We start from the raw sequence: 112,269 nt of genomic DNA on the forward strand, positions 1-112,269 counted from the left end.
GCCTCGCCGGTGCGCCCGTCGAAGAGCGTGACCTGGCCGCTGTCGTCCAGCCCGGCCTTGCTGAGCATCTCCGACACGTCCGCTTCCTTGGCACCGTCGAACACCGGAGTGCCCATCGGAATGCCGTTGGTCAGGTTGGAGGCGAGCTCCAGCAGCTGATCGTCGTCGCGGCTGTCAATGTCGGCATGGTAGGACGGGCCATAGATGTCCTTCAGCGTTTCGCGGATCTTGCCGACGTCCCCGCTTTCGAGCCCCGCGCTCTTGTGCTGGATGTCCTCCAGCAGAGCGGCGACCTGGCGGCCGAGGCCGCGAGCGGCCCAGCCCAGGTGGGTTTCGAAGATTTGCCCGACATTCATTCGCGATGGCACGCCGAGCGGGTTGAGGACGATGTCGGCCGGAGTGCCGTCCTCCAGGAAGGGCATGTCCTCTTCCGGAAGGATTCGGCTGATCACGCCCTTGTTGCCGTGGCGGCCGGCCATCTTGTCGCCCGGCTGAAGCTTGCGCTTCACCGCAACGAACACCTTGACCATCTTGAGAACGCCCGGCGGAAGCTCGTCGCCCCGCTCCAGCTTCTCGATCCGGTCCTCCAGGCGGCGACGGATCGCCGCTTCGGCCTCGTCATACTGGGCGCGGACGGCTTCGAGGTCGGCCTGGACGGAATCGTCCTTGACCGCGAACTTCCACCATTCGTGCGGCTCGACGCTGTCCATCGTCTCGGCGTCGATCACTCCGCCCTTCTTGACGCCCTTGGGCGCGGCGGTGGCGGTCTGGCCGAGAAGCATCTCGCGAAGCCGCGTATAGGTCGAACGCTTCAGGATGTTGCGCTCGTCCTCGGCGTCCTTGCGAAGCCGGTCCTTTTCCTCGGACTGGATCGCGCGGGTACGGTCGTCGATGTCGATTCCGTGGCGGTTGAACACGCGCACTTCGACGACGGTGCCGGACACGCCCGGCGGCAGTCGAAGCGAGGTGTCGCGAACGTCCGACGCTTTCTCGCCGAAGATCGCCCGGAGGAGCTTTTCTTCTGGAGTCATCGGGCTTTCGCCCTTCGGCGTGATCTTGCCGACCAGGATGTCGCCCGGTTCGACCTCGGCACCGATATAGACGATTCCCGCCTCGTCGAGGTTGCGAAGGGCCTCCTCGCCGACATTGGGGATGTCGCGGGTGATGTCCTCCGGCCCGAGCTTGGTGTCGCGGGCCATCACCTCGAACTCCTCGATGTGGATCGAGGTGAAGACGTCGTCCTTCACGATCCGCTCGGAGATCAGGATCGAGTCCTCGAAATTGTACCCGTTCCACGGCATGAACGCGACCAGCACGTTCCGGCCCAGCGCCAGCTCGCCGAGATCGGTCGACGGACCGTCGGCAATGACGTCGCCCTTGCGGACGAAATCGCCCTTCTTCACCAGCGGACGCTGGTTGATGCAGGTGTTCTGGTTGGAGCGCTGGAACTTCATCAGCGTGTAGATGTCGACGCCCGCCTTGCCGGCCTCGACATCCTCGGTCGCCCGGATGACGATTCGGGCGGCGTCGACCTGGTCGACATAGCCCGAACGGCGAGCAGCGATCGCGGCGCCGGAGTCGCGCGCCACCGTTTCCTCCATGCCGGTGCCGACGAGCGGCGCCTCGGCACGGACGAGCGGCACCGCCTGGCGCTGCATGTTCGATCCCATCAGCGCGCGGTTGGCGTCGTCATTCTCAAGGAAGGGAATGAGCGAGGCCGCAACCGAGACGAGCTGCTTGGGGCTGACGTCCATCAGGGTGATCTGGTCGCGCGGCGCCATCAGGAAGTCGCCGGCACGCCGCGAGGAGACGATCTCCTCGACGAAGCTGCCATCCTCGTTCAGTTCGGCATTGGCCTGAGCGATCGTGTGCTTGGCCTCTTCCATCGCCGACAGATAGACGACCTCGCTGGTCACCTTGCCGTCGATGACCCGCCGGTACGGGGTCTCGATGAAGCCATATTTGTTGACCCGGCTGAACGAGGCGAGGCTGTTGATCAGGCCGATATTCGGCCCTTCCGGAGTCTCGATCGGACAGATCCGGCCATAATGGGTCGGGTGGACGTCGCGGACCTCGAAGCCCGCGCGTTCGCGGGTGAGGCCGCCCGGCCCAAGCGCCGAGACACGCCTTTTGTGAGTGACTTCGGACAGCGGGTTGGTCTGGTCCATGAACTGCGAAAGCTGCGACGAGCCGAAGAATTCGCGAACCGCGGCCACCGCCGGCTTGGCGTTGATGAGGTCGTTCGGCATCACCGTCGACACGTCGACGGAGGACATGCGCTCCTTCACGGCGCGCTCCATCCGAAGCAGGCCGACCCGATACTGGTTCTCGAGCAGCTCGCCGACCGAGCGGACCCGGCGATTGCCGAGATTGTCGATATCGTCGATCTCGCCCTTGCCGTCCTTCAGGTTCACCAGCTCCTTGACGACCGCGACGATGTCCTCGGTACGAAGGGTGGTGATCGTGTCTTCGGCATCGAGGCCGAGGCGCATGTTGAGCTTGACCCGGCCGACGGCGGAAAGGTCGTAGCGCTCGGGATCGAAGAACAGGCCGGCGAACAGGGCCTCGGCGGTTTCCTTGGTCGGCGGCTCGCCGGGGCGCATCACCCGGTAGATGTCGGCGAGCGCGGAATCGCGGTCCTCCGACTTGTCGGCCTTGAGCGTGTTGCGCATCCAGGGCCCGACATTGACATGATCGATGTCGAGCAGCTCGATCCGGTCGATCCCGGCCTTGTCGAGACGCTCCAGATTCTCGGCGGTAACCTCGTCACCGGCCTCGATATAGATCTCGCCGGTCGACTCGTTGATCAGGTCGAAGGCGCTGTAGCGGCCGAAAATCTCCTCGGTCGGGATGACGAGCTGGGTAAGCCCGTCCTTGGCCGCCTTGTTGGCGGCGCGCGGCGAAATCTTCTGGCCGGCCGGGAAGACGATCTCTCCGGTCTCGCCGTTGACGATGTCGAACTGCGGCTTCTGACCGCGCCATTGCTCGGCCACATAGGGGACCTGCCAGCCATTGGCGCCGCGGACGAAGGTCACCCGCTCGTAGAAGGTGTTGAGGATTTCCTCGCTCGACAGGCCCAGGCCGTGGAGCAGGGCCGTCACCGGAAGCTTGCGCTTGCGGTCGATCCGGACGTTGACGATGTCCTTGGCGTCGAATTCGAAGTCGAGCCAGGAGCCGCGATAGGGAATGACCCGGGCGGCGAAGAGATACTTGCCCGAGGCGTGGGTCTTGCCGCGGTCATGGTCGAACAGGACGCCCGGCGAACGGTGCATCTGGCTGACGATCACGCGCTCGGTGCCGTTGACGATGAACGTTCCGTTCGTCGTCATCAGCGGCATGTCGCCCATGTAGACGTCCTGCTCCTTGATATCGAGCACGGAGCGGGTCTCGGTATCGGGGTCGACCTCGAACACGATCAGGCGAAGGGTGACGCGCATCGGCGCGGCATAGGTCATGCCCCGCTGGCGGCACTCGTCGACATCATATTTCGGATCCTCGAGCTCGTAATTGACGAAGTCGAGTTCGGCGGTGCCGGCGAAGTCGCGGATCGGGAAGACCGAGCGCAGAGTCTTTTCCAGGCCGGAGACATAACCGTCCTGCGGCCGCGAGCGAAGAAACTGCTCATAGCTTTCGCGCTGAACCTCGATGAGGTTCGGCATTTCGGAGACTTCGTGAATGTTGCCGAAGATCTTGCGGATACGCTTGGACGCGGTGGGCCGGGTCTCGGGAACCGGAGCTGCCTTGGTCGCCATGGAGGTTTTTCGCCTTCTCGCCTGTCTGCCGCCCCGGCAGAACCGGGGCCAGTCTGTAAAAAATCGGCGCGCAGAAACACAAAAAGCCGCAGGTCCTCCTTCAGGAAAACCGCAGCTTCAGCGTCCTAGAAACCCCAGCCGATCAATGCGTTGAATGCGCGGCGCGACGACGCATCCTGTTCCGAAGGGCTGTGGTGAGGAGCGCGATATAGGGGCGGGGGCGATCGATGTAAAGCCCGCGCCGGCCCGCCCGCCGACTTTCGGCTGACACAATCGACACAATTCCCGCCCTGCGCCGACATCCGGCTGTTGCACGGCGCTTCTACTGGCTGCGGACAGGGAGAAGAAAGATGGAATCGATCCGAATCACGGCCGGGCTTGCGGGTGTCGCCGCAGTCACCTTGCTGCTGCTGCTGATCCAGCTGCATTTCGACAGCGTCGCGATCCTCGGCGGCTGAGCGCCATGAAAACCCTGATCAATCTCCTGCTCGCCATGATCGTCGCGCCGGTCTTCCTGCTGGCGCCGGGCACGCGCGCTTCGGGCGAACCCCAGTTCCATGCCAGCGCCGAGGCGATCCAGCAGGCGGTCGCGCTCGCCCACAGTCGCGCCGTTCGCGCCGGCGGCCGTCCGGGGCCGCTCCGGATCGGGGGCTAGGCCCCTGGGGCCGACGGGCGCTCCGCCGGCCGGATCGAAGAGCCCAAATTACCATAGCCACTTCTGGCGCTTTGTAGGGCCGATGTGTGCGCTGCTCTGAGCTCGATTTCTGAAGGGGGAAGAAATCGGCGCGGAGTGTATCCGCGCCGTCGGTCCTGTCGCCGATGCGGCCGGGGCCGCTCCGGCGCAGGCCGGCCGGCTTCAGCGCACTCTTCGCGCAGCGCGAGAATTGCTGCGCAATCGCTGCGTTGCGCTTGGCGCTTCAGCTCAGAGACACGCTTCCAGATAGGGTTGGTCGAAGCCGAACATCTTCGCTTTCTCGAGCGTGTAGGGCCTCAGGCCCATGCAGCGATATTCGCCGATGATCTTGCCGTCGGGGGTCTCGTCCAGATATTCGAACTTGAACAGCTCCTGGGTCACGATCACGTCGCCTTCCATCCCGATCACCTCGGTGATGTTGGTGCAGCGGCGTGAGCCGTCGCGGAGCCGCTTGACCTGGACGATGAGGTCGACCGAATCCGCGATCTGGCGGCTGATCGCCTCCTTCGGCACCTTGATGTCCGACATCATCACCATGTTCTCCATACGTGCGAGGCATTCGCGCGGGGAGTTGGAGTGAAGCGTCGCCATCGATCCGTCATGGCCGGTGTTCATCGCGGCGAGCAGGTCGAAACATTCCGATCCGCGGATTTCGCCCAGGATGATCCGGTCCGGACGCATACGAAGCGCGTTGATGACGAGATCGCGAATGGTGATCGCGCCCTGGCCTTCAAGGTTCGGAGGTCGGGTTTCGAGCGGAAGCCAGTGCGGCTGCTGGAGCCTCAGTTCGGCCGCGTCTTCGATCGTGATCACGCGCTCGCCCGGGTCGATCAGCTTTGAAAGGGCGTTGAGCATCGTCGTCTTGCCCGAGCCGGTGCCGCCCGAAATGATGATGTTCATCCGGCTCGCGCCGGCAATCTTGAGGACCGTCCCCATCTTGTCCGACAGGGATCCCCAATTCTTCATCATGTCGACGGTGATCGGCTTTTCGGAGAATTTGCGGATCGAGATGGCGGTGCCGCGAAGCGAGAGCGGCGGGATGATGACGTTGACTCGGCTTCCGTCCTGAAGTCGGGCGTCGGCGAGCGGAGTCGTCTGGTCGACCCGTCGGCCGACCTTGTTGACGATCCGCTGGGCGATCTGGAGCAGATGCTCCTCGTCGCGGAACTGGATCTGGGCGATCTCAAGCTTGCCCTTGCGCTCGACGAAGGTCTGGTCGGGCCCGTTGACCATGATGTCCGAAATTTCGGGGTCGTTGAGCAGCTCCTCGAGCGGACCGAGGCCGAGCAGCTCGTCGACCAGCACCTTTTCGAGCGCGAACTGCTCGCGCCGGTTGAGGTTGATCTTCAGCTCGGCGAGCACCTCGCCGATGATCGGCCGGAATTCCTCGGCCAGCTCGTCCTTGGACAGGGTCGCGGCGGCCTCGGGGTCGACCCGTTCGAGCAGGCGCGGAAGCACCTGTTCCTTGATCCTGTGGATCGCCGCCTCGAAGCCTTCGGTCCGGCTCGACGGAGTCCCGGCGACGGCGGCCTGGCGCGCATCGATCCGGGCCATGGCATCCTGGCGCTCCATCGGATCGGGAAGGGCGTCAAACGCGGACGCTTCCTGCTGGAGGGGAAGGTCGTCGATCGGTGGAAACTGGGTTCCGCCCTGGGAAGTGTCGACCAGGCCGGAGCTCTTCATCGGCTTGGCGACCCCGAAAGTGGGTCGACCGGTGCCATTGCCCATGCCGTTGCGTCTTCCGAAAGCCGTCACGCAATACCTCTTATCGTCTGCGGGTGGATCCAACCCGGAGCGGTGGTGAATAAAAGGGAAACTTTGACAATTGCCTAACCGCGCGGCGTAGAGGCCGCGTGTCCACCCACTGCTTCCGGGCCCGCCGGGCCGATCCTTGCCGACTTCCGGCGCTTCTCCCGAGAAGCGAGCGGGAGCGGCAGCCGGCTCTTGCCCGCTTGGTTTCGATCGTTTCCGAAGAGCGGCGGAGGCGCGGGTGAGCCTGGTCTCCACCCGCTCGGCGCTGCTGATCGCCCTGACCGGCTTCGTCTCCCTCTCCTGCGGCGACGCGATCGTGAAGTCGATGGCCGGGCAGTGGCCGGGAACGGCGGTGTCGGCGCTTCGCTACAGTTTCGGGGCGCTCGGCCTCGCCGCCTTTGTCGCTCTGCGGCACGGGCGCGCGGGTTTCGTCCTTCCTCGTCCGGCGCTCCAGCTCGGTCGAGCAGCGGCGGTGAGCCTGGCGACGATCTGCTTCTTCATGGCCGTGATGGCGATGCCGCTGGCGGACGCGACCGCGATCCAGTTCACCAGCCCGATCATCACCGCCTTGCTTTCCCCCCTGGTGCTTCGCGAGCGCACGACCGCCGCGACCTGGCTCGCGACTTTGCTCGCCTTTGCCGGAGTGCTTGTCGTGCTTCGGCCGAACCTGCTCGAGCTCGGCGCCGTGGCGCTCTACCCGCTGGGTGCGGCCTTCGGCATGTCCTGGCTGATGATGTTCAACCGGAAGGCGGCCGGCGATGCTCCGGTGGCGGTGATGCAGCTCCTGCTGGCGGCGATCGCGGCGCCGATCCTGGTCGGGATCGCCGCCTTGCTCGACGCCCTTGGCGGAGCGCCCTTCCAGATCGGCACACCAAGCTGGGAAGTGGTGTTCAAATGCCTGGCGGTGGCGGGCTTCGCCACTCTGGGCCACACCCTGATCTATGTCGCCGCGACCCGGGCGAGCGCCCAGCTGGTCGCACCGATGACCTATGTCCAGCTACTCGTCGCCGCGGCGCTTGGCTGGGTCTGGTTCAACGATTCGCCGGACGCGGCAACCTTCGGCGGAGCCGCCCTGATCGTCGCCGGCGGCTTGTGGCTGTGGCGAAGCCAGAAGCGGCCGCCGCCGCTCCGGGTGCCGGGCTGACGCTTTCCGACTGGACTGGAGCTCGTCTCGCCAGCTTGGCGGAGGACGCGCCACGCCGGCGCGACGTGGTTAACGAATTTTAGAAGAGTTGGCCGCAGAAACACAGCCGAAGCCCAGGCAGAGAGCGTCGAGCCCCTTCATGAAGCTGATCGTCCAGATCCCTTGCCTCAACGAAGAGGAAACGCTCGCGGCGACGCTTGTCGACATTCCGCGGCACATTCCCGGGATCGACGCGATCGAGATCCTGATCATCGACGATGGCTCAACCGATCGTACGGTCGACGTCGCCCGGCGGTTCGGCGTGCACCATATCGTGCGCAACCGCCACAATCTCGGACTGGCGCGGTCCTTCTCGCGAGGAATCGAGGAATGTCTGCGGCTTGGCGCGGACATCATCGTCAACACCGACGGCGACAATCAGTATCGCGGCGCTGATATCGCGAAGCTCGTTCAGCCGATCATCGAGGGCCGCGCGGACATCGTGGTCGGCGACCGCGAGACTCGCAAGGTCGCCCATTTCTCGCAGCTCAAGAAGATTCTCCAGGCATTCGGCAGCGGTATCATGTCGAAGCTGACCGGGCTCGATTTGCCGGACGCGGTGTCGGGCTTCCGTGCCTTCAGCCGCGAGGCCGCCTTCAAGACCAACATCGTGTCGCCGTTCAGCTATACGCTGGAGACCATCATCCAGGCCGGCTCCAAAAAGCTGAAGATCCTGTCGGTGCCGGTCGGCACCAACGGGAAAACGAGGGAGTCGCGCCTCTTCACGAGCATTCCGGGCTTCGTCTCGAGGCAATTGAAGACGCTGGTGCTGATGTACGTGATGTACCGGCCGCTTCGGGCGTTCAGCGCCATCGGTGTCATCCTCGCTCTCGTCGGCATGGCGCCGATCGCCCGCTTCCTTTATTTCTGGTCGAACGGAGACGGCAGCGGCCACCTTCAGTCGCTCGTGCTCGGCGGCGTGCTGGTCGTGATGAGCTTTGTCGCCCTTGCGACCGGACTCCTCGCCGACGTCGTTTCCCGCAACCGCCAATTGCTGGAAATGACCCTGGAAAAGGTCCGGCGAATGGAGATCGATCGCGCCGGCGGCGAAGGCCAGCGTCAGCCGGACGATGTTGACCCGGGACGTTCGGTTCTGCGCGCATGACCGGACTTGTTCAATACCGAATGCCCGTTGGTGCCGATGAGCGCTCCCGCGGCGCCTTTGACGCGGTAAATCGTAGGTCGGCAAGCCGATCCGACCGGCTGCTTATTGGCTTGGCGCTTGTCCTGGTCGTAGTGCTCCAGCTCCATCTGGCCTGGACCAAGAGCATCAACTGGGATGAATTCTTTTTCTTCAGCCGGTTCCGCGAGCTACTCGATGGACGTCTGAGCGATCCCTGGCAGACCTCCTACACTCGTCTTCTTCATCCGCTGCTGAACCTGCCCGGGAACGGGATCGACCAGCTCCTGATCGGTCGGACCGCAATGTTGTGCGCCGAGTTGATCGCCGCTGCTGCTCTCTTTGGAATAAGCTGCCGGTTCACTGATCGCCGGACTGCGGCCCTTTGTGCTCTCACTTATCTCACGGCGGGCTACGTTTTCCTTCACGGTTTTGCTTTTCGAGCCGATCCCTTGGCAACGGCCTTGCTGATGATGGCGCTATGGTGCGTCTGCTGTCGTCCGCTGAACTGGGCCCATGCGGCCCTCGTCTCACTACTCCTCGCTCTGGCAACGATGCTGACGATCAAGGCCGTTTTCTACGGACTTCCGCTTATCGGCGTTGCCATCCTGCGGTGGCAGGAGAAGGATCAAGGCGCAGCCGTGTTGCGCTTCGGGGCCGGCACCTTGATCCTGACTGCGTCGCTCTTCATCCTGCTGTTCGTTCTCCATGCCTCAGGATTGTCCCCGGTTCCGATGGCGGCGCGCGAAAGTGGGATAGTTTCGGCTTGGGAGACGGTCTTTTCTGCCGGCTTCCTACCGCAGGCCAAATATGCACTTCGCCAGGCGGTCCTCGCCCCGCATGTGGCACTGATGCTCGCCCTTGCGCCGTTCCTTTGGCGGCGACGCTTCTCCGATTGGCGTGAGAGAGTTGCCCTGGCCGGCTGCTGGCTGCCGCTTGTGACACTGCTTTTCTATCGCAACAGCTATCCCTACTATTTCGTGTTTCTGCTTGCGCCGGCGATGATCGCCGCAATCCCGGTGATTGAACTGGTCGTCCGTCGAATTGGCGCCCGCCTCTACGCAGCGGTTCTTGTCGCCATGTCGATCGCGTTGACGATCGCTGAGCCACGTCAGGTTCTTCCGCTTCAGCGATCCATCGTCGATGCCGTGCACGAGATATTCCCTGAACCTGTCGCCTATTTCGATTTCAGTGGCACGGTAGGACAATATCCGCGGGCTCTGGCCTTTCTCACCTCCGGGTGGGGCCTGCAGCGCTATCGCCTCGCTGGCGAGCCGTTGCTGACCCGGATGATGGCGGAGCGACCCGTCCCACTGCTGATTGTCAATCATGCGGTAATTGGGGCGTCCCTTGCCGGCCGAGATGATTCTGGAACCTTCCTGCCGATCGACTCCCGTTCGCTTCGCGAAAACTATGTCGAGCATTGGGGTCCGATCTGGGTTGCTGGCAAGCATATCCCGTCGGGGTCGAGACCGGGTACGATCGTGATACGGGTACCCGGAACCTACACGGTCGAGAGCGCCCCGATCACGATCGGTGGAAAGCGACTTCAGCCTGGTCAGGTCGTCCATCTGCGTCGAGGCCGCTACCGGATCGTGCCTGACCGGCTTCGCGGATCGGTGCTGCGATGGGGGCGTCACCTTCGGATGCCTGTGGCCAAAGCGCCGCCCGGCTTTCCTTTCACAGATTATTGAGGACGTTCATGGCTCAACCGGCTCGCGCGCTGAGATTCCTGGCCGACGCACGGCGCGAGTCGCTCGATCGTTCGCCGTCGGCCAGTGCGTTCACGAACAGATACTATTCCGGCACCACGTACGCCCTCTGGCGTGCGGCGGCCAATCTGACGCGACGAGCGTCCAAGGGATTGGTGCTGGACGCGGGATCGGGGCGGGGCGCCTGGGCGGCGATCATCGAAGCGGCGGGCGGGACAAGGGAATCGGTCGACATTGCTCCCAAGGCAGGGGAGAAAGTGACCTGGGTTGCGGACCTCATGGATATGCCGCAGGTGGAGTCGGCCCGCTACGACGCCTGCATCTGCCACCAGGTTCTTGAACATGTTCCAAGACCAGATGCGGCCCTTCGGGAGCTCTATCGAACTCTGAAGCCGGGTGGGTTACTGGTGGTCAGCGTTCCCCACCTGAGCCGGCTGCATGAGCTTCCGAACGACTATTTCCGCTTCACGCCTGGCGGATTGAGGCACCTGCTCGTCGAAACAGGGTTCGAGATCGAGGAGATCAAGACCTTCGGAGGTCTGCTGACCTTTGTTCATCACCAGTTTTCTACCCTGGTTCTTGGTGGAGCGGCCTTGGCGCGGCCAATCTATCTGGCGGCAGTCCTGCTCAATGCGCCGCTATCGATCCTGACCGAAGCGCTCGATCGGCTGCTCGATTCCAGCGGAATGCTCGCCAATGGGGTCGTGGCCGTGGCGAGGAAGCCAGGACGATGAACTCTGGTGCTCCTCCCAAACCCAAGCTGCTTATTCTCACTTCTACCCTGCCACGCTGGCTGGGTGACAGCGAACCTCGCTTCGTTCTTGATCTCGCCCGGGCTCTGTCGAACCGATTCGAGCCGTTGATCCTCGCGCCGATGGCCGTCGGTGCAGCCCGATATGAGTTGCTTGAAGGTGTGGCGGTCAGGCGCTTCTCTTATGCGCCAGTGTCCGGCTGGCAGCAGCTTGCGGCTCCGGGCGCGATCATGCCCAACCTGCGTCAGAGCCCGCTGCTTTACGCCTTGGTGCCGGCCTTTCTGTTCGCCCAGCTATTCGCCTTGGTAAGGCTGCTGCGACGCGAGCGCTTCGACCTGATCCACTGCCATTGGCTGATCCCGCAGGGTCTCGTGCTGGCGCTCGCCCGCCTGTTCGTTCGAGTTCCACCGACACTGGTGACCTGTCATGGAGCCGATGCCTTCACCCTGGAGTATCCGCCGATCTCCATGCTGAAGCGATGGGTTCTGCGAAGTGCCGACGCGGTGTCGGTGGTGTCGCGCGAGATTGCTCGACATTTTGCAGCAAGCGGGAGCAGAAAGCTGCTGCACATCCCGATGGGAGTCGATCTGGACCGGTTCGCGACGCGACAGGAGATGGCAATTCCCTCACGCGGGATCCTGTTCGTCGGACGCCTTGCGCCCAAGAAGGGGGTCGATCACCTCATCCGGGTACTAACCGATCGTCGACTGGCCGAACTGAACGTGCCGTTGCGGATAATAGGCGACGGTCCGCTGCGGACAGAGCTGGAGCAACTTGCCTTCGACCTTGGCGTGGCGGAACGGGTAACCTTCACCGGTGCGCTTCCACACTCTCGTCTGCGGAGGGAAATGGAAGGCGCAGCTGTCTTTTGTGCACCCTTCGTCATTGCCAAAGACGGCGATCGCGAGGGTACTCCGACCGTGCTGCTGGAAGCTGCGGCCGCTGGAATGCCGATCGTCACGACGGACGTTGGCGGATGCGGAGATATAGTCGTTTCCGGTCACTCCGGCTGGCTCGTGAAGCCCGGCGATGAAAGGGCGCTGGCCGACTCGCTATTCGAGGCAATAAGCGACCGGCGAAGAGCCGGAGACCTGGCCCTCCAGGCGCGTCGGCGAGCGGAGGAGCATTCCTGGCCTCGCATCGCCGCGCGCTATGCCGAGGTTCTCGACTGCGTCCGGGTGTCTGGAAAGCGAGCCGCATGACTCCTTCATTCGACGAGCTTTTTGGCGCCCTGTCCGGTGACGGCTGGTTTCCATCCCCGGCCCATGTGCTCCGGCGGGCGGCGATCCTCGATGCGTTTGGCCATTTCCCGCCTGGTCGCCTCCTCGAGATGGGCTGTGGCGCCGGGCGTCTGCTAGTGGACTGGGCGCGGCTCGGCCACTCAGGCCTGGCCGTTGATCTGGATCCGACCGCCCGCTCCTTGGCGACCCGCTGCACACGCGCGTTCGCGCTCGACTTTGAAATAGCGGCGGTTCCCGATGGAACGGAGATGTTCGACTATCTCGTCGCCACGGAAGTGCTGGAGCATGTCGAGGCGCCAGGTGCACTGCTCGGAGAATGGCTTTCGAGGCTTCGCGAAGGCGGGATCTTCCTTGCCACCGTTCCGGCGTTCCAGCGGCTGTGGGGGCGTTCGGATGAATGGGCGGGGCACGTCACCCGTTTCGAGCCGGATGACTTCCTAACCCTCGTTCGGAGTAACGGGCTGGAGATCCTGGAGGCCCGACTCTACGGATACCCGATTGGGAACGCGATCAGAGCCGCGGGGAACCTTGTGTCCCGCTTCAGGACTCGCCGCGGCGAAGCCGATCGATTGGAGGCGACGCTCGCCAGCGGTCACGACCGCTCCGTAGAGGCCAAGCTTTCACGCCTGTTTCGCTCCACTCCATCGCGCCTTGCCTTGAAAAGCGCGATCGCACTTCAGCGCCATCATCCGGACCGGGGCCACGGATTGCTCGTGGTCGCGCGCAAGCCCTGCTTCCAGTCTCAGACCGGCGAAACCCGGTGCGTCGCCTGATTTCCTTTGCCCGAGGTTCCGCCGCTCGCTGGCTTGGGATGTTGTTCTCCGGAGCAGCACTGGCGGTATTCCTGCACGTGGTAGGGGACTCGCTTACCGCTTCGGAGTCACGCCGACTGCTTCTGGATCAGTGGCCGGCTCTGCTCGGCGCCCTCGGCCTCTATTGCCTCGCTTATGGGCCAATGACCGCAGGCTGGATCCTTCTTGCCCAGACTTGTGGAGCGCGCATCGAGTTCCGCAGTCTCGCGCGGATCCTGCTCCTCTCGCAGATCGCGAAGTACCTGCCCGGTAACATCGCTCAATTCGTCGGACGCGCGTGGATCGGCCAAGCACATGGCATCCCGATAAAGATTTCAGCCGCCGCCATGGTGCTCGAACTTGCCGGAATACTCGCTGCCTGCTCAATGCTGGCGATCATCGCGCTCGCGCTGGGATTGGTCGCCGGCGCCGATCGGATCCTCGACCATGCCACTTGGCTCGTCGCTGCGGCACTCGCTGCCATTGCTGGATTGATCGGCTCCCTCATCGCGTTGCGCGACGGGGGAGATCAGACGAGCTTGCTCAGATCTCTGGCGCTCGCAACGCTCTGCTACTTGCTGGTACTGGCGCTGCTCGCCGCTGCCAATCTGGTGCTGGTGAGCGGGATCACCGGCGCCTGGAGCGGATCCGCGGTCGGGGCGGTGGCGGGGGCGTTCGTGGTAAGCTGGCTTGTCGGCTTCGTCACCCCCGGCTCACCCGCCGGGCTTGGCGTACGCGAGCTAGCCTTCTTTGCTATCTTAGCCGGGGTGTATCCCGATCAAGTGCTGGCACTGACAGCCGCTGCTTTCCGGATCGTCACCGTGACGGGCGACTTGCTCGCTTGGTTGCTGGGTTTCGCGCTTCGAGGCCGGGCAGTCCAGCTTGTCTCCAGGCCGGTAGTTACGGTGTCCGATTGAACCGAAGCCTGGAGGTATCAGCGAGCCAAAGTCCTAGCTCAGGCCGCGACGTCGGCCTTTTCGGCCAGCACCGTCAGCCCGCGCTCGTTCACTTCGGCGAAGCCGCCTTCGATCGTGATCCGTTCCGGCTCGGCGCCGGCGGTGCGATAGACGGCGAGTTCGCCGTTGCGGACCGTCGACATGACGGGGGCGTGGCCCTCGAGAACGCCGAAATCGCCTTCGGTGCCGGGCACGACCACCATGTGCACCTCTTCGGAGCGAAGCAGCTTTTCGGGCGTCACCAGTTCGAATTTCAGCGCCATCGTCTCTTTCCTGAATTGCGCGTCCCCTGACCGTCGATCGACGGTCAGGGCACCGCCTGAGCCAGGCCTCGAGGGCCTGGCGATCCGCCCAGCGGGATCAGGCCTCCTGGGCCAGCCTCTCGGCCTTGGCGACCGCTTCCTCGATTCCGCCGACCATGTAGAAGGCGGCTTCGGGCAGGTGGTCATATTCGCCGTTCACCACCGCCTTGAAGCTTCGCACCGTATCCTCGATCGGAACGAACTTGCCGGGGATGCCGGTGAACACTTCGGCGACGTGGAACGGCTGCGACAGGAAGCGCTGGATCTTGCGGGCGCGGCTGACGACCAGCTTATCCTCTTCGGAAAGCTCGTCCATGCCGAGAATGGCGATGATGTCCTGGAGCGACTTGTAGCGCTGAAGGATCGCCTGGACGGCACGGGCGGTCTCGTAATGCTCCTGGCCGACGGTACGCGGCTCAAGCACGCGGCTGGTGGAGTCGAGCGGGTCGACCGCCGGGTAGATGCCGAGCTCCGAAATGGCGCGCGACAGAACGGTGGTCGCGTCCAAGTGGGCGAAGGAGGTCGCCGGCGCCGGATCGGTAAGGTCGTCGGCGGGCACGTAGATCGCCTGGACCGAAGTGATCGAGCCCTTGTTGGTGGAGGTGATCCGCTCCTGAAGCGCGCCCATGTCGGTGGCGAGCGTCGGCTGATAGCCCACCGCCGAGGGGATTCGCCCGAGCAGCGCCGACACTTCGGAACCCGCCTGGGTGAAGCGGAAGATGTTGTCGACGAAGAAGAGCACGTCCTGGCCTTCCTGGTCGCGGAAATATTCGGCGATGGTGAGGCCGGAAAGCGCGACCCGGGCGCGGGCGCCCGGCGGCTCGTTCATCTGGCCGTAGACCAGGGCGACCTTCGATCCTTCGGAGGTGGCATTGCCATTCTCGTCCTTGGCGATCACGCCCGCGTCGAGGAATTCGTGGTAAAGGTCGTTGCCCTCGCGGGTGCGCTCGCCGACTCCGGCGAACACCGAGGTTCCGCCATGGCCCTTGGCGATATTGTTGATCAGCTCCTGGATGAGCACGGTCTTGCCCACTCCGGCGCCGCCGAACAGGCCGATCTTGCCGCCCTTGGCATAAGGGGCGAGAAGGTCGATGACCTTGATTCCGGTGACGAGGATCGAGGATTCGGTCGACTGCTCGACGAAGCTCGGCGCCTCGGCATGGATCGGGGCGGTCAGGTCGGTTTCGATCGGGCCGCGCTCGTCGATCGGCTCGCCGACGACGTTCATGATCCGGCCGAGCGTCTTGGGGCCGACCGGAACCCGGATCTGCGATCCGGTGTCGCGCACTTCCTGGCCGCGGGTCAGGCCGTCGGTCGAGTCCATGGCGATCGTTCGCACCGTGCTCTCGCCGAGATGCTGGGCGACCTCAAGGACGAGGCGGTTGCCGCCATTGTCGGTTTCGAGCGCGGAGAGGATCTCCGGAAGCTCGCCGTCGAAGGTGACGTCGACGACGGCGCCGATCACCTGGCTGATTCGGCCGACATTGTTGGTGGTTGCGGGACGGTCGATTGCGGCGGTTGCCATGTCTGTTTTCCTGCTCAGTTCAATTCGGGTTGTTGTTCGTCGCAGCGCGTCGGTCCGTCGATCCAGACCCATTCGCCCTCCGCCTGCTGGAGGATCGCCTCATGCTGTGCCCAGCGTCCGTCGGCGCCCTGCATCTCGTAGCGGCAGCTGAACTGGACCGAGCCTTCCTCGGCGCGCTGGCAGCTGACGTTGCGGGTCGCGGCGCGCGGCTCGGGGCAGGCGGCGCGAAGCGCGGCATTGAACTGCGCGGCCGTCGGCGCGCCCGACTGGGCGGCAGCGGCAAGAGCGAGGAGGCCAAGGATGGTCTTCATAGCGCTTCGGCTCCGGAGATGATCTCGATCAGCTCCTTGGTGATAGCCGCCTGGCGCGTGCGATTATACTGGATGGTGAGGCGGTTGATCATGTCTCCCGCATTCCTCGTCGCATTGTCCATCGCCGTCATCCGGCTTCCCTGCTCGGAAGCGGCATTTTCGAGCAGGGCCCGGAAGACCTGGACGGCGAGGTTGCGCGGCAGAAGCTCGGCGAGGATTTCCGACTCGTCCGGCTCATATTCGACCGCCGGCTGGACTCCGCCGCCGGCGCCGGCCGGGTTTTCGGCCGTCTGGACCGGAATGATCTGCTGACCCACCGGCTCCTGGACCAGGGCCGAGCGGAACCGGGCGTAGAAGAGGTGGACGACGTCGATCCCGTCGGTGGTGTAGCGATCGATGATGTCGTTCGCGATCGCCTGGGCATCGGCGAAGCTCGGCTGCTTCATTTCGCTGGTATCGTGCTGGTGCACGATCTGGCGCGGGAAGAGGCGCTGGATCACCGCCCGGCCCTTGCGGCCGACCAGGTAGAAATAGACCGTCTTGCCCTGCGCCTGCAGATCTTCCGCCTTCCGGCGGGCGGCGCGGACGATGTTGGCGTTGAACGCTCCGGCCAGGCCGCGGTCGGAGGTGCACACGACCAGAAGGTGGCAATTGTCGGCGCCGGTGCCGGCGAGCAGCTTGGGGCTCTGCGGGCCCGGGGCGATCCGGCCCGCCAGGCTCGCCACCACTTCGGTCATCCGCTCCGAATAGGGACGCGCGGCTTCCGCCGCCATCTGCGCCCGGCGCAGCTTGGCGGCGGCGACCATCTTCATCGCCTTGGTGATCTTCTGCGTCGACTTGACCGACGAGATCCGGTTCTTGAGCGCCTTGAGGCTGGCCATCTGTTTCCCTTGTGCGTTCCTGCGCGGGCAGGAACCCGGTTCGGGCTCCCGCTTTCGCGGGAGCCGAGGTCAGTTACGCAAACGTCTTCACGAAGTCGCCGAGGATCGACTTGAGGCGGTCAATCGTCTCGTCGTCCAGGGCCTTCGAGTCGCGGATCTTGCCCAGAACGTCGGAATGCTCCGAGCGCATGTGGCTGAGCAGGGCGCCTTCGAAGCGGGTCACCGCCTCGGTCGGGATCCCGTCGAGGAACCCGTTCACGCCGGCGAAGATCGAAACGACCTGCTCTTCGACCGGCATCGGGCTGAACTGCGGCTGCTTGAGCAGCTCGGTCAGCCGAGCGCCGCGATTGAGCAGGCGCTGGGTCGAGGCGTCTAGGTCGGACCCGAACTGGGCGAAGGCCGCCATTTCGCGATACTGGGCGAGCTCCAGCTTGATCGATCCCGCCACCTTCTTCATCGCCTTGGTCTGGGCGGCCGAACCGACCCGGCTGACCGACAGGCCGACATTGATGGCCGGACGGATGCCCTGGTAGAAAAGCTCGGTTTCGAGGAAGATCTGGCCGTCGGTGATCGAGATCACGTTGGTCGGGATGTAGGCCGACACGTCGCCGGCCTGAGTCTCGATGATCGGAAGCGCGGTCAGCGATCCCAGGCCATTGGCCTCGTTCAGCTTCGCGGCGCGCTCGAGCAGGCGGCTGTGGAGGTAGAAGACGTCGCCGGGATAGGCTTCGCGGCCCGGCGGGCGACGAAGCAGAAGCGACATCTGCCGGTAGGCGACGGCCTGCTTGGAAAGGTCGTCATAGACGATGACGGCGTGCATGCCGTTGTCGCGGAAATATTCGCCCATCGTGCAGCCGGTATAGGGCGCCAGGAACTGGAGCGGCGCCGGCTCGGAAGCGGTGGCGGCGACGACGATCGAATATTCCATCGCGCCATTCTCTTCGAGCTGGCGAACGATCTGGGCGACGGTGGAGCGCTTCTGGCCGACCGCGACGTAGATGCAGTAGAGCTTCTGGCTCTCGTCGCCGGACTTGTTCACCTCGCGCTGGTTGATGAACGTGTCGATCGCGACGGCGGACTTGCCGGTCTGGCGGTCGCCGATGATCAGCTCGCGCTGGCCGCGGCCGATCGGCACGAGGGCGTCGAGCGCCTTCAGGCCCGTCTGGACCGGCTCGTGGACCGACTTGCGCGGGATGATTCCGGGCGCCTTGACCTCGACCCGGCGGCGCTCGGTCGCCTCGATCGGGCCCTTGCCGTCGATCGGGTTGCCGAGACCGTCGACCACTCGGCCGAGCAGGCCCTTGCCGACCGGAACGTCGACGATCGTCTCGGTGCGGCGGACGGTGCTGCCCTCGCTGATTTCGGCGTCGGAGCCGAAGATCACGATTCCGACATTGTCGGCTTCGAGGTTGAGGGCCATGCCCTTGATGCCGTTCTCGAACTCGACCATCTCGCCCGCCTGGACCCGGTCGAGGCCATAGACTCGGGCGATGCCGTCGCCGACCGACAGCACGGTGCCGACCTCGCTGACCTGGGCTTCGTTGCCGAAGCTCGAGATCTGGTCGCGGATGACCTTGGAAATTTCAGCGGCGCGGATGTCCATTTTCAGCCTTTCATCGCATGCGCGAGGGTGTTGAGTTTCGTTCGGATCGAACCATCGATCATCTGGCTGCCGATCTTCACGACCAGCCCGCCAAGGATCGACGGATCGACGCTGAGGTCGACGGCAATGTCGCGGCCCATTCGGGCGCGGAGATTCTGCTTCAGGGCCGCCACCTGCCCGTCGTCGAGCGGGTGGGCGGAGGTGACTTCGGCGGTGATCTCGCCGCGGTGGCGGGCGGCGAGCAAGTTGAACGCCCGGATCACGTTGCCGAGATGGGAGAGCCGGCGGTTGCGGGCAAGAACGCCGAGAAAATTCCTGGTCAGCGGATCGATCTTCATCGCGTCCGCGGCCGCCGCGACCGCCGCAACCGCCGCTTCGCGGCCGATCAGCGGGCTGGTCGTCAGCTCGCGAAAGTCCTCGGATTCGGTCAGCGCCTGGCGAACCGCGGCGAGGCTCGCGCCGACGATTTCGAGCTGCTTCTCGTCACGGGCGAGCTCGAACAGGGCCAGAGCATAGCGCCCCGCCAGGCTTGCCTGAATGCCGCCGGAAATATCCACGCGCCTTGTAACTCCCAGATCGGATTTTCGCCCCATGCGAAAGGGTGCGCCGATGGCGCTCCCGGATGGGTCGGGGGCCCCCTAGCAGGGGCTTGGCTCCGACTCAAGGCGCACCAGATTGTGCCCTGAACCGCCGCCCTCTATCCTGTGTCGACGGGGAAGGCCGATGAAGCGCTTCCATGACGACCGGACGGCGATGTTCGACCTGGAAAGGACGGCGGCTCTGGCCCAGCTCTTCCAATGGCCGGCCGATGGCGCGACTCGGCCTGGCACAAACGCTTCCACGATCTCGCCTGGTTCGCCTCGCTCGAGCTGGCTTCGCCGGATCCTTTCTCCGGCCCCGACGGCATGCTTTATCTGCGGCTGAACCTGCCGCGCGAGGGCGCGGCGTTCGAGGCGCAGTGCCTGGCGGGGCTTGCCGAGCATTGCCTTTTGAACGCGACCGGAATCGTCCTCTTCACCGGCGCCGATCCGGCGGACGCGCCCCAGTTCGTCTATTCGTTCGGCGTGATCGATTCGATGGTCCGCTACGATCCGCCCGACGGCGATCCGGCCGACCTCGCCGATTGGGCGAGCCCGCCCGCGCCGCCGCCGAAGCGCGGCCTGTTCGGCTTCGGGCGCGAGCCGCCGCACCCGGTGCTCGTCGCCGCGCCGTCGGCCGATTATCTGCCGCCGCATTCGGCCCAGGCGCTCAACCATTATCTCACCGCGCGCTGGGATCTGCCCGACCCGCACGTCCAACTCCTCATCGATCCGCGGCAGAAGCCGACGCGCAATCTCGTCATCGGACGCAAGCGCAGCAGCTTTGCCGACGAAGGCCTGATGAATGGGCTGATGCACTATACGATGTGGTACCTGCCGCCGGGCCGCGGCCTGGCACTGATGCCGGAAGACTGGACCCTCGACCAGATGACGCCGCTGCGCGCGTATTTCTGATTGTCGGCTGAGAGGGGGAGCGTCAGGAGGTGGCGAGGTTTGGGGGTATGGCCGAACTAATGGTTAGGCAATTAGGTATTGTGTCCCCGGAACTCGATGACCGTCTCGTTCCCGGATCTTCGAGATCATCGCTTTGATGATCACCGTAGGCGAGAATTAGATTACCCGTATGCGTCCGGCCGTGCGCCGCAAAATGGACCTGGGATGCTAACGATGCGAGGGATCATAGTGACCGCGCTTGCGGGAGGTCTGATATCTATGGCCACTAGCGGCTGTAGTAGAGGTGACGTAGCGGCGATCGAGATCGATGGTCGCGTCTTTCATGTTCCCCCAGGACATTTGGTGCAGGAAACCATACCGTGGTTACCGGCGAGTCAGTCGGATGCATTGCGGTTTGTCATCAATCCCGAGGCCCAGCCTCAAGAGCAGCTAAGGGTGATAATAGAATCGACTGCAAGGACTTGTCACCCGACGACTCCTCCAGCGTCCAATCAGCTTGCCTCGGCTTGTGCAGCTGCTTCCGGCGGCGATGAAGCAGTTGATGAAAAGCAGAACTTTGATTTGGAGAAGGTTCACCGGGACGGAGACCCCACACAATGGGAGTATCGTTTGAAGGACCAAGGGACGGTGGTTGCGTCCTGCTTCGCATTATCTGATGACGGGAGTTCGGGGCTTTGCACGTCTCTCGGGCATTATAAGGACTTGGTGTACGCTGTTCGCTTGAGAGAGATCGATGTGACGCGTCTTCCGTCGATCCGGGCGAAGGTAGAGGAGCTCCTCTCGTCCTGGGAAGCCGAGAGGAGCAATGCATAGCAAGAAAACGCACTGGCACGGTCCCAGCGTTACCCGACCCCCAAACCGACGGCCCGCGCGAGCCGTTCGATCCCGCCACGCTTCTCCTTCATGAAGTTCCGGGGACACAATACTTAATTCGGCTGCGTCCTCCGTCTTGGGACCGGATCCGTGCGCCAAGGCGACAGCAGCTCGCAGAGCGCTTCCCACTTCGAAACTTTGACCGCAAGCGTCGGGACGCGGGCGCGCTTTCGCCGCGGCACAAAGGGCCGCGAAAGGAATGCGTCATGACCTATCGGATCGCCGGACTGGAACCGGACCCGTTCAAGCCGCTGTTCGGGATGAGCGACGGCGAACTGGCCGAGCGCAGGGCTCGGCGAGTGACCGCGGACTCTCCCGTGGGCTTTCCCTGCCGGGTGTCGCTGGAGGATGCGCGGCCGGGCGAGACGCTGCTGCTCGTCAACCATGTCTCCCACGACGCACCGACGCCGTTCCGGACGACCCACGCCATCTATGTTCGCGAGAATGCCAGTCGGGCCGAATTCGAGGATGAGGCGCCGCTCTATCTGGACCGCCGGACGCTGGGGCTTCGCGGGTTCGATTCGCAAGGCATGCTCCGTCACGCGCTGCTGGCGTTGCCCGGCGAGGCCGACGCCCGGATCCGGCAATTGCTGGAGCAGCCGGAGATCGAGGAGATTCACGCGCACAATGCGGCCTTCGGCTGCTTCCTCGCACGAGTGGAAAGGCACTGAACCATGGCAAGCGTTGCAACCGAACCCTATCGCGATAGACCTCAGGCCGTGAACGATGCCGCGCCCATTTCCGACGAAGCCGCCTGGGCGGCGGTGATGGCGCGCGACCGAAGCATGGACGGACGCTTCGTCACCGGCGTCTTCTCCACCGGAATCTACTGCCGCCCGTCCTGCGCCGCCCGCCACCCGAAGCGGGAAAATGTCGGCTTCTTCGCCAATGGCGAGGAGGCGCGCGCGGCGGGCCTGAGGCCGTGCCTTCGCTGCAGCCCCGACGACGTGTCGCGCGAGGAGGAGGCGCTGACGAAGGTATACCGGCTGCTCGCCGAGGCGGAGGAGGCGCCTTCGCTCGAGCAGCTGGCGCAGGCCTGCGGCTATTCGCCGCACCATTTCCACCGGCTGTTCAAGCGCGCCACCGGAGTCACTCCGGCCGCTTACTATCGGAGCCTTCGCGCCAGGCGCGCCCAGGAGGCGCTGGCGGAAAATGGCCGGATCACCGATGCCATCTACGATGCCGGCTATTCCGGCCCGGCCCGCTTCTATGCCGATGCCAAGCGACGGCTGGGGATGACTCCGTCCGCCTGGCGCAAGGGCGGGCAGGGGGAAACGATCCGCTGGGCCACGGCCGAGACCGCGCTCGGAACGATGCTGGTCGCCGCGACGGAGAAGGGGATCTGCCGATTGTCGTTCGACGAGGACGAACCGGCGCTTCGCAAACATTTTCCCAGGGCAAGGATCGAAGCGGGCGGACCGGAAATGGCCGATCTTCTCCAACGGACGGTGGCGGCGGTGAACGCGCCGGAAAAGCCGCACGATCTTCCGCTCGACGTTCGTGGAACCGCCTTCCAGGAGGCGGTCTGGCGCGAGCTGACCCGGATCCCGCCGGGCGAAACCCGAACCTATGCCCAGATCGCGGCGGCGGTCGGCCGGCCCGGGGCGGTTCGCGCGGCAGGAAGCGCCAATGGCGACAATGCCGTCGCGGTGCTGATTCCCTGCCACCGGGTCATCCGAACCGACGGCAGCCTTGGCGGCTATGCCTACGGCCTCGAGCGCAAGGCGAAGCTGCTCGAACGGGAAGGGGCCTGGAAGGCCGCAGAGGCGGAATGACGAGATTCGATCCGTCTTCTCAGGGGCCGACTTCGACTTTCGTCCGCGGGTCGTCCGAAGCGATCGTCGCCGTCACTCCTGGCCGACCGATCCGCCGCTGCGCTGCTCGACCCTCGATTCAAGCCGGGTAAGCATTTCGCGCGCCGTCTCGCGCCGTTGGGTACCGGCTTGCCGGTTTCGGTCCTCGAGCCGCTCACGCTCCCGCCGCTGGCGTTCGGACTCGCCCCGCCGGATCGGCGTCCGATAGGCTTCCGGGCGGATGATCGCGATTGCCTCGCGAATCATGTTCCGTTGCTCGAAGTCGCGCGCCAGCTTGTAGCTGAGCTCGCCGTCGCTCGGAGCGAGCTCGTGGGCCGTATAAAGGGCGTTCTGTGCATCCTCCGGCGGAAGCACGCCTTGATCGGCAAAGCTGTCATAATAAGCCTCGAAGACGAGGGGATCGTTGGGCGCGGCGGTCATTGCCGCCCGAAGCGGCGCGCGTGCCGCCTCCCAGGCGCGCTGGTCGGTCGATCGGGCCGCCCGCAGTCGAGCAATCTCGATCCTGGACTTGCGCATCACCGCCCGCGGATTTCCCGGCTGGATCTGCAGCCAGCGTTCCGCTGCGGCCGCCGCAGCGTCGAGATTGCCGGCCAGCTGCTCGGCCTCGGCAACGAGGGCCAGCGCGAACGGATTGTCCGGGAAGCGGCCAGCGATCGAGCGGATCTCGCTGGCCCGCTCGGCGATATCCCGTACGGACACGCCCTGACTGAGCTTGATCTCATATTCGATCAAAGCCTGCTCCGCCGGCGAAAGGGTGCGGACACTGATCGGTCCGACATCGATGGTCCGGAACGGAAGGCGGACGACGTCGAAGCGGCTGCGCCCGGCATAATTGTAGAGCTCGTTATTGAGCCGCCCAATGTCTCCGAACGCCTGGCGAGCGGCATCGGCATAGGACGCGCCGGCCTGGATCAGCCGCAGATATTCCTGAAGCTGACGACGACGGTCGGAATTCTCGAAAATGTACCGGTTGAGCAGCCACCCCTGGGCGTAGATCAGGTCGACGTCGGGAATGTCGGCATAAGTCTGCGCGGTCAGCAGGCGACTGAGCGGTACCCAACGTCCCTGAACGAAGGATCCGAAGCGGCCTTCCTGAGGCCGACCCACCTCGACCACATCATTGTCGAGGAACTCGATGGTGGCCCACAACTCAGGATAGCCCTCGCTGTACCAGGTCGGGTAAGTCGCCGGGAAATACTGGTACATGAAATGGTGGACATATTCGTGGAACAGGATCAGTTCCGGGTCGAAGCGCCGGTTTGATCCGGCCGCACGCATTCCGACGAACATCAGCCCTCGCGCATCGGAGATGTAGTAGCCGGCAATGCCGCTACCCGGAGCCCCGATCATGCGCTGGACCGCGTCGATATTGTCGAGCAGGAACACTCGGAAGCGCGGTGCCGCCTCGACTTCACGCACATTGTGAAAGGTTCGAAGCACGTAGTTGAACTTTTCGAGCTTGGTCGCGAACTCGCGCGCAACCTCTTCGCTGCCCTCGGTATAGACGACGAAGTTCGCTGATGTCGCTTCCCGCCATTCGGCCTGTGCGGCGGTCGAAAAGAACAGGCCGAAGACGACCAAAAGCTTGCGAATCATTGACGAGCCCCCGTCTTTCAAGGCTTCGGACTAGGTCAATTGACAAGCTATTGCAACGGGATGGCCTTTGCTCAGCCGGATCGTGACCCGGGCTCGCACTGATAGACGAGCCGCTCGTTGGGCAGCTCCGGAAGCTGTTCGAGGATCTGGCGCTGCCGTTCCGCGAGCTGGATCCGCGCTTCCTCCCCGGCCGCGCAGGACTTGGTCTCCTCGCCGCCGCGAAGCGCGCGCACCCGGTCCATGGCCTCGGCGCCGAGCTGGTAGCGGGTGACCACATATTCGCCGGTCGCCGGGTGGAATTCGAGCACGGACACCGCCTGTTCGGAGGCCGGCGCGAGGACCCGGCTCCAGACATCGCCGTTGCGGGCATATTGGGTTCGGCCGTTGACGCAGCCGCTCGCGCTCCATTGCAGCGGGACGTCCTGGGCGGAGGTGACCGTCACCCGGCTCCGCTCCGCCACCAGCCGGCAGAGATTCTGGCCGACAAACCGGCTCGGCTCGGAATCGGCGGCGGCTTTGCCCTCAGCCGGGAGCTCGACCTGGGCATCGCTCCGGCTCGGTCGGGTCAGGAAGACGGCGACCGAAGCGATCAGCAGGATCGCTCCGCCGGCGGCGAGCGGGATCACCGCTTTCTGCTGGTTCTTGACGACTAGGATGCCCGCGCCGCCGAACGCCAGAAGCGAAAGGACGAGCAGCAGCACGGAGAGGGCGAGTCGGGTTTCGCGCGATTCCTCGATCGCCGCCACCGCCCGCTCGCGCGCTTCCTCGAGCTGGCGCTCGCGCTGCGCCGCTTCGGCCTGGCGCCTCCGTTCCTCGGCCGCCGCCCGGGCTTCGTCCTGGCGCAGGCGTTCGGCCATGGCGACGCAGTCGGTGCCGATCGTCTGGAACGGCTGATTGGCCTGGCGGAGGAAGGCGGTGAGCTCGCGATTGGAGACGGCAAAGGCGAAGGGCGCATCGCCCTGCTCGTTGCGGGTGATCAGGGTGTTCACTCCAAGCACCCGGCCGCAGGGGTCGAGCAACGGGCCGCCGCTATGGCCGCGGGCGATGTTGGCCGTGTGGAGCAGGGTCGAAATGCCGTTGATCGCCCGGGCGTTGGAGAAGATTCCCACCGATCGGGTGGGCGGCAGCGGAGTGATATAGTCGCCGGCCGAGCGCGCAGTGGCGAGATCGACATTGCCCGGATAGCCGAGCGCCGCCACCTCCTCGCCGTCATTGAGTGGCCCGACATAAAGCGGGATGGGCGGAATGCTCCCCTCGACGACTTCGAGCAAGGCGAGGTCGCGCGCCTGGTCGATGGCGAGGATCCGGGCGCCGTAGGACTTGCTGCCCTCCGAAGGGACGACCCCGACGACGACGCTGTCCGGATATTCGGCGGCCGGAGCGACGACATGGGCGTTGGTCACGATCCGGTTGGGGGCAACCGCAAAGCCGCTGCCATGACCGAAATCGGCCGGTTCGCCATCTTCGAAGGCGATGACGACCACCCGAACCACGCTCCGCCCGGCGACCGAAATGTCGTCGGCGTGCAGCGGGGTCGCCAGGGTCAGCGCCGCCAGCAGGAAAAGCAGAAAACGAGCCATGAGTCCCTTCGCCAGGTGGCGCGCCTTCTTATGGGGGACGGCGCTCCCCTGGCAAGCGCGGGACGGTGTCCGCCGGCTCGCCGGAAGGCGGCGAACGCCTCGCGATCAAAGAAAGGAATAAGGGTCGACGTCGACATTGACCCGCACGCCGCGCGGCCATTCGAGCTGCCCCAGCCAGTCGCGGATGATGTCCTGCACCGGCACCGATCGGGCGGCGTGGACGAGCAGCCGAAGGCGGTGGCGGCCGCGGAGCATGGCGAGCGGGGCGGGGGCGGGGCCGAACACGGCCATGTTGTCGTGGCTGGGCGCGGCCCGGCCGATCATCCGCGCCGCCTCCGTGGCTTCGGCCTGGTCCTCGGCGGAGACGATGATCGCGGCGAGCCGTCCGAAGGGCGGCATCGCCGCTTCGCGGCGGGCATCCGTCTCGGCCGCATAGAAGCCTTCGCTGTCGCCGCTGACGAGGGCGCTGATCACCGGCGCCGAGGGATCGTGGGTCTGGACGAGGACTCGGCCCGGCTTGTCGCCCCGGCCGGCCCGGCCGGAAACCTGCTGGATCTGCTGAAAGCTCCGTTCGGCGGCGCGAAGGTCGCCGCCGGAAAGGCCGAGATCCGCGTCGACCACGCCGACCAGGGTCAGGTTGGGGAAATGATAGCCCTTGGTGACGAGCTGGGTGCCGATGACAATGTCGATCTCGCCCGCCTCCATCCGGCCGACGAACTCGGCCGCCTTGGCCGGAGACCAGATCGTGTCGGAGGTGACGACGGCGGTCCGGGCCTCCGGGAACAAGGCTCGGACCTCGTCGGCGATCCGCTCGACGCCGGGCCCGCAGGCGACCAGGCTGTCCTCCTCCTTGCATTCCGGGCAGGCCTTCGGGGTCGGCATGACATGGCCGCAATGATGGCAGGCGAGCCGGCGGGTGAAGCGATGCTCGACCATCCAGGCGGTGCAGTTCGGGCACTGGAAGCGGTAGCCGCAATGACGGCAAAGGGTCAGCGGCGCATAGCCGCGCCGGTTGAGGAAGAGCAGGCTCTGCTCGCCCGCCCCGAGGTTCGCCTCCAGCTCGGCGACCAGGGCCGGGGCAAGCCAGCGGCCGCGCGGCGGCGGATCCTGGATCAGGTCGAGCGCCGCCATGTCCGGAAGGCGAGCGCCGCCATAGCGATCGGACAGCCTGATCTCGCGATAGGTTCCGGTCTCGACCATGTGGCGGGTTTCGATCGCCGGAGTCGCGGAGGCGAGCACGACCGGAATCGCCTCCAGCTTGGCGCGCATCACGGCAACGTCGCGGGCGTGATACTGAACGCCGTCCTCCTGCTTGAAGCTCGCCTCATGCGCCTCGTCGACGACGATCAGGCCGAGCTTCGGATAGGGCAGGAACAAAGCCGAACGGGCGCCGACCGTCACCCGCGCTTCGCCGCTGGCGATCGACCGCCAGGCGCGGCGCCGCTGCGACTGCCGAAGCCCCGAATGCCAGGCGACCGGCTCGGCGCCGAAGCGGGCGGCGAAGCGCTTGAGGAAGGGTTCCGTCAATGCGATCTCGGGGAGGAGGACGAGCGTCTGGCGGCCCCGCCGGAGCGCTTCGGCGATCGCCTCGAAATAGACTTCGGTCTTGCCCGATCCGGTGACTCCGTCGAGCAGAAAGGGCGCGAATTCGGCGCCGGCAACCGCTTCCCTGAGCTCCGCGGCCGCTTCGGCCTGGACCGGCTCCAGCGCTGGCGGGCCGTGGCCGGGGTCCGGTTCGGGATAGGGCTCGTCGATCGTCACCTCGACCGGTTCGATCGCCCCCGACTTGACCAGGCCGCGAATGACCGCGTCCGAGACGCCGCCGATCATCGCCAGTTCGCGGATCAGGCCCATGCGGTCGCCGATCCGCTCCAGCGCCTGGGCACGCTGCGGAGTCAGCCGGTCGGGCACATGGCCGGTGGCGCGATATTCGGTAACGGTCCGGGCGCCTTCCAGGGCGCTCGACGAAGGCAGCGCCATCCGCAGGACGGCGCCGAGCGGCGCCAGATAATAATCGGCCGTCCACTCGATCAGCCGCCGAAGCGGCTCCGGCAAGGGCGGCAGATCGAAGGCCTGGAGAAGCGGCCGGAGCCGATAGTCGCCGACTTCCTCCGTCGGCGCCCGTTCCGGTTCCCAGACGACTCCGACCAGCTGCCTCGGCCCGAGCGGCGCGACGACGATCGAGCCCGGCTCGATCGCCATCCCGTTCGGTACCCGATAGTCGAGCGGGCCCAAGGCGGCATTGAGGAGGATGACTCGCGCGCGGCTCACGCTCGGGGCCGTCCCCTTGCCGCTCGCTTCAGGGGTGTTTCGGATCTTCCGGTGGACACGACCTTCCACTAGCCTTGGGAGTGGTGCGGGCGGAACCCCGAACCTGAGGAGCTTGGATGCGACTGCGCGATCTGGGCGGCCGATGGGTCGCAACCGTGATTCTGTGCCTCGCCTGCGCCTGCCAGTCGGTGCCGCAGGACACCGAAGAAGTCGTGACCGCATTCATCGGAGTCTCGGTGATTCCGATGAACGACGCGGAGACTCTGCTCACGGACCAGACGGTGATCGTCCGAGGCGGTCGGATCGCACAGATCGGGGCGCGGCGGAACGTTCGGGTGCCGTCGGACGCGCGAAGGATCGACGGGTCGGGCCGGTTCCTCGTGCCCGGGCTCGCCGACATGCACGTCCACCTCGAATATATCGAGGACCCCGACATCCTTCAGCTGTTCGTCGCCCAGGGGGTGACGAGCGTGCGCAGCATGGACGGGCGGCCCTTCATCCTCGACTGGCGCCGCCGAGTGGCGGCCGGCGAGCTGGTCGGCCCGACGATCCGAACGGCAGGACCGATTATCGACGGCTCGCCCCCCGCTCGCGACGACAATCTGGCCGTCGCCGACGGGGCGGCCGCCGAAGCTGCGGTGCAGGAGCAGGCACGGCAAGGCTATGACTTCGTCAAGCTCTATACGAACCTTTCGGCCGAAGCCTATCGAAGCGCGGTGGCGGCGGCTCGAGAGCGCCGACTTGGCGTTTCCGGGCATGTGCCACGGCGCGTCGCGCTCGCCGAGGCGATCGCGGGCCAGGATTCGATCGAACATCTCGCCGATCATGGCGAGGCGCTGCAGGTTGGCGACGGCCCGGAGGGGAGGCGGTGGCACTGGTCCATGCTCTACCTGGCCCAGCCCCTGGCCCTGGAGAGACTGCCGGCACTCGCCGCGCGATTGCGGCAGGCCGGAACCTGGACGGTGCCGACGCTCGTTCAGGCCGAACGGGCGCTTGGGCGGCCGGAACAGATTGCCGCCTGGGACGAAGCGCCGGAGATGGCAGCCATCCCCGCAGCGGGCAGGGAGCAGTGGCGCGCACAGGCGCGGCGGAGCGCCAGTCGCCTTGACGACGAGGATTGGCAGGTCGTGGAGCGAGGCCGCCGTAACCGCCAGGCCCTCGTCCGAGCGCTGCACGAAGGCGGCGCCGGCCTCCTCGCCGGCACCGACACGCCCAACCCGTTCGTGGTCCCGGGCGTCTCGCTCCATGAGGAGCTTGCTTTGTTCGTCGCTTCGGGGCTGACCCCGGGCGAGGCCCTGCTGGCGGCCACGCGAGATGCCGCGCGCTTCCTCGGGGAGGAGCAGGACTGGGGCACGATCGCCGTCGGGCGAAGGGCCGATCTGTTGCTCCTGGAGGCCAATCCGCTGGCCGACATCGCCAACAGCCGCCGGCGCGCCGGGGTCATGCTTTCGGGTCGCTGGTTCGACCGGGCGCAGCTGGACGTCATGTTCGGTGCACTGACCCGCGAAGAACGACGCTAGCCCGCTTTCCTGCTGGGCGCGGGAATCGGCCTCGGGGGCGATCGCGCGCGCGGCGGATCGTCTCGCTCCCGCAACATAAGCGGCCTTCGGCCGTTCCGCCTCCGTCAATTGCACCGCAACGAACCGGAGGCGGAGATGGACCTGTTGCTTGACCGGCGCCGAATGATCCTGGGCGGCTGCGCGGTTTCCCTGCTCGCCTTTCCCGGCTGCTCGACGCTGGGCGGCTTCGGCTTCGAGGACGCGATCCGCCGCTTGCTGACCATTTCCTCGCAGCGCGCCTTTGCCCGCCTGCTCCAGGAAAACGGCTTCTTCTCGGACGAGCTCGCCCGGGTGCCGCTTCCCCCCGAACTGGGCGGCGCGGGGACGGCGGCATCGGCCCTTCTGCGGGTGCCGCTCGTGCAGAACCAGCTGCTCCAGCTGATGAACCGGGCGGCGGCCGAGGCGGCGGAGACGGCGGCGCCGATCGTCTACGATTCGATCCGAAGCATGAGCATCATGGATGCGGCTTCGATCATCCGCGGCGGTCCGACGGCGGCCACCGACCATCTTCAGCGCATCATGGGCAATGCCATCGTCGATGCCCTGTTTCCGGGCGTCGGCCAGGCGCTCCGGCTGTTCGACAATGGCGTGATCAACCAGGTGGTGAGGCTCGCGACCGGGATCGACTTCAACCGGCTTCAGGCGCACGTCACCCAGTCCGCCGCGACCGGGATCTATCGTGCCATCGGCCGCGAGGAAGCGGCGATCCGCGCAAATCCGCGGGAAACGGGCGACCCGGTGCTGGCGGGCGTGTTCGGGATTCTCTAGGCCGCGAAGGTCCTTCGGACCAGGCCTGGAAGGAGCAGGGCCTGTCCGGCCGCGCGAGCGACCAGGAACAAGGAGAAAGCGAGCCACAGGCCGTGATTGCCGAGCGGGCCGGTGAGGATCAGGAGCAGGCCGTAGACGGCAAAGGCGGCGGCCATGGTCAGCAGCATGGCTCGGGTCCAGGTCGCGCCGATATAGATTCCGTCGAACACATAGGACGGCACGCCGAGCACCGGCAGAAGCACCGCCCAGCCGACATAAGCGAGGGTGGTTTCCACCACGACGGGATCGGTACTGAAGCTCGCCGCGAAGGCCGGGCCGACTAGGGCGTAGGCTCCGGTGATCAGCCCGCCGCAGGCCAGCCCCCAAAGCAGCAGCGCACGCACCAGCCGGTCGAAGCGCTTCCGGTCGCGGCTTCCCACGGCCTCCCCGCACAAGACCTGGGCGGCGCTCTCGAACCCGTCGAGGATCAGGGCGGAAAGGATGAATAGCTGATAGAGAATGCCGTTGGCGGCGAGGATCGCCGGCCCTTCATGGGCGCCGTCGCGAGTCACCAGCAGGATCGCCCCGGTAAGAAGAAGGGTGCGAACGAAGAGGTCTCGGTTCAGCCGGAACAGGGCCGCCAGCGCCGGCCGCGACCAGGTGGCGGAATCGCGCAGCAGCTTCGGCACAAGCGCCGCCGGCGGCTCACGAAGGGCGGCCACGGCAATGATCGCGAGCTTGCCGCCTTCGGATGCGAGAGTTGCCGCCGCCACCCCGGCGACGCCCCAGCCGAAGCCGAGCACGAACAGCAGGGCGAGAAGGATGTGGACGAGGTTGGCGGCGATCTCGACATGAAGAACGGTCTTCACCCGTCGCCGGGCGATCAGCCAGCCCACCAGCACCGCGTTGAGCAGCCAGAGCGCGCCGCCCCAATAGCGGATCTCGACATAGGAGCGCGCCTGCGCCGCGACCTCGCCCTGGGCGTGGAGCAGGTCGAGCCCGAAGGGAATGGCGATCGGCATCAGGGCAAGCAGCGCCACTCCGATCGCCAGCGCGATCCCGCCGGCGCGGATCAGGGTCCGCGCCTGTTCCTCGGCATTTCCGCGCCCCGAAGCCTGGGCGGTCAGAGCGATCGTTCCGGTCCTCAGGAAGTTGAAGACGACGAGCAGCCCCATCATGAACTTGGCGCCGACCTCGACTCCGGCCTGGGCCGGAGAATCGCCGAGCTGGCCGATCACCCACAGGTCGGCGAGGCCGAACAGGGCGGTCGCGACATTGGTCAGCATCGACGGCAGGGCGATCGCCCAGATCGACTTGTGAAGCGCCCGGGTGTCGGCTGGCAAACTCATTCCATCGTCAGTATGGCCATCGTCAGTATGGCCATCGTCAGTCTGGCCATCGTCAGGAAGGCCGCGATGGTGGCGATTCCGCTCCGATCCAGCGCATTTTGCCCTCCACCGATTGCCGAGCCGGCCGCTCCCACGCTAAGCGGAGCCGGTCAATCGCCCGCTTCAGGAAAATCCCATGAAATTCTTCGTCGACACCGCCGATACCGCCGAGATTCGCGACCTGGCCGAAACCGGCCTGCTCGACGGAGTCACCACCAATCCGAGCCTGATCCACAAGGCGGGGCGCGATTTCCTGGAGGTGGTTCGGGAGATTTGCGGGCTCGTGTCCGGCCCGGTTTCCGCCGAGGTGGTGGCGACCGACCATGACGAGATGATGCGCGAAGCCGAGATCCTCCGGAAGATCGCCGACAATATCGCCGTCAAGGTGCCGCTGACCATCGACGGTCTGAAGACGTGCCGGAAGCTCACCGCCGACGGCACCATGGTGAACGTCACGCTCTGCTTTTCCGCCAACCAGGCTTTGCTCGCCGCCAAGGCGGGAGCCACCTTCATCTCTCCCTTCCTCGGCCGGCTCGACGATATCGGCCAGACCGGGATGGAACTGATCGCCGACATCCGGCTGATCTACGACAATTACGACTTCGAAACCCAGATCCTCGCCGCGAGCATCCGCCACCCGATCCACGTCCACGAGGCCGCGAAGCTCGGCGCCGACGTGATGACCGCTCCGCCGGCCGTGATCCGCCAGCTGTTCAAGCATCCGCTGACGGACAATGGCCTCAAGGCCTTCCTGGCCGACTGGGAGAAGACCGGCCAGCGGATCGGCTGATCCGGCTGAAGCCTTGCAGGAGAGGCGGCCGGCGCCGGTCCGAGGGCCTGCGGCCGATCGGGCCGAATCGGCGGAAACTCCGCCGGGAAAGGCCCGTCATCAAGGCCATCGCTTCTTAACCATATTCGGGTTAGCCTTGTCCGAAGATGGGACGGGTGATCAACTTCGAGGATCGGGCGCTGGCGCATCTGCGCGCCCGGGTCGCGGCGGCGGAGGAGGCCAATCAGGACCTCATCGCCTTCGCTCGGGGGCATTCCGGGGCGGTTTCGTCGATCCATGAAGCCGTGCTTGCCGCGATCGAGGCCGAGGGCCTCGATCATCTGATCCACATCGTCACCCAGGAATGGCCGCAGATTCTCGGGCTCGATTCGGTGGCGGTGGCGCTCTGGGCGGGCGACACGGGGGTTCGCGCCGACGCTTCGGGCCTGCAGTTCGTCAATCCACGACTGATCGAGCGATCCCTGCAGGACGTGGACGGGGTGCTGCTTCGCGGAGTCGAGCGCGGCCATCCCCTGTTCGGGCCGGCCTGCGAGCTGATCCGCGCCGAAGCCCTGATCCGGCTGGCGGCCGAGCCGCCGCTGCCGAACGGCGTGCTTGCGCTTGGCCAGCGCGGCAGCCAGTGCTTCGAAACTCCGCATGGATCGGAGCTCCTCCTCTTCCTCGGGCGGGTGCTCGCCCGCTGCATGGGCCGGTGGCTGATACCCTGACGCCCGGCCCGGCCAGTCACCCGGCGCGGCTCATCGCCCGGCGCTGGCACGACCATCTTGCGCGCGAGCGCCGCCGGTCCGCGCATACGGTTCGAGCCTATGTCGCCACGGCCCACCGGCTGATCGATTTCCTTTCGGACCATCTGGGGCAGGCGGTGGACGGCGAGGCCCTGTGCGGGCTCCGGACGGCGGATCTTCGCGCCTATCTCACCGTCAGGCGAGCGGACGGGCTCGGCAATGCTTCGGCGGCGCGCGAGCTTTCCGCGGTTCGCGGCTTCCTTGCCTTTGCGGCTTCCGAACAGGGACGGCCGCCCGCCGTGCCGCCGCTCAGAGGTCCCAAGAAACAGCGCAGCATCCCCCGGCCCGTTTCTCCCGACGAAGCGGTGTCGCTGGCCGAGGAAGCCGCCGAGGATTCGGCCGAACCCTGGATCGCCGCCCGTAACGAGGCGGTCCTGCTTCTGCTTTACGGCTCTGGACTTCGGGTTGCCGAGGCGCTCGGGCTCACCGGCGCAGCCTTGCCGCTGGGCGAGTCGCTCAGCGTCACCGGCAAGCGCTCCAAGACCCGGATCGTGCCGTTGCTTCCTGCCGTGAGGAGCGCGATCGAGGACTATCTCCGGCTCTGCCCCTATCCGGCGGGCAAGGACCTGCCGCTATTCCGCGGGGCTCGCGGCGGTCCGCTTCGGGGAGAGATCGTCCGCCGCGCCGTGCGCAAGGCGCGGGCCTCGCTCGGCCTCAGCGAGCGGACCACGCCGCACGCCCTCCGGCACAGTTTCGCGACTCACCTGCTCGGGCGAGGGGCCGACCTTCGCTCGCTTCAGGAACTGCTGGGACATGCCAGCCTTTCTTCGACCCAGATCTACACCGCCGTCGATGCCGCGCATCTGATGGACGTCTATCGCCACGCTCATCCGCGCGCCTGATCGAAGAAGGAGGGGGAATGAGCGCCCAAACCGACGCGGTGCTTGCCGAGCTCCGGGCCTTCGGGCTCGGCTTTCCGGGCGCGCACCTCAAGTCGCCCTGGCCGAACCATGAGGATCTGGCGGTCAACGACAAGACCTTCGCCTATCTGCCGACCGCGGGGCAAAGGTTCAGCCTTTCCTGCAAGCTTCCCTATACGGGCACGCTTGCGCTCGATCTGCCCTTTGCCGTGCCGACGGCCTACGGCCTTGGAAAGAGCGGCTGGGTCACGTTCGAGCCTTCGGAAGACGCCTTGCCCGAAATCGGCCAGCTCAAGGCCTGGATCGAGGAAAGCTACCGGGCGCAGGCGCCGCGCCGGCTGGTCAGGGCTCTGGACGAGAGGGCTGGGATCGAGGGCTCATAAACTGTCCCCGGCCCCGTCACGCTTCTTGTGGCGGCGTTTCCAGGTGAATTGTCGCCAGACATAGAAGAGGACGATGGCGGTCACCACGGCCGACGAAATCGGGCCGATCACTTCCTCAACGCGGTCGAACTGCTGCCCCAGCACATAGCCCGACAGGGCCAGAGCGCCGCTCCAGGCCGCCGTTCCGATCGTCGACCAGGCCAGGAACTTGACGAGCTGCATGTGAACGAGGCCGGCGGGAATCGAGATGACCGATCGGATCGTCGGGATCATCCGACCGACTCCGACCACCACCGATCCGAACCGGCCGAACAGCCTCTCCACGCGCTCGACATCGTACCAGTCCATCGTCAGCCAGCGGCCATGGCGTTCGACGAACGGAGCGAAACGCTTGAGCCCGACCCAGCGCGCGACCAGGTACCAGAAGAGATTGCCGGTCATCGCCCCGGCGGTTCCGGCCGCGATCACCCCGCCGATCGACATCGGCCCGCCCGAAGCGCGAAGGCCCGCGACCGGCATGATCACTTCGGACGGAATCGGCGGAAACACCGTTTCCAGAAGCATCAGAAAGAACACTCCGGCATAGCCGGTGCTGTCGATCAGCTGGATCACCCAGTCGGTCATCGTTCAGGACCCGGCGCTCAGCCCAGCTTCGCCTCGATCGCGTCCCAGATCCGGGCCGGCGTATCGGTGCCGTTGAAACGGTCGATCGCCACGATTCCGGTCGGCGAGGTGACGTTGATTTCGGTAAGCCATTTCCCGCCGATGACGTCGATCCCGACGAAGAGGAGACCCCGAACCTTCAGCTCCGGCCCCAGCGCCTCGCAGATTTCGCGCTCCTCCGGCGTCAGTTCGGTCTTCGCCGCCTTTCCGCCGACGGCGAGGTTCGATCGGATTTCGCCTTCGCCCGGTATCCGGTTGACGGCGCCGGCCACTTCGCCGTCGACGAAGACGATCCGCTTGTCGCCATGAACGATGTCGGGGAGGAAGGCCTGGACGACGTGCGGTTCCCGATAGGCGGTGTTGAACACTTCGATCAGCGAGGAAAGATTCTCGCCGTTGCGGCCGATCTTGAACACCGCCTTGCCGCCATTGCCGTGAAGCGGCTTGACGACGATCTCGCCATGTTCGGCGAGGAAGCGGCGGGCCACGTCGAGCGATCGGGTGACGACGGTGGGAGGCATGAACCGGGCATGATCGAGCACCCAGACCTTTTCCGGCGCATTGCGCACGCTTGCCGGATCGTTGACGACAAGGGTCTCGCCCTGGATCCGTTCAAGCAGGTGGGTGGCGGTGATGTAGCCGAGGTCGAAGGGCGGGTCCTGGCGCATCAGGACGACATCGACGTCGCGGCCGAGATCGAGCAGCTGCGGCTCCCCGAAGCGGAAATGGTCGCCCGGGACGTGCTGGACCGAAACCGGGCGAGCGGTGGTCAGCAGCCGCCCGCCGACCCAGCTCAGCTCCTCGGCCAGATAGTGGTAAAGGCGGTGCCCGCGGGCCTGGGCGCCGAGCATGATGGCGAAGGTCGAATCGCCCTCGATGTTGATCCGCTCCAGCGGGTCCATCTGAACGGCGACGCGAAGGTTCATGCGGTCCGCTTAGGCGAGCCGAAACCCGCTGTCACCCATGCCAGATATTGGGCCAGTGCCTGGGCAGCCGGCGGGGAACGATGAACAGGGCGTCTATCCTTATGTCGTCCCCGGCCCGGGCATAGCGTGGCGTCAGCGCCTCGGCGGCCCTCGCCACCCGGCGAAGACGATAATCGTCCAGGGCAAGCTCGGCTTCTTCGACGCTGGAGCGGGCTTTCACCTCGACGAAGGCCAGGGTTCGGCCTCGGCGCGCGATCAGGTCGACTTCGCCGACCGGCGTTCGCGCCCGGACCGCCAGGATCCGCCAGCCCTTCAGCCGGAGCCACCAGGCGGCGAGCCGTTCCGCCCGACGTCCCTGCCGCTCGGCCTCTTTCCGGTTCAAAGGGCGGGGCAGCGGCGGAACGTTTCCGTCGCTCCGGTCGCGAAGCGCTTGCGAAACTCGTCACGCCCGACTCGCTCGATTCGGGAAACGGCCGGCCGGCCGATTCGGTCTTCCTCCGGTTCGGCCTGCTCGAACCGTTCGGTGGCGGTCTCGATCAGTCGATCGCCTTCGATTCGCCAGGTGCCGCGCTCGTCGAACAGCTGATAGCTTCCATCCGCGGCGTAGCGGATCGGCAGTCCGGACGCGCAGGCGAGGGGATGCTCGACATCCTCGCCGAGCATCAGCCACGTCCCGACCAGCCAGTGCCGGTCGGCGGATTCCCGCGGCAGGGACGCGCAGCCCGAAAGGAGGAGCGAAGCGGCGACGGCGGCCATGAGCCTCATTCCGGCTTCGCCTTCAGCCTTTGGGCCCGCTCGTAGGCGAGCCGCTTCGGGACTCCCAGGCGCTGAGCGACCTCGGTCGCGGCCCGGGAAGGGGAAAGGCGGGTGAGGGCATCCTCCAGCGCGGAATCGACCGCCGCCTCGTCCGCCGGCTCGGCCGGCGCCGGAGGCCCGACGACGATGACAATCTCGCCCTTGGGCGGCGAGCCGGAATAGCGATCGGCCAGCTCGCCGAGAGTGCCGATGGCCGTTTCCTCGAACGCCTTGCTGATTTCGCGCACCACCGCGGCTTCGCGGTCGCCGAGCCCTTCGCTCAGGGCGGCCAGCGACCCCGAAAGGCGCGGCCCGCTTTCATAGAAGATCAGGGTGCCGTCGAACGTTCCGGCTTCGGCGATGGCGGAGGCGCGCTGGCCCGGCTTGGCGGGAAGGAAGCCGAAAAAGGCGAAGCGGTCGGTCGGAAGACCGGCCAGGGTCAGTGCGGCGATGGCGGCGCTGGGCCCCGGAATGGTGGTGACGTGGACTCCGGCGGCCCGGGCATCGCGGACCAGCTTGTAGCCCGGATCGGAGATGAGCGGCGTTCCCGCATCGGAAACGAGAGCGACGGACTCGCCGCGCATCCGCTCGATCAGTCCGGGCCGGACGCGATCGGCATTATGGTCGTGATAGGGGACCATCGGCCGCTTCGCCCCGATATGGTTGAGCAGCTTGCCCGTGACCCGGCTGTCCTCCACCGCCAGAATATCGGCGCAAGCCAGGACTTTGGCCGCACGGGGGCTCAGATCGGAAAGATTGCCGATGGGGGTGGCAACGATATAGAGGCCGGGATCGAGCTTTTCGTCCATGGAGGCCCCCGTCATGGCATTTCAGTCGCACCGCCCGCAAGCTTGGACGCTGGGCAAGCTTGCGGCGCTTGCGTTCCTCGCCGCAGCGGTCGCCGGCTGCATTCCGCGTTCGCGCCCGATCCAGACGCCGCCCGAACCGGACCGCGACGAACAGCCGGATCGGCCCTCGCGACTGCCGCCGGACGAAACCCGCAATCGGGTCGCCGTGCTGGTTCCGCTTTCCGGCAGCAATTCCGGGCTCGGCCAGTCGATCCTCAACGCCGCCAACCTAGCGCTGCTCGACACCGGCGGCGAGCGGATCCGGATCACCGCCTACGATACCAGCACCGGCGCCGCGGCCGCGGCCAACGAGGCGCTCGCCGACGGCAACGGGATCATCCTCGGCCCGCTCCTCGCCGAGGACGTTCGCGCGGTGGCGCCGATCGCCCGGCGCGAGGACGTGCCGGTGATCGCCTTTTCCAACGACGTCAGCGTCGCCGGGGATGGAGTCTATATCATGGGCTTCAATCCGGCCCAGTCGATCGACCGGGTGGTTTCCTTCGCCCGTTCGCGCGGCGCCCAGCGCTTCGGAGCGCTGGTGCCGAGCGGCATCTATGGCGAGCGCAGCGGGCAGGCGATGATCTCGGCGGTGGAGGGCGCCGGCGGCCGGCTCGTCGGAATGCAGAATTACGATCGAAGCGCCGCCAGTCTTCGGACGGCCGCGACTCGCCTGTCGGCGCAGGGGCAATTCGACGCGGTGCTGATCGCCGACGGAGCCCAGTTCGCGCTTCCGGCGCTTCCGATCGTCCGCCAGTCCTCGCCGCAGCCGCGAATCCTCGGCACCGAATTATGGGCCACGGAGAATAATCTGGGCGCCAATGCCGGTCTTCGCGGCGCCTGGTTCGCGGCTCCGTCCGATTCGATGTTCGCCGCTTTTCGAACCCGCTACCGGGCGCGCTACAACGCCAATCCCTATCGGCTTGCAACGCTCGGCTATGATGCCGTTCTGCTCACGGTCCGGATCGCCGCCGACTGGCGGATCGGGCGCCGCTTTCCGGAGCGGGCGCTGCGCGACTCGACCGGCTTCGTCGGCGTGGATGGAGCCTTCCGCTTCGGGCGCGACGGAATTGCCGAGCGGGCGCTGGAAGTCCGCGAGGTCGGCCCGCGGGGAACGACAATCGTCTCGCCCGCACCGCGCGGCTTCAACTGACGCCAAACGCGCCGTCCACATCTAGCGGACGATCTCCGCAAGGATCGCGTCGAGCAGGAGCCTTCCGGCCGGGCTTGCCCGAAGCCGCTCGTCCTTTCGCTCGAGAAGGCCCTGCTCGAGGAGCCGGGTGACGGCGCCCTGGTCGATCGGATAGTCCCTCCGGGCGAGATCGATCCCCTCGACGAGCCTCAGGCCCATCAGCAGCGCTTCGAGTCCGCTTTCGGCGGGATCGATGGCCCGCTCCTCCTGGATCCCATGCCCGTTGCGGGCCAGAGCGGCGAGCCAGTTTTCCGGCTTTCGGTGGCGCTGGGTGAAGCAAGCGTCGCGTCGACCATGGGCGCCCGGGCCGATCCCAACATAGTGGCGGTAGCGCCAGTAAGCGAGATTGTGGCGACTTTCCTCGCCGGCTCGGGCGTGGTTGGAAATCTCATAAGCGGGAAGCCCGGCGGCGGCGGTCAGTTCCTGGGTCAGTTCATAGAGGGCGGCGCCCTGGTCGGGGTCCGAAGGCTCGAGTTCGCCGCGCGCCGCCATCGCGGCGAAGCGGGTGCCCGGTTCGATCGTCAGCTGGTAAAGCGAAAGATGTCCGGTGCCGAAGGAAAGCGCCTCCTCAAGCTCGGCCGCCCAATCCTCCTCCGTCTGCCCCGGCAGGGCATAGATCAGGTCGAAGCTGACCCGCCGGAACGCGGACTGGGCGGTTCCCAGCGCCATCAGCGCTTCCTCGACATTGTGCGCCCGGCCCAGGAATTGGAGACGTTCGTCGTCGAGCGACTGAAGCCCGAGCGAGACCCGGTTCACCCCGGCTCTTGCCAGGTCGGCGAACCTTCGCGCCTCGACCGAGGAAGGATTGGCTTCCAGCGTGATCTCGATGTCGGAAGCGAAGCCCCAATGCGCCTCGGCCGACTCGATCAGTGCCGCGACGGTCGCCGGCGGCATCAGCGACGGCGTTCCGCCGCCGAAGAAGATGGACGTCAGTTTGCGATTGCGGGTCGATTCCGCCTCATGGGCGAGGTCCGCGATCAGCGCCGTCCGCCATTCGTCCTGGTCCACCGATTCCCGAACGTGGCTGTTGAAATCGCAATAGGGACATTTGGAGACGCAGAAGGGCCAGTGGACGTAGAGGGCGAGACCCTCCTCCTCGTCGCGAATCACAGCAAGGCAGCCACCAGCTTCCGAAACGCGTCGGCGCGGTGGCTGATCCGGTGCTTCTCGGCGGGATCCATCTCAGCGAAGGTGATGTCGTGGCCGGCCGGAACGAACATCGGGTCGTAGCCGAAGCCCTGGTCGCCGCGCGGAGGCCAGACGAGGGTTCCGTCGACCCGGCCTTCGAACCACTCGCTATGTCCGTCCGGCCAGCAGACCGCGAGCGCGCAGACGAAATGGGCGTTGCGGCTGACGTCGGGGCCAAGCGCTTCCATCTCTTCCTGGACCCGACGCATCGCCAGGTTGAAGTCGCGCGCTCCGGTCACTTCGCCGGGGCCGCCTTCAGGAGGCACGCTCGCGTCGCTCAGGGCCCAGCGTGCCGAAAAGATCCCGGGACGCTCGCCGAGCGCCTCGACGCACAGCCCGCTGTCGTCGGCGATCGCCACCATTCCGGACAGGTCGGCCGCGGCGCGGGCCTTGAGGTCGGCATTGTCGATGAAGGTGGTGCCGATTTCGTCCGGCTCCGGAAGATCGAGCTCGGCCGCCGAGACGGGCTCGATCCCGAACGGACCGAGCAGCTCGGCAATCTCGCGCACCTTGCCCGAATTGTGGCTGGCGATCACCAGCCGCCCGGGCTCCAGCTTCCTCATCGGCCGGTCGCCCGATCCTGGGCCGCGAAGATTTCCGCGCAGCCGATCCGCGCCAGGCGGAGAAGTCTCAGCAGCTCTTCCTCGTCGAAGCATTCGCCTTCCGCCGTAATCTGGGCCTCGACCAGCTTGCCGTCGCCGGTGAGCACGAAATTGCCGTCGCAGCCGGCCGAGCTGTCCTCGACATAATCGAGGTCGAGCACTGCGGTTCCGTCATGAATGCCGCAGCTCACCGCCGCCACCTTCTGCCGGATCGGATCGCGCTCGATCTGCCGGTCGGCGATCAGCTTGTCGATGGCGATCCTGAGCGCCACCCAGGCGCCGGAAATCGCAGCGGTACGAGTCCCGCCATCGGCCTGGATGACGTCGCAATCGAGGGTCACCTGCCGCTCGCCGAGCGCCTCCAGGTCGACGATGGCGCGAAGCGAACGGCCGATCAGCCGCTGGATTTCCTGGGTTCGGCCCGATTGCTTGCCGCCGGCCGCCTCGCGCCGGCCGCGCGTATGGGTGGCCCTGGGCAGCATTCCATATTCGGCGGTCACCCAGCCGCGGCCCTTGCCTCGGAGCCAGGAAGGCAGGCTCGTCTCGATCGATGCGGTGCACAGCACGCGCGTGTCGCCGAAACCGACCAGGCAGCTTCCTTCCGCATGACGGGTGAAGCCGGGCTCCATGATGATGGCCCGCATCTGATCGGGGGCGCGTCCGGATGGGCGCATGACGTTCCTTTCTCTAGAAGCGGCGGCCTTAGGGTCCGCACCCGAAACCGGCAAGGCTGGCGCGGCCGGCGGCGGCAATTGAGCGGCGGGGCCTGGCTGACTACATCGGTGCCATGGCGAACCATTCAATCGGCGAGATGAGCGATCGGGCCCGGGACGTCTTCCGTCTCGTCGTCGAAGCCTATCTCGAATCGGGGCAGCCGATCGGCTCGCGCACCATCTCGCGAACCTCGACTCTCAACCTGTCGCCGGCGTCGATCCGCAACGTCATGCAGGATCTCGAGGAGCTGGGCCTGCTCAGCCATCCCCATACGTCGGCCGGAAGGATGCCGACCGAAAGCGGTCTTCGACTGTTCGTCGACGCGATCATGCAGGTGGCGGAGCCCCGGGCCGAGGACCGCGCCGCGATCGAGGCGCTGATCGACCGCGGCGGCCCGATCGAAGAGATGATCAGCAACGCCACGGCGGCCTTGTCCGGCCTTTCCGCCTGCGCCGGAATCGTCCTGGTTCCAAAAGAGGAGCCGGTCCTGAGGCAGCTCGCCTTCGTTCCGCTCCCCGGGGCCGACTATGATCGCGGCGCTCCGCGACAGGCGGTCGCGGTAGTGGTCGGGAGCGACGGAAGCGTCGAGAACAGGGTGGTCGAACTGCCTCCCGGCGTTACCCCCTCGATGTTGAACGAGGTCGGCAATTATGTCAGCGCCCGGCTCACCGGCCTGACCCTCAGCGGGGCCCAGGCCCGCCTCCAGGAAGAGATCCGCGCCGGCCAGGCGGCGCTCGACCGAGCGGCCCAGGAGCTGGTCGCGCGCGGCCTTGCCGTCTGGTCCGAAGACGGATCGCGCCGGCCGGTGCTGATCGTCCGCGGGCAGGCCAATCTCATCGACGAAAGCGCCGCCGCCGATCTCGAAAGAGTCCGGCAGCTGCTCGACGAGCTCGAGGGCAAGGAGGAGATCGCCCGGCTGCTCGATCGGGCGCGTGCCGGCGCCGGGATGAAGATCTTCATCGGATCGGAGAACGAGCTGTTTGCCTTGTCCGGCTCGTCGGTTATCGCCGCGCCCTATCGAGGCTCCGACGGCAAGGTGGTCGGAGTCGTCGGAGTGATCGGGCCCACGCGGTTGAACTATGCCCGGGTGGTTCCCATGGTTGATTTCACCGCAAAAGCATTATCGAGATTGTTGGGATGAGCGACGAAGAAACGAAAACGGAAGACAGCGCTCCGGCGAGCGAGGAATCGACAGCTGGACAGGCCGAGCCCGACCGGCTCGCCGAGCTGGTCAAGGAACTGGAGGAGGTTCGCCAGCACGTCCTCTACGCCCAGGCCGAGACCCAGAATGTCCGCCGCCGACTCGAGCAGGAGAAGGTCAATGCGGCAAACTATGCCGCCACCGCCTTTGCTCGCGACATGCTGAGCGTGAAGGACAATCTCGAGCGTGCGCTCGCCGCCATCGCCGACGAACTGCGCGAGGACGAGCGGATGAAAGGCCTTGTCGCAGGGATCGAGGCGACCGGTCGGGAGCTCGAAAATGCCTTTCAGCGGCACGGCATCAGCCGGATGGAGGCGCTCGGAAGGAAGCTCGACCCGCATCTTCACCAGGCGATGATCGAAGTTCCCGACGACAAGGTGGAGCCGGGGACGATCGTCCAGGAGATGCAGTCCGGCTACATGATCAAGGACCGGCTGCTTCGGCCGGCGCTGGTCGGAGTGGCGAAGAAGCCGTAGCTCCAGAGGCGCCGAGCGGAAGTCCGATCAGTTGCTGGTCGGCGTGATGTCCGGCTGGGTCTGGGACGGTCGTTGCTCCGCACTCGCCCTCTCGTAGCCGGCGATGAGCCCGTGCCGATCCAGATAGAAGGCTTCGCCCAGCGCTCCGCGCAGCATCAAGGGGTGGCGTGCCCTCGGGGGCGCCTCGGCCATGCAGGAAGGAAGCGCGGCCCTGATCCCGGCCAGGGCGTCGCGCTCCTCGCGGGAGCCGGGACGCGTTCCGATCAGCGGGCGCACGAGGTCGGCATGCCGGGCCATCATGCAGCGGCCGAAGCGCTCAAGAGCGGCCGAGCTGTTTCGTGCCGGATCCTCGTCGAGCAGTTCCGGTGCCGCACGAATTCTGCCGACGTCGCGGCCCCGCAGCTCCTGGCGATGCAGGGCCTCCGCCACCGCGCCCCTGAGGAGCGTATGGTCGATCTGCATGCTTCGCGCCTGCAGGCAGCGACTCCTCCAGCCGATAACGTCGCGCACGATCCGGTTCTGCTCGGGCGAATTCAGCCGGGTGGAGAGCAATTCAAGCATCTGACGTTCGCGGGTGCGAACGAGGCATTCGGCAAACCGGTGCATCGTCCAGGCCGCATCCCGTTCGCTGGCCGTGACGTAATCGCTGCTCCGGGCGACCCTTGAGCCGATCGGGGCCTGTTCCTCCGGAGTCGGCAGCTTTTCGAACCGGGAGGTCGTGGCCGGCGGAGAAGATGCCGTAGTCGGGGACGCTTGTGCCAGTGCCAGAGCCAGTATCGCGAGGATCATCATTTCCCCCATGACTCAACCCGGTCAGTCTGCCGGAGAGCCGGACCAATGTCACCCCCAAAACATCTTTCCGGCTCGAATAGCGGGTGATCGATTGCGAGAAAGGTGCTAAAGAGAACTCAATCGATAGCCGAACAGGCGATCTGCGACATCGCACCTGCTGAGGAAGGATGCTGATCATGTCTATCGCTGTACTTGGACTAGTGCTGTCGCTCGCTCAAGTGAGTGCGGGCACCCCAATCGTCGGGACAGATCCGGCCAATGCGGCAAGTGACGCATACGTTGCTGACCCGTTCGAGATCCACCCGGAGCAGCTTGCCGAGAATGACGAAGGTTCGGCGGCTCCGGAGACGAGACCTGAATCCGCTAGTCCTCCCAGTTCGGAGCGCCTGGTCTGTCGATCCCGACGAGTGGCTGGATCTCGAACGCGATTCGAAAGGGTCTGCTTGACGGCTCAGGAATGGCAGGTTCACCAGGCGCACATGGAGCAGCAGCGCCGTGACATCAACGACTGGGGGGCTCAGGGAATGGGGCCTCAGCGCTAGTTGCTGACTGAAAGCCTGTCGGCCGCCTTGGAAACTTCGCGCAACAGCGTGGGAGGACCGTGCTAAGGCCGCGTTGATGTCTCCCACTCCGCTTCCCGAAGCGCTTGGTCCGGCGCTCGAATATCTGGACATGGCCGGGATCGCCGTGTTTGCCGTTTCCGGCGCTCTCCTCGCCGCCGAGAAGCGGCAGACGATCGTCACCTTCATCTTCTTCGCGGTGGTGACGGGAGTCGGCGGAGGCACCGCCCGCGACCTTCTGATCGGGGCTCCCGTCTTCTGGGTTCAGGAGAATCGCTATCTCCTGATCTGCCTCGGTGCCGCACTGCTCGTCTGGATTCTTCCGGTACGGACCTGGCCTGCCAGGGCCCTGCTCTGGTTCGATGCCGCCGGACTTGGCGCTTATGCGGCCTTCGGCGCCGCCAAGGCCCTGGCCTTCGACATCGCGCCGCTTCCCGCCGTCGGCATGGGGGTTCTGACCGGCTGCCTCGGCGGAATCGCTCGGGACCTGCTTGCCGGCGAGCCGTCGATCCTTCTTCGCCCGGAACTCTATGTCACGGCCGCGGCGCTTTCGGCGGCGCTCCTTGTCGGGCTGACCCTTGCCGGGCTTCCGGGCGGCCTTGCCGGGTTCGTCGCGGCGGTGGCCGGATTCGCGCTTCGCGGCGCCGCGATCGCGAGAGGACTTTCGCTTCCAGCCTATCACCGCTGAGCGGGAAAGGGCGCCCGGCGGACCGGGCGCCCTTTCGCCGGCGGCCGGTGGGAGTCGGCCGCGGCTCGCCAGCCTGGAACCGAAGTTCGCTTCCGCCACTATCGGATCGAGTCGGCTCACCGATCAAGCCTCGCCCGACCATTCGAGTCCCGCTGCGGGACCGAGGCTCGTCCGCTCTCCTGCCCCGGATCCAAAGCCTCAGGGTTCGGGCCAGACTTGGTCGAGCGGTCTTGGCTCCGAAGGGCAATCAAGCGACCGCGCCAGCGCCCGCTGCCACAGCGAGACGCTTCGCCACTCGCCCAGCTTGAAGCCGACGTCGCGATACAGGCCCGCCGACTCGAAGCCGAGGGCTTCGTGAAGCCTGAGGCTTGCCGGGTTGGGCAGGGTGATGGCCGCGATCGCCTGGGTGAAGCCCTGGGCCTCGAGGATCGTCAGCAGCCGCTGGTAGAGACGTCGTCCGATCCCGCGCTTCTGGGCCCGCTCCGCCAGATAGACCGTGGTTTCCGTGGCGAAGCGATAGGCCGGGCGCGCCCGGAAGGCCGAAGCATAAGCGTAGCCCAGCAAGGCCCCGTCCGACTCGGCGACGATCCAGGGAAAGCGGCCGGCAACGCTTTCGATGCGCGAGCGCATCTCGGACTCGTCCGGAGCTTCGGTCTCGAAGGAGACGGCGCTGGCGGTGACATAAGGTTCGTAGATCGCCGCCACCGCGGCGGCGTCGTCGGCGGTGGCGAGTCGAAGCCTCACGCGCCCCAGAGCGCGGCGATCAGCCGCGCCGCCAGCGAAGGCTGAGCGGCGGAGCGCGGGGCAGGAAGGGTCGCCGGGCATTCGAGGCATCGCGCCTGGATCGAGGGGCCGCTGAGGATCATCTCGACCTCGTACAAGGCGCGCTCCAGCATTGCCTCCGGCCGGCGGGTCAGACGGGCAAAGGGATCGCGCGCCGCCGGCTCGCTTTCGCCCCGGGCCATTCCGCGAAGCAGCTGGGCCAGGAATCCCGGCTGCTGTTCGAGAAAGACCGGCTGGGCCTGGTCGGGCTCGATCCCGGCGCGCCGAGCCGCCTCGGCCACCGCATCGTCGAGCGAACCGAAACGGTCGACGAGGCCGAGCTGGCGAGCGGTGCCGCCGTCCCAGACCCGCCCCTGAGCGATCGCATGGACCCGCGCGGGCGGAAGGTCGCGGGCGCGCGACACGAGCGAAAGGAAACGCCGATAGGTCGCCTCGACTCCCATCTGCAGCAGCCGGTCGGCTTCGGGCGAGGGGCCCTGGAGCAGGTCCGGCTCCCCGGAAAGCGGGGTCGTGCGAACTCCGTCCGCTCCGATCCCCAGCTTTTCGAGCGTTCCCTCGAAACTCGGAAGCACACCGAAGACGCCGATCGACCCGGTGATCGTTGAAGGCTCGGCAAGGATGGTCTCGCCGGCGGTGGCGATCCAGTAGCCGCCGCTCGCGGCGACCGAGCCGAAGGAGACGATCACGGGAAGGCCGCGCTCGCGCGCGCCCAGAATGGCCCGACGGATCCGCTCGGATCCGGTGACCGAACCTCCCGGCGAATCGATCCTGACGACGAGCGCCTTGAGCCGTCCGGTCGCCAGCCCTTCTTCGAGATTGCGGACGATGGTTTCCGCGCCCGCCGTGCCGAGCGCCGCTTCGCCGTCGACGATCGTCCCGGCGACGGTGAGGACTCCGATCTGGCCGGTCGTCGGCGCCGGATTCCGCTCGTTCCAGGCGTCGTAGAGGACCGCGCGATAGCTTCCGGGCACGTCCTGGGCGCCGGCCCCGGCGATTTCGGCGATCCGCCGCCCGAACGCCGTCCGATCGCCGATCCGGTCGACCAGTCCGGCTTGAAGCGCGGCGCGCGCCATGTCGCCTCCGGCGGCCTGGATGAAGCGCGCCGGATCCTGGACATAGGGCGCGATGTGCGCTCGCGGTCGGGCCTGGCGCACATCCTGCTGCCAGGTCTCCCAGAGCGAATTGGCGAGCGCCTGGCTGGCCTGGCGGGCCTCGGCCGACATGTCGGTTCGCGTATAGGGTTCGACCGCCGACTTGAAGGCGCCGACCCGGTAGACGTTGGCGGTGATCCCGAGCCGTTCGAGCAGTCCCGCATAATAAAGGTTGGAGCCGCCGGGGCCGGTGACGACCACGGCTCCCAGCGGGTCGAGCCAGATCTCGCTGGCATGGGCGGCAAGCTGGTAGGCGTCGTCGCTATAGCCGGTCGAATAAGCGATGACCGGCTTGCCCGAGCGGCGCACCCGGTCGAGCGCGTCGGCGACATTGGCGATCGCCGTCTGGCCGCCGCCGGTGAAGATGTCGAGATCGAGAGCGACGGCCTTGATCCGGTCGTCCGTCGCCGCGGCATCAAGCGATCGGATGACGTCGCTCAGCCGGAACTCCCGGGTAACGGAGCCGCCGCCGAGCGCCGCGATCGGGCTTTGCTCCGTCGGTTGCTCGACGATCGTTCCGCCGAGGTTCAGCTGGAGCGCGCCGCTCGACGCGCTTTCATCGTGCGGGCTCGCCGAAAGCGCAGCGTAAAGTCCGCCGAAGAAGATCAGCATGAACATCAGCACCAGCGCGTCCTTGACGCCGACCAGCAGCTTCCATGCCTTGCTCGCGAACTTCATTTCGTGCCTCCTTCGACCAGCGGCTAAACGACGCTGGCGCGACTGTAAACGCTGCGGCTCCGACAGAGAGGCAAGCCGTCGAAAAGTGTCGGGCAGCACCCTTGACGGCGAATGAACAGCACCTAAATGCCATCGCATTGGCACTCACCATTGGCGAGTGCTAACAAGTTCAACAACCCACGCGGCGTCTCCGGCAGTAGGGGGGCTGCCGCGCAATTGGTAGAAAGGTGAACGCGATGACATTTCGTCCGTTGCACGATCGGGTTCTCGTCCGCCGCGTCGAGGCCGAAGAAAAGACGGCCGGCGGCATCATCATCCCCGACACGGCCAAGGAAAAGCCGCAGGAAGGCGAAGTGATCGCCGTCGGCGCCGGAAGCCGCGACGAGACCGGCAAGCTCGTTCCGCTGGACGTCAAGGAAGGCGACCGGATCCTGTTCGGCAAGTGGTCGGGCACCGAGGTTCGCCTCAACGGCGAGGATCTCCTGATCATGAAGGAGAGCGACATCCTCGGAATCATCGAGACCCAGGCCGCGGTTCGCGAAGCCGCCTGAACCACTCATCTCCATCCACGAATAGGAAAGGTCTGAAACATGGCAGCGAAAGACGTACGCTTTTCGCGCGACGCGCGTGAGCGCATCCTGCGCGGCGTCGACATTCTCGCCGACGCGGTAAAGGTTACCCTCGGTCCCAAGGGCCGCAACGTCGTCATCGACAAGAGCTTCGGCGCTCCCCGGATCACCAAGGACGGCGTCACCGTCGCCAAGGAGATCGAACTGAAGGACAAGTTCGAGAATATGGGCGCGCAGATGCTGCGCGAGGTCGCCAGCAAGACCAACGACCTGGCCGGCGACGGCACCACCACCGCCACCGTTCTTGCCCAGTCGATCGTTCGCGAGGGCATGAAGTCGGTCGCGGCCGGAATGAACCCGATGGACCTGAAGCGCGGCATCGATCTCGCCGTCACCCGGGTCGTCGAGGATCTCAAGAGCCGCTCCAAGCCGGTTGCGGGCTCCAACGAGATCGCCCAGGTCGGAATCATCTCCGCCAACGGCGACACCGTCGTCGGCGAGAAGATCGCCGAGGCGATGGAGAAGGTCGGCAAGGAAGGCGTGATCACGGTCGAGGAGGCCAAGGGCCTCGAGTTCGAGCTCGACGTCGTCGAGGGCATGCAGTTCGACCGCGGCTACCTTTCGCCCTACTTCATCACCAACCCCGAGAAGATGCAGGTCGAGCTTTCGGATCCGTACATCCTGATCCACGAGAAGAAGCTGTCCAACCTGCAGGCGATGCTTCCGATCCTCGAAGCGGTGGTTCAGAGCGGCCGTCCGCTCCTGATCATTGCCGAGGACATCGAGGGCGAGGCGCTCGCCACCCTGGTCGTCAACAAGCTGCGCGGCGGCCTCAAGGTCGCGGCCGTCAAGGCGCCGGGCTTCGGCGATCGCCGCAAGGCGATGCTCCAGGACATCGCGATCCTGACCGGCGGCGAGATGATCAGCGAAGATCTCGGCATCAAGCTCGAGAACGTCACCCTGAACATGCTCGGCCAGGCCAAGCGGGTCACCATCGACAAGGACAACACCACCATCGTCGATGGCTCGGGCGAGACCGACCAGATCAAGGGCCGGATCGAGTCGATCCGCCAGCAGATCGAGGTCACCACGTCCGACTATGACCGCGAGAAGCTGCAGGAGCGGCTTGCGAAGCTGGCCGGCGGCGTTGCCGTGATCAAGGTCGGCGGTTCGTCCGAAGTCGAGGTGAAGGAGCGCAAGGACCGAGTCGACGACGCTCTGCACGCGACCCGTGCGGCCGTCGAAGAGGGCATCGTCCCCGGCGGCGGTACCGCTCTCCTCTACGCCACCAAGGCGCTCGAGGGCCTGAGCGGCGCCAATGACGACCAGAATCGCGGCATCGACATCGTTCGCCGCGCGCTTCAGTCGCCGGTTCGCCAGATTGCCGAGAATGCCGGTTTCGACGGCGCCGTCGTTGCTGGCAAGCTGCTCGAAGGCAAGGACGAGTCGCTCGGCTTCAACGCCCAGACCGAGGTCTATGAGAACCTGACCCAGGCCGGCGTGATCGACCCGACCAAGGTCGTCCGGACGGCGCTCCAGGACGCGGCTTCGGTCGCCGGCCTGCTCATCACCACCGAAGCGGCGGTGACCGAGCTGCCCGAGGACAAGCCGGCTCCGGCCATGCCCGGCGGCGGCATGGGCGGCATGGACTTCTAAGTCCGACGTCCAGGTGAAAAGGGAAGGGCCGGCGGAGCGATCCGCCGGCCCTTTTCTTTGCCGTCAGCCGAGGAAGATCTCGCCGAGGATGGCGAGGATCAGAAGCAGCCAGATCGCCGCTCCGACCGACGCCTTTCGTTTCGACCGGCCGGGCCGGGTGTCGGTCATCAATCGGCACCGCCGCCGGAATTGGCCCCGGCTCCGCCATTGTCGGATTCCGCATTGCCCGCTTCCATTGCCTCGATTTCCGCTTCGTTGGCGACAAGGCTGTCCGGGGCGACGTCGGAAATGTCGACCATATTCTCGTCGAGCATTCGCGCCGCTTCGTCCAGCCGGCGCTCTTCCTCCGCGGTAAGGCCGCCGCGCCCTTCCTCCTGGCCGCAGGCCGCCAGAATCGCCAGCATCGTGATTGCGACGAGCTTCGATCCACCCTTCATCCGGATACCTCCCTCTCGTTCGGGGGAGACTAGCCGCATCCGCGGGCAAAGAAAAAGGGCCGCGTACCCGGAAGCACGCGGCCCTTCAGCCATGAAAGCTCGTTGAAAGCTTACTTGGTCGTGTTCTCGGTCGCGTCCGTGGCCGCGTCCGTGGTAGCTTCGGCGGCATTCTCGATCGCTTCGCCGGCCTGGTCGGTCAGGTTGGCGGCGGTGTCGAGCGCGTCGGAAGCGGCGTTCTCGGCGTCGAAGGTCGCATTCTCGAGGTCGGCATTCGCCTCGTTCGCCGTCGCCTCGGTGTTGGTGTCGGCGGCCGTGTTGGCTTCGTTGCTGCCGTTGCAAGCAGACAGGCCGAGAGCCGCAACGGCGGCGACGGTCAGAGCAATCTTCTTCACGTGAATTCCCTTCAGTTGGTTGCGAGGAAAACCATCCATCATTCACCGGCGATTTCGGATGGGACGCCCCCCTTCCTGCCTCTCCGGAGAAGGGCGTTCTTATGAGAAGCCAGGCGCCATGTCCATAGTTTCTCTACCAATGCAGTTATATTGCACTTGGCTTGACGCATATAAAGACTTCTTTATATCCGCAAGTCATGGCGGCCTTGCCCAAAATCTTTGCCTCGCTGGCGGACCCGACCCGGCTCAGAATTCTCATGCTTTTGAGGGCCATGGAGCTGTCGGTGGGCGAAATCGCGCAGGTTCTCGGGCAAAGCCAGCCGCGCGTGTCCCGACACGTCAAGATTCTCATCGACGCCGGCCTTGCCGAGCGGCGAAAGGAAGGGAGCTGGGTGTTCGTCAGCCTTGGCGCTCGCGATCGACTCGAACCCTTGTTCCAGCTTCTCGACCGCTGGAGCGATCTCGACGGCGAGGATCCCTGGATTTCCGCCGATGCGGCGAGGCTTGCGGCGGTTCGGGCCGACCGGGCCGCCGCGGCGGAGCGCTATTTCGCTCAGCATGCCGAGGAATGGGACGCACTTCGTTCCCTCCATGTCGCGGAAAGCGAAGTGGAAGCGGCCATTGCCCGGGCGCTCGGAGGGGAGCCGATCGGCCGACTGATCGACATCGGCACCGGCACCGGGCGGATGATCGAGCTTTTCGGTCCCGGGGCGGACTACTCGCTCGGAATCGATCGAAGCCCGGAAATGCTTCGCCTCGCCCGGGTCAAGCTGGCCCAGGCCGGGCTCGACGGTGCCGAGCTTCGCCAGGGCGACATGTATTCGCTGCCGCTGCCGGCCGGCTCGGCCGACACGGTGATCATCCATCAGGTCCTGCATTATGCGCAGAATCCCGCCGCCGCCGTCTCGGAGGCCGCTCGGCTCCTGACCTCCGGCGGGCGACTTCTGATCGTCGATTTCGCTCCGCACCAGCGCGAAGAGCTTCGCGCCCGGGATGCCCATGTTCGGCTCGGCTTCGCCGACGAGGCCGTCCTCAAATATCTGGAGGAAGCCGGACTCGACGGCCGCGTCGTCGAGCATCTCGAAGGCGGCGAGCTCACCGTCACCATCTGGCTGGGCGAGCAGCCGAAAAGCAAGCTGAAGGTTGTCGCATGAACACGATCGCTCCTGCCCTGGCGCGGATCGGCCGGCCCTTGTTCGAGGATGCCGCCGGCGACGTCGAGGTCAGTTTCGAATTCTTCCCGCCCCGGACGGAGAAGATGGAACAGGTGCTTTGGGAGTCGATCAAGACGCTCGAGCCGCTGGCCCCGCGCTTCGTCTCCGTCACCTATGGTGCCGGCGGGTCGACCCGGGAGCGGACCCATGCCACCGTCGAGCGGATCGTTCGCGAAACCTCGCTGACGCCTGCCGCCCACCTTACCTGCGTCGCTGCGAGCAAGGCGGAGATCGATGAGGTCGCTCGATCCTACTGGGACTCGGGCGTCCGCCACATCGTCGCCTTGCGCGGCGACCCGCCGGTGGCCGGGACGAAGTTCGAACCCACTCCGGGCGGCTATGCCAATGCCGCCGAGCTGGTAGCGGGGCTGAAGGCCGTGGCGCCGTTCGAAATCTCCGTCGCCGCCTATCCCGAAATCCACCCCGATTCGATCACCCGCGCCGCCGATCTCGACAATCTCAAGCGCAAGATCGACGCCGGGTCGGACCGGGCGATCACGCAATTTTTCTTCTCGCCGGAATCCTTCTTCCGTTTCCGCGACGAAGCGGCGGCCGCCGGGATCCATGCCGAGATCGTTCCCGGGATCCTTCCCGTTTCCAACGTCGCTCAGACGCGCAAGTTCGCGGCGAGCTGCGGAGCGACCATCCCGCGCTGGATGGACCGCCTTTTCGAAGGGCTGGACGATCTGCCCGCCGCCCGCCAGCTCGTCGCCGCCACCGTCGCCGCCGAAATGTGCGCCCAGCTCTATGCCGGCGGCGTCCGCCACTTCCACTTCTACACGTTGAACCGCGCCGAGCTCAGCTACGCCATCTGCCACTTGCTGGGGCTTCGGCCCAAGGAACAGGATTCAAATTCCCATGAACGCCGCTCAATCGCTTAGAGCCGAAGCCGCCAAGCGGATCCTCGTCAAGGACGGGGCCTATGGGACCCAGATCCAGGCCCGGAAGCTGAAGGAGGCCGACTATCGGGGCGAGCTCGATTTGGGTCGGGACCAGAAGGGCAATAACGACCTTCTGAACCTGACCCGTCCCGAGCTGGTCCGGACCATCTGCCAGGACTTCGCCGACGCCGGCGCCGACATCCTCGCCACCAACACGTTCAACGCCAACCGGATCAGCCAGGCCGATTACGGGGCGGAGCGGCTGGTCAGAGACATCAATCGTGCCGCCGCCCGGATCACGCGCGAAGTGGCGGGCCCGAACCGCTGGGTCGCCGGGGCGCTCGGGCCGACCAACAAGACGCTCTCGCTGTCGCCCAACGTCAACGATCCCGGCTATCGCGAGATCGATTTCGACACCCTGTCGGACGTCTATGTCGAGCAGATCGAGGGACTGGTCGAAGGCGGAATCGATTTCGTCCTGATCGAGACGGTGTTCGACACGTTGAACGCCAAGGCGGCAGTCCATGCCGCCCGGCGGGTCGATCCCGAGCTTCCGATCATGCTGTCGATGACGATCACCGACCTGTCGGGCCGCAACCTTTCCGGCCACAGCATCGAGGCCTTCTGGGCTTCGGTCCGCCACGCCCGGCCGCTTTCGATCGGCCTCAACTGCTCCTTCGGCGCCGCCCAGCTTCGCGCCCATGTCGCCACCGTGTCGGCCATGGCCGACACGCTCGTCATGGCCTATCCCAATGCCGGCCTGCCCAACGATCTCGGCGAATATGACGAATGCGCGGAGACCACGTCGTCGCAGGTCCGTACCTGGGCCGAACAGGGCGTCGTCAACATCGTCGGCGGCTGCTGCGGAACCACTCCGGCCCATATCGCGGCCATCGCCCGGGTCGTCGCCGAATATCCGCCTCGGCAGCTTCCGAAAGCCGAGCCGCGAACGCTTCTGGCCGGAATCGAACCCATGTATCTCGCCGCCTGAACCGAAAGAATCATGCACGCTCCGCTTCGAAGCAGCTTCGTCAATATTGGCGAACGAACCAACGTCACCGGCTCCGCCAAATTCAAGAAACTGATCATGGCCGGCGACTATGCCGCCGCCGTCGAGGTCGCTCGCCAGCAGGTGGAGAATGGCGCCCAGGTCATCGACGTCAACATGGACGAGGGGCTGCTCGACGCCGAGCAGGCGATGACGACCTTTCTCAAGCTGATCGCCGCCGAGCCGGACATCGCCCGGGTCCCGGTGATGATCGACAGCTCGAAATGGAGCGTGATCGAGGCCGGCCTCAAATGCGTGTCCGGCAAGCCGATCGTCAACTCGATCAGCCTCAAGGAAGGCGAGGCGGAGTTCCTCAATCTCGCCCGGAAGGTTCGCGACTATGGCGCCGCCGTGGTCGTCATGGCCTTCGACGAGACGGGTCAGGCCGACACCAGGGACCGCAAGATCGAGATCTGCGAGCGCGCCTACAAGCTGCTCGTGAACGAAGGCTTCCCGCCTGAAGACATCATCTTCGATCCCAACATCTTCGCCGTTGCCACGGGGATCGAGGAGCATCGCCGCTACGCGCTCGACTTCATCGAGGCCTGTCGCGAGATCAAGCAGCGTTGCCCGCACGTCCATCTGTCCGGTGGCCTGTCCAATCTCAGCTTCTCGTTTCGAGGCAACGAGCCGGTGCGCCGGGCGATGCACTCGGTCTTCCTCTACCACGCCATCCCGGCCGGGCTCGACATGGCGATCGTCAATGCCGGGCAGCTCGACGTCTATGACACGATCGACCCGGAGCTTCGCGAAGCCTGCGAGGACGTCATTCTCGACCGGCGCGACGATGCCACCGAACGGCTGGTGACCCTCGCCGAGAAATATATCGGGACCGACGCCGGGCGCGAAAAGGAAGCGGCGGAATGGCGCGGCTGGACCGTCGAAAAGCGGCTCGAACATGCTCTGGTCAAGGGGATCGACGCCTTCGTCGTCGAGGATACGGAGGAAGCCCGGCTGAAGGCGGCGCGGCCGATCGAAGTGATCGAAGGGCCGTTGATGGACGGAATGAACGTCGTCGGCGACCTGTTCGGATCGGGCAAGATGTTCCTTCCGCAGGTGGTCAAGTCGGCCCGGGTGATGAAGAAGGCCGTCGCCCATCTCATTCCCTTTATCGAGGAGGAGAAGGAGAGGAGCGGAGCCACTCAGGGCAAGGGCCGGATCGTCATGGCCACCGTCAAGGGCGACGTCCACGACATCGGCAAGAACATCGTCGGGGTCGTCCTCCAGTGCAACGGCTTCGAGGTGGTCGACCTGGGCGTGATGGTGCCCTGGGCCGACATCCTCAAGGCCGCGAACGAGAACCATGCCGACATGATCGGCCTGTCCGGGCTGATCACGCCGTCACTGGACGAGATGGTGACCGTCGCCGAGGAGATGCAGCGCGCCGGGATGAACGTGCCGCTTCTGATCGGCGGAGCGACCACCAGCAAGGTCCATACGGCGCTCCGGATCGACCCCGCCTATGAAGGGCCGGTGATCCATGTGCTCGACGCCAGCCGCGCCGTCGGGGTGGCCTCGTCGCTGGTCTCCGATACCCAGAAGGCGCCGCTGATCGCGAAGACGGCCGAAGAATATTCGGCGGTTCGCGACGCCCGCGCCGGCAAGGGCCAGAGCGAGCTCGCCACCCTCGAGGAGGCCCGTGCCAACGGCTTCGCTTACGATCCGAGCGGCAAGGCGCCGCCGCCCGCGCGACCGGGCGTCCAGAGTTTCGGCGAATGGCCGCTGCGCGACCTTCGCGGCTCGATCGACTGGACACCCTTCTTCCGCGCCTGGGAACTGGCCGGCAACTATCCAGCCATCCTCGAGGACGAGGTCGTCGGCGAAAGCGCGCGGTCCCTGTTCGCCGACGCCCAGGCGATGCTCGACCGGATCATCGCCGAGCATTGGCTCACCGCCCGCGGTACCGTCGGCCTCTGGCGCTGCCGGCGCGAAGGGGACGACGTGCTCGTCCTTGCCGGCAACGACTGGACCCGGCTGCCTTTCCTTCGCCAGCAGATCAAGAAACGGGAAGGGCGGGCGAACATGTGTCTGGCCGACTTCATCGACCCGGAAGGCGAGGACTGGATCGGCGGCTTCACGGTCGGGATCCACGGCATCGAACCGCATCTGGAGCGCTTCAAGGCCGAGAATGACGATTACTCCGACATTCTTCTGAAAGCCATTTCCGACCGGCTGGCCGAAGCCTTTGCCGAAGTGCTCCACGCCCATGTCCGCAACAGCATCTGGGGCTATGCCGAGGAGCATCTCACCAATCAGGAGCTGATCCGCGAACATTATGTCGGGATCCGGCCGGCGCCCGGCTATCCGGCCTGCCCCGACCACAGCCTCAAGCCCATCCTGTTCAGGATGCTCGGCGGATCGGAGGGCGAAGGTCCGTCGGGCGTGACGCTCACCGACAATTTCGCCATGTTGCCGACGTCGGCCGTTTCCGGATTCTATTTCGGCCATCGCGACAGCCAGTATTTCGGAGTCGCCCGGATCGGCCGCGACCAGCTGGAGGATTATGCCGGCCGACGCGGCGTGTCGCTCCAGCAGGCCGAGCGCTGGCTCCGGCCCAATCTCGATTGATCGCACGGCCGACGAGGCCGGCAGCAAGGGGATCGCACGACGGGTGCGCTCCGATCGCTGAAGTCGGCCGCTTCGTCGACCGAAAGCTCGACCAGTTTCTTGAGGACCTCTTCGCTCCGCTGCGGCGATCGGTCCGTTTCCGACAACGCTCTCCCTCAACAGTCGGTCGGAGGCTATAGCGCTGGCGATGAATCGCTTGGGGGGACTCCTGCTTCTGTTCCTGGCGCTGCTTGCCGGCGCCGGCGGCGCTCGCGCCCAGGACCGGATGAGCGTCGCGCTCGTTCCGGAGACCGAGGCGGTGGCGCCGGGAAGCTCGGTCACCCTGGCCTTCGTCATGCGGCCGGCGAGCGGCTGGCACGGCTATTGGCGCAATCCCGGCGATGCCGGCGCCGAACCCCGGGTGGAATGGCAATTGCCGGCGGGATGGGAGGCCGGATCGCTTCAATATCCGGTTCCGGATCGACTCACCGTCCTCGGGCTGATGAACTATGTCTACGAACGGGATCATGCGCTTCTGGTGGAAATCCGGGTCCCGCAAGCGGCCCGGCCCGGCTCGACCGTGCCGGTTCGGGCGCGGCTCGATTATCTCGTCTGCACGGACGAGATCTGCGTTCCGGAAACGGACGAGGTCGCGACCGAGCTTCGTGTCGGTCAGCCGGGGCCGCGGGCAAGCGAATTTGCCGGCTGGCGCCAGGCGCTGCCTCGCCCGATCGACCAGCCGGCCCGCTTCGAAGTGGAAGGCGGGCGGATCCGCTTCGCCATCCCGCTTCCGGCCGCGGCCGGAGTCGACGATCCCTATTTCTATCCGATCACCCTCGAAGCGCTCGATCATTCCGCGCCGCAAAGCCTGTCGCGCAACGGCAATTTCCTGATCGTCGAAACCGCGCCCGGACGCCAGGCGGGCGCTCTGGACTCGATCGATGGCGTGCTGAAGATCGGTGACGGCGTCGGCGTGTCGCTGACCGCAACTCGCGGCGAGGTTCCCGCCGCCGGAACGCCGATCGCCGCGGGCAACGAGACGGCGGACTTGGGCAAGTCGACCATCCTTTACGCCTTGCTTGGCGCCATTCTCGGCGGATTGCTGCTCAACGTCATGCCCTGCGTCTTCCCGATCCTCAGCCTCAAGGCGCTGAGCCTTGCCCGCGCCGGCGAGACCGAGAGCGGCGCCCGGGCCGAAGCTCTGGCCTATGGCGCCGGGGTGATTTCGATCTGCCTGGCGCTGGGAGCGCTCCTGCTGGCGCTGCGATCCGGCGGCGCAGCGATCGGCTGGGCCTTCCAGCTTCAGGAACCCAGGGTCATCCTGCTCCTTCTCCTGCTCGTCACCGCCATCGCCCTCAATCTCGCCGGGCTGTTCCACCTCCCGTCGCTGGCCGGCGGCGATGGCCTGGCCCGAAGCGGCGGGACTCGCGGGGCTTTCTTCACCGGCGCTCTCGCCGCCTTCGTGGCGACGCCCTGCACCGGTCCCTTTCTCGGCTTCGCTCTGGGCGCGGCGCTGGTTCTTCCCACCTGGGCGGCGCTGGCCGTGTTCGCCGGGCTAGGCCTCGGCCTGGCTCTGCCTTTCCTTCTGCTCGGCTTTGTTCCGGTCCTTCGCCGGCGGCTGCCCAGGCCGGGAGCGTGGATGGTGACGTTCCAGCGCATCCTTTCGGTGCCGATGTTCGCGACCGCTCTCGGCCTCGCCTGGATTCTCGGCCGGCAGTCGGGCGTGGACGGGATGGCGCTGGGAATCGCTTCGGCGCTACTGCTCGGCCTCGCCTTGTGGTGGCTCGGCGTTCGCCAGGGCAGAAGCGGCGCCTGGCTGCCGCTGGCGCTGGCGGCGCTTGCCATTCTCCTTCCGCTGCCCTTCGTCAGAACTGCCGAGGCGCAGCCCGCCGCCGGCGGCGAAGAACTTGCCGCCGAGCCGTTCAGCGAAACCCGGCTCGCCCGGCTTCGCTCGGAAGGCAAGCCGGTCTTCCTTTACTTCACCGCCGACTGGTGCCTGACCTGCAAGGTCAACGAACGGGCGGCGCTCCACCAGTCGGAGGTTGCCTCGGCCTTTGCGGCGCGCGGAATCCAGGTGCTGGTCGGCGACTGGACCCGGGGCGATGCCGAGATCGGCCGTTTCCTGGAGCGCCACGGGCGCTCGGGCGTGCCGCTCTATCTTTATTACGCGCCCGGCGAGGAGGCCGAGATCCTCCCCCAGATCCTGACGGTCGGGCGATTAACGCGCCTCGGTTCCTGAAGCCGCGCGTTCCCAGACCTTCCGCCCCGCAATCCAGGTTTCGAGTACCTGAGTCTCGCGGATCTGGCGCTGGTCGTTGAGCTCGAAAATGTCGCGGTCGATGAAGATGAAATCGGCATAGCGGCCAGGCTCCAAAGTGCCGAGCTGCTGCTCCGCGAAGCTGGCATAGGCCGCGCCCCGGGTGAAGGCGTCGAACGCCTGTTCGAGATCGAGGCGCTGCTGGGGAAGCCAGCCGCCCGGCGGATGGCCATTGGCATCCTCGCGGCTGATCGCGGCGGCCAGCCCGTGAAAGGGATTGGGGCTTTCGACCGGGAAGTCCGATCCGAAGGCGAGCGGAACCCGATTCTCGATCATGCTTCGCCAGGCATAGGCGCCGCCGAGCCGGTCCAGCCCCATCCGCGCCTCGGCCATGTGCATGTCGCTGGTCTGGTGAACCGGCTGCATCGAGGCGATCGTCCCGTGACGGGCGAAGGCGGCAAGATCGGCCGGATCGACGATCTGCGCATGCTCGATCCGCCAGCGCCGGTCGCCGCGATAGGTTTCGGCGAGTTCGTCGATGGCGCCGAGCAGGACCGCATTGGCCTGGTCGCCGATGGCATGGACGGCGACCTGGAACCCGTCCATCGCGGCTCGGCTCATCAAATTCTTGAGCACCGTGTCGGTGACGAGCGGAAGCCCGCGCTCGCCGGGGGAGTCGCGATAGGGATGCTTCAGCCAGGCGCCGCGCGAGCCGAGGGCGCCGTCGAGATAGAGCTTCACTCCCACCATCCGCAGGCGGCCGTCATAGAGCCAGGGCGTCGGCCGGGTGCCGGCGGTGGCAAGCAGATGATCGATCCCGGAGGCGTAGGAGAGAATGCGGACATTGAGCTGGCCGGAATCCCCCGAGCGCCGCATCACGTTCCAGTCTTCGGTCGAAGTGCCCATGTCGGCGACGGTGGTGAGGCCGTTGGACAGGAGGATTTCCTGGGCGCGCTGAAGCGCTCGCTCGCGCTGGATCGGAAGCGGCGGAGGCACGGCCCGTTCGACCAGGTCCATGGCGGCGTCGACGAAGACGCCGCTCGGATTGCGTCCTGTCCGCTCGATCCGGCCGCCCGACGGCGCCTGGGTGGAGGCGGTGATCCCGGCCTCGCGCATGGCGGCGCTGTTCGCCCAGCCGGCATGGCCGTCGACCCGCGCGAGCCAGACCGGACGGTCGCCGACGACCTCGTCGAGATCGGCCGCGGTCGGGAACCGGCCCAGGCCCCAGCGCTCCTGATTCCAGCCCCGTCCGACGATCCAGCGCGGGGTGGGGTTGGCGGCGGCATATTCGGCGATCCGCCGCTTCGCTTCTTCCAGCGACCGGGTGTCGCTGAGATCGAGGGTGAGGGCGCCGAGGCCGAGGCCCATGACATGGCCGTGAGCGTCGATCAGCCCGGGGAGGAGGGTGCGCCCGCGCCCGTCGAGCAGGTAGCGCGGCCGTTCCGGCCGCCGGTCCCGGCGGGTGAGGAGCTGCTTCACCTTGCCCTCGTCGGTCAGCACCATGCCGTTGAACCGGAACAGCCGACCGTCGCGGATCGTGTAGCCGTTGACATTGTCGACGAGGGCGTCGGCCAGCGCGGGGGACGCGCAGAGCAGGGCCACGAACAACAGAATGAGACGCTTCAACGCTCCAGCCTCCGGATCAGGGATGAACAGTCCATCGGTCCGCGGCGATAGGGCCTGACGCGATCAAGCGCCAGACGGCAGTGGCTTTCGCGCCTGACCGCCGAAGCGGTCGGTGCCTGCCGCGATCAGGCCATTGCCGGTCGCCGGCCCGCGGCCTAGAGCCAGGCTCATGGCAAATCCGGCCTCGCAGGCGAACCTTCCGATCAGCCTTTCCGACATCGAAGCGGCCGCCCGGCGCATCGACGGCGCGGTGGTGCGGACCCCGACTCTGTTCAGCCGGGCTCTTTCCGACCGGCTCGGGACGAACATCTATCTGAAGTTCGAAAATCTCCAGCATACCGGCGCCTACAAGGAGCGCGGAGCGCTCAACAAGCTGCTCCTCATGGAGGAAGGCACCCGCTCGCGCGGCGTGATCGCCGCTTCCGCGGGCAATCATGCGCAGGCGCTCGCTTATCATGCCCGTCGCCTCGGAGTTCCGGCGGTGATCGTGATGCCGGAAGGCACGCCGAGCGTGAAGATCAGCCAGACCCAGGGGCATGGCGCCGAGGTCGTGATCCATGGGACGATATTCGACGACGCCTATTCCGAGGCGATGCGGCTTGGGGAGGAGCGCGGACTCACCTTCGTCCACCCGTTCGACGATCTTGAAGTCATTGCCGGGCAGGGAACGGTGGCGCTGGAGATGCTCGCCGACATTCCCGAGATCGATACGCTGGTCGTTCCGATCGGCGGCGGCGGGCTGATTGCCGGAATCGGCACCGCCGCCAAGGCGCTGAAGCCCGAAATCGAGGTGATCGGAGTCCAGGCCGAGCTTTATCCTTCAATGTTCGCCAAGTTCGCCCGCCAGAACCTGCCCTGCGCCGGCGACACGATCGCCGAGGGGATCGCCGTCAAGGCTCCGGGACTGCTCACGTCGGGGATCATCAACCTGATCGTCGACGACATCATCCTCGTTCCCGAGCAGGACATCGAGGCGGCGATCAGCCTGATCGTGGCCGCCCAGAAGTCGGTGGTCGAGGGGGCCGGCGCCGTCGGCCTCGCCGCCTTGCTCGGCAATCCGGGCCGGGTGAAGGGCCGGAATGTCGGCCTGATCCTCAGCGGCGGCAATATCGACACGCATCTGCTGGCCAACGTGCTTTTGCGCGACCTTGCCCGATCCGGCCGAATGACCCGTCTTCGGATCCAGCTCCAGGACCGGCCCGGCGCCCTCAACGCGGTGATGAAGCTGTTCAGCGACCATGAGGTCAACGTCGTCGAGGTCTATCACCAGCGCATCTACACCACCCTTCCGGCCAAGGACGCGGCGATCGACATCGAGTGCGAGGCGCGCGATTCCGAACAGATCCGCCGGCTTACCGATGCGCTCAAGGCCCAGGCTTTCCAGGTCCATCCGGTAGCAATCGAATAAGGCTTCGTCCCGCGCTGATACGAGCTCCGGATGGCGGGGTTTTTACCGCGAACGGGCCTTTCCATGGACCCGGCTTGGGCTCATAAGAATTTATCAACCAGTCCCAAGAGTCGCCGGAGTCGAGTTGAGCGCACCTTTCCGCTTCCCCCGTTTCTTCGTCACCACGCCCGCGCCTTGTCCCTATCTTCCGGGCAAGACGGAGCGGAAGGTGTTCACGGAGCTGACGGGCCCCCATGCGAGCGAGCTGAACGACGCCCTCGGCCGGATCGGCTTCCGCCGGAGCCAGAACGTCGCCTACCGGCCGAGCTGCCTGGACTGCGCCGCCTGCGTCTCGGTTCGAGTCGTCGCCGGCGAGTTCCAGCCGAGCTCGACCCAGCGCCGGCTGCTCAAGCGCAACACCGATCTCGAGGTCACCGCCTGCAAGCCCTGGGCAACGGAGGAACAATATCAGCTTCTTCGCCGCTACCTGAAGGCGCGCCATCCCGACGGCGGCATGGTCGAAATGGACGAGCACGACTTTGCCGACATGGTCGAGCAAAGCCCGGTACGGACCTACATCATCGAATATCGGGAGCCGTCCAGCGACGGCAAGCCCGGCCGGCTGGTCGGCGCCTGCCTGACGGATCAGCAGGCCGACGGACTTTCGATGATCTACAGCTTCTTCGAGCCGGACCATCCGGTTCGCGGCGGTCTCGGCACCTATATCATCCTCGACCATATCGTCCGCGCGGGCCGGGCGGGGCTGCCTTATGTCTATCTCGGCTACTGGGTCGCCGATGCCAGGCGCATGGCCTACAAGGCCCGCTTCCGCCCGCTCGAAAAGCTCGGCCCCGGCGGCTGGCACCGGTTCGACCCCGAACAGAGGGAATTGCCGCTGATAGGGTAAGGCATTGGCAGAATTCGACATTCCGCGATAAAGAATCTTCTTGTCAGATCCTCGGGGTGCAAGTTAAATCCGACGTTGAATCGGCGCTCGATACTGTCGAGGGTCGCATTTTCTCATTCAAGTTCCTTCGGGAACCGACGGATTCAAGTTCCTTCGGGAACCGACGGGCTCTTTCCAGAAGTGATATCTTGCAATGGGCGTGTTCAGGAGCTCACATGCTTCGAGCGTGTGTGCCGCTTCCCCTGGACATTGCCGGCCACTGGAGGTGAGAGGCTACCATAATCTGATCGAGTCTTTGCGGAAGGCGATCTGAAGCAACGATGCGCCTGACGTCCAAGCGGGAGCGAGGGGTCCCGCGGCTCAGTAATTAGAACCACAATATTCAGCTTTTAGAAGAACGACGATCGATCGTTGAAGGGGGCAATGTGACATCCAATCAAGCACCTAACTTCTCGGCACCAACTTTCTCGGTCCAGCGCCTGTCCACCGGGTCCGGGGGGATCCAGGCGAATGGCAGCAGCTTCGATCTCGCTTTCTCCCCTGACGGAACGTACATCGCCTTTCGGAGCTTGGCGACGAACCTCGTCGCGGGGGACACGAACAATGCGAGCGACATATTCGTAAAGAACCTGCTCACCGGCGAAGTCCAGCGAGTCTCCACTAGTGCCGGTGGGGCGCAAGCCGATGGATACAGCCTAGCTCCAGTCTTCCTGCCGGGAGGCGACAAGATCGCCTTTGTAAGCGCTGCGACCAATCTTGTCGCCGGCGACACAAACGGCATGGCGGACATATTCATCAAGGACCTCACCACCGGCAGCATCACGCGCGTTTCGACGGGCTCCGGGGGTGTTCAGCTGAACGGTTTTGGCGCGGGCTCTCCTGTCTTCAGTCCGGACGGCTCGAAGATGGCCTTCTCGATGAGCAACGGGGCGGAGTTCTCGGTCTATCTAAAGGATCTGACGACTGGGACGCTTGAGTTAGTCTCGACTGGAGATGCATCGGAACCGGCATTCTCGCCGGATGGAACGAAGCTTCTCTATCGCAGCTCGGCAACGATGGGCTCCGGTCCCTACGACATCTTCGCCAAGGACCTGATCAGCGGTACAGTCACCCGGATTTCCACCAATTCCGCTGGTGTTCAGGCCAACGGCAGCAGCTCCGGAGCGCAATTTTCTGCCGACGGCACTCGCGTCGTGTTCAGCAGCTCGGCCAGTAACCTTGTCGCTGGCGACTCGAACGGAACCAACGATGTTTTCGTGAAGGATCTGGTAACCGGCGCGGTTACCCTCGTCTCGTCCACCGAGAGCGGCGTTCAGGGTAGTGGATCCAGCCTGGCGCCCCGCTTCTCGCCAGATGGGACGAAGATCATCTTTGAGAGCTACTCGATCAATTTCGGCTCCAGTGTCGGTTCCTCCGGAATCTTTGTGAAGGATTTGAATAGCGGAAGCATCACCTTCGTCTCGCGCAATTCATCGGGGGGTCAGGGCTCAGGCGGCCAGCCCCAGTTCACGCCGGATGGATCGCAGGTCGCATTCTACAGCAGCAGCACCATACTCGTGCCCGGCGACACGAACGGGGCAACAGATCTCTTTCTGGTGACCCTTGACAATCCGGACGTCACCTACACGGAAAACGAAGCTGGTCGTCAGATTGTCTTCAACGCCTCGGTCTCCGATGCGGACAGCGCGAACTTCGCAGGCGGGACACTGACGGTCGCGATCACTTCGGGGAGCGTCGACGGAGACCAGCTCTCACTTGCTCTGTCCAATTCGGCGGGTCGCGGGTTGGAACTGTCCGGGAACCAGGTGCTGGTGAACAATGTCGTCGTCGGTACCATCGCGTCCACGGCAACGAGCATCATCATCACGCTCAATGCCAATGCGACCGACTTGACGGTCAAGCTGCTGGTCGAAGCGGTGCGTATCTCTTCCACCTCCGAAGATCCCACTGCCGTCCCTCGTACGGTAACCTTCACCTTGGTCGATGGTGGTGGCACTGCGGAAGGCGGCCAGGACAGCGCTAGCTTCACGCGGCAGATTGCCTTCGTGCCCGTGAACGATGCTCCAACAGTGATCACGTCGGGCGGCGCCAGCAATTTCGTCGAGGATTCCGGACCGATCATAGTCGATCCGAACATTGAAGTCGTTGACCCTGACTCGCCAATCGTCAACGCAGTGGTCGCGGTCACATCCGGCTCAGGATCGGACGTTCTCAGCTTTATCAATGACAACCCGTCAAATTATGGCAACATCCAAATTGTCCAGGGTCGAGGCACGTCGGCAATAACCCTTCACTCGGAAGGAGCCACTGCCACGCTGGCGCAATGGCAGAATGCGCTGCGAGCGGTGACCTATTCCAATCTCTCCCAGTCGCCTTTGACGAACGACCGAGTGGTCACTTTTTCGGTCACGGATGAAACGGTCGTCAGCAACTTCGCTTCCCGAACCGTCACTGTTCGGTCCATCAATGACGCTCCGACGATCAGCGTGCCGGGCAATCAGGAAGGTGTCGAGGACACGGACCTTGTTTTCAGTGCCGCTGGCGGAAACCAGATAACCGTTGCCGATGCAGAGGCGCCGCAGCTTACAGTTACTCTCTCCGTCAGCGAAGGAACTCTCACCCTGGCTTCAACGGCAGGGCTTCCGGTCGTTACTGGAAACGGCTCGAATCAGGTTCTGATCAGCGGCAGTTCCGCCGCCATCAACGCCGCGCTCGACGGGCTGGTTTACCGCGGCGGTCTGAACTTCAGCGGACAGGACACGCTTTCGATTACCACCTCGGATCAGGGTTGGAGCGGTGAAGGTGGCGAGCTTACAGACTCCGACCTAGTTGCCATCGATTTGGCTCCCGACGGGATCATCAATGGCGACGCAGGCGCGAATCTCATATTTGGCACCAACGCTGCCGACCGAATATTTGCTGCGGAAGGCAACGATCTTATCCATGGCGGCGCGGGCGCCGACGAGATCGACGGCGGCAGCGGGAACGACACGGCCGACTATGGCGGCAATTTCGGTGCGGTGTGGATCGATCTTGCCGGCGGCATTGGCCGCTGGAACTATGCCGAGGGCGATGTTCTCACCTCGATCGAGAACGTCAACGGCACCGAATATGGCGACATTCTGTACGGTAGCGCAGGGGCCAACCGGCTCGTCGGCAATGGCGGCAACGATCTTATCCATGGCGGCCCGGGTGCCGACGAGATCGATGGCGGCAGCGGGAACGACACGGCCGACTATGGCGGCAATTTCGGTGCGGTGTGGATCGACCTTGCCGGCGGCATTGGCCGCTGGAACTATGCCGAGGGCGATGTTCTCACCTCGATCGAGAACGTCAACGGCACCGAATATGGCGACATTCTGTACGGTAGCGCAGGGGCCAACCGGCTCGTCGGCAATGGCGGCAACGATCTTATCCATGGCGGCCCGGGTGCCGACGAGATCGATGGCGGCAGCGGGAACGACACGGCCGACTATGGCGGCAATTTCGGTGCGGTGTGGATCGACCTTGCCGGCGGCATTGGCCGCTGGAACTATGCCGAGGGCGACGTGCTCATCTCGATCGAGAACGTCAACGGCACCGAATATGGCGACATCCTGTACGGCAGCGCCGGGGCCAACCGGCTCGTCGGCAATGGCGGCGACGATCTGCTCGCCGGCGGCCTTGGTGCCGATTTCCTGATTGGGGGAGATGGAGCGGACGCCTTCGTATTCGACACGGCCTTGGGCGGCGACAATGTCGACACTATCGTCGACTTCGAAGTGGGTATCGACAAGATCCTGCTCGATCATGCGGTGTTCACCGGCCTCGGGCTCGGCGCACTGTCGGCGGCCGCGTTCCGAACGGGCAACGCGGCCCAGACCGCGGATGACCGGATCCTCTACGATCCGACCACCGGCGCGCTCTATTTCGACGCCGACGGCAATGGCGCTGGCGCTGCAGTCCAGTTCGCTACCGTGTCCACCAATCTCAACCTCAGCGCGAGCGACTTCGGCGTGATCTGAAGCACGACAGGCTCTGGACGCTGCCGTTCCGACGGAACCTTCCGCCCGAACGGCAGTCCGGAATTGGCGTCGACGGTCTGCTCCAATGCCTGCAGGGTGCAGGTTCGCGCTTGAAGATCGAACGGGATTGTCGTTGGGGAGCGATCGGTCGCCGGGATTGAACGAGTCTCGCGCCTAAAGCGGCAGGAAGGGCCGCCCGGCCGCGGCCTGGGCGAACAGGGCGACGGTGACGGCGACGTAGAGCGCGCTTCCGCCGATCACCGCTGCCCAGCGGATCCGGGAGGAATAGCCGGCGACGAGTGCGGCAAGGATCGGGATCGCCTGTTCGGCGTGGATTCCGAGGAAGTGGGCGATCCTGAGATCGCCGCCGCTTCGGTTCCAGCCGAACAGCGGAAGTCGCCCGCCCTCCATTCCCACCGAATGGCCGGGCTGGGCGCTCATATAGGCGCCGAAGCCGGCCCCGAGCAGGAAGGTGAGGAGGAGGCCGATCACGAGCGCGGCGACGAAGTCGCGGCTCAGCCCTTCGGCGGGGCGCCGTGCGATCTCCCAGGCCAGCGGAAGGACGGTCCCGGTCAGGATCAGGGCGAACAGGCCCATCAGTCCATACATGATGGCGTGGAACAGCGTTCCGATATTGAAATGCGATTCCAGGCCGTTCGCCGCCTGCCAGCTGATCCAGGCAAGCTCGAAGCTCCCGGCGACGAGGATCCCGGCAACGACCAGGCGCATGGGACCCGAACCGCGACGGTCCGGCCGGACATAGCCGAAGAACCAGGCGGCCGTGAGCGTGAAGATCGCGACCGAGCTGAAGAATTTGGCCGGCTTGACCCAGACATTGACTCCGCCTTCCAGGGTTCGGCCGTCAATCCCCTGAAGGCCAAGGGCGAGCAGGGCGAAGACGAGCATGAGCAGGCCATAGGTGGCCAGCGTCCGCTGGCGGTGGATCAGCTCGGCGAGGGCCGGAAGGCCGAGGTCGAGGGGACGAAGCGCAAGGCTGGTCATGATCGGGTCTCCGTTCGAGCGGGGCCGCGGCCGCGCAAGGCGAGGCGAAGCAGCAGGTAGAGAAGCAGGCCCGCCGGTCCGAACAGGAAGGTCAGCGGAAGGCAGGGCAAAAGGGCGATCCGGGGCACGCCCGATCCAGGGCCGTCGCGGACGATCCACGCGCCGACGAACAGGTCGAAGGCGAGATAATGAAGCCAGCCCGCGGCCAAGGCATGGTCGTCGGCGAACAGGGCGCGGACCTCCTCGATCGATCCGAAGCCGCCGCCCTCCGCTCCCATGCCCACCCAGATCAGAAGGACATAGGCGAAAGCGAGGAGAGCGGGGATCACCAGCTGCGCCGCCGCCAGCGCAGCCGGCCGAGCTGCGGGCACGAGCAGGGAAAGGATCAGCCCGGCCCAGCCGAGCATCGCCGCCAGTCCGCCGAGACTGAAGGCGGTGGAAGGATCGATCACGATTGCACTCCTTATCTTGACACCGTACAGATGGCGTATGAAGGATGATCTGAACAGTGTCAAGACCAGTTCCGGCGAGCGCGGCTACCATCATGGCGCCCTCCGGTCGGCGCTGATCGAGGCGGCGGGGGCGGTGATCGACGAGCGTGGCATCGACCGGTTCAGCCTTCGCGAAGTGGCCCGGCGCGCCGGCGTGTCGCCGGCGGCGCCCGCCCACCATTTCCGCGACAGCCGCGGCTTGCTCACGGCCGTCGCGGCAGAGGCCTTCCGAAGGTTCGGCGACGCGCTCGAGGCGGCCGACACCGGCGCCAGCCGCGAGGCACGCGCGCGATGCCAGGGCATGGCCTATGTCCGCTTCGCCCTCGCCGAGCGCGGCCGCTTCGACCTGATGTGGCGCTACGCGCTGATCGACCGCGACGATCCCGAATATTGCGCCGCCAGCCGCCGCGCCTTTGCCATTCTGGAACGCGCGGTTCGGGAGGGGGAGGAGATCGAAGCCGGCCCCAAGGATCCCGAGGCGGCGCCGGCCATCGCCTGCTGGTCGCTGGTCCACGGCTTTGCGCGCCTCGCGATGGACGGCGCCTTCGGAACCGAGAAAGGCGCAGCCGAACGGGCGACGCAAGTCCTGCTTCCGCTCGTCCTCGACCATCTGAGGATCTGAAGCCGCTTGCGCGCCTGCGGAATGCCAGCCTAAACCCTTGGAAAAAAGGAGGGGGTATGGCGAGCGTCGCGGCACGGGATCAGGGCGGCCAGGCAGGGCGAACGAGGCTGGTGATCGGCGCCTCGTCCGTCGGCACGGTGTTCGAATGGTATGATTTCTTCATCTACGGCACGCTGGCGGCGTCCGGGATCATCGGCCGGACCTTTTTCCCCACCGGCAGCGAGACGATGCAGACCCTGCTCGCCTGGGCCGGCTTTGCCGTCGGCTTCGGCTTCCGGCCGCTCGGCGCCATCCTGTTCGGCTATATGGGCGACAGGCTCGGCCGGAAATATACCTTCCTTGTCACCATCACCCTGATGGGCGTCGCAACGGCCGGGGTCGGCCTGGTGCCGTCGGCGGCGGCGATCGGGATTGCGGCGCCGCTTCTGATCATCCTGCTTCGGATCTGCCAGGGGCTGGCGCTCGGCGGCGAATATGGCGGCGCCGCCATCTATGTCGCCGAACATGCGCCGCCTGGGAAATCCGGATTCTATACCAGCTTCATCCAGGCTTCGGTGGTCGGCGGCTTCGTCCTCAGCCTCGCCGTCGTCCTCGGAACCAAGGGGCTGATCAGCGCCGAGGCCTGGGACAGCTGGGGCTGGCGGGTGCCCTTCCTCTTTTCGCTCCTGCTTCTCGCCGTGTCGCTGTGGATGCGGCTCAAATTGTCGGAAAGCCCGGTTTTCAAGGAGATGAAGGAAAAAGGCGGCTGCGCGGCCAACCCGTTCAAGGCCAGCTTCACCTATCCCGGAAACCTCAAGCGCCTGTTCGTCGCCATGTTCGGGATCGCCGCCGGACTGACGGTGATCTGGTACACGGCCATGTTCTCGACCCTGTCGCTGCTCCAGAACACGATGCGCGTGGAAGCGACCACCGCCCAGATCGTCGTCGCGTTCGGAGCTTTGCTCGGATGCGGCTGGTACATCTTCTTCGGCTGGCTGTCCGACCGGGTCGGACGCAAGAAGCCGATCGTGATCGGCTATGCGCTGACGCTCCTGCTGCTCTTCCCGATCTTCTGGCTGATGGGTTCCGCCGCCAATCCCGGCTTTGCCGCCGCGTCGGAGCGTGCCCCGGTGACGATCCAGCGGACGAGCTGCGAGTTCGATCCCTTCGCCGAGCGCCAGGCCGATCTGTGCGGGCAGGTGCTGGGCGAGCTGGGGCGGCTGGGCGTTCGCTACAGCTTCGCTCCGGCTCCGGATTCCCGAACGGCCCGGTCGGGCGCAGCCGGGGCGCCACTCGCTCTGACCATCGGGGGCCGTGCCGTCGAGGTGGCGGACACGTCGCAGGTAAGAAACCTGCTCGAGCAGGCCGGCTATCGTTTCGATCCGGTCGAACCCGGAGCCGGCGCGATCGCGACGATCCTGCTGGCGCTGCTCGCGATCACCTGTCTTTCCGGGGCGACCTTCGGGCCGGTCGCCGCGCTCCTCGCCGAAATGTTCCCGCCGCAGATCCGCTACAGCTCGATGTCGATCCCCTATCATTTCGGGACCGGCTATTTCGGCGGCTTCCAGCCGTTCATCGCCAGCTACATCGCCGCTTCGACCGGTGATCCCTATTCGGGCCTGTGGTATACCTGGGGCGTCGTCGCCATGGCCCTGATCGTCACCCTGCTCTGGCTTCCCGACCGAGCGGCGGGGGAGAGATTGGACTAGCTCCGGCCCCGTCGCTACGGCCGCCGCCATGGTCCACGTCCCGCTCCGCCTCGTCCTCGACGGCGACGCGCTCGTTTCGAACTGGCACTGGCTCGCCCATCGCAGCGGCGGCGCCGCCTGCGGCGCGGCGGTGAAAGCCGACGGCTACGGGCTCGGCGCTCGCGAGGTCGTCCGCCGGCTCCAGCATGCGGGCTGCCGCGACTTCTTCGTCTCCACCTGGGCCGAAGCGGAGGCGCTGATGCCCTGGCCGGGCGACCTCAACCTGTCGGTGCTTCACGGCGTCGGGCCCGACGACATGGTTGCCGCGCTTGCGTCCCGGGCGCGCCCGGTGCTCAATTCGGCCCGGCAGGTGGAGCGGTGGCGGTCCACCGGAAGGCCCTGCGACGTGATGATCGACACCGGGATGAACCGGCTCGGAGTCTCGCCGGCGGAGGTGAAGTCGGGCCTGCTCGACGGCCTCAGGATCGAGACGGTGATGAGCCACCTCGCCTGCGCCGACGAGGATGTCGCCGCCAATTCCGAGCAGCTGTGCACCTTTGCCGGGATCGCCGAGCGTGCCGGTGCGAAGCGCAGGAGCCTCGCCAACAGCGCCGGGATCTGCCTGGGCGGCGACTATGCGTTCGATCTGACGCGGCCGGGCCTTGCGCTTTATGGCGGCATTCCCCGTCCGGAGGCGGAAGGCCATTTGAAGCCGGTCGTCCGGGTGGAGGCCCAGATCATCCAGCGTCGGCGGGTCGGAGCGGGCGAAAGCGTCGGCTACAATGCCGCCTTCACCGCCGATCGGCCGCATGAGCTTGCGATCCTCAACATCGGCTATGCCGACGGCTATCTTCGCGGCTTTTCGGACACGGGCCGGGCCCGGTCGGGGGAGCGCCTGCTCCCGGTGATCGGCCGGGTCTCCATGGACCTGACGGCAATCGGCGTCGACCAGTCGCCGCAACTCAAGGAAGGCGACTGGGTCGAGCTCGACTATGACCTTCCGAGCGCCTCCGCCCAGTCCGGCCTGTCGCAATATGAGCTTCTGACCACGCTCGGCCGGCGGTTCGATCGCCGCTGGCGCTGAACCCATCTCGGCTACGGCTCGTTGAGCCGCAATGGCCCGAATAGCCCATCTTTCCGACGTCCATTTCGGCGCTCACGACCCCGCGGTCGTTGCCGCTGCGGAAGCCTGGCTGATCGAGCATCGGCCGGACCTCGTCGTCATCAGCGGCGACTTCACGCAGCGGGCACGGGTCGAGCAGTATCGCCAGGCCGGCGCCTTCCTCGACCGGCTGGAGGCGGCGGGACTGAAGACGCTCGGCGTCCCCGGCAATCACGACGTGCCGCTCTATGACGTGATCCGCCGTTTCGTCCGGCCGCTCAACCGCTACCGCCGCTTCATCGACGACGAGCTATGCCCCTGGTTCGAAAATGCGCGGCTCGCCGTGCTCGGAATCAACACGGCCCGCTCCCTCACCATCAAGGACGGACGGATCAATCATGAACAGATGGCGATGATCCGCGAACGGTTCCGCGACGTGCCCGACGAGAAGACCCGAATCCTCGTCACCCATCATCCGCTCTTCGCGATGCCGATCGGCGAGGAAGGGGCGTTGAGCAAGGTCGTCGGGCGGCACGAGGATGCCCTGAAGGCGGTGAGCGACGCCGGAGTGCACATCCTTCTGGCCGGCCATTTCCACCGCACCTTTTCCAGCTCGGCCCGGGCAATGGTGGAAAATGCCGGCCCGGCACTGGTCATTCAGGCCGGAACCGCCACGTCGACCCGGCTCCGGGCCGGCGAAAGGCAGAGTTTCAACCTCATCGTCGCGCAGCGCAACGACGAGGTCGACCTGCAGGTGATCGAATGGAACGGCGCCGCCTTTGACGGCCGCGGCCATGCCCGCTTCACCTTCGACGGCGAGGCCTGGCATTCGCGCCCGGTGGTGGCGGAGGCGTAAGCCCGGCCGATCGCCCGGATCAGCGGAAGGGAATGGATTCGCTTGCGCTCGCGGCGGAGCGCTTCAGTCGCGCTCGACGCAGAGCGCGATGCCCATGCCGCCGCCGATGCAGAGCGTGGCAAGGCCCTTCTTCGCGTCGCGGCGGCCCATTTCGTAGAGCAAGGTGGTCAGCACCCGGGCACCGCTCGCGCCGATCGGGTGGCCGATGGCGATGGCGCCGCCATTGACGTTCACCTTCTCCGGATCCCAGCCAAGCGCCTTGCCGACCGCCAGCGCCTGGGCCGCGAACGCTTCGTTGGCCTCGATCAGGTCGAGGTCGCCGATGGTCCAGCCGGCTTTCTCCAGAGCGCGCTTTGTGGCCGGAACCGGGCCGATGCCCATGATCGACGGATCCACCCCGGCCGAAGCCCAGCTGGCGACCCGGGCGAGGATCGGAGCGCCGCGGCGCTCGGCTTCCTCCCGGCTCATCAGGACGAGCGCGGCGGCGCCGTCATTGATTCCCGAGGCATTGGCGGCGGTGACGCTTCCGTCCTTCTTGAAGGCCGGCCTCAGTCCGGAAACACCGTCGATGGTGACGCCTTCGCGAATATATTCGTCCGAATCGACCACCGTCTCGCCCTTGCGGCCCTTGATCGTGACCGGCGCGATCTCGTCGCGGAACCGGCCCTCGCGCCGGGCCGCTTCGGCCTTGTTCTGGCTGGCGACGGCAAAACTGTCCTGGTCGGAACGGGTGATCTGATACTGCTCGGCCAGGTTCTCGGCGGTGATGCCCATATGATAGCCGTTGAAGACGTCGGTCAGGCCGTCCCTGATCATCGTGTCGACGAGCTCGAGATTGCCCATCTTGGTGCCGCCGCGAAGATTCTGGGCGTGCGCCGAAAGGCTCATGCTTTCCTGGCCGCCGGCGACGACCACGCCGGCATCGCCGGTCTGGATCGCCTGGGTCGCGAGCGCGACGGCGCGAAGGCCCGAACCGCAGACCTGGTTGACGCCCCAGGCCGGGATCTCCTTCGGTACGCCCGCCGCCATCGACGCCTGGCGGGCCGGATTCTGGCCCTGGGCCGCCGTCAGCACCTGGCCGAGGATCACTTCCGAAACTTCCGCCGGAGCGACTCCCGACTGGGCGAGAGCGGCCTCGATCGCGACTCGTCCGAGTTCGTGCGCCGGAGTGCCGGCAAAGGCGCCCAGGAAGGCGCCGACGGGGGTGCGCTTGGCGGCGGTGATGACGACGTCGGTCATTGAACGAGTCTCCGTTTCTTCAGGCTCGGCGCCCGTAACAGGTCAAGGCCGGCCGGACACGGCCAGCGCCGGGGTCGCGGCATCGGAAAAGCTGGAGGGATTCCAGCCTGCTGGGCGGCTTTAGCATCATGCTGCAGTGCGGGAAAGCCAGCCTGCCAGCGGCTCCCAGAGCCTGGCCTTCGAACGCGATCCGACCATCATCCCGACATGACCGAGCGCGAGATCGATCCGCTCGCCGACTCGCATCGCCGTCGCGTTCGGAACGATCCGGTCGGTGGTCGAAACGATGTTGAGGATGGGCCGCCCGATCCGCGCGGGATCGATCCGCTCGCCGCCGACCTCCCATCGGCCGGTGCCCGGCAGGTCTCGGGCGAAGAATTGTTCGAACATTTCGCGCGCCGCGGCGCCGCCGATCGGCGGGCCGTCATTGGCCCAGTCTTCCAGCGTGACGAAGGTCTCGGCGTCGGGTCCCTCAAGCTGGGCGAAGGCCTCGAACTTTGCCACGGTCCGTTCGGGATCGAGGTTCCAGAAGGCGCTTTGCAGGACCTCCATCGGCAGGAGCCCCAGCGTCTGAGTGGTCGGCTTCGCCGATTGCCACAGCTCGGCGAGACTCGCCCGGGCCTCTGCCGGAAAGCCGTCGAAATGCCAGGGCGCGGCGATCGTCGTCAGGCTTCGTGCCGGGCCAAGCTGGGCCGCCGCCGTGGCCATGGTTCCGCCGAGGCAATAGCCGACGAGATCGACCGGCTCGCCGACCCGATCGAGCAGGGGCAGGAGGATCCGCTCGACATGGCCGGCAACGGAAAGGGATGGGCGGTCGCCGTTGGGCCAGCCCCAGTCGAGAAGGAGCACGCGCCGGCCGCTCGAGGCAAGCCAGCGGAGCAGCGAACGCTGCTCGCTGAGGTCGAGAATGGTCGGCGGGTTGATCAGCGACGGGATGAAAAGGGCGATCGGGCCGCTTCCGCCATAGTCGCGCAGGACCGCGCCGTCCGCCTGATCCACCACCGGCATGAGCGGCGGGCCGGCGGGGCGGGGCGCCTCCTGATATTTCCTCAGGCCGTCGAGGGCGCGCTGCATCCGGCCGGGATTTGCTGCAGTCTGTTCGCGCAGCATGGAAAGGAAGAGCGGAAGCGGTCGAGGCCTATGTTGCGGTGCGGTAAGCCTTGGTGCTAAGCTGGTTTCCTCTTTGGTCGAGGAATCAGGCATGGCGGAGTCCCGTTCCGGCGACGATGTGGTCATCATCAAGAAATATGCGAACCGGCGGCTCTACGATACCGAAAGCTCGGCGTACATCACGCTTGACCGGCTGGCCGAGATGGTCCGGCAGAAGCGGCAGTTCAAAGTGGTCGATGCCAAGTCGGGCGAGGACATCACCCGCGGCGTCCTGACCCAGATCATCATGGAGGAGGAAGCGCGCGCCGGAGCGACGATGCTTCCCGTCAATTTCCTCAGGCAGCTCATCTCCCTCTACGGCGATTCGATGCAGGGGGTGGTGCCGCAATATCTCGAAGCCTCGCTCGAGCAGCTTCAGCGCAACCAGAGCCAGTTTCGCGAGGCGATGGCCGGCGCGTTCGTCGCCAATCCCTTCGCCGAACTGGCCCGCCGCAACATGGAAATGTTCACTGCGGCCGCCGCCGGCCAGCGCTCACGGCCGGCCGAACCGGACAAGCCGGCGGACGACGATACCCGGGCCGAGCTCGCTGCCCTGAAGGCGCAGCTCGCCGAGCTTCAGAAGAAGCTCGACAAGCTGGGCTGAGCCTCATTCGGGTTTGACGAACCTGAGCGTCATCCGGTCGCTTTCGCCGATGGCGACATAGCGCTCGCGGTCCTGGTCGCCGAGTCGAAGGCTTGGCGGAAGGGTCCAGACGCCGTTCGGCCAGTCGGCGGTATCGTTCGGATTGGCATTGACTTCCGAAGCGCCGACGAAGCGGAAGCCGGCCGCCTCGGCGAGGCGCCGAACGGTCGAAACCTTGACATAGCCGCTGGTCCGCTCGCGCTCGGCATCGGCGCTTTCCGGAAGGCGATGGTCGACGATGCCGAGCGTGCCGCCGGGCTTGAGCATCCGGTACATCTGGCGGAACGCTTCCTCGCCATAGGGTTCGCGTTCGCGCTGATAGCCCATCTGCCAGTTGTGGACGTTGCGGAAGGTCAGCACGACATCGGCGCTGCCGTCGGGAACGCGCGTTTCCGATTCTTCCCAGGCGGGGAAGGCGGCAAGCCGGACATTGCCGTAGAGCGCCGGATTGGCCTCCATCAGCCGGCGAACGCCATTGAGGCCGTTCGCCCCCATTCCCGCCGCATAATAAGTGCCGCCGCCCTGGAGCACGTAGGGTGCGAGAATCTCGGTGTACCAGCCGCCGCCGGGCCAGATCTCGACCACGGTGTCGGTGGGACGAACCCCGAAGAAGGACAGCGTCTCATAAGGGTGGCGATAGCGATCGCGGGCGACATTGGCCGGAGTCCGGGTGGAAGCGGCGACCGCGGCCCGGAGCGCCTGCTGGTGGGCGGCGGCGAGGCCCGCTTCCTGCTGCGCGGTCGCACAGGCGGCGGACGCGACGGAGCCGACCAGGGCAATGGCAAGCAGGCATTTCCGAAACATCTTCGTCTCCCTATCTCGATCTTCTAGGCGGTCCGTGTGGCCGGTTCATGACGGAGCGGGAATGAGTGCACAAGGGGGCATGTGGGCCGGCGTCGCGGCGTCGCTGTCGCTGGCGGTGCTGGCGGGGGTCGGCGAATGGCGTCGCCACCGGCGGCGCGAGCGAAGCCTCGACGCGATCGGCTGGGTTCCCTGGCGCGGGATCCAGGTAGCATCCGTCTTCGCCGCGATCGCCTTCGCCATCCTGGCGCTTCACTGAACCGGGAAGCGCCGCGGCGTGCGTTTCAGGCGCGCTTCGGCCCCCGCAAACTGCGCCAAAGGCCGAGCAGGAGGATGATGGCGGCCGTGCCGAGCGATAAAGCGAGCCAGGCGGTCCGGACCGGCTCGCTCCAGCCCGGCCAGAGCAGAGCGACCGTTCCCGTCACCCAGGCGATGGCGATCAGGGGCAGCCAGACGCCAAAGTCGGTGACCCTGAACGGGTGCACGAAATGGATCGGCGCGAAGGTCAGGATCGCAAAGAGGACGACCACCGCCGCTCCGGTCGCCGGGGAAAGGCTCATCACCAGAAGGTAGAAGGCGACGACGTTCCACAGCGCGGGGAAGCCGCGAAAATAATTGTCTTCCGTCTTCAGGTCGCGGCGGGTGAAATTGTACAGTGCCGAAATCAGGATCAAGGCGGCGAGCCAGGGGGCCAGCCGCTCCGGAAGCAGGCCCGCCCGGACGATCAGGGCGGTCGGGACGAAGACATAGGTGAGATAGTCGATGATGAGGTCGAGCGTGTCGCCGTCGATCCGGGCGGCGCGGGTCTTGACCTTGGCGGCTCGGGCGAAGGAGCCGTCGATGCCGTCGATCGCGAGCGCCGCGACCAGCCACATCAGGGCCATTCGATAGTCGCCCTGTTCGACCGCCAGAAGGGCGAAGAAGGCGAGGGCGGCCCCCGTTGCCGTGAAGGCATGGACGGCCCAGGCGAAGGCCGCTCCGCCCGCGCCGCGACTGGTCGACTCGCTCTTGTCCATCTGCGTCAAACGTCCTCGGCCCTTGGCGGTGCCGTCGAGGCTGCGGAGGGCAGAGCCTCTACCGCATCGTACCCAAGTGAACGAGGTTAGCGCAAACCGAGCCCGGACTGGGAGACCCTTCTCGTCCTTGGCCGCGGTTCAGCCGCTCGGGACTCCCGCGCGGTCGCGGGCAAGGCAGCGGCCCAAAAAAAGGGGCGGCCCCAACGGGACCGCCCCTCCTTTTCACCCGAAGGCGAAAAAGCCTTAGCGCAGCTCGATGGTGCCGCCGGCTTCCTCGATCTTCTTCTTGATGTCCTCGGCCTCGGCCTTGGACACGCCTTCCTTGATCGCCTTCGGAGCGCCTTCGACCAGCGCCTTGGCTTCGCCGAGGCCGAGGCCGGTGATCGCGCGAACTTCCTTGATCACGTTGATCTTCTTGCCGCCGTCGCCGGTGAGGATGACGTCGAATTCGGTCTTCTCCTCGGCGGCCGGAGCGGCAGCGGCGCCGCCGCCGGCCGGGCCGGCAACCGCAACCGCGGCCGCGGCGGAAACGCCCCAACGCTCTTCGAGCGCCTTGGCGAGGTCCGCAGCTTCAAGAACGGTCAGCTCGGAAAGCTGATCAACAATCGCATTGATGTCTGCCATTTTAAGTCTCCATTTCGGGGCCCTGCCCCAAGTTCAGTTCAAACGAAAATTCAGGCGGCTTCCTTGTCGGCATAAGCCTGAAGGACTCGGGCCAGCTGGGCTGCCGGCGCCTGGACGACCCGGGCCACCTTGGTCGCGGGCGCCTGGATGAGGCCCACGATCGTGGCACGCAGTTCGTCGAGCGACGGAAGCTCGGCGAGCGCCTTCACTCCATCCGCGTCGAGGAGGGTATCGCCCATCGCCCCGCCGACGATTTCGAGACGATCGGTCGTCTTGGCGAAATCGACCACGGCCTTGGCCGCGGAAACGGGGTCGGCGGACGTTGCAATCGCGGTCGGCCCGGTCAGCATTTCGCTGATGGGGGCGTAGCGCGTGCCCTCGAGTGCGATGAGAGCGAGCCGGTTCTTCGCTACCTTGTACCGGGCGCCGGAATCGCGCATTCGGTTCCGCAGGGCGGTGGACTGGGCCACCGACATGCCGAGATTGCGGGTGACCACGACCACCTCGGTCTCGGAGAACGTCTGCTTGAGCTCGGCGACCAGCTCTCTTTTCTGAGCTCGATCCATGCTTACTCCCTTAGCTTTCCGGCGGTCGAGTCCGCCGGTTGGCCAAATGACGCGCCGCGGACCATCCGCGACGCGGCGACGCGCGCACGGCAGATGCCGAGCGCACATTGTCCGAAGGGGAGGGGTTCGAGCCGAAGACATCGGCAGACCCGCCTCGGCATTGCGCCTCGGCGGATTGAAAACTCTTCCCCGTCTAGGCTGGAGATTAAGTCCCGAAGGGACGCCAGCTGTCTCGGACGGATGCCTGACGGTCGGACCGCCAGACGAAGCGGGCCATCTAAGCGATTTCCCCGCAAAGTCAATCGGTCCCTCCCGCGGCCAGGCGCGGGAGGGACCCTGGGATCAGCCCGCGCTCGGCATCAACTGCCCGCGAAGCGCGCCCTCCGGATGCTCCGTCGTGGTCACGAGCACATAGAAGCCGGAAGGGTTGGACTGGATCTCGTCGGCCAGCGCGTCGCCCACCGAGTCGCAATCATCCTCGTCTTGGTCCTGGCCATCCGGGCGATCGAGAGACATTACCGGAGATCCCGTTTCGCCCTCGCCGCCGCGGTAGAGCCGGGCGGAGGTCACCTCGCCGATGTCGCGCACCTCCAGGTCGACACAGACCCGGTTGAGCATGTCGTCGACGACGACCTTGGCCCGGCCCCAGCCGTCCGAATCGCCGGGCGGCACGATCCTGTCGCCGTTCAGCGTGGCCCGGAACTCCGCGGCCACCGCTGCCCCTGCCGTCCCCACCCCGGAGAGGATAAGCACGCCCCCGAACGCCGCCATCACCCGGCGGCCAACTCTGTTCCTCAGCATGTTCGGTTCCTTTCCTTCGGGAAACCCGCCTTCCGGGCGATCAGCGCCCGCGCGGTCGGTCAGGAAGGAGGTGAAGCTTCGGCTTGTTCCTGTCTTTTCGGCAGGCTGCGCGGCTCGGGCGGCGGAGCGAAGGCAGCCCCAACCTGCCAGAAAGTTGACATCGGCAACTATTATGGCAGGCTTCGCCGATGGAAGATGCCGTCTCGGCCGTTCGAGCCTTCAACCGATTTCACACCCGCTTCGCCGGAGCGCTCGACGCCCATTACCTGGAAAGCGACCTTTCCCTTGCCGAGGCCCGGCTGCTCTACGAAGTCGCGACGCGCGACGGCGTTCTCGCCGCCGAGCTCCAGGCCGAGCTCGGCATGGACGCCGGCTATGTCAGCCGGATCCTTCGCCGTTTCCAGGCGCGCGGCTGGATCCGGCGCGATCGCGGAGAGGATGGCCGGCGGCGCCCGATCAGCCTCACCCCTGTCGGGCGGGAGGTGTTCGCCGCCCTCGATTCAAGGACGAGGGCGGAAGTCTCGAGCCGGATCGAGGCGTTGAGCGAAACCGACCAGGCAACCCTGGTCGCCGCTTTGGCGACGGTGACGGCCTTGCTGTCGGGGCGGGAGGTTCCCTGGACGATCCGGACCTTCCGGACCGGCGATCTCGCCTTGCTCGCTTCGCGCCAGTCGATCCTCTACCAGGCCTATGGCTGGGGCCGGCCGATGGAGATCCTCCAGAGCGAGATCGCCGCCGCCTTCCTGAAGAATTTCAAGCCGGGACTCGAGCAATGCTGGGTCGCCGAGCGGGCAGGCCTGATGGCCGGCTCGGTCCTGATCGTCGATTCCGGCGAAGGCGTCGGCCAGCTCCGGCTGCTTTATGTCGAGCCCTGGGCGCGCGGCCTTGGAATCGGCCAGGCGCTCGTCGCCGAATGCGTCGAATTCGCTCGCCGGGCCGGCTACCGTAAAGTGCGGCTGTGGACCCATAGCGTCCTTGAAAGCGCCCGGCGGATTTACGAGGGCGCGGGGTTCAGGATCGTCTCCACCGAAGTTCATGACGCGTTCGGCCGGCCGGAGCAGGGCGAAAGCTGGGAGCTCGACCTGAGCGGTTGAAGAACGCCGCCTCCTTCCGCGCCTGCCACTCCTCGCCCCGGGCGCGACAGGAGATCGGCCTGATCACGGCGTCGACGCCGATTTTGCTGCACTGCAACAAAGTATCGGCTATGGCGTTGCCCGATACCAGCTGTCTCCCGTTCCGGAGCAGGCCTTGGGGAGTGATGAATGCGACGACCAGGATCCGATTTCCGCTCCCGGCGAGGCCGCAAGGGTTCGGGCCCGTTTGCCGCTCCGTCGGCTGCGGTCGACCGGCTCGAGGACCTTCCGGCCTTCCGGAACAATCCCGGAAACCTCAACGGCCGATTCTATGCGCCGGCGGGGCTCAGCGGGCCGGCGCCGCTGGTGGTGGTGCTCCACGGCTGCACCCAGAATGCCGCCGTCTACGATCACGGTTCGGGCTGGTCGCGGCTGGCCGACCGGCATGGCTTCATCCTGCTCTTTCCGGAGCAGCAGCGGGCCAACAATCCGTCGCTCTGTTTCAACTGGTTCTCCGGCAACGATACTCAGCGCGGGATGGGCGAAGTGGCCTCGATCCGCGCGATGATCGATTCGCTCGCAGCGATCCGCGACGTCGACCGGGGCCGGGTGTTCGTGACCGGACTGTCGGCGGGCGGAGCGATGGCTGCGGCCATGCTGGCCACCTACCCCGAGGTCTTCGCGGCTGGAGCGATCATTGCGGGAGTCGCCTATGGCTGTGCCTCCGGCGTCGGCGAGGCGTTCGATTGCATGGGCGGCCGGGCGCGCGCCGATGCCCGGGAACTGGGAAGCAAGGTTCGCCGCGCCTCTCCCCACAAGGGGCCATGGCCGCGGTTGCAGGTGTGGCAGGGAAGCGCCGATCATACGGTGGTGCCCAGCAATGCCGATTCGATCGTCCTTCAATGGGCCGACCTTCACGGCCTGGAGCCGAAGCCCGGGCGAGTGGATGAAGTCGGCGGCTATCCGCGGCGCTCCTGGCTGGGCGCCGACGGTACGCCGCTGATCGAGCAATATATGATCACCGGAATGAGCCATGGCATACCGCTGGATCCCGGGACCGGCGCAGGCGAGCTCGGCGAGGCGGGCGCTCATATGCTGGACGTGGGCATCAGTTCCACCGGCCATATCGCGGCCTTCTTCGGCCTCGCACCGCTTCCGGCCGGGAAAGCCCGGCGGGGAGCCGGAACGGCGGAACGGCCGGCTCGCGGCCGCCGGACACCGAAGCCGGCGGCGGACGGTGTCGGCGACGTGATCGAAAGGGCGCTGAAAGCCGCGGGGCTGATGCGCTAATCGGATCGGGAGTCGGGGTTGCCGGTCGCGATCGCGCCCCGCGCTGACCCGCGCCCGCCGATTTTCGAACCTCGCTCACCGATCGGCGCTTCCTTCGGCCGTTCAGGCGGTTGCTTGACTTCGCCTCGTCCTTCGCTGAGCTTGAGCGGAACCCAGGAGCGCCATTGCCATGAACGACTATCGGGAAGGACTGGGGGACACGGCGGCCCGAACCCGCTCGGAGCTCGGGATCGACAATGTCCGGCAGCGCGGCGGGATCTTCGTCGATGCGGTCCGGCTCACCCGGATGCCGATGATCGTCACCGACGCGACCCTTCCGGACAACCCGATCGTCTTCGCCAACGATGCCTTTCTTCGCCTGTCCGGCTACTCCGCCGAAGAAGTGACCGGCCAGGATCCGCACTTCATGAACGGCGAGGGGACGGATCCGGAGGCGATCCGCAAGTACCAGGCCGCGATGGATTCGGGCGAGGACATCAGCCTGGAAATCGTTCAGCACCGCAAAGACGGAACGCCGTTGCGGACCGCGCTCTTCGCCAGTCCGCTGACGGATGGCCAGGGCACGGTCCTCCACCACTTTCTTTCCTATCTCGACATCACCCGCCGATTCGAGGCCGAGCAGGCGCTCCGGAAGCTAACCGACGAGCTGGAAAGCCGAGTGGCCGAGCGGACCCGCGAGCTTCAGGACGCCAACCGGCTGCTGACCTCGCTGGTGACGGAAAGGGAAATGCTGCTTGCCGAGGTCAATCACCGCGCCAAGAACAGCCTTTCGATCGCCTCCGCTTTGCTTGGTATCCAGGGCCGGCGACAGAGCGACCCGGAAGTGAAGTCGCTCTTCCAGGAGGCTCAGGACCGCCTGATGGCGATGTCGAGGGTTCACGATCTTCTCAGCCGGTCGGAAAGCGCGCAGCGCGTCGATCTCGCCACCTATTTGGGCGATCTTTGCGGGGCGCTTAAGCCGATCACCGACCGGGACGACAGCATCCGGCTCGAATGCGACGTGAGCGAGGGCATTCTCGTGCAGGCGGGCGTGGCCATCCCGCTCGGGATCATCGCCACGGAGCTGATCACGAACGCCGTCAAATATGCCTTTCCAGCACCGGCTCGGGGATCGATCCTGGTGGAAGGCGATCGCGACGCTGAAGAGCAGATCAGGCTCACTGTTTCCGACGATGGCGCAGGCATGGGCGCCGTCGTCCGCGAAGGATCGCTGGGCTACGGCCTGATCCAGACCCTGGTCCGGCAGATCAACGGGCAGATGATCGTTGAAAGCGAGCGGGGGGTGAGCGTCAGCGTCATCTTCCCCTCGTCCGCGCGCTGATGGATTCGGATCGGCGACCGGATCGGGGCGGGCCCGCCCGCTTGGCTGGCAGTCGGGACGACGAGGCGATGACGGGCGGTCGACGGCAGAAGGATCGAAATGGCTGACCTATTCGGGGCGAACCCGTTCGATATCCTGCCCAACCTAATCGCCTTGCTAGCTGCCTATCTGCTCGCCCTACCGGTCGGATGGAACCGGGAACGGCAGGAGCGAAGCGCCGGCCTTCGAACCTTTCCGCTCGTGGCCGTGGCAAGTTGCGGCTTCGTCCAGGCGGCCGAAACCATGGTTGCCGACGATCCTCAAGCGATGGCCAGGATCGTCGAGGGCATCATCACCGGAATGGGCTTCATCGGCGGCGGAGCAATCCTTCGAATGAAGGAAAGCGTCAAGGGCACGGCGACGGCGGCAAGCCTCTGGGCCACGGGCGCGACCGGGACCGCGGTGGGCCTTGGAAGCTATGACGTCGCGATCCTGCTGTCCTTCGTCACGATCGCCACCTTGTGGATGCTCTCGCCCCTCAAGAAGGATCTGGTGAAGGAAGCCGAGCCCGAGGACGAGCAGCCCCGGGAAATCTGACGGCCAGGTTGTACCGCGACGCCCCGGCTCCGGGCCGGAGCGTCGCAGCGTGGTCGCTTCTAGAGCGTCGCGCCGGCCCTGGCGCGCGAAGCGCTGTGGCCGCCATGACGGTAGAGCAGGTCCTGGGCGGCTTCGCCGCTGATTCCGGCCTCGCTGGTATCGACGGAAACGAAGACTCCGCCTTCGTTGATCCGGCCTTCATAATAGCCGGCATCTTCCTCGCTGACGCCGTGCTTCGTCAGAAGTCCGGTCAGTCCGCCGGCCAGGGCGCCTGCGCCCGCGCCGATCGCCGCTGCTTCCGGAATGGCTGATGCGGCGATTGCGCCGGCGGCCGCCACCGGACCGACGCCGGGAATGGCCAGAGCCGCGAGGCCAAGCAGGGCGCCGGCACCGCCGCCGGCCAAAGCACCCTTGACCAGGCCTTCGCCCTTTTCCTTCGCCTCGTGCGTGTGCGCTCCGCCATAGTCGCCGTCGCCGCTGTCATGGCGGGCGATGACAGACAGCGCGCTGTCCCGAACGCCCGCTTCGCGAAGGGCACGAACGGCGCTTTCCGCCTCGGAATGGTTGTCGAACACGGCCGACACGATCTTCTGGTTCATGGAATACTCCGGGTTTGGGGGTGACACTGGCCGTTGGGCCACAGTCCACAACGGACCCTCTCGGCGGCCGTTCCTCGACTCGCCCCGTTGATCCGGAATTCGTCGCCCCAAAAACAACCTGCCGTCCCGAGCGTCGCCACCTACCAAGTCTTGTTGCTCCCGCCGGCGCTCTGCTAGATCGGCTGCGAGGAGCTGATATGCAGGCGCTGATCAAATGGCTTGCGGCCGTTGCCGTGTTCGGCGCGAGTCCCGCTTTCGGCCAGCCTACTTCTGTCGAGGGGGCCGTCGAGCAACGGCCGATCCACAGCGGGACCTCGTTCGCCTTGCCTTCGGCAATCCTCGGCGGCACGCGCGAGATCAACGTCTGGGCGCCTTCCGGCTACGATCGCTCCGCTCCTCAGCGCTACGCGATCGTCTTCCTTCTCGATGGCGGATTGGAGCAGGATTTCCATCACATTGCGGGACTGGCTCAGCTGGGCTCGCTCAGTTGGACCTTCGGGCCGATGATCGTCGTTGGCATCCAGACCAAGCAGAGGCGGTCGGAGCTGACTCCGAGGCCAACCGATCCGCGCTACCTTGCAGCCTTTCCGGAAAGCGGTGGCGCGGACCGGTTCAGACGGTTTCTGGAGGAAGAAGTCGTGCCTTTCATCGGAGCTCGGTACCCGGCCGGCGGGAGAAAGGCGCTGATGGGGGAATCGCTGGCCGGCCTGTTTGTCGTCGATACTCTGCTTCAAAAGCCGCACCTGTTCGACGATTATATTGCGATCAGTCCAAGCCTCTGGTGGGACGACCGGCGGGGACTGCGCGACCTGCCGGCGCGTTTGCCGGCCGGTGCCTTGTCAGGTCGTCGGCTTTATCTGGCGATGGCGGACGAGGGCGGCACGATGCAGGACGGCGTCGACCTGCTTCGGACCGGTCTCGGCCGGCTCCCCGCCGGGACGCTGGAACTGCGCTATTCGGACCGGAGCGCCATCGCTACTCACGCCACGATCTATCACGGAGCGGCCGAAGAAGCCCTGCGTTGGCTTTACCCGGCACCTCCATATGACCTGGGGCCCACCCCCTGGTACATGATCGAAGGCGCCTCGCCGCCCTCGCCCGGGAACGCTCGCTAGGCCTGCGCTTAGCTGGTGGGCCGATCGCGATCGGCCCCAAAGCTTCCCGGCTGCCAGGAGGCTCCCTTCCACTGACAAGGCGCAGCTTTGCATTCGGCCGCGGGGAACGGCGGTCGGCCTTGTCCGTTCGGCCACTCTCCCCGGTCGCGAGGATCCTGTGGCAACGGCACTTTCGAAACCTGCGCCGGACGGCGCAAGCCGGACCGGCGGCACTCCATCGATCAGCGAAATCGTCGTCGGCCTCCTCAATGCGCTGGAAAGCGGGGACCTGGTCTTCGTCGCCGCGGACGAACCGCGGGCGATCGAGATCAGCCGAGCGCTGAAGGGCGGCGCTCCGGACCGGCTGGTGCTGCTTTGCCCCGGAAGCGACGCTTTGCCCGGTGAGTCGGCGCCTCCGTCGCCATCGAATGTCGGCCAGCGCACGACGGCGCTCCGTCAGCTCCGAGCCGCGCTTGGCGAGCCCCGGCGGCCGACCATAGCGCTGGTCACGACCGGAGAGGCCGCGGCCCGGCTCTATCCTGCCCCGGATCGGTTCGATTCGGCGCCGCCCATCGTCCAGGTCGGGCAGCCGATGGATCTCGGCGCCTTCGCGGCCGAACTCGAATCGATCGGCTATGTCCCGGACGATCGCGTGGACGAGCCGGGCGAGCTTGCCGTTCGCGGCCAGGTCATCGACGTCTATCCGGCCGATGCCGGCGAGCCCTTCCGGATCGAGGTTCAGGACGGACGGGTGGAATCGATCAGTCCCTATGATCCCGGCAGCCAGCTGACGACCGGCGAATGCGAGCGGCTCGAACTCGGCCGGGTGAGTGAACCCGAATTCGGCGACGAGGGCGTGACTCTCCTCGACCATCTGCCCGGCGCTGGGGTGGCGCTGGATCCGGGAGCGGACAAGCGTCGAAGGCGGTTCCTGGCGCTAGCCGCCGATGCGGCTCGCCGGCGACCGGCCCGGGCCCTTCGCGATATCTGTTCCAACGAGCGCTGGCAGGCCGCGCTCGCCAGCCGCTCTTCGATCGAGCCGGCGGACGGCCTCGGCGAACCGCCGCCGCGATTCGTCGAGGCGCGCTCGCCGCTGCGGGCCTTCACCAGGCTGGCTCGGGAAGCGCTGTCGGCCGGCCAGAAACTGGTCCTGCTCGGAACCCCGCGCGATCTGCGCTTCCTCGGGCGCCGAGCCGCCCGGACCCTCGGTCGGGAGCCGGAAGCGGTGCGAGGCTGGGATTGCGTGCTGGCGGCCAAGCCCGGCGCCCTGCTCATGCTCGGAATGCCGGTGCCGCGGGGTTTCCGTTATCGCGAGATCCTTGCCGTCGCCGCCGCGGACCTGCTCGGCAGCCGGGCCCAGCGGGATTCGGAAGGATCGGTCGGTGGGGACGTGCAGCCCTTCGACTTCAGCGGCTTTCGCCCCGGCGATGTCGTCGTTCATGAAGATCATGGGATTGCCGTCGTTGCCGGCCTCGAGTCGGTGCCGGAGGGCGGCGACGCGATCCTTCTTCGCTTCGCGGGCGACGCCCGGCGGCTGGTCCCGGTCGAGCAGTCGAACCGTCTCTGGCGCTATGGCGCGGACGAGGAGGCGGTCGCTCTGGACAAGCTCGACGGCTCGACCTGGGAGAAAAGGCGGGCCGGAGTCGCCGAGGCGGTGGCCGAAACGGCTCGAAGCCTGGTTGCCCTGGCCGCGGAACGGCTGGAGCGGACGGCGCCGGTCCTCGAACCCGAGCCGCCCGAATATGAGCGGTTCGTCGCCGGCTTTCCGTTCACCGAAACCGCCGATCAGGCCAAGGCGATCGCCGCCATCCAGGAGGATCTCCGGTCCGGCCGGCCGATGGACCGGCTGGTCGTCGGCGATGTCGGCTATGGCAAGACGGAGGTTGCGCTCAGGGCCGCCGCGATCGCGGCCCTGTCCGGAAAGCAGGTTGCGCTGGCAGCGCCGACGACGGTGCTCGTTCGCCAGCATCTCGAAACATTTCGCGAGCGCTTCGAAAATCTCGGGATCGAAGTCGCCGCCTTGTCCCGACTCTCGACCCCGGCCGAGAAGAAGCGCGCCGTCGCCGGCTTGAAGGACGGGTCGATCCGGATCGTCGTCGGCACCGGCGCCGTCGCGGGAAAGGCGGTCGCCTACAAGGACCTGGCGCTGGTGATCGTCGACGAGGAGCAGAAATTCGGCGCCGCCGACAAAGCCAAGCTTCGGGCGCTGGGCTCCGGCCACGTGCTGGCGCTCAGCGCCACGCCGATCCCGCGCACCCTGCAGAGCGCGCTTGTAGGTCTTCAGCAACTGTCGGTCATCGCCACCCCGCCCGCCCGGCGGCAGCCGATCCGCACGGCGATCGGCACCTTCGATCCCGAGGCGGTGAGGACGGCGCTGCTTCGCGAACGCTCCCGCGGCGGGCAGAGCTTCTTCGTCGTCCCGCGAGTGGAAGATATCGAGCCGATGGCGAAGCAGATTGCCGCCATCGCCCCCGAACTGGAACTGCTCCAGGCGCATGGGAAGATGCCCGCCGCCGAGATCGACGAGGCGATGGTCGCCTTCGCCGGAGGCGCGGGCGACGTTCTCCTCGCCACCAACATCATCGAAGCGGGCCTGGACGTGCCCCGGGCCAACACGATGATCGTGTGGCGCGCGGACCGATTCGGGCTTTCCCAGCTCCACCAGCTTCGCGGCCGGGTCGGGCGCGGCGCTCGGCGCGGACAGATTTACCTGCTGACCGCTCCCGATGTGCAGATCGCTCCGCGGACCCTGGCCCGGCTCAACACGCTCCAGGCCTTCGACCGGCTCGGCGCCGGCTTTGCGATCAGCGCTCGCGACCTCGACATGCGCGGCGCGGGCGACCTCCTGAGCGACGAGCAGACGGGTCACATGAAGCTGATCGGTGTCGATCTCTACCAGCACCTTCTGGAAGCCGCGCTTCGGCAGGCGCGCGGCGAAATTCTGGAGGACTGGGTCCCGGTGCTCCGCCTCGGAATCGAAGGCCGGCTGCCGCCGGAATGGATCCCCGAGGAGGAGGTTCGGCTGGAGCTTTATGCCAGGCTTGCAAGGATGTCGGAGCCGGCGGCGCTCGAAGCCTTCGAGGACGAGCTTGGCGACCGTTTCGGCGAGCTTCCCGAGCCGGCGCAGATCCTCCTCGCCATCGCCCGGCTTCGGATGATCGCCCGATCGGCGGGAATGGAGAAGATCGAGGCCGGGCCCGCTGCCATCGCCTTCACTCCGAAGGAGGGCGTGGACGTCGACCCGAGCGCCGCCGGGCTCGAGGAGAAGGAGGGCCGATGGCTGCTCCGGGAAAAGATCGAGGCGCCGCTTCGGCGCGTGGAGAGGATCGAGTCGGTGCTTGGCGATCTGGCGTCCTGACAATCGAACATGAGTGGGCGATCCGGGTCGGCAGCGTCGCTCCATTGACGCTCGCGCCCATTCCGGCGAAAGCCGCCGGCGTATCCGGCACCAATTCAAGGTTGAGGGAGATCCCGGCGCTGCCGGGATGACAAGAATCTGGCCTCGCGCTTTTCCTTTTCCATTTCCGCCACCGACGGCCGTGCCCGCACCGGCACCATCGCCATGCTTCGCGGCGAGATCCGCACCCCGGCCTTCATGCCGGTGGGGACGGCCGCGACGGTGAAGGCGATGAAGCCGGCGGACGTCCGCTCGGCCGGCGCCGACATCATCCTCGGCAACACCTATCATCTGATGCTCCGGCCCGGTGCCGAGCGGGTGTCGCGGCTCGGCGGGCTTCACGCCTTCATGGGCTGGGAACGACCGATCCTGACCGACAGCGGCGGCTATCAGGTGATGAGCCTCTCTGACCTCACCAAGGTCAGCGAGCAGGGGGTCGCCTTTGCCAGCCATCTCGACGGCAGCCGCCACATGCTCTCGCCCGAGCGGTCGATCGAGATCCAGCGGCTGCTGGGCTCCGACATCGTCATGGCCTTCGACCAGCTCGTCCCGACCACTTCGACCCGCGACGAGCAATCGGCGGCCATGGAGCGATCGATGCGCTGGGCCCGGCGATCGCGCGAAGCGTTCGATTCCGGCGGCGAGCATGCCGAACGCGCCGCCTTGTTCGGGATTCAGCAGGGCGGGCTCGACGAAGCGCTTCGCAAGGCTTCGGCCGACGCCCTGATCGACACCGGCTTCGACGGCTATGCCGTCGGGGGCCTCGCCGTCGGCGAAGGGCAGGCGGCGATGTTCGCCTGTCTCGATTTCGCTCCGGGCCAGCTTCCGCAGGATCGGCCGCGCTATCTGATGGGCGTCGGCAAGCCGGACGACATTGTCGGGGCGGTCGAGCGCGGAATCGACATGTTCGATTGCGTGCTCCCGACCCGCTCCGGCCGAACCGGCCAGGCTTTCACCTGGGACGGGCCGATCAATATCAAGAATGCCCGGTTCGCCGAGGACAAGGATCCGATTGACCCCTCCTGCGGCTGCGCCGTCTGCAGCCAGTGGAGCCGCGCTTATGTTCACCATCTCGTCCGAAGCGGCGAAATCCTCGGCGCGATGCTGATGACCGAGCACAACCTCAACTTCTACCAGCAGCTGATGGCCGGGCTGAGAGCGGCGATCGCTGAGCAGCGGCTGGCGGCGTTCGCGGCGGAGTTCCGGGCGAGATATTGCCGGCGCTGAGTGGCTTCAGCCGGCCGCCCTGCCGGCAAGGGCGTCGATCGTCGCTATCCGAGCGAATTCGAAGGCCAGAGTCGCGACATGGGCGGCATGCACATCCTCCGCGCGGATCGTTCCGCCCTGGGCGTCGGGAAGGTCGAAACAGTCGCAGGCTTCGGGCACGAGGATCATGTCCCAGCCCAGGTTCGCGCCCGTCCTGACCGTCGTCGAAACGCACATGTCGGTCGAAATCCCGAAGACGACGACATGGCGGGCGCCGATCCGCTTCAGCCTCAGGTCGAGATCGGTGCCGATAAAGGCCGAATTGACGCTCTTGGCGACGATCGGCTCCCCGGGGAGCGGCTCGAAGCCGGGCCGGAAGGCATTTCCGGACTGGCCCGGAGCGAGCGTCGAACCCGGAGTTACGGAATCGTGCTTCACATGGATGATCGGCCGTCCCGATCGCCGCCAGGTTTCGAGCAGAGCCCGCCCGTTGGAATCGACGGCCTTGTTCCACCGGCGCGGCCAGGCTTCGGAATCGAAGGCAAGCTGCATGTCCACCGGAAGCAGCACGGTTCGGTCCAGGTCCAGTTCCATCGGCTTTCTCCTTGTCGTTCACCCACTCCTGGCCCATTTGCTGCGCCGGTTTCATTCGGCATGATGCCGGAAACGCCGGCACTTTGCCGGTCGGGGGAGCCGGGGTGGACGACAAGGACAGGCTGCTTTTGACGCTTCTGAGGCGCGATGGACGGCGTTCGATCGTCGCCTTGGCCCGCGACCTCGATCTGTCGCGCAGCGCCACGCAGGAGCGCCTCGCCAAGCTTCGGTCGTCCGGGATCATTGCCGGTTTCACCGTCGTGGAAGGGGCGGGGCAAGGTGAGCGGCAATCCGCCTATCTGATGGTCACGTTCGAAACCGGTAGGCGTTGCGCCGAGATCGTCCCGAAGCTGAAGCGAATCCCCGCCGTCGCGATGATCCATTCGCTGAGCGGCCCGGTGGACCTCATCGTCCGGATCGATGCGGAGAATGTCGGCGAGATCGAGAAAGCGCGCTCGGCGGTGGCGGCGGCTTCAGGCGTCGGCTCGGTTTCGACGTCGATCCTGCTCGAGCGCCACCTCGGCTAGCCGGGCTTCCTAGCTTCCGAACCCAAAGTTGAGGAAGCTGGGGACCGGGCCGTTCCAGCCTTCTTCCGTCGCTTCGACTTCGCGCTCGCGCTCGCGACCGCGACGGGGGGAGCGCTCCTTGCGCTCCGGCTTTTCGCCGCCAGCCTCGGACTTTGCCCGCCTCGGCGCCGGCGTCTCGGCCTTCGGCTCGGCACTTGCCGGCTGCGCCTCGGCCTTGTCCGAACGGCTCGATCGGCGCTTGCGCTTCGGCTTCTCCTCGGCCGCTTCGGCCGCTTCTTCCGCTTCCGGCTCCGGTCCGCGATCGCTGCCCTGGATTTCCGGAATCTTTGTGCCGATCAGCTTCTGGATATTGTCGATCGCTTCGGCATCTTCCCGTGTCGCCAAGGTGATGGCGATCCCGGTCCGACCGGCGCGGCCGGTACGGCCGATCCGGTGGACATAATCGTCGGGATGCCAGGGCACGTCGAAGTTGAAGACGTGGCTGACGCCCTTGATGTCGAGCCCGCGGGCGGCGACGTCGGAGGCGACGAGGATGTTGATCTCCTCGCGCTTGAAGCGGTCGAGCTCGGCGAGCCGGTCCGACTGCTCCATGTCGCCATGGATCTGCCCGGCGGCGAAATGACGGCGCTTCAGGCTGGTTGCAAGCTCGCGCACCGTGGTCTTGCGGTTGCAGAAGATGATCGCCGTCTTGACCTCGTCGGATCGGAGCAGGTCGGCGAGTATCTCCTTCTTCTTGCGCGGATCCACCTTCAGCAGCTGCTGCTCGATCGAGGCATTGGCGGTCGCCGGCCGGGCCACTTCGATCGTCTTCGGGTTCGAAAGGAAGCGATCGGAAAGCTTCTTGATCGGCGGCGGCATGGTGGCCGAGAAGAGGAGGGTCTGGCGAGTCGCCGGAAGCTTGGTGCAGATCTGCTCGATGTCCGGGATGAAGCCCATGTCGAGCATCCGGTCGGCCTCGTCGATCACGAGCAGGTTGCAGCCGGTCAGCAGGATGTTGCCGCGCTGGAACAGGTCCATCAGCCGCCCGGGCGTGGCGATCAGCACGTCGACGCCCTTTTCGAGCGCCTTCACCTGGTCTCCCATCGACACGCCGCCGATCAGCAGTGCCATGGAAAGCTTGTGGTGCTTGCCATATTTCTCGAAATTCTCGGCGACCTGGGCGGCGAGTTCACGGGTCGGTTCCAGGATCAGCGACCGCGGCATGCGCGCCCGCGCCCGGCCCTGCGCCAGCACGTCGATCATCGGCAGGACGAATCCGGCCGTCTTGCCGGTGCCGGTCTGGGCGATGCCGATGATGTCGCGGCCCATCAGAACCGACGGAATCGCCTGCCGCTGGATCGGAGTCGGTTCGTCATAGCCGGCTTCGGCGACGGCGCGGAGCAGTTCTTCGGAAAGGCCGAGATCGGCGAAGCTCATGGAAGATCCGGGGGTTAGGCTTTATTCTCTTCAGGCCAAAGCCGTTTGACGAAGCGCTTGTGCCAAGCGTCCCGCCTTGTCAAGCGAGGGCTTGTTCGAGGTCGGCCGTCGGGGACCGCTCGAATCTCCGTGCAGGCGGCCTTCGATCGACTGTCGAACCGGGTGAAATGGCTCAGGGCCGCGCCGGCCTCAGCGACCGGAATTCGTCGATCTGGCAGGCGCCCCCGGCCCGGGACCGGATCACGTCGCGATCGGCGCAGATTTCCCCGTCCTCGGTCGCGTTGACATAGAAGCCGTAATAATAATCGAGGGCCGGACAGCGCCGCTCCAGCCGCGCCCTGACCCGGCTGTTGTCGCGAAGGATCAGGTCGACGCTGTTCTGGCCCAGAAGGGTGGCGCCGACGATCCGGTTGGCGGAAATGCAGCGCGGCCCGCGACGTTCCTGCCACTGGATCAGCGAGGCGCCGGCGGGCGCGACCCGGCGAATCCCGGCCGGAACCCGGATGATGATCTGCTGGCGAACGGAGACGGAGCCGCGCACCTGCGGCGGCTGCGGGCGCGAACGATCGTCGGCCCCCGCAAATGCGAGCAGCATCATGGCGGCTCCCGCCAGGATCAACGGCCAATCTCCATTGCCGCCACCGATTCCCCCCAGCGCTTGAACGGGCGATTAATCCGCTCGGTCCACATCTGCCCCGTTTTGGGATTCGCGCCAAGTGCCGGGACTGATCGCGGCCAATCGCAGGCCGCTCCCGCCCCCGCGATCCTCATCGTCCGGACATTCGGGCGCTCCGTCGCTGCGCTGCCGTTTATCCGTCGAATATCGGGCCGGAAGTCGGGAAACCTGAGGGAGCCCGGCCCGTTTGAAGGGGGCAGTGGCGGGCCCGCCCGAGCCCGCCTGGTCGGAGAAGAGATATGGCGCCGCCGAAAGTCCTGATCGTCACCACCTCCCATGCCCGGATGGGCGACACCGGACATGCCACCGGCCTTTGGGCCGAAGAACTGGCCAGCCCCTATTTCGCTCTGCGCGAGGGCGGCGCCGAAATCACCCTGGCGTCGATCGCCGGCGGCGACGTGCCGTTCGATCCGCGCAGCCTTCCGCCCGATCCGGGCGGCGGGCCCGGCGAAGAGCCCGCGGAGGCGCAGGAGGTGCCGCATTCGGTGGAGCGCTTCCTGGCCGACGAAACCGCCCGGGCGATCGTCCGCTCGACTCCGTCGATCGACGAGGTGGCCGATCAGGACTTCGACGCAATCTTCCTTCCCGGCGGCCACGGGACGATGTGGGACCTCCCGCAAAGCGAGGCTCTGGCCCGGCTGGTCGGGCGGATGTTCGACGAAGGCAAGGTCGTGGCCGCCGTCTGTCACGGCCCGGCCGGACTGGTGAGCGCCCGGCGCTCGGATGGCCAGCCGATCGTTGCCGGCCGGCGCGTGACCGCTTTCACCAACAGCGAGGAAGCGGGTGTCGGCCTGACCGACGTCGTTCCCTTCCTGCTCGAGGACCGGCTGAAGGAACTAAGCGGGATCTGGCAGGCCGCGCCGGACTGGGAGCCGCATTCGGTGCGAGACGGCAATCTCGTCACCGGCCAGAATCCGCAATCGTCCGAACGCGTGGCCCGGGAACTTCTCGCCGCGCTCGGCCAGCCGGTGGAGGCGGAGCCGGCATGAGCGAGGACCGCAAACCCTCCTCGGCCGACGATCGCGACCTCGACGAAGCGAGCCGCGACAGCGCGAGAGGCGGAGCGGTGGCGTCGAGCGAGAGCCACACGCAAAGCGGCGTTCCGACCGACAAGGCGCACCGGGAAGCTGGGGACGGAGCGCTCCAGGGTTCGATCCCGGCCGGCCTGTCGATCGAGGAACTGGAAGAAATCGCCAGGAGCGACCGGAGCGTCGAAAGCGGCACCGGCTGAGGGGCTCCGGAACGGCCGCCGGCCTCGAACGCCGCACGCGTTCGGGCCTTCCGGTCAGAGGATCGGCTTGCCCCCGGTGACGGCCACGGTCGCGCCCGAGACGTAGCTCGCTTCATCGCTCGCCAGCATCACGTAGACAGGGGCGAGTTCGCGCGGCTGGGCCGGACGGCCGATCGGGGTCTGCTGGCCGAACGATTTCACCTGCTCCGGCGGCATCGTCGAGGGGATGAGCGGGGTCCAGACCGGGCCGGGCGCAACGCAGTTCGCCCTGATCCCCTTGTCCGCCAGCAGCTGGGCGAGGCCGCCGGTGAAGTTCTGGATGGCGCCCTTGGTGGTCGCATAGGCCAGCAGGTCCGGCCGCGGCGTGTCGGCATTGACGCTGGTCGTGTTGATGATCGACGATCCCGGCTTCATGTGCGGGACCGCGGCCTTGGCGAGATAGAACATGGCGTGGATGTTGGTCCGGAAGGTTCGGTCCCATTCCTCGTCCGGAATGTCGGTCATCTCCTCGAACGTCATCTGGTGGGCGGCATTGTTGACGACGATGTCGATCCCGCCAAGTTCCGCCACGGCGCGATCGACGATCGCCCGGCATTGGCCGGCATCGCCGATGTCGCCCGGAACGCGAACGCAGCGCCGGCCGGCCTGCTCGACCCAGCGGGCCGTTTCGGCGGCATCCTCTTCTTCCACTTCGAGATAGGAGATCAGGACGTCCGCGCCTTCCCGCGCGAAGGCGATCGCCACCGCCCGGCCGATTCCGCTGTCGCCGCCCGTGATGATCGCGCGCTTGCCCTCGAGCCGGCCCGATCCGCGATAGCTCTCCTCGCCATGATCGGGCTTCGGGTCCATGTCGGCGGTCCGGCCGGGCACCGGCTGCTGCTGCTCGGGAAGGGGCGGTTTGGGATCGTCGGTCATTCGGTCATTCCTCAGGCTGCAAGTCGGGCTGCGGCGGCCCCGGCACTTCCGCCGGGGCCTTGCTTCCGAGACAACCTCTCAGCGCCTGGACGGTTCTGCCCTCCTCGTTTCGATCCGGCAGGGCGAGCCTGATCGATTACCGATCAGCCTGCTCCGCAAGCGCCGTCTGAAGAAACGGCGCTTGCCCGGCCGCAATGGCCGCTTCCTCTTTCTGTATTGCTGATATAGTACGGCAGGTCAGGAGCCGGGATCGTCGCTGCCGCGACAAAGGGACAAGGCCGGTGGATTGCGGGACGGAAGACAGGTGCGGCAAAAGCGGCGCGGCGGCGTCTAGTGTCGCGAAGGAGGAGTTGGACTTGCTCGAGCGTCGGCTGATATTCGGAATGGTCGGAGTGGCGGTGACCACCCTGCTGCTGCTGGTCGCCCAGGTGGCGATGCTGCTGCGCTGACCGGAACGGGACAGGTCCTCCCGGCGGGGCGTGGACCCGTCGCTCAGTCTCCCTTGCCGACCGGGTCGAGAAAGCCGATCACATGCGCGATCCGCCGGCCTTCGTGAAGAAAGACGAAGTTGGTCCCCGCGGCGATGGCTTCGCCGCCTTCGGCCGCAAGCGTCCAGGAATAGCGGACATAATTTCCGTGGCCGTCCGCAGCGCCGCGAAGGCGGAAATGGTGGCCGGGAAATCGGTTCTGCAGCGCGGTGATCGCCTCGTCGATGCGATCGTGTCCTTCGGCTCGGACCATGGGATCCTCGAAGCTTGGGTCCGGCGTCCATTGCTCGAAAAGCGCTCGCCGCCGGGCAGGATCCTTCTCGTTCCACAAGGCGATGCAGGCGTCGGCGATCGCCTTCGGGCTGATCATCATTTTTCTCCTCGAACAGGGCGATTTCCGGTGTCCCGGGAGCCTCCTGTGTCGCGACCGCGCCCGGAGCGACTACCTTGAACGTAATCGGCGGCTTCGAACCGATCGGGGGACGAGCGGGGGAACCGCGCTTCGCCGACGTTGCTGGCGGCCGGGTCCGACTCGCCGGGTGGTGACCGGGAAAACTGGGGGCAATCTTCCCGGCCACCGAGATTTGGAACGCCGATTGCAGGCCAGCACCATTTCGGGTTCCGGAGCCTAGACGCCGCGGCGGCTTCGATCCCGCAACCGTCCCACCGGAAAACCGCCGCCTTTCTGGACAGTCGGGGAAGGGCGGCCTAGGACGACTTGATGGCGGGCAGGGGGCAGCCGGCCGAACCCTTCATCCCTGGCGACGGACGGCGATGACCCGCAATGGCCTTCAAGCCGTGTTCCTCGAAAAGCGCCCGGCGCTGCTGCGCTTTCTTCGGGCGCGGGGAGCCGGCGATTCGGCCGAGGACCTGCTCCAGGAATTGTGGATCCGGGCCTCGGCCGCGACCGGTCCGATCGCCGATCCGGCAGCCTATCTTTACCGCGCCGCCAACAATCTCGCGCTCGACCATCGCCGGGGAACCCACCGCAGCGCCCGTCGCGACGAGAACTGGACGAAGGCAACCGCAGGCGCGGAGCTCGGCGTTTCCGACCAGCCTTCGGGCGAGCGGGTGCTGATCGCCCGCGAGGAACTGGCGGCGGTGGAATCGGCTCTGGCGGCGCTTGGCGAACGGACCAATTACGTGTTCCGGCGTTACCGGGTCGACGGAGTCGGTCAGCGGCAGATTGCCGACGAACTCGGTATCAGTCTCAGCGGAGTCGAGAAGCATCTCCAGAAGGCCTATCGAACGCTCGTCGAACTCAGGGGACGGCGCGATGCGGAATAAAGCAAAGCGCGGCGTCTTGTGCCCGAGGTGGCGCTGATGGCCGTCAGGAACGAGACTGCGGAACAGGAAGCCATCGGCTGGCTGGTAAGGCTGCGCGACGGCGACGAGGCCGATTGGGAGGCCTTTACCCGCTGGCTGGAGGCCGATCCCAGCCACGCGGACGCTTATGATCGGGTGGCGATCGCCGACGAGGGGCTGGACTCGCTGGCTCCCCCCGAACCGGCCGCGCCGGAACCTGCGCCCGTGCCGCTCCGGCCCGGAATCGCGAGCCGCCGCGCCTTTCTCGGCTGGGCCGCGGCGGCGGCGGCCGCTGCCGGCTTCCTCGGCTTCACGATTCTTCAGCCGGAGGCCGACCAGACCTATGCCGTCGAGACCGGGTCGGGCGAGCGGCGCTCGGTCACCCTTGCGGAAGGCAGCCGGATCGACCTCAATGGTTCGACCCGGCTGGTGCTCGACCGGAGCCGGCCGCGCTTCGCCCGGCTGGAGCAGGGCGAGGCCCTGTTCACGATCGTCCATGACGATTCCCGGCCGTTCGAGGTCCAGACCGGCGACGCCGTGCTTCGCGATCTCGGAACGGTGTTCAACGTGGTTCGCGACGGCGAGGCCCTGGAGGTCGCGGTTGCGGAGGGCGCGGTGCTGTTCAACCCGGACCGCCAGTCGATCCGGATCGATGCCGGAATGGCCTTGTCGCGCCAGGGCGGCGGGCCGCCGAGCGTCGCTCGCCGTCATCCCGGCGCGATCGGCGGCTGGCGGCAGGGCCGGCTGATCTATTCCGACGCTCCGCTTGCGGCTGTGGCCGCCGACCTGTCGCGCAATCTGGGCGTTCATGTCAGGGCCAGCCATTCGGTGGCAGGTCGGAGTTTCACCGGAGTGATCATCCTGGAAGGCGATGCGCCGGCCGTGTTCCGCCGGGTCGAAGGGGTGGCCGGTGTCAGGGTGCATCGAGCGGAGGAGGGATGGACGTTGACGGCAGGGGCGGGTGACACTCCTTAGGGCGATCGTCGCCGCTTCGATCCTGCTTTCGGCCGATGCCGCCCTCGCCTCCCATCGGCAGCGGCTCGATCTTCCGGCAGGCCGGCTCGGCGACGCCGCCATTGCGCTTGGCCGGCAGGCGGGGATCACGATCGGCGTTTCCGATCGGCGGCTCTCGTCGAGGCGAGTCCCCGCGGTTCGTGGCCATCTCACGGTCGAGGAAGCGCTGGAGCGACTGCTTCGCGGCAGCGGCGCCGACTATCGGCGGATCGACGCCCATACCTTCCGGATCGTCCGCGGCGCCCGTCGCCCGACCCGGCCCGCTCCGGCCGAGCCGCCGAGGCGGGCCGAACCGCCAATCCCGCCACCGCCCTTGCCCGAGGCCGAGATCATCGTCACCGCGGCCCGCCGGCAGATGCCGCTCGCTTTCTATCCGGCAAGCGTCGACATCGTCGACGGCGACGATCCGGAATTCGCCCGGACGCTTTCCGGAAACGAGGCGCTGGTGGCCCGGCTTCCGGGGATGAGCTCGACCCATCTCGGGCCCGGACGCAACAAGCTGTTCGTCCGCGGAATCGCCGATTCCAGCTTCAACGGGCCGACCCAGGCGACCACCGGCCGCTATCTGGGCGAAACACGGATCAGCTACACAACCCCCGATCCGGACCTGCGCCTTTACGACATCGATCGGGTCGAGCTGCTTCGCGGACCGCAGGGCACCCTCTACGGCGCCGGCTCGCTCGGCGGGATCCTCAGGGTGGTTCCGAACGCGCCGCGGTTGGACGAGGTGGAAGGCCGGGCGACGATCGGCGCCACCTTGACCCGGCATGGCGATCCGGGCGTGGACGGGGCCGGCGTGATCAACCTGCCGCTGGTCGAGGACCGGCTTGCGCTTCGCACCGTCGTCTACGGGGCCAGCGAGGGCGGCTATATCGACGATCCCGGCCGGGGCCTCAGCGACATCAACCGGGTCAGGCTGGCCGGCGGCCGGGCGGCGCTTCGACTCGCCGGCGACGACTGGACGGTCGATCTCGGCGCGACCGCCCAGCGCATTCGCGGCCGCGACGGTCAGTTCGCCGACGATCCCGATGTCCGACCGGTGCCGCCACTGACCCGATACAGCAGCACGGCCCAGCCGTTCGAAAGCGACTATCTGCTCGGCGACCTCGTCGTCACCCGCGATCTCGGCGACGTCCGGCTCGTTTCCTCGGTCGGACTCGTCCGCCATCGCAACCAGGAACGGTTCGATTCCGCCCTCCCAGGCGAGCCGGCCGAAGTGTTCGACCAGCGGACCGACGTCGAGATGCTGTCGGGCGAAATCCGGCTGAGCCGCGGCGGCGCCGGAGGCGCCGGCTGGCTGATCGGGGCAAGCCTGCTCAGCAACATTTCCGACCAGCGCCGGCAGGGCGGCCCGCCCGATTCGCCGTTTCCGCTTCCCGGCGTTCGCAACTCGGCGCGCGAGGGGGCGCTGTTCGGCGAGGTCGGCTTCCGGCTGGCGCCGCGCCTGACTCTCGCTGCCGGCGCGCGCCTGTCCTACGCGCGTCTATCCGGCGGATCGCTGGACGTCCTCGTTCCGGTCCTGACACCGCTGGGAATGAGCGGGCGGCGCGAGGAAGTGGCTTTCCTCCCATCCCTCGCGCTCGCCTTCGAGGCTCGCGAGGATCTGCTCCTCTTCGCCCGCTACCAGGAAAGCTTCCGCCCCGGCGGGGTCGGCGTTTCCGGCTTCGGGATCACCGCGTTCAGGAGCGACAATGTCGCGACTCTCGAAGCCGGCCTTCGCCATGGCGCCCGCGACGGCCGGCTCGCCGCCCAGCTGACCCTCGCTTATACGCGCTGGACCGATATCCAGGCCGACACCGTCGACCTGGGCGGGGAGCCGATCACCGCCAATATCGGCAATGGCCGGATCTGGACGGCCGATTTCAGCCTCGCCTGGCGGCCGCTTCCGCGCCTCAATCTCGAGGTTGCGGGCGTGGTCAACGACAGCCAGGTCACCAATCCCGTGCCCGGGATCGGCCTGGTCAGCGGCTTCCCGCTTCCCAACGTCGCCGATTTCAGCGGCCGGATGAGCGTCGACTACCGCATCCGGATCGGGCCCGATCTCAACCTCGGCCTCAACGCCGCCGCCCGCTATACCGGCCGGTCCCGGCTCGGCGCTGGTCCGGTCTTCGGCCGCGAGCAGGGCGAAACGCTCGACCTCAGCCTCGGCGGACGGCTCCAGCGCGGCCGCCATGCCCTGACATTCAGCCTGACCAACCTGCTCGACGAAGCCGGCAATCGCTTCGCCATGGGATCGCCCTTCACCCTGGCGACCCGGCCGCAGATCACGCCGCTTCGCCCGCAATCGCTCCGGATCGGCTGGGAGATTCGTTACTAGCGGGTCTCCGTTACTAGCGGATCTCCGTTACTAAGCGATCTCCGCTTCTGGCCGGACCCGGCCGACCGGACCCCGGGAAATCTACCGTCCTCGACTGCGGCACCGCCAGGCGCGCGGCGTCATGGCCGTACGCCGCCCCTCCGGCGGTCTTCATCACCAAGCGAGGATCGTTACCCGATGCGTCACCTACTGGCCTGCACCTGTCTCACCCCGATCGTCCTGGCTGTCGCCGCGGATCCGGCCTCGGCCCAGCGCGTGATCGACAGCCGGATCACCACCCCGGTGCAAACCTCCACCGCCTCGTCGGGCGCGCCGGCCAATATCGAAATCCGGTCGAACGGTTCGATCGAGCTCGGCCAGGGGACCGCCGTCACGGTCGACAGCGACAACAATGTTTCCAACGCCGGAACGATCAGGTTCGAGAAGGCCGCCAGTGATTCCACCGCCATCCTCGCTCTGCCGGGGCGGACCGGGAGCCTCACCAACAGCGGCACGATCAGCGTTCTCGAAGATTATACCGCCACCGACGCCGACAAGGATGGCGATCTCGACGGCCCGTTCGCCCAGGGTTCGCGCCGGTTCGGCATCCGGGTCGCGCCGGGCGGCGTCTTGACGGGCAATGTCGGCAATAGCGGCAGGATCGAGATCGAAGGCAACGATTCCGGCGGAATCTCGATCGGTTCGCGGCTCAACGGCAGCCTCACCAATGTCGGCACCATCACAATCGTCGGCGACCGGTCGCACGGGATCCGCGCCGGCGAAGTCAGCGGCAATGTCACGCTTCGCGGCGTGGTCGAGATTCGCGGCCAGGATTCGGTCGCGGTCGATCTGGCCGGCGACATTGGCGGCGCCCTGCTCGTCCAGGGCGGTATCACCGCCAGCGGCTACCGCTCCACCACTCCGCCGGCCGACACGTCCAAGCTCGATTCGGACGATCTCCTCCAGGGGGGGGCGGCGCTTCGGATTTCCGGCAATGTTGCGGGCGGGATCATTCTCGCCGTTCCGCCGCCGAACAACAGCACGACCGACAATGACGAGGACAAGGACGGCATTTCCGACGACCAGGAAGGAAGCGCCGCCATTCTGTCCTATGGGGAAGCGGCCGCGGTCGAGATCGGGGCGGCGGATCGCGACATCGCCATCGGCCCGGTCGCCGGCAATGCCCGGGGCTTCGGCCTGGTGATCGACGGCTCGGTTACCGGCGCCGGCACCTATTCCGGGGTCGACGGCAACGGGCTCGTCATCGGCGGCCAGGGCGGCAATGTCCTCATCGCCAACGGAATGAGCGTCGGCGGTTCGGTGACGGCGACGTCGCGCGATTCCGACGCCACGGCCATCCGCATCGGCAGCGGCGCCAGCGTCGCCGAGATCGAGGTGCGCGGGGCGGTGGCTGCCTCGGCCGGCAAGGACCAGGGCGACCAGGCCCGCGCCATCCTGATCGAACAGGGCGCGGACGTTGGAACGATCCGCAACAGCGGCCGGATCGAGGCGAGCGCCGGGGAGAAAGCGGTCGGGTCGGCAATCACCGATCTGTCGGGCGGAGTGTCGCTGGTCGAGAATCGCGGCGCGATCCTGGCCAGCGGCGGATCGGCCGCCGCCGGCGGAGCGATCGCCATCGATCTTTCGGCCAACGGATCCGGAGCCGTGATCCGGCAGCTCGCGCCGACGGCCAGCGGCGCTCAGGCCCCACGGATCGCCGGCGACGTCCGGCTGGGCTCCGGCGACGACCTCGTCGACCTCCAGGCCGGCTCGCTCGCCGGTTCGGTCAGCTTCGGCGCCGGCGCCGACCGGCTCGCCCTTTCCGGATCGTCGAGCTTCTCCGGCACGGCCGACTTCGGCGGCGGCGCCGACCGGCTCGACATCAGCGGAACGGCCAGCTTCACCGGCCGCCTCGTCGGCAGTTCCGGCCTCGCCGTCCGGCTCGATGGCGGCAATCTCGAACTGACCGGATTCGATCCGGTGTCCGTCACGTCGCTGACCCTGGCCGGCCAGAGCCGGCTCACGGTCGGCATCGATGCCGCGGCGGGGCGCAACACCCGGCTCGACGTGGCCGGAGCCGCCGACTTCGGCGCGGACAGCCGGATCCGGGTCAGGCTGGCCAATATCAGCCAGTCCGAGGGCCGCTATGTGGTTCTCCAGGCCGGCACACTGACCGGCGCTCCGCAGCTCGGCCTCGACGTTTCGACCCTGCCCTTCCTGTTCGACGGCGCGCTGGAAGCGACCGGCAATTCGCTGGCGGTGGTGATCGAACGCAAGAGCGCCGAACAGCTCGGCCTCAACCGGTCGGAAGCGAGCGCCTATGACGCGATCTTCGACGCGCTCGACGGCGACGAAGGCATTGCCGGCGTGTTCCTGACCGTCACCGATGCCGAAACCCTGCGCCGCCGCTTCGGGTCGATGCTTCCCGACCATGCCGGCGGCGTCTTCGAAACCGTCACCGTGGCCTCGCGAACCTCCGCCCGGTTCCTCGCCGACCCCCAGCCGAGGCTCGCCGACCTGGGCGGCGACTGGGGCCTGTGGCTCCAGCAGCTCGCCTGGGGCACGTCCAAGGATATCGGCGACACCGCTTCCTACGACGTGACCGGCTGGGGCGCTTCGGCCGGGGTCGAGCGGCTGACCGGAATCGGCAGCTTCGGCCTTTCGCTCGCCTATATGGCCGGCGAGGACGGCAATGGCGACAATGACAATCAGGTGCGCATCGGCCAGTATGAACTGGCCGGCTATTGGCGCGCCCGCTTCGGCCGGTTTGCCGCTTATGCGCGCGGGTCCGCCGCCATGCTCGATCTCGAAAGCAAGCGTTATTTCAACGGCCAGGACGATGAAGGCCGCGAAGTCACCCGGACGGCGGTCGGAAGCTGGGACGGCAGGCTCTATTCGGCCGCCGCCGGAATCTCCTACGAACTGGGCTTCGGCCGATTCTCGCTCCGGCCCGCCGCCGGGATCGATTATTACCGGCTGACGGAGGATGGCTATGCCGAACAGGGCGGCGAAGGCCTCAACCTCGTCGTCGAGGAACGGAAGAGCGACGAGCTTGCCGCCAGCGCCTCGCTGACCGCCGGCTGGGATTTCGGCGGCACCGCCCCCGACGATCTGCGGCTTCGCGCCGAGATCGAAGGCGGCCGCCGCCAGATCCTGTCCGGAACGCTCGGATCCACCACCGCCCGCTTCGAGGATGGCGATCCCTTCACCCTCGAACCCGACCAGCGCACCGACGGCTGGAGCGGCGCGCTCCGCTTCATCGGCGGGATCGGGGGATCGACCTTCGCGGCCGAAGCCTCGGCCGAGGAACAGGGCGGCCGCGCGCTGCTCGGTTTCCGGGTCTCGGTCGGGCTGAGATTCTGATCCATGGCCGGCGGGCGTCGCCTTTGCCGCGAACTGGGGCTAGGACGGGGATCGTGGAATCGCCATCCGGAGCCCGGCGGAACGCGGCCGCCCGCCGCTGCAGCGTCACCCGCCACGATGGCGGGGACAATCTTCCCCGCCATCGCCACCGTGACGGCTATGTCGCGCTGGTGCTCGCCGGCGGCTATGTCGAGGCGGGCGATGGCGGCCGGCTCCGGGTCGAAGCGGGGCAGGCCGTCTTTCACCACGCTTACGAGGCGCATCGCGACGAATTCGGCCGCTCCGGCGCAATGGTTCTCAACCTGCCGCTCGATCAGGACCCGAGCCATGGTTTCGGCCGGGTCCGCGATCCCGACGCCGTCGTCCGGATCGCCGAGGTGGATGCCCGGGACGCGGCCGCTCTCCTGATCGAGTCGCTGGAGCCGATCGACGCCCCGATCCTCGACTGGCCCGACCAGCTCGCGCTCGAGCTTCGCCGGTCGGCGGCGTTCCGCCTCGATCAGTGGGCCGAGGCGATGAACCTGGCGCCGCCGTCGGTCAGCCGGGCCTTTCGCCTCGCTTATGGAACAAGTCCCAAGCGTTACCGCGCCGAACATCGCGCCCTTCGCGCGGTTCGGGCTCTGCCGGAATGGCGCGGATCCCTCGCCGAATTCGCGCTCGAAGCCGGCTTTGCCGACCAGGCCCATCTCACCCGCGCCTGCCTGGCCCTGACCGGGCGGACTCCGGCGCAGCTGCGTTAAGTCCGTTCAAGAGCCGGCCGCCGCCGCCCGCTAGACGGGCGGCATGAAACGAAGATCCTTCCTCCTGGCCGGGGCCGCGCTCGCGGCATCCGTCGCCCTTCCGGCGCCGCTCATGGGCCTCCAGTCGCCGGCCCGACGGACCGAGTGGCGGGTCCGATCGTCCGAAGGGTTCGATGCCCTGGCCTTTCTCGGCCCGCTTTCCGGCGGCGAGCTCTATACCCTTTATTATGGCGCGGAGGCGGAAAGCTTCGGCGCCCGGCTTGCCGAGCCGATCCGTGCCGACATTCCCCGGTTATGGGCCTCGGCCCAGGCCGAAGGCTATGGACTGCTTGGGCCGGCTCTGGCGCTGATGTTCTCCTCGGGCGGGGCCGACCGGTCGCTGGATACTTTGCTTTCGGCGCTTCGATCGCGCGAACGGAGCCTGCTCCCGGCCTATCGCGCCAGCTCTTATTGGAGCGATCGCAACTGGCGCTGGTTCGACCAGGCCGCCCCCCGCCTGGAGGCGATCCTGCTCGCCATGCGGCAGGCCGGTTTCTCGCAATTCCGGGCCGAGCAGGCCGCCGGCCTCGACGCGAGGGTCGGCGAGGTCCAGCGCGGCCTGGACGGCTATGACGTGGTGCGCTGGCAGGAGAAGCTGACCGGCCGGAGCTTCGATCCCGCGATCGAGGTCGTGCTTCTTCGCTTTTCCAAGCCGCACGGGATCAAGGTCCAGGGGCAGACCTTCCTCCAGGCTGCCGATTACGACATCGCGACCACGGTCCGCATCGCCGCCCACGAAATGCTCCACCCGCCGGTGGCGATGGACGGCCCCGCCGCTCTGGCGGCGATGGCGGTGTTCGAACGCGATCCGCTGATCATGCGCATCGTCCGCGATCATGATCCGCGCTGGGGCTATACGACCCTGGAAGGCATGGTGAACGAGGACCTGGCCCAGGCGCTCGACCAGCTGATCAGCGAAGCGCTCGGGGTCGCGCGCAACCCGGCCGACCGCTGGCGCAACAGCGACGACGGAATCCATGTGATGGCGGGCGGCTTTTACGGCCTTCTTCGCCAGGACGGCTGGGTCCGGCAGGGCGGATCGATCGAACAATGGCTGCTGGGCGCCGCCCAAAGCGGCCGGCTTTCCGCGCCGAGCTTCCACCGGGTCGCAGCCCGGGTCCTCGAACGCGATCCGGACCGCCTCTGGCCGCTACCCGCCGAAACGGCGAGCTGATCCGGCCCTGAAGGGCTAGCGGAGCAGCTCGCTGACGAGCGAGGGCCTCTTCGCGATCATGGCGAGCAGCACCTGAGCCGGGCCGGTGGGCTGCCTTCGGTCATGCTCCCAATTGACCAGCGTTCCCTTGGCAACTCCGATGCTCCGGGCGAAGGCGCTTTGCGACAGGCCGGTTTTCGCCCTGATGGCTGCAACGTCCACGCGGGCACGTCGATCGTGTGGACCCGTGCGCCGATGTCCTTGCCCTGGGCATGTTCCAGCGCTTCGTTCAGGCCCTGCATGAGGCTTTCGTAAGCGTTCATCACTATCTTTCATTGTGGGAGGTGGCCTGGAACCCCACTTTGCTTCCCGCTCAGGCTGACCGCGCCCCACGTCGGGCGCGCAATCCGCCCGGCGTTCAGCGGGCGATCGTCGCGTCGATCGTGCAGACCAGGCCCGAAGGGTCGAAGTCGAGCCGCACCTCGCCCTCCAGCTCGCTTGCCAGCGCCCGTTCCAGCATCCGGGTTCCGAAGCCGCGGCGGCTGGGCGGCTTGCAAGGCGGGCCGCCGCTTTCCGTCCAGCTGAGGCGAAGCTTCGAACCTTCGAGCGCCCATCGGACCCGAACCCGCCCCTCCGGCACCGACAAGGCGCCATATTTGGTGGCGTTGGTGGCGAGTTCGTGGAGCGCGAGGGCGAAGGTGACGGCCGATCGCGGCGGAAGTCGGAAATCGGCGCCGTCCAGGTCGAACTGTTCCGGCGAATGGACGGCGAGCGTGCCTTCGACGAAGTTGCGGAAGCCGAGCCAGCCCCATTCTTCCTGGGTAAGCAGATCGTGCGCCCCGGCGAGCGCGCGCAGCCGCCCTTCGAACGCTTCGACACCGCCCCGCTGGCCGGAGCCGCGAAAGCTCTGCTGGGCGAGGCTCTGGACGATGGCGAGGGTATTCTTCACGCGGTGGTTGAGCTCCGCCACCAGCAGCCGGAGATGGTCTCGGCTTTGCTCGAGTTCGTGGCGGCTGTCCTGCAGCCTTTGCTCGCCCTCGCGGATCTGGATCGCGACGCTCAGCGTGACGATCACCATCGCCAAGCAGGTCGCCGGGATGAACAGGGCGAAACCGAAGGCGGCGTCATAGCCGCCGAGCCCCGATCCGACCATGATCAGGACTCCGAGCGAGACTGGGATCAGGATCGACAGCGGCAGGATCCGGGCGAGCAGCGCCCGCGCGCTGGGATAGCGGAGGAAGGGTTCCAGCCAGCCTTCGTCGGCCCGGGTCATCAGCGCGGCGGCGACGGCGATCAGCAGGCCGAGCGCGGTGTGGAAGGCGATCGCCGTGTAGAATCCGATGCCGAGATAGGCTTCGGCGCCGAAGCTGTAGCCGCCGACGGCGAGGATCGCGACAAAAGCGGAATAGCCGCTGAGGCCATGGGCAATCCGGATCGCGCCCCGGTGGCGGGCGACTCCGAGAAGGACCAAAGCCGGGCCGAGCGTCAGCCAGGCCGTCGCGGTCAGAAGCGACATCCGCCCGGGATGGCCGGAACCGGAAAGGGTGCCGTGATCGCGGAAAAGCAGCTCGTCGATTCCGAGCTGAACATGGGCGACATATTGGAACAGGGTGAGGGCGCCGATCAGCGCGACGATGGCGCCGAGCGCGGCGGCAAGGATCTGCAGCGGGCGGCGCCGGCTCCCCGCCGCGGCCAGGCTGATCCCGACCAGCAGGAAGCAGAGCGCCGTGTTGAACTTCATCGTCGAATGGCCGGGGATGACCGATTTCAGCCATTCGGTTCCGGTCGCCCAGCCGACCATCGCCGCCGCGCCGATCGCGACCAGGGAAAGGCACAGGAACAGCCGCAATTCGGGATAGGCGCCGGATCGAAGTTGGGGGCCGGCCGCCTTTGGCGACGACGAAACTGCGCTACGTTCCCCGATGCCCATCCAAGCCCCTGCCCGAGCCGGCGACGATCGCCTGCGCGCCGCCGACCCTTCCATAGAGCGCGGCGGACGCAATCGCGGGGAATTACGGCCCCGTAGCGCTTCTAGAAGATCAACCCCGCCGGGATCAGCGACAGTCCGACGAAGAGCGGCAGGCAGCCCCAGCCGAACTTCAGGCAGCCGCCGCGCGCCGGATCGGGCGTTCCCGATTCCGGCCCTTCATTGTCATGGGCGTGGGGCGCGTCCTCGAACCCCTGGGGGCCGGCGGTGGTGGTCTTGTCGGCGCCGGTGCCGCGGGTGGGATCGTCGCTATTGATAGCCACGCTCGTTCTCCCGCTCCTCGGCCGCTTCCTCCTGGACCCGAACGGTTTCCTCGCGCTTGGCGGATTCGTCCGCCGAAGGTTCGGGCGTTTCGCCCCTCTGTTCCTTGTTCCTGTCCTCGTCCGACATGGGCGTCCTCCTGTGCTGATTGGGTCGGGGCGTTGGCGATCGCCGGCGCGGCGGCGGCGGGGCGAGGCTTCGCGCCAGCCCGCCGGCCAGCTCCATCGCGGCGGCGGCGGCGGCGAGGGGGAGGAGCAAGGGCTGGGTCTGCGCCTGGAGCAGAAGGCTCGTCTGCCGGACGAACAGGTCCTGGCCGCCTTGTTCGTCGCCGTCGCGGCGCGGCGCGTAGAGATTGTCGCGCTTCGCCGGATCGCCGGGATCGCCGGGTTTCTGCTGCGCGGACACGCCGAACCTTTCCATCGCCAGGTCGGTCGCGCGCGGCGCCAGCCGTCCGGCAAGCGAGATCAGCCAGCCGCTTCCGCCGACATAAAGCTGCCGGCGCGGCGTTTCGCAGGCGAACAGGATCGCCTCCGCCACCAGGGCCGGATCGTAGAGCATCGGCGGCAGCCGCGGCGGCGCGTCCATATAGTTGCGGGCGTGTTCGGGATAGGGCGTGGCGACCGATCCCGGCTTGATCAGGGTGACGGAAACCGGCGCCCGGTCCCGCTCCAGCTCCATCCGCAGCGCGTCCGTCGCCGCCTGGACGGCATGTTTGGAGGCGGAATAGGCGCCCTGGTAGATCATCGCCCGGTCGGACAAGACGGAGCCCAAGTTGACGATCGCCCCGCCGCCGCGCGCGCGAAGATGGCGAAGCGCCACCAAAGAGCCCTTGAGCAGCCCGAAATAATTGACCTCGAAGATCCGCCGATGATCGTCCATCGGCACGTCCTCGACCGCGCCATAGGTGGCGGAGGCGGCATCGTTGACCCAGCTGTCGAAGCCGCCATACGAGTCGATCGCCACCTGGGCGATGCGCTCCACATCCTCTTCCACCGCCACGTCGGCGGCGCAGATCGCCACCCGGCCGCCGCGGGCGGAAAGATCGGCCCGGATCCGCTCCAGCGCCTCCCGGTTGCGCGCCGCCAGCACCACCGCCGCCCCGCGCCCCACCGCCATGCGCGCGGTGGCGAGGCCGTTGCCGCTCGATCCGCCGGTGATGACGATCACCTGTTCGCGAAGCGGCTTGAGGCGGAGGGCCATGGCGAAGGTCCTACACGGTCGGCCTAGACCGTCGGCCCGGCGGCGCTGGGCGCGGAAAGATCCTCGGCCCGTTCCTTTTGCGCCTTTTCGAAATCCTCGAACAGCTTTCGGTCCGGCGCCGCGGTGCCGCTGCCGGTGCCGCCCGAACCGGAGGGCGCGCCGCCGGTGCCGCCGCCCATATGCACCTGCTCCAGCCGGCCGCCGTCCGGCGGCGACTGGGTGACGACGGCCTTCAGCACCTTGCCGGCATAAACGAGATTGCTGCTCGTCGCGTCCCACAGCTTGGCCTCTTCGGGCTCCACGGTGACGAGCGCGACGTCGACGCCGTCCGGCCCCTGCGGTAGCCAGGCCTCCGTGAACATCGACCAGAGCTCGCGAAGCTTTTCCCGATCCTGCGACGTTCGCGCCGTCCCGGAAATGGAAAGATAGGTGTTGGCGTGGGTATCGGCATAAGCGAGATTGACCGGCGCCGACCCGCCAATCTCCCCGACCTTGGCGTCCAGCCGGGTGACGAAATAGATGGCATGATCCTCCGGCCGGACGAGCGAGGCCATCGGCCGGCTGACCAGACGCCCTTCCTCCTCCACCGTCAGCATCGCGATCCGCTGCTTCGCCGCGATCGCCCAGACATCCTGTTCGGGTGAATGATGGGACATGGCTCTTTCCTCCTGTCGCGCCGCGCTGCGGCCGGCTGGGCCGGCGCTTGCGATGCGCGCGTTGTTCAGGGGAGGAGAACCGGCGCTAAGCGCGAGTGTTCCCGGGAGATTTTGCGGATGAGGCGGACTGTGCAGCACGACTGCCACAAGCAATGTTGTAAGTTGAAGCAGGGTTTGAGCACCGGCCAAAGCTCAAGAAATTGGTAGGAACTAGGATCTAGACTGTGGACGATGGTCCCGCGTCCGCACCCTCATTTCAGCCGCCGGGGGCAGCAGCTGCGACGGAAGCGCCGCTATCGCGACTTGCTTACCAAGGCTGGGCTGCTGGTCGTTGTGGCAAGCTGGGCCTCGTCCGGAATGCCGGGAATGGACTGGCTGACTTCTCCAGTGACGGCCGACACGCCGGGCGAGGTCGAGGCTTCCGAAGGTTCGGCTTATTATCCCAATTGCTCGGCCGCCCGAGCCGCGGGAGTCGCCCCGCTCTACGAGGATGAGCCGGGCTACCGCTCCGGGTTGGACGCGGACGGAGACGGCGTGGCCTGCGAGCCGTATCGGGGGTGAGCTGCGAGACGCCTACAGTCCGTTAGCAGAACCGACGCACCAAGCGGCGTATTCGATGTGAGCTTCACATGGGCGCGTCGACGTTCACCGCTAAAGGTACTTGGCTGTGCGCGCATTGTCATAGTTCGATTGCGTCCGCTGGACTGGATCGACTTCGCGGGCAGTCGTTGCTGAAGCAGTAGCCCACCTTGGCGATCGCGCTTTAGTATACAAGCCCCCTTCACCCGCCGAGGAGGCAATACTTTTCGCTTGAACTCCGAACGGCGGCGAACGACCGCAGACTAAGAGCCATGGAGTTCCGCGGTTCACCGCTTACGATCGGCGACGCAGTAGCGTCCGCGCTGCTCGGCTCAGCAAGAGGAGCAGTATCCCCTTCAGAGCCGCCAAAGCGGTATCTCGGGCTCCTTGGAAGAACGATCCGCCGCAGTTCAGGCTTGGAGCGGTGGTGTCGACCACAGTCAGAGGGCGACGGAGCTTACCTGTCCTCAGCCTCCAAGTTCAGTGATCCGGGCTTCGATCTTGTCGGACAGCTTATAGATGTCCGTTAAATCCTGGATTTGATGGCGTTGCTCATCTTTTCCTGAGAAGGTCCCCACGTATTTTACGGCAATGCCGTTGAAATGCAGCCTAGCGAGCGTCTTGCGGTTGTTGTCATCCAGCAGGATAGCGCAATAGGATTTGGCATCCCTCATTACGACACGCTTCGGGTCCACTACCTTCGCCGCGATCGCCTGAAGGATATGGTAACCCGATATTTCCTCCTGCGTCGTGACAAGTACCTCCTGCGTCTCATCTTCGACCTCATCCTCCTCTGGTAAGGAGCTGGCGTTGAGGGCATTCGTCAGGCGATCATTGACCACGTCTTTGACGATCGAACTGAACGCGTTCGCGATCAGGCGCTGGAAGTTTTCCTTGACGGCTGTCGTCACACGGCCGCCGTGTACCCTGCTAGCGATGATACGGGTAAACTCCTCGGAAGGTTCGGCGACCTCCTTCTCGACCTCCTTTCGGATGAGGGATTCCAGTTTGAGATTGCCGGCTGCTTCGACGATCGAGTCTATGTTGAAGCTTGTCTTGCTGAACTTCTCAAGAATGCGCAGGTCAGGTCGGCGGATCGCGCTCATCGTGAACGTGAAGAAGGGTTCTACGTCCATCTTGTTCGGCTGATCAATGTCAGAATAGAACTTATAGACAACCCCATTCGTAAGGATCGCTAGGCGCGCATCCGTGACCGTGAAGTAGCGAAAGAGCTGCGAGGCGTGGCTGACGTTGAGCTCAGCCGATGAAGGCTTGCACTCCACCAGGATCCGAACCTTGCCCTCTTCGCAGATCGCGTAATCGACTTTCTCGCCCTTTTTCGTCCCAACGTCGCAGGTGAACTCCGGGATCACCTCTCCCGGATTGAAAACATCATAGCCGAGGGCTTGCAAGAACGGCAGCACCAAGGCTGTCTTGGCTGCTTCCTCAGTGAGCAGGATTTCCCGGTGTTTCTCGGTTCGCGCCGCAAGTTCAGTGAGTCGAGTTGCCAAGTCCATAGGTAAGCCTCCCCCTTAGCCCATCCTAACGCAACCAGAGTGAATCGCTATAGTTTTTCATCGATGTGTCGAGAGCCGCGACGGATAGGTGTTTTAATTCAGATCAGATCTAGCGCGACGGCAGTTGGCGGCAATCTAGTGCTGACTAGCCACTCCTATCGCACGTCTTAGATACGCACCATATCTCCGGATCGAGCATCCGCACTCGTGTCGTGACTCGTGGAAGTTCGGGTAACGAAGGCGCGCTTCCGCACTCCCTGATTTTCACCGCAAGTGCGCTGCTG

General features: G+C 66.3%; 102 protein-coding genes (1 of these 102 running past the window's edge). 55 read left to right on the forward strand and 47 right to left on the reverse strand.

The genetic code is table 11. The features are described from left to right. Nucleotides 1-3,752, reverse strand: the 5' portion of a protein-coding gene (gene rpoB / locus ACRYLT_RS08430) for a DNA-directed RNA polymerase subunit beta (RefSeq protein WP_482663639.1). Its footprint begins 409 nt before the window's first position; 3,752 of the gene's 4,161 nt are visible here — the first part of the coding sequence; it begins with the start codon at nt 3,750-3,752; the stop codon falls past the left edge of the window. 463 nt (nt 3,753-4,215) lie between these two features. Between rpoB and ACRYLT_RS08435 the strand changes: the two genes are divergently transcribed. Beyond that, entirely contained in the window at nt 4,216-4,407 is a 192-nt protein-coding gene (locus ACRYLT_RS08435) for a hypothetical protein (protein ID WP_482663640.1), read from the forward strand. A 267-nt stretch (nt 4,408-4,674) separates the two neighbouring features. On the opposite strand, the gene ACRYLT_RS08440 is transcribed toward ACRYLT_RS08435, so the two are convergent. Further along, the gene (locus ACRYLT_RS08440) at nt 4,675-6,174 is read right to left on the reverse strand and encodes a TadA family conjugal transfer-associated ATPase (protein WP_482665426.1); all 1,500 of its coding nucleotides are present in this window, start codon (nt 6,172-6,174) and stop codon (nt 4,675-4,677) included. Nucleotides 6,175-6,436: 262 nt separating this feature from the next. On the opposite strand from ACRYLT_RS08440, the gene ACRYLT_RS08445 reads away from it, so the two are divergent. The 7 genes from ACRYLT_RS08445 (at nt 6,437) to ACRYLT_RS08475 (ending at nt 13,914) form a co-directional block, all read left to right on the forward strand. Further along, nucleotides 6,437-7,342, forward strand: a complete 906-nt coding sequence (locus tag ACRYLT_RS08445; protein ID WP_482663641.1) for a DMT family transporter — start codon at nt 6,437-6,439, stop codon at nt 7,340-7,342. Nucleotides 7,343-7,481: 139 nt separating this feature from the next. Beyond that, nucleotides 7,482-8,486, forward strand: a complete 1,005-nt coding sequence (locus tag ACRYLT_RS08450) for a glycosyltransferase family 2 protein (protein WP_482663642.1) — start codon at nt 7,482-7,484, stop codon at nt 8,484-8,486. Nucleotides 8,487-8,596: 110 nt separating this feature from the next. Beyond that, nucleotides 8,597-10,195: a hypothetical protein gene (locus tag ACRYLT_RS08455; RefSeq protein WP_482663643.1), complete on the forward strand. Its 1,599-nt coding sequence runs from the start codon at nt 8,597-8,599 to the stop codon at nt 10,193-10,195. Nucleotides 10,196-10,203: 8 nt separating this feature from the next. Next, complete coding sequence (locus ACRYLT_RS08460; protein WP_482663644.1) at nt 10,204-10,947, forward strand: class I SAM-dependent methyltransferase; 744 nt, start codon at nt 10,204-10,206, stop codon at nt 10,945-10,947. Beyond that, a complete protein-coding gene (locus ACRYLT_RS08465; RefSeq protein ID WP_482663645.1) occupies nt 10,944-12,167 on the forward strand; it encodes a glycosyltransferase in 1,224 nt (407 codons plus the stop codon). Before ACRYLT_RS08460 ends, ACRYLT_RS08465 begins: the two co-directional genes overlap by 4 nt. Continuing rightward, entirely contained in the window at nt 12,164-12,979 is an 816-nt protein-coding gene (locus ACRYLT_RS08470) for a class I SAM-dependent methyltransferase (RefSeq protein WP_482663646.1), read from the forward strand. Before ACRYLT_RS08465 ends, ACRYLT_RS08470 begins: the two co-directional genes overlap by 4 nt. Next, the gene (locus ACRYLT_RS08475) at nt 12,967-13,914 is read left to right on the forward strand and encodes a hypothetical protein (RefSeq protein ID WP_482663647.1); all 948 of its coding nucleotides are present in this window, start codon (nt 12,967-12,969) and stop codon (nt 13,912-13,914) included. The genes ACRYLT_RS08470 and ACRYLT_RS08475 overlap by 13 nt, the downstream gene beginning before the upstream one ends. A gap of 38 nt (nt 13,915-13,952) precedes the next feature. Here ACRYLT_RS08475 and ACRYLT_RS08480 read toward each other — a convergent pair whose 3' ends face one another. The 6 genes from ACRYLT_RS08480 to ACRYLT_RS08505 all read right to left on the reverse strand — a co-directional run bounded on the left by ACRYLT_RS08480 (nt 13,953) and on the right by ACRYLT_RS08505 (nt 19,132). After that, complete coding sequence (locus tag ACRYLT_RS08480) at nt 13,953-14,216, reverse strand: ATP synthase F1 subunit epsilon (protein ID WP_482663648.1); 264 nt, start codon at nt 14,214-14,216, stop codon at nt 13,953-13,955. A gap of 97 nt (nt 14,217-14,313) precedes the next feature. Beyond that, nucleotides 14,314-15,780 carry a F0F1 ATP synthase subunit beta gene (gene atpD, locus ACRYLT_RS08485; RefSeq protein ID WP_482663649.1) on the reverse strand — a complete coding sequence of 489 codons (1,467 nt, stop codon included), beginning with the start codon at nt 15,778-15,780 and terminating at the stop codon, nt 14,314-14,316. A 14-nt stretch (nt 15,781-15,794) separates the two neighbouring features. Then, on the reverse strand, nt 15,795-16,091 hold the full coding sequence (locus ACRYLT_RS08490) for a hypothetical protein (RefSeq protein WP_482663650.1): 297 nt from the start codon (nt 16,089-16,091) through the stop codon (nt 15,795-15,797). Then, nucleotides 16,088-16,972 (reverse strand): F0F1 ATP synthase subunit gamma, encoded by an 885-nt coding sequence (locus ACRYLT_RS08495; protein WP_482663651.1) that lies wholly within the window; start codon nt 16,970-16,972, stop codon nt 16,088-16,090. The genes ACRYLT_RS08490 and ACRYLT_RS08495 overlap by 4 nt, the downstream gene beginning before the upstream one ends. Nucleotides 16,973-17,045: 73 nt before the next feature. Next, nucleotides 17,046-18,575: a F0F1 ATP synthase subunit alpha gene (gene atpA / locus ACRYLT_RS08500; protein WP_482663652.1), complete on the reverse strand. Its 1,530-nt coding sequence runs from the start codon at nt 18,573-18,575 to the stop codon at nt 17,046-17,048. A gap of 2 nt (nt 18,576-18,577) precedes the next feature. Beyond that, nucleotides 18,578-19,132, reverse strand: coding sequence for a F0F1 ATP synthase subunit delta (locus tag ACRYLT_RS08505; protein ID WP_482663653.1), 555 nt, complete (start codon nt 19,130-19,132; stop codon nt 18,578-18,580). A gap of 240 nt (nt 19,133-19,372) precedes the next feature. Between ACRYLT_RS08505 and ACRYLT_RS08510 the strand changes: the two genes are divergently transcribed. The 3 genes from ACRYLT_RS08510 (at nt 19,373) to ada (ending at nt 22,716) form a co-directional block, all read left to right on the forward strand. Next, nucleotides 19,373-20,068 (forward strand): hypothetical protein, encoded by a 696-nt coding sequence (locus ACRYLT_RS08510; protein ID WP_482663654.1) that lies wholly within the window; start codon nt 19,373-19,375, stop codon nt 20,066-20,068. A 1,079-nt stretch (nt 20,069-21,147) separates the two neighbouring features. After that, entirely contained in the window at nt 21,148-21,612 is a 465-nt protein-coding gene (locus ACRYLT_RS08515; protein WP_482663655.1) for a DUF1203 domain-containing protein, read from the forward strand. Between the two features lie 3 nt (nt 21,613-21,615). Next, nucleotides 21,616-22,716: a bifunctional DNA-binding transcriptional regulator/O6-methylguanine-DNA methyltransferase Ada gene (gene ada, locus ACRYLT_RS08520; protein ID WP_482663656.1), complete on the forward strand. Its 1,101-nt coding sequence runs from the start codon at nt 21,616-21,618 to the stop codon at nt 22,714-22,716. Between the two features lie 72 nt (nt 22,717-22,788). Here ada and ACRYLT_RS08525 read toward each other — a convergent pair whose 3' ends face one another. The 3 genes from ACRYLT_RS08525 to ACRYLT_RS08535 form a co-directional block, all read right to left on the reverse strand. Beyond that, the gene (locus ACRYLT_RS08525) at nt 22,789-24,351 is read right to left on the reverse strand and encodes a tetratricopeptide repeat protein (protein ID WP_482663657.1); all 1,563 of its coding nucleotides are present in this window, start codon (nt 24,349-24,351) and stop codon (nt 22,789-22,791) included. Between the two features lie 71 nt (nt 24,352-24,422). Continuing rightward, a complete protein-coding gene (locus ACRYLT_RS08530; RefSeq protein WP_482663658.1) occupies nt 24,423-25,931 on the reverse strand; it encodes a S1C family serine protease in 1,509 nt (502 codons plus the stop codon). Between the two features lie 105 nt (nt 25,932-26,036). Further along, the gene (locus ACRYLT_RS08535; protein ID WP_482663659.1) at nt 26,037-28,202 is read right to left on the reverse strand and encodes a primosomal protein N'; all 2,166 of its coding nucleotides are present in this window, start codon (nt 28,200-28,202) and stop codon (nt 26,037-26,039) included. A 116-nt stretch (nt 28,203-28,318) separates the two neighbouring features. On the opposite strand from ACRYLT_RS08535, the gene ACRYLT_RS08540 reads away from it, so the two are divergent. Together ACRYLT_RS08540 and ACRYLT_RS08545 are read left to right on the forward strand one after the other, a co-directional pair. After that, nucleotides 28,319-29,722: an amidohydrolase family protein gene (locus ACRYLT_RS08540; protein WP_482663660.1), complete on the forward strand. Its 1,404-nt coding sequence runs from the start codon at nt 28,319-28,321 to the stop codon at nt 29,720-29,722. Nucleotides 29,723-29,857: 135 nt separating this feature from the next. Beyond that, on the forward strand, nt 29,858-30,529 hold the full coding sequence (locus tag ACRYLT_RS08545; protein WP_482663661.1) for a DUF4197 domain-containing protein: 672 nt from the start codon (nt 29,858-29,860) through the stop codon (nt 30,527-30,529). Here ACRYLT_RS08545 and ACRYLT_RS08550 read toward each other — a convergent pair. After that, on the reverse strand, nt 30,526-31,857 hold the full coding sequence (locus ACRYLT_RS08550) for an MATE family efflux transporter (RefSeq protein ID WP_482663662.1): 1,332 nt from the start codon (nt 31,855-31,857) through the stop codon (nt 30,526-30,528). The genes ACRYLT_RS08545 and ACRYLT_RS08550 overlap by 4 nt on opposite strands. Before the next feature lie 175 nt (nt 31,858-32,032). Here ACRYLT_RS08550 and fsa point away from each other — a divergent pair, with 175 nt between their 5' ends. The 4 genes from fsa to ACRYLT_RS08570 all read left to right on the forward strand — a co-directional run bounded on the left by fsa (nt 32,033) and on the right by ACRYLT_RS08570 (nt 34,714). Continuing rightward, nucleotides 32,033-32,686 (forward strand): fructose-6-phosphate aldolase, encoded by a 654-nt coding sequence (gene fsa, locus ACRYLT_RS08555; protein WP_482663663.1) that lies wholly within the window; start codon nt 32,033-32,035, stop codon nt 32,684-32,686. 146 nt (nt 32,687-32,832) lie between these two features. Next, a complete protein-coding gene (locus tag ACRYLT_RS08560; protein ID WP_482663664.1) occupies nt 32,833-33,393 on the forward strand; it encodes a DUF484 family protein in 561 nt (186 codons plus the stop codon). Then, nucleotides 33,378-34,313 (forward strand): tyrosine recombinase XerC, encoded by a 936-nt coding sequence (locus ACRYLT_RS08565; protein ID WP_482663665.1) that lies wholly within the window; start codon nt 33,378-33,380, stop codon nt 34,311-34,313. The genes ACRYLT_RS08560 and ACRYLT_RS08565 overlap by 16 nt, the downstream gene beginning before the upstream one ends. Before the next feature lie 17 nt (nt 34,314-34,330). Beyond that, nucleotides 34,331-34,714, forward strand: coding sequence for an MmcQ/YjbR family DNA-binding protein (locus ACRYLT_RS08570; RefSeq protein ID WP_482663666.1), 384 nt, complete (start codon nt 34,331-34,333; stop codon nt 34,712-34,714). On the opposite strand, the gene ACRYLT_RS08575 is transcribed toward ACRYLT_RS08570, so the two are convergent. Genes ACRYLT_RS08575 through rsmI form a run of 5 tightly spaced genes read right to left on the reverse strand, consistent with a single transcriptional unit; the run spans nt 34,709 to nt 37,907 of the window. Continuing rightward, a complete protein-coding gene (locus tag ACRYLT_RS08575; RefSeq protein ID WP_482663667.1) occupies nt 34,709-35,338 on the reverse strand; it encodes a DedA family protein in 630 nt (209 codons plus the stop codon). The genes ACRYLT_RS08570 and ACRYLT_RS08575 overlap by 6 nt on opposite strands. A gap of 17 nt (nt 35,339-35,355) precedes the next feature. Beyond that, nucleotides 35,356-36,303 carry a glutathione synthase gene (gene gshB, locus ACRYLT_RS08580; RefSeq protein ID WP_482663668.1) on the reverse strand — a complete coding sequence of 316 codons (948 nt, stop codon included), beginning with the start codon at nt 36,301-36,303 and terminating at the stop codon, nt 35,356-35,358. A 31-nt stretch (nt 36,304-36,334) separates the two neighbouring features. Further along, nucleotides 36,335-36,685 carry a YraN family protein gene (locus tag ACRYLT_RS08585; RefSeq protein WP_482663669.1) on the reverse strand — a complete coding sequence of 117 codons (351 nt, stop codon included), beginning with the start codon at nt 36,683-36,685 and terminating at the stop codon, nt 36,335-36,337. Next, a complete protein-coding gene (locus ACRYLT_RS08590) occupies nt 36,682-37,068 on the reverse strand; it encodes a hypothetical protein (RefSeq protein ID WP_482663670.1) in 387 nt (128 codons plus the stop codon). The genes ACRYLT_RS08585 and ACRYLT_RS08590 overlap by 4 nt, the downstream gene beginning before the upstream one ends. Beyond that, on the reverse strand, nt 37,065-37,907 hold the full coding sequence (rsmI, locus tag ACRYLT_RS08595; RefSeq protein ID WP_482663671.1) for a 16S rRNA (cytidine(1402)-2'-O)-methyltransferase: 843 nt from the start codon (nt 37,905-37,907) through the stop codon (nt 37,065-37,067). Before rsmI ends, ACRYLT_RS08590 begins: the two co-directional genes overlap by 4 nt. Nucleotides 37,908-37,920: 13 nt before the next feature. On the opposite strand from rsmI, the gene ACRYLT_RS08600 reads away from it, so the two are divergent. Then, a complete protein-coding gene (locus ACRYLT_RS08600; protein WP_482663672.1) occupies nt 37,921-39,096 on the forward strand; it encodes a penicillin-binding protein activator in 1,176 nt (391 codons plus the stop codon). Between the two features lie 21 nt (nt 39,097-39,117). Here the strand turns inward: ACRYLT_RS08600 and hemW are convergent, their stop codons facing one another. From hemW to rph, 3 genes are read right to left on the reverse strand one after another with little or no spacing between them, the layout of a single operon-like run. Then, nucleotides 39,118-40,242: a radical SAM family heme chaperone HemW gene (gene hemW, locus ACRYLT_RS08605; RefSeq protein ID WP_482665427.1), complete on the reverse strand. Its 1,125-nt coding sequence runs from the start codon at nt 40,240-40,242 to the stop codon at nt 39,118-39,120. Next, nucleotides 40,242-40,886 carry an RdgB/HAM1 family non-canonical purine NTP pyrophosphatase gene (rdgB, locus tag ACRYLT_RS08610; RefSeq protein WP_482663673.1) on the reverse strand — a complete coding sequence of 215 codons (645 nt, stop codon included), beginning with the start codon at nt 40,884-40,886 and terminating at the stop codon, nt 40,242-40,244. Before rdgB ends, hemW begins: the two co-directional genes overlap by 1 nt. Next, nucleotides 40,883-41,599 (reverse strand): ribonuclease PH, encoded by a 717-nt coding sequence (gene rph / locus ACRYLT_RS08615; RefSeq protein ID WP_482663674.1) that lies wholly within the window; start codon nt 41,597-41,599, stop codon nt 40,883-40,885. Before rph ends, rdgB begins: the two co-directional genes overlap by 4 nt. 113 nt (nt 41,600-41,712) lie before the next feature. On the opposite strand from rph, the gene hrcA reads away from it, so the two are divergent. Both hrcA and grpE read left to right on the forward strand, forming a co-directional pair. After that, the gene (hrcA, locus tag ACRYLT_RS08620) at nt 41,713-42,780 is read left to right on the forward strand and encodes a heat-inducible transcriptional repressor HrcA (protein ID WP_482663675.1); all 1,068 of its coding nucleotides are present in this window, start codon (nt 41,713-41,715) and stop codon (nt 42,778-42,780) included. Continuing rightward, nucleotides 42,777-43,316 carry a nucleotide exchange factor GrpE gene (grpE, locus tag ACRYLT_RS08625; RefSeq protein WP_482663676.1) on the forward strand — a complete coding sequence of 180 codons (540 nt, stop codon included), beginning with the start codon at nt 42,777-42,779 and terminating at the stop codon, nt 43,314-43,316. The genes hrcA and grpE overlap by 4 nt, the downstream gene beginning before the upstream one ends. 27 nt (nt 43,317-43,343) lie before the next feature. On the opposite strand, the gene ACRYLT_RS08630 is transcribed toward grpE, so the two are convergent. Continuing rightward, nucleotides 43,344-44,105: a hypothetical protein gene (locus tag ACRYLT_RS08630; RefSeq protein WP_482663677.1), complete on the reverse strand. Its 762-nt coding sequence runs from the start codon at nt 44,103-44,105 to the stop codon at nt 43,344-43,346. A 179-nt stretch (nt 44,106-44,284) separates the two neighbouring features. On the opposite strand from ACRYLT_RS08630, the gene ACRYLT_RS08635 reads away from it, so the two are divergent. Beyond that, nucleotides 44,285-44,650 (forward strand): hypothetical protein, encoded by a 366-nt coding sequence (locus tag ACRYLT_RS08635; protein WP_482663678.1) that lies wholly within the window; start codon nt 44,285-44,287, stop codon nt 44,648-44,650. A gap of 76 nt (nt 44,651-44,726) precedes the next feature. Beyond that, nucleotides 44,727-45,356, forward strand: a complete 630-nt coding sequence (locus tag ACRYLT_RS08640) for a trimeric intracellular cation channel family protein (RefSeq protein WP_482663679.1) — start codon at nt 44,727-44,729, stop codon at nt 45,354-45,356. Between the two features lie 198 nt (nt 45,357-45,554). Here the strand turns inward: ACRYLT_RS08640 and ACRYLT_RS08645 are convergent, their stop codons facing one another. Beyond that, nucleotides 45,555-46,100 carry an arsinothricin resistance N-acetyltransferase ArsN1 family B gene (locus ACRYLT_RS08645; protein ID WP_482663680.1) on the reverse strand — a complete coding sequence of 182 codons (546 nt, stop codon included), beginning with the start codon at nt 46,098-46,100 and terminating at the stop codon, nt 45,555-45,557. Further along, a complete protein-coding gene (gene sppA / locus ACRYLT_RS08650; RefSeq protein ID WP_482663681.1) occupies nt 46,097-47,968 on the reverse strand; it encodes a signal peptide peptidase SppA in 1,872 nt (623 codons plus the stop codon). Before sppA ends, ACRYLT_RS08645 begins: the two co-directional genes overlap by 4 nt. A 236-nt stretch (nt 47,969-48,204) precedes the next feature. Between sppA and groES the strand changes: the two genes are divergently transcribed. Beyond that, nucleotides 48,205-48,519, forward strand: a complete 315-nt coding sequence (groES, locus tag ACRYLT_RS08655) for a co-chaperone GroES (protein ID WP_482663682.1) — start codon at nt 48,205-48,207, stop codon at nt 48,517-48,519. A gap of 39 nt (nt 48,520-48,558) precedes the next feature. Next, on the forward strand, nt 48,559-50,193 hold the full coding sequence (gene groL / locus ACRYLT_RS08660) for a chaperonin GroEL (protein WP_482663683.1): 1,635 nt from the start codon (nt 48,559-48,561) through the stop codon (nt 50,191-50,193). 167 nt (nt 50,194-50,360) lie between these two features. On the opposite strand, the gene ACRYLT_RS08665 is transcribed toward groL, so the two are convergent. After that, on the reverse strand, nt 50,361-50,630 hold the full coding sequence (locus ACRYLT_RS08665; protein WP_482663684.1) for a hypothetical protein: 270 nt from the start codon (nt 50,628-50,630) through the stop codon (nt 50,361-50,363). 110 nt (nt 50,631-50,740) lie between these two features. Next, the gene (locus ACRYLT_RS08670; RefSeq protein WP_482663685.1) at nt 50,741-51,022 is read right to left on the reverse strand and encodes a hypothetical protein; all 282 of its coding nucleotides are present in this window, start codon (nt 51,020-51,022) and stop codon (nt 50,741-50,743) included. 197 nt (nt 51,023-51,219) lie between these two features. On the opposite strand from ACRYLT_RS08670, the gene ACRYLT_RS08675 reads away from it, so the two are divergent. From ACRYLT_RS08675 to ACRYLT_RS08695, 5 genes are all read left to right on the forward strand, one after another. Beyond that, entirely contained in the window at nt 51,220-52,176 is a 957-nt protein-coding gene (locus ACRYLT_RS08675; protein WP_482663686.1) for an ArsR/SmtB family transcription factor, read from the forward strand. After that, nucleotides 52,173-53,117, forward strand: a complete 945-nt coding sequence (metF, locus tag ACRYLT_RS08680; RefSeq protein WP_482663687.1) for a methylenetetrahydrofolate reductase [NAD(P)H] — start codon at nt 52,173-52,175, stop codon at nt 53,115-53,117. The genes ACRYLT_RS08675 and metF overlap by 4 nt, the downstream gene beginning before the upstream one ends. Further along, nucleotides 53,095-54,108 (forward strand): homocysteine S-methyltransferase family protein, encoded by a 1,014-nt coding sequence (locus ACRYLT_RS08685; RefSeq protein ID WP_482663688.1) that lies wholly within the window; start codon nt 53,095-53,097, stop codon nt 54,106-54,108. The genes metF and ACRYLT_RS08685 overlap by 23 nt, the downstream gene beginning before the upstream one ends. A 12-nt stretch (nt 54,109-54,120) precedes the next feature. Next, a complete protein-coding gene (gene metH, locus ACRYLT_RS08690) occupies nt 54,121-56,733 on the forward strand; it encodes a methionine synthase (protein ID WP_482663689.1) in 2,613 nt (870 codons plus the stop codon). Nucleotides 56,734-56,920: 187 nt separating this feature from the next. Further along, nucleotides 56,921-58,951, forward strand: a complete 2,031-nt coding sequence (locus ACRYLT_RS08695) for a protein-disulfide reductase DsbD family protein (RefSeq protein ID WP_482663690.1) — start codon at nt 56,921-56,923, stop codon at nt 58,949-58,951. Here the strand turns inward: ACRYLT_RS08695 and ACRYLT_RS08700 are convergent. After that, the gene (locus ACRYLT_RS08700; RefSeq protein WP_482663691.1) at nt 58,931-60,595 is read right to left on the reverse strand and encodes an amidohydrolase; all 1,665 of its coding nucleotides are present in this window, start codon (nt 60,593-60,595) and stop codon (nt 58,931-58,933) included. The genes ACRYLT_RS08695 and ACRYLT_RS08700 overlap by 21 nt on opposite strands. A 169-nt stretch (nt 60,596-60,764) precedes the next feature. Between ACRYLT_RS08700 and ACRYLT_RS08705 the strand changes: the two genes are divergently transcribed. From ACRYLT_RS08705 to ACRYLT_RS08715, 3 genes are all read left to right on the forward strand, one after another. Further along, nucleotides 60,765-62,003, forward strand: coding sequence for a threonine ammonia-lyase (locus ACRYLT_RS08705; protein WP_482663692.1), 1,239 nt, complete (start codon nt 60,765-60,767; stop codon nt 62,001-62,003). Nucleotides 62,004-62,127: 124 nt separating this feature from the next. Beyond that, on the forward strand, nt 62,128-62,889 hold the full coding sequence (locus ACRYLT_RS08710) for an arginyltransferase (RefSeq protein ID WP_482663693.1): 762 nt from the start codon (nt 62,128-62,130) through the stop codon (nt 62,887-62,889). Between the two features lie 425 nt (nt 62,890-63,314). Beyond that, entirely contained in the window at nt 63,315-66,893 is a 3,579-nt protein-coding gene (locus tag ACRYLT_RS08715) for a hypothetical protein (protein ID WP_482663694.1), read from the forward strand. A gap of 174 nt (nt 66,894-67,067) precedes the next feature. On the opposite strand, the gene ACRYLT_RS08720 is transcribed toward ACRYLT_RS08715, so the two are convergent. Further along, a complete protein-coding gene (locus ACRYLT_RS08720) occupies nt 67,068-67,895 on the reverse strand; it encodes a hypothetical protein (protein WP_482663695.1) in 828 nt (275 codons plus the stop codon). Continuing rightward, nucleotides 67,892-68,347 carry an abscisic acid-deficient protein Aba4 family protein gene (locus ACRYLT_RS08725; protein ID WP_482663696.1) on the reverse strand — a complete coding sequence of 152 codons (456 nt, stop codon included), beginning with the start codon at nt 68,345-68,347 and terminating at the stop codon, nt 67,892-67,894. The genes ACRYLT_RS08720 and ACRYLT_RS08725 overlap by 4 nt, the downstream gene beginning before the upstream one ends. Before the next feature lie 37 nt (nt 68,348-68,384). On the opposite strand from ACRYLT_RS08725, the gene ACRYLT_RS08730 reads away from it, so the two are divergent. The 4 genes from ACRYLT_RS08730 to ACRYLT_RS08745 are packed head-to-tail and all read left to right on the forward strand — an operon-like array spanning nt 68,385 to nt 72,633. After that, on the forward strand, nt 68,385-69,008 hold the full coding sequence (locus ACRYLT_RS08730) for a TetR/AcrR family transcriptional regulator (RefSeq protein ID WP_482663697.1): 624 nt from the start codon (nt 68,385-68,387) through the stop codon (nt 69,006-69,008). A gap of 56 nt (nt 69,009-69,064) precedes the next feature. Continuing rightward, nucleotides 69,065-70,696, forward strand: coding sequence for an MFS transporter (locus tag ACRYLT_RS08735; protein ID WP_482663698.1), 1,632 nt, complete (start codon nt 69,065-69,067; stop codon nt 70,694-70,696). A gap of 28 nt (nt 70,697-70,724) precedes the next feature. Beyond that, nucleotides 70,725-71,759 carry an alanine racemase gene (gene alr, locus ACRYLT_RS08740; protein ID WP_482663699.1) on the forward strand — a complete coding sequence of 345 codons (1,035 nt, stop codon included), beginning with the start codon at nt 70,725-70,727 and terminating at the stop codon, nt 71,757-71,759. 31 nt (nt 71,760-71,790) lie between these two features. Continuing rightward, nucleotides 71,791-72,633: a metallophosphoesterase family protein gene (locus ACRYLT_RS08745; RefSeq protein WP_482663700.1), complete on the forward strand. Its 843-nt coding sequence runs from the start codon at nt 71,791-71,793 to the stop codon at nt 72,631-72,633. A gap of 63 nt (nt 72,634-72,696) precedes the next feature. Here ACRYLT_RS08745 and ACRYLT_RS08750 read toward each other — a convergent pair whose 3' ends face one another. After that, nucleotides 72,697-73,872 (reverse strand): acetyl-CoA C-acetyltransferase, encoded by a 1,176-nt coding sequence (locus tag ACRYLT_RS08750; RefSeq protein ID WP_482663701.1) that lies wholly within the window; start codon nt 73,870-73,872, stop codon nt 72,697-72,699. Between the two features lie 126 nt (nt 73,873-73,998). After that, complete coding sequence (locus ACRYLT_RS08755; RefSeq protein ID WP_482663702.1) at nt 73,999-74,946, reverse strand: alpha/beta fold hydrolase; 948 nt, start codon at nt 74,944-74,946, stop codon at nt 73,999-74,001. Between the two features lie 127 nt (nt 74,947-75,073). Between ACRYLT_RS08755 and phaR the strand changes: the two genes are divergently transcribed. Then, entirely contained in the window at nt 75,074-75,625 is a 552-nt protein-coding gene (phaR, locus tag ACRYLT_RS08760) for a polyhydroxyalkanoate synthesis repressor PhaR (protein ID WP_482663703.1), read from the forward strand. Nucleotides 75,626-75,628: 3 nt separating this feature from the next. On the opposite strand, the gene ACRYLT_RS08765 is transcribed toward phaR, so the two are convergent. Beyond that, nucleotides 75,629-76,468, reverse strand: a complete 840-nt coding sequence (locus ACRYLT_RS08765) for a class I SAM-dependent methyltransferase (protein ID WP_482663704.1) — start codon at nt 76,466-76,468, stop codon at nt 75,629-75,631. A gap of 61 nt (nt 76,469-76,529) precedes the next feature. On the opposite strand from ACRYLT_RS08765, the gene ACRYLT_RS08770 reads away from it, so the two are divergent. Next, nucleotides 76,530-76,724 carry a hypothetical protein gene (locus ACRYLT_RS08770; RefSeq protein ID WP_482663705.1) on the forward strand — a complete coding sequence of 65 codons (195 nt, stop codon included), beginning with the start codon at nt 76,530-76,532 and terminating at the stop codon, nt 76,722-76,724. 25 nt (nt 76,725-76,749) lie between these two features. Here ACRYLT_RS08770 and ACRYLT_RS08775 read toward each other — a convergent pair whose 3' ends face one another. The 4 genes from ACRYLT_RS08775 to ACRYLT_RS08790 all read right to left on the reverse strand — a co-directional run bounded on the left by ACRYLT_RS08775 (nt 76,750) and on the right by ACRYLT_RS08790 (nt 79,472). Continuing rightward, nucleotides 76,750-77,481, reverse strand: coding sequence for a CDP-alcohol phosphatidyltransferase family protein (locus ACRYLT_RS08775; protein ID WP_482663706.1), 732 nt, complete (start codon nt 77,479-77,481; stop codon nt 76,750-76,752). A 243-nt stretch (nt 77,482-77,724) separates the two neighbouring features. Continuing rightward, on the reverse strand, nt 77,725-78,105 hold the full coding sequence (rplL, locus tag ACRYLT_RS08780; protein ID WP_482663707.1) for a 50S ribosomal protein L7/L12: 381 nt from the start codon (nt 78,103-78,105) through the stop codon (nt 77,725-77,727). Between the two features lie 50 nt (nt 78,106-78,155). After that, complete coding sequence (rplJ, locus tag ACRYLT_RS08785; RefSeq protein WP_482663708.1) at nt 78,156-78,671, reverse strand: 50S ribosomal protein L10; 516 nt, start codon at nt 78,669-78,671, stop codon at nt 78,156-78,158. A 342-nt stretch (nt 78,672-79,013) separates the two neighbouring features. Next, on the reverse strand, nt 79,014-79,472 hold the full coding sequence (locus ACRYLT_RS08790; RefSeq protein ID WP_482663709.1) for a CHRD domain-containing protein: 459 nt from the start codon (nt 79,470-79,472) through the stop codon (nt 79,014-79,016). Between the two features lie 188 nt (nt 79,473-79,660). On the opposite strand from ACRYLT_RS08790, the gene ACRYLT_RS08795 reads away from it, so the two are divergent. From ACRYLT_RS08795 to ACRYLT_RS08810, 4 genes are all read left to right on the forward strand, one after another. Further along, entirely contained in the window at nt 79,661-80,566 is a 906-nt protein-coding gene (locus ACRYLT_RS08795) for a bifunctional helix-turn-helix transcriptional regulator/GNAT family N-acetyltransferase (protein WP_482663710.1), read from the forward strand. A gap of 168 nt (nt 80,567-80,734) precedes the next feature. Beyond that, nucleotides 80,735-81,835: an extracellular catalytic domain type 1 short-chain-length polyhydroxyalkanoate depolymerase gene (locus tag ACRYLT_RS08800; RefSeq protein WP_482663711.1), complete on the forward strand. Its 1,101-nt coding sequence runs from the start codon at nt 80,735-80,737 to the stop codon at nt 81,833-81,835. Between the two features lie 169 nt (nt 81,836-82,004). Next, a complete protein-coding gene (locus ACRYLT_RS08805; protein ID WP_482663712.1) occupies nt 82,005-83,156 on the forward strand; it encodes a sensor histidine kinase in 1,152 nt (383 codons plus the stop codon). A gap of 99 nt (nt 83,157-83,255) precedes the next feature. After that, entirely contained in the window at nt 83,256-83,732 is a 477-nt protein-coding gene (locus ACRYLT_RS08810) for an MgtC/SapB family protein (protein WP_482663713.1), read from the forward strand. A gap of 59 nt (nt 83,733-83,791) precedes the next feature. Here ACRYLT_RS08810 and ACRYLT_RS08815 read toward each other — a convergent pair whose 3' ends face one another. Continuing rightward, nucleotides 83,792-84,331 (reverse strand): hypothetical protein, encoded by a 540-nt coding sequence (locus ACRYLT_RS08815; protein WP_482663714.1) that lies wholly within the window; start codon nt 84,329-84,331, stop codon nt 83,792-83,794. 197 nt (nt 84,332-84,528) lie between these two features. Here ACRYLT_RS08815 and ACRYLT_RS08820 point away from each other — a divergent pair, with 197 nt between their 5' ends. From ACRYLT_RS08820 to tgt, 3 genes are all read left to right on the forward strand, one after another. Beyond that, on the forward strand, nt 84,529-85,446 hold the full coding sequence (locus ACRYLT_RS08820; RefSeq protein WP_482663715.1) for an alpha/beta hydrolase: 918 nt from the start codon (nt 84,529-84,531) through the stop codon (nt 85,444-85,446). Nucleotides 85,447-85,603: 157 nt separating this feature from the next. Next, nucleotides 85,604-88,783, forward strand: a complete 3,180-nt coding sequence (locus ACRYLT_RS08825; protein ID WP_482663716.1) for a TRCF domain-containing protein — start codon at nt 85,604-85,606, stop codon at nt 88,781-88,783. A gap of 138 nt (nt 88,784-88,921) precedes the next feature. Beyond that, entirely contained in the window at nt 88,922-90,049 is a 1,128-nt protein-coding gene (gene tgt, locus ACRYLT_RS08830) for a tRNA guanosine(34) transglycosylase Tgt (protein ID WP_482665428.1), read from the forward strand. A 6-nt stretch (nt 90,050-90,055) separates the two neighbouring features. Here the strand turns inward: tgt and ACRYLT_RS08835 are convergent, their stop codons facing one another. After that, nucleotides 90,056-90,622 carry a cysteine hydrolase family protein gene (locus ACRYLT_RS08835; protein ID WP_482663717.1) on the reverse strand — a complete coding sequence of 189 codons (567 nt, stop codon included), beginning with the start codon at nt 90,620-90,622 and terminating at the stop codon, nt 90,056-90,058. Between the two features lie 104 nt (nt 90,623-90,726). Between ACRYLT_RS08835 and ACRYLT_RS08840 the strand changes: the two genes are divergently transcribed. Continuing rightward, a complete protein-coding gene (locus ACRYLT_RS08840) occupies nt 90,727-91,149 on the forward strand; it encodes an Lrp/AsnC family transcriptional regulator (RefSeq protein WP_482663718.1) in 423 nt (140 codons plus the stop codon). Between the two features lie 9 nt (nt 91,150-91,158). Here the strand turns inward: ACRYLT_RS08840 and ACRYLT_RS08845 are convergent, their stop codons facing one another. Both ACRYLT_RS08845 and ACRYLT_RS08850 read right to left on the reverse strand, forming a co-directional pair. After that, nucleotides 91,159-92,565 (reverse strand): DEAD/DEAH box helicase, encoded by a 1,407-nt coding sequence (locus ACRYLT_RS08845; protein ID WP_482663719.1) that lies wholly within the window; start codon nt 92,563-92,565, stop codon nt 91,159-91,161. Between the two features lie 172 nt (nt 92,566-92,737). Further along, nucleotides 92,738-93,163, reverse strand: a complete 426-nt coding sequence (locus tag ACRYLT_RS08850; RefSeq protein ID WP_482663720.1) for a hypothetical protein — start codon at nt 93,161-93,163, stop codon at nt 92,738-92,740. A 317-nt stretch (nt 93,164-93,480) separates the two neighbouring features. Here ACRYLT_RS08850 and ACRYLT_RS08855 point away from each other — a divergent pair, with 317 nt between their 5' ends. Beyond that, entirely contained in the window at nt 93,481-94,230 is a 750-nt protein-coding gene (locus ACRYLT_RS08855) for a type 1 glutamine amidotransferase domain-containing protein (protein WP_482663721.1), read from the forward strand. Further along, nucleotides 94,227-94,472 carry a hypothetical protein gene (locus tag ACRYLT_RS08860; protein WP_482663722.1) on the forward strand — a complete coding sequence of 82 codons (246 nt, stop codon included), beginning with the start codon at nt 94,227-94,229 and terminating at the stop codon, nt 94,470-94,472. The genes ACRYLT_RS08855 and ACRYLT_RS08860 overlap by 4 nt, the downstream gene beginning before the upstream one ends. 54 nt (nt 94,473-94,526) lie before the next feature. On the opposite strand, the gene ACRYLT_RS08865 is transcribed toward ACRYLT_RS08860, so the two are convergent. After that, nucleotides 94,527-95,387, reverse strand: a complete 861-nt coding sequence (locus ACRYLT_RS08865) for an SDR family oxidoreductase (RefSeq protein ID WP_482663723.1) — start codon at nt 95,385-95,387, stop codon at nt 94,527-94,529. 492 nt (nt 95,388-95,879) lie between these two features. Beyond that, the gene (locus ACRYLT_RS08870; RefSeq protein WP_482663724.1) at nt 95,880-96,248 is read right to left on the reverse strand and encodes a nuclear transport factor 2 family protein; all 369 of its coding nucleotides are present in this window, start codon (nt 96,246-96,248) and stop codon (nt 95,880-95,882) included. Nucleotides 96,249-96,649: 401 nt separating this feature from the next. On the opposite strand from ACRYLT_RS08870, the gene ACRYLT_RS08875 reads away from it, so the two are divergent. From ACRYLT_RS08875 to ACRYLT_RS08900, 6 genes are all read left to right on the forward strand, one after another. Then, nucleotides 96,650-97,162, forward strand: a complete 513-nt coding sequence (locus ACRYLT_RS08875; RefSeq protein ID WP_482663725.1) for an RNA polymerase sigma factor — start codon at nt 96,650-96,652, stop codon at nt 97,160-97,162. A gap of 36 nt (nt 97,163-97,198) precedes the next feature. After that, on the forward strand, nt 97,199-98,155 hold the full coding sequence (locus tag ACRYLT_RS08880) for a FecR family protein (protein ID WP_482663726.1): 957 nt from the start codon (nt 97,199-97,201) through the stop codon (nt 98,153-98,155). Next, nucleotides 98,142-100,511, forward strand: a complete 2,370-nt coding sequence (locus ACRYLT_RS08885) for a TonB-dependent receptor (protein WP_482663727.1) — start codon at nt 98,142-98,144, stop codon at nt 100,509-100,511. Before ACRYLT_RS08880 ends, ACRYLT_RS08885 begins: the two co-directional genes overlap by 14 nt. 177 nt (nt 100,512-100,688) lie before the next feature. Next, complete coding sequence (locus ACRYLT_RS08890; RefSeq protein ID WP_482663728.1) at nt 100,689-103,853, forward strand: autotransporter outer membrane beta-barrel domain-containing protein; 3,165 nt, start codon at nt 100,689-100,691, stop codon at nt 103,851-103,853. Between the two features lie 53 nt (nt 103,854-103,906). Further along, entirely contained in the window at nt 103,907-104,593 is a 687-nt protein-coding gene (locus ACRYLT_RS08895; RefSeq protein ID WP_482663729.1) for a helix-turn-helix domain-containing protein, read from the forward strand. Nucleotides 104,594-104,636: 43 nt separating this feature from the next. Continuing rightward, nucleotides 104,637-105,806 (forward strand): hypothetical protein, encoded by a 1,170-nt coding sequence (locus ACRYLT_RS08900; protein WP_482663730.1) that lies wholly within the window; start codon nt 104,637-104,639, stop codon nt 105,804-105,806. A 15-nt stretch (nt 105,807-105,821) separates the two neighbouring features. On the opposite strand, the gene ACRYLT_RS08905 is transcribed toward ACRYLT_RS08900, so the two are convergent. The 5 genes from ACRYLT_RS08905 to ACRYLT_RS08925 all read right to left on the reverse strand — a co-directional run bounded on the left by ACRYLT_RS08905 (nt 105,822) and on the right by ACRYLT_RS08925 (nt 109,889). Next, complete coding sequence (locus ACRYLT_RS08905) at nt 105,822-106,007, reverse strand: helix-turn-helix domain-containing protein (protein WP_482663731.1); 186 nt, start codon at nt 106,005-106,007, stop codon at nt 105,822-105,824. Between the two features lie 196 nt (nt 106,008-106,203). Then, complete coding sequence (locus ACRYLT_RS08910; protein ID WP_482663732.1) at nt 106,204-107,715, reverse strand: sensor histidine kinase; 1,512 nt, start codon at nt 107,713-107,715, stop codon at nt 106,204-106,206. A gap of 101 nt (nt 107,716-107,816) precedes the next feature. Next, nucleotides 107,817-108,035 (reverse strand): hypothetical protein, encoded by a 219-nt coding sequence (locus ACRYLT_RS08915; protein ID WP_482663733.1) that lies wholly within the window; start codon nt 108,033-108,035, stop codon nt 107,817-107,819. Further along, nucleotides 108,022-109,233 (reverse strand): SDR family oxidoreductase, encoded by a 1,212-nt coding sequence (locus ACRYLT_RS08920; RefSeq protein WP_482663734.1) that lies wholly within the window; start codon nt 109,231-109,233, stop codon nt 108,022-108,024. Before ACRYLT_RS08920 ends, ACRYLT_RS08915 begins: the two co-directional genes overlap by 14 nt. Before the next feature lie 23 nt (nt 109,234-109,256). After that, complete coding sequence (locus ACRYLT_RS08925; protein WP_482663735.1) at nt 109,257-109,889, reverse strand: pyridoxamine 5'-phosphate oxidase family protein; 633 nt, start codon at nt 109,887-109,889, stop codon at nt 109,257-109,259. A gap of 231 nt (nt 109,890-110,120) precedes the next feature. On the opposite strand from ACRYLT_RS08925, the gene ACRYLT_RS08930 reads away from it, so the two are divergent. Continuing rightward, entirely contained in the window at nt 110,121-110,450 is a 330-nt protein-coding gene (locus ACRYLT_RS08930; protein WP_482663736.1) for an excalibur calcium-binding domain-containing protein, read from the forward strand. 485 nt (nt 110,451-110,935) lie between these two features. Here the strand turns inward: ACRYLT_RS08930 and ACRYLT_RS08935 are convergent, their stop codons facing one another. Continuing rightward, a complete protein-coding gene (locus ACRYLT_RS08935; protein ID WP_482663737.1) occupies nt 110,936-111,985 on the reverse strand; it encodes a type I restriction endonuclease in 1,050 nt (349 codons plus the stop codon). Between the last annotated feature and the right edge of the window lie 284 nt (nt 111,986-112,269).

The sequence above is a fragment of the Sphingosinicella sp. SM1-17 genome (genome assembly GCF_056821765.1).

Excerpts from the sequence above, each read along its gene's own strand:
- ACRYLT_RS08435 (WP_482663640.1), top strand. The coding sequence starts at position 4,216 with ATGAAAACCCTGATCAATCTCCTGCTCGCCATGATCGTCGCGCCGGTC.
- ACRYLT_RS08440 (WP_482665426.1), bottom strand. The coding sequence starts at position 6,174 with ATGGGCAATGGCACCGGTCGACCCACTTTCGGGGTCGCCAAGCCGATG.
- ACRYLT_RS08450 (WP_482663642.1), top strand. The coding sequence starts at position 7,482 with ATGAAGCTGATCGTCCAGATCCCTTGCCTCAACGAAGAGGAAACGCTC.
- ACRYLT_RS08460 (WP_482663644.1), top strand. The coding sequence starts at position 10,204 with ATGGCTCAACCGGCTCGCGCGCTGAGATTCCTGGCCGACGCACGGCGC.
- ACRYLT_RS08465 (WP_482663645.1), top strand. The coding sequence starts at position 10,944 with ATGAACTCTGGTGCTCCTCCCAAACCCAAGCTGCTTATTCTCACTTCT.
- ACRYLT_RS08470 (WP_482663646.1), top strand. The coding sequence starts at position 12,164 with ATGACTCCTTCATTCGACGAGCTTTTTGGCGCCCTGTCCGGTGACGGC.
- ACRYLT_RS08480 (WP_482663648.1), bottom strand. The coding sequence starts at position 14,216 with ATGGCGCTGAAATTCGAACTGGTGACGCCCGAAAAGCTGCTTCGCTCC.
- atpD (WP_482663649.1), bottom strand. The coding sequence starts at position 15,780 with ATGGCAACCGCCGCAATCGACCGTCCCGCAACCACCAACAATGTCGGC.
- ACRYLT_RS08490 (WP_482663650.1), bottom strand. The coding sequence starts at position 16,091 with ATGAAGACCATCCTTGGCCTCCTCGCTCTTGCCGCTGCCGCCCAGTCG.
- ACRYLT_RS08495 (WP_482663651.1), bottom strand. The coding sequence starts at position 16,972 with ATGGCCAGCCTCAAGGCGCTCAAGAACCGGATCTCGTCGGTCAAGTCG.
- atpA (WP_482663652.1), bottom strand. The coding sequence starts at position 18,575 with ATGGACATCCGCGCCGCTGAAATTTCCAAGGTCATCCGCGACCAGATC.
- ACRYLT_RS08510 (WP_482663654.1), top strand. The coding sequence starts at position 19,373 with ATGGCCGGCCGATGGCGCGACTCGGCCTGGCACAAACGCTTCCACGAT.
- ACRYLT_RS08515 (WP_482663655.1), top strand. The coding sequence starts at position 21,148 with ATGACCTATCGGATCGCCGGACTGGAACCGGACCCGTTCAAGCCGCTG.
- ada (WP_482663656.1), top strand. The coding sequence starts at position 21,616 with ATGGCAAGCGTTGCAACCGAACCCTATCGCGATAGACCTCAGGCCGTG.
- ACRYLT_RS08525 (WP_482663657.1), bottom strand. The coding sequence starts at position 24,351 with ATGATTCGCAAGCTTTTGGTCGTCTTCGGCCTGTTCTTTTCGACCGCC.
- ACRYLT_RS08530 (WP_482663658.1), bottom strand. The coding sequence starts at position 25,931 with ATGGCTCGTTTTCTGCTTTTCCTGCTGGCGGCGCTGACCCTGGCGACC.
- ACRYLT_RS08540 (WP_482663660.1), top strand. The coding sequence starts at position 28,319 with ATGCGACTGCGCGATCTGGGCGGCCGATGGGTCGCAACCGTGATTCTG.
- ACRYLT_RS08545 (WP_482663661.1), top strand. The coding sequence starts at position 29,858 with ATGGACCTGTTGCTTGACCGGCGCCGAATGATCCTGGGCGGCTGCGCG.
- ACRYLT_RS08550 (WP_482663662.1), bottom strand. The coding sequence starts at position 31,857 with ATGAGTTTGCCAGCCGACACCCGGGCGCTTCACAAGTCGATCTGGGCG.
- fsa (WP_482663663.1), top strand. The coding sequence starts at position 32,033 with ATGAAATTCTTCGTCGACACCGCCGATACCGCCGAGATTCGCGACCTG.
- ACRYLT_RS08560 (WP_482663664.1), top strand. The coding sequence starts at position 32,833 with ATGGGACGGGTGATCAACTTCGAGGATCGGGCGCTGGCGCATCTGCGC.
- ACRYLT_RS08570 (WP_482663666.1), top strand. The coding sequence starts at position 34,331 with ATGAGCGCCCAAACCGACGCGGTGCTTGCCGAGCTCCGGGCCTTCGGG.
- ACRYLT_RS08575 (WP_482663667.1), bottom strand. The coding sequence starts at position 35,338 with ATGACCGACTGGGTGATCCAGCTGATCGACAGCACCGGCTATGCCGGA.
- gshB (WP_482663668.1), bottom strand. The coding sequence starts at position 36,303 with ATGAACCTTCGCGTCGCCGTTCAGATGGACCCGCTGGAGCGGATCAAC.
- ACRYLT_RS08590 (WP_482663670.1), bottom strand. The coding sequence starts at position 37,068 with ATGAGGCTCATGGCCGCCGTCGCCGCTTCGCTCCTCCTTTCGGGCTGC.
- rsmI (WP_482663671.1), bottom strand. The coding sequence starts at position 37,907 with ATGGACGAAAAGCTCGATCCCGGCCTCTATATCGTTGCCACCCCCATC.
- ACRYLT_RS08600 (WP_482663672.1), top strand. The coding sequence starts at position 37,921 with ATGGCATTTCAGTCGCACCGCCCGCAAGCTTGGACGCTGGGCAAGCTT.
- rdgB (WP_482663673.1), bottom strand. The coding sequence starts at position 40,886 with ATGAGGAAGCTGGAGCCCGGGCGGCTGGTGATCGCCAGCCACAATTCG.
- rph (WP_482663674.1), bottom strand. The coding sequence starts at position 41,599 with ATGCGCCCATCCGGACGCGCCCCCGATCAGATGCGGGCCATCATCATG.
- hrcA (WP_482663675.1), top strand. The coding sequence starts at position 41,713 with ATGGCGAACCATTCAATCGGCGAGATGAGCGATCGGGCCCGGGACGTC.
- grpE (WP_482663676.1), top strand. The coding sequence starts at position 42,777 with ATGAGCGACGAAGAAACGAAAACGGAAGACAGCGCTCCGGCGAGCGAG.
- ACRYLT_RS08630 (WP_482663677.1), bottom strand. The coding sequence starts at position 44,105 with ATGATCCTCGCGATACTGGCTCTGGCACTGGCACAAGCGTCCCCGACT.
- ACRYLT_RS08635 (WP_482663678.1), top strand. The coding sequence starts at position 44,285 with ATGTCTATCGCTGTACTTGGACTAGTGCTGTCGCTCGCTCAAGTGAGT.
- ACRYLT_RS08640 (WP_482663679.1), top strand. The coding sequence starts at position 44,727 with ATGTCTCCCACTCCGCTTCCCGAAGCGCTTGGTCCGGCGCTCGAATAT.
- sppA (WP_482663681.1), bottom strand. The coding sequence starts at position 47,968 with ATGAAGTTCGCGAGCAAGGCATGGAAGCTGCTGGTCGGCGTCAAGGAC.
- groES (WP_482663682.1), top strand. The coding sequence starts at position 48,205 with ATGACATTTCGTCCGTTGCACGATCGGGTTCTCGTCCGCCGCGTCGAG.
- groL (WP_482663683.1), top strand. The coding sequence starts at position 48,559 with ATGGCAGCGAAAGACGTACGCTTTTCGCGCGACGCGCGTGAGCGCATC.
- ACRYLT_RS08665 (WP_482663684.1), bottom strand. The coding sequence starts at position 50,630 with ATGAAGGGTGGATCGAAGCTCGTCGCAATCACGATGCTGGCGATTCTG.
- ACRYLT_RS08675 (WP_482663686.1), top strand. The coding sequence starts at position 51,220 with ATGGCGGCCTTGCCCAAAATCTTTGCCTCGCTGGCGGACCCGACCCGG.
- metF (WP_482663687.1), top strand. The coding sequence starts at position 52,173 with ATGAACACGATCGCTCCTGCCCTGGCGCGGATCGGCCGGCCCTTGTTC.
- ACRYLT_RS08685 (WP_482663688.1), top strand. The coding sequence starts at position 53,095 with ATGAACGCCGCTCAATCGCTTAGAGCCGAAGCCGCCAAGCGGATCCTC.
- metH (WP_482663689.1), top strand. The coding sequence starts at position 54,121 with ATGCACGCTCCGCTTCGAAGCAGCTTCGTCAATATTGGCGAACGAACC.
- ACRYLT_RS08695 (WP_482663690.1), top strand. The coding sequence starts at position 56,921 with ATGAATCGCTTGGGGGGACTCCTGCTTCTGTTCCTGGCGCTGCTTGCC.
- ACRYLT_RS08705 (WP_482663692.1), top strand. The coding sequence starts at position 60,765 with ATGGCAAATCCGGCCTCGCAGGCGAACCTTCCGATCAGCCTTTCCGAC.
- ACRYLT_RS08720 (WP_482663695.1), bottom strand. The coding sequence starts at position 67,895 with ATGACCAGCCTTGCGCTTCGTCCCCTCGACCTCGGCCTTCCGGCCCTC.
- ACRYLT_RS08730 (WP_482663697.1), top strand. The coding sequence starts at position 68,385 with ATGAAGGATGATCTGAACAGTGTCAAGACCAGTTCCGGCGAGCGCGGC.
- ACRYLT_RS08735 (WP_482663698.1), top strand. The coding sequence starts at position 69,065 with ATGGCGAGCGTCGCGGCACGGGATCAGGGCGGCCAGGCAGGGCGAACG.
- alr (WP_482663699.1), top strand. The coding sequence starts at position 70,725 with ATGGTCCACGTCCCGCTCCGCCTCGTCCTCGACGGCGACGCGCTCGTT.
- ACRYLT_RS08745 (WP_482663700.1), top strand. The coding sequence starts at position 71,791 with ATGGCCCGAATAGCCCATCTTTCCGACGTCCATTTCGGCGCTCACGAC.
- ACRYLT_RS08750 (WP_482663701.1), bottom strand. The coding sequence starts at position 73,872 with ATGACCGACGTCGTCATCACCGCCGCCAAGCGCACCCCCGTCGGCGCC.
- ACRYLT_RS08755 (WP_482663702.1), bottom strand. The coding sequence starts at position 74,946 with ATGCAGCGCGCCCTCGACGGCCTGAGGAAATATCAGGAGGCGCCCCGC.
- phaR (WP_482663703.1), top strand. The coding sequence starts at position 75,074 with ATGGCGGAGTCCCGTTCCGGCGACGATGTGGTCATCATCAAGAAATAT.
- ACRYLT_RS08765 (WP_482663704.1), bottom strand. The coding sequence starts at position 76,468 with ATGTTTCGGAAATGCCTGCTTGCCATTGCCCTGGTCGGCTCCGTCGCG.
- ACRYLT_RS08770 (WP_482663705.1), top strand. The coding sequence starts at position 76,530 with ATGAGTGCACAAGGGGGCATGTGGGCCGGCGTCGCGGCGTCGCTGTCG.
- ACRYLT_RS08775 (WP_482663706.1), bottom strand. The coding sequence starts at position 77,481 with ATGGACAAGAGCGAGTCGACCAGTCGCGGCGCGGGCGGAGCGGCCTTC.
- rplL (WP_482663707.1), bottom strand. The coding sequence starts at position 78,105 with ATGGCAGACATCAATGCGATTGTTGATCAGCTTTCCGAGCTGACCGTT.
- rplJ (WP_482663708.1), bottom strand. The coding sequence starts at position 78,671 with ATGGATCGAGCTCAGAAAAGAGAGCTGGTCGCCGAGCTCAAGCAGACG.
- ACRYLT_RS08790 (WP_482663709.1), bottom strand. The coding sequence starts at position 79,472 with ATGCTGAGGAACAGAGTTGGCCGCCGGGTGATGGCGGCGTTCGGGGGC.
- ACRYLT_RS08795 (WP_482663710.1), top strand. The coding sequence starts at position 79,661 with ATGGAAGATGCCGTCTCGGCCGTTCGAGCCTTCAACCGATTTCACACC.
- ACRYLT_RS08800 (WP_482663711.1), top strand. The coding sequence starts at position 80,735 with ATGCGACGACCAGGATCCGATTTCCGCTCCCGGCGAGGCCGCAAGGGT.
- ACRYLT_RS08805 (WP_482663712.1), top strand. The coding sequence starts at position 82,005 with ATGAACGACTATCGGGAAGGACTGGGGGACACGGCGGCCCGAACCCGC.
- ACRYLT_RS08810 (WP_482663713.1), top strand. The coding sequence starts at position 83,256 with ATGGCTGACCTATTCGGGGCGAACCCGTTCGATATCCTGCCCAACCTA.
- ACRYLT_RS08815 (WP_482663714.1), bottom strand. The coding sequence starts at position 84,331 with ATGAACCAGAAGATCGTGTCGGCCGTGTTCGACAACCATTCCGAGGCG.
- ACRYLT_RS08820 (WP_482663715.1), top strand. The coding sequence starts at position 84,529 with ATGCAGGCGCTGATCAAATGGCTTGCGGCCGTTGCCGTGTTCGGCGCG.
- ACRYLT_RS08835 (WP_482663717.1), bottom strand. The coding sequence starts at position 90,622 with ATGGAACTGGACCTGGACCGAACCGTGCTGCTTCCGGTGGACATGCAG.
- ACRYLT_RS08845 (WP_482663719.1), bottom strand. The coding sequence starts at position 92,565 with ATGAGCTTCGCCGATCTCGGCCTTTCCGAAGAACTGCTCCGCGCCGTC.
- ACRYLT_RS08850 (WP_482663720.1), bottom strand. The coding sequence starts at position 93,163 with ATGATGCTGCTCGCATTTGCGGGGGCCGACGATCGTTCGCGCCCGCAG.
- ACRYLT_RS08855 (WP_482663721.1), top strand. The coding sequence starts at position 93,481 with ATGGCGCCGCCGAAAGTCCTGATCGTCACCACCTCCCATGCCCGGATG.
- ACRYLT_RS08860 (WP_482663722.1), top strand. The coding sequence starts at position 94,227 with ATGAGCGAGGACCGCAAACCCTCCTCGGCCGACGATCGCGACCTCGAC.
- ACRYLT_RS08865 (WP_482663723.1), bottom strand. The coding sequence starts at position 95,387 with ATGACCGACGATCCCAAACCGCCCCTTCCCGAGCAGCAGCAGCCGGTG.
- ACRYLT_RS08870 (WP_482663724.1), bottom strand. The coding sequence starts at position 96,248 with ATGATGATCAGCCCGAAGGCGATCGCCGACGCCTGCATCGCCTTGTGG.
- ACRYLT_RS08875 (WP_482663725.1), top strand. The coding sequence starts at position 96,650 with ATGACCCGCAATGGCCTTCAAGCCGTGTTCCTCGAAAAGCGCCCGGCG.
- ACRYLT_RS08880 (WP_482663726.1), top strand. The coding sequence starts at position 97,199 with ATGGCCGTCAGGAACGAGACTGCGGAACAGGAAGCCATCGGCTGGCTG.
- ACRYLT_RS08890 (WP_482663728.1), top strand. The coding sequence starts at position 100,689 with ATGCGTCACCTACTGGCCTGCACCTGTCTCACCCCGATCGTCCTGGCT.
- ACRYLT_RS08900 (WP_482663730.1), top strand. The coding sequence starts at position 104,637 with ATGAAACGAAGATCCTTCCTCCTGGCCGGGGCCGCGCTCGCGGCATCC.
- ACRYLT_RS08910 (WP_482663732.1), bottom strand. The coding sequence starts at position 107,715 with ATGGGCATCGGGGAACGTAGCGCAGTTTCGTCGTCGCCAAAGGCGGCC.
- ACRYLT_RS08920 (WP_482663734.1), bottom strand. The coding sequence starts at position 109,233 with ATGGCCCTCCGCCTCAAGCCGCTTCGCGAACAGGTGATCGTCATCACC.
- ACRYLT_RS08925 (WP_482663735.1), bottom strand. The coding sequence starts at position 109,889 with ATGTCCCATCATTCACCCGAACAGGATGTCTGGGCGATCGCGGCGAAG.
- ACRYLT_RS08930 (WP_482663736.1), top strand. The coding sequence starts at position 110,121 with ATGGTCCCGCGTCCGCACCCTCATTTCAGCCGCCGGGGGCAGCAGCTG.
- ACRYLT_RS08935 (WP_482663737.1), bottom strand. The coding sequence starts at position 111,985 with ATGGACTTGGCAACTCGACTCACTGAACTTGCGGCGCGAACCGAGAAA.